The sequence below is a fragment of the Streptococcus sp. DAT741 genome (genome assembly GCF_009866825.1).
In the GTDB taxonomy this organism is placed as follows: Bacteria; Bacillota; Bacilli; order Lactobacillales; family Streptococcaceae; genus Streptococcus; species Streptococcus ruminantium.
In genome coordinates, this window is the sequence record NZ_CP019557.1 from 1,613,779 (window position 1) to 1,729,121 (window position 115,343).

Annotated in this window: 102 protein-coding genes and 4 pseudogenes (2 of these 106 only partly in view); 20 read left to right on the top strand and 86 right to left on the bottom strand. The window is 41.1% G+C overall.

Going from position 1 to position 115,343, the window contains the following annotated elements; genetic code table 11:
* From glyQ to BZG42_RS07675, 7 genes are all read right to left on the bottom strand, one after another.
* Nucleotides 1–691, bottom strand: partial view of a glycine--tRNA ligase subunit alpha gene (gene glyQ, locus BZG42_RS07645; protein WP_155996361.1) — the 5' portion only. It extends 227 nt beyond the left edge of the window; only the first 691 of its 918 coding nucleotides appear in the window; the start codon lies at nucleotides 689–691; its stop codon lies off the left edge, out of view.
* An 807-nt stretch (nucleotides 692–1,498) separates the two neighbouring features.
* Nucleotides 1,499–2,029 (bottom strand): isoprenylcysteine carboxyl methyltransferase family protein, encoded by a 531-nt coding sequence (locus tag BZG42_RS07650; protein WP_120172072.1) that lies wholly within the window; start codon nucleotides 2,027–2,029, stop codon nucleotides 1,499–1,501.
* 355 nt (nucleotides 2,030–2,384) lie between these two features.
* Entirely contained in the window at nucleotides 2,385–3,077 is a 693-nt protein-coding gene (locus tag BZG42_RS07655) for a methionine ABC transporter permease (RefSeq protein ID WP_024533144.1), read from the bottom strand.
* A complete protein-coding gene (locus BZG42_RS07660) occupies nucleotides 3,078–4,142 on the bottom strand; it encodes a methionine ABC transporter ATP-binding protein (protein WP_024533143.1) in 1,065 nt (354 codons plus the stop codon).
* Nucleotides 4,135–5,499 carry a M20/M25/M40 family metallo-hydrolase gene (locus BZG42_RS07665; protein WP_155964984.1) on the bottom strand — a complete coding sequence of 455 codons (1,365 nt, stop codon included), beginning with the start codon at nucleotides 5,497–5,499 and terminating at the stop codon, nucleotides 4,135–4,137. The genes BZG42_RS07660 and BZG42_RS07665 overlap by 8 nt, the downstream gene beginning before the upstream one ends.
* A 229-nt stretch (nucleotides 5,500–5,728) precedes the next feature.
* On the bottom strand, nucleotides 5,729–6,580 hold the full coding sequence (locus BZG42_RS07670; protein ID WP_155996359.1) for a MetQ/NlpA family ABC transporter substrate-binding protein: 852 nt from the start codon (nucleotides 6,578–6,580) through the stop codon (nucleotides 5,729–5,731).
* A gap of 218 nt (nucleotides 6,581–6,798) precedes the next feature.
* Complete coding sequence (locus BZG42_RS07675; protein WP_120172080.1) at nucleotides 6,799–8,259, bottom strand: NCS2 family permease; 1,461 nt, start codon at nucleotides 8,257–8,259, stop codon at nucleotides 6,799–6,801.
* Between the two features lie 243 nt (nucleotides 8,260–8,502).
* Here BZG42_RS07675 and BZG42_RS07680 point away from each other — a divergent pair, with 243 nt between their 5' ends.
* From BZG42_RS07680 to BZG42_RS07730, 8 genes are all read left to right on the top strand, one after another.
* Nucleotides 8,503–9,315: a Cof-type HAD-IIB family hydrolase gene (locus tag BZG42_RS07680; RefSeq protein WP_024533138.1), complete on the top strand. Its 813-nt coding sequence runs from the start codon at nucleotides 8,503–8,505 to the stop codon at nucleotides 9,313–9,315.
* Nucleotides 9,316–9,609: 294 nt separating this feature from the next.
* The gene (locus BZG42_RS10120) at nucleotides 9,610–14,550 is read left to right on the top strand and encodes a Cna B-type domain-containing protein (protein ID WP_328706653.1); all 4,941 of its coding nucleotides are present in this window, start codon (nucleotides 9,610–9,612) and stop codon (nucleotides 14,548–14,550) included.
* Between the two features lie 844 nt (nucleotides 14,551–15,394).
* The gene (locus tag BZG42_RS07705) at nucleotides 15,395–16,387 is read left to right on the top strand and encodes a PTS sugar transporter subunit IIB (RefSeq protein ID WP_024532468.1); all 993 of its coding nucleotides are present in this window, start codon (nucleotides 15,395–15,397) and stop codon (nucleotides 16,385–16,387) included.
* A 29-nt stretch (nucleotides 16,388–16,416) separates the two neighbouring features.
* Entirely contained in the window at nucleotides 16,417–17,223 is an 807-nt protein-coding gene (locus BZG42_RS07710; protein WP_155995844.1) for a PTS mannose/fructose/sorbose transporter subunit IIC, read from the top strand.
* A gap of 17 nt (nucleotides 17,224–17,240) precedes the next feature.
* Complete coding sequence (locus BZG42_RS07715) at nucleotides 17,241–18,152, top strand: PTS system mannose/fructose/sorbose family transporter subunit IID (RefSeq protein WP_024532470.1); 912 nt, start codon at nucleotides 17,241–17,243, stop codon at nucleotides 18,150–18,152.
* 60 nt (nucleotides 18,153–18,212) lie between these two features.
* Nucleotides 18,213–18,584: a DUF956 family protein gene (locus tag BZG42_RS07720; RefSeq protein ID WP_024532471.1), complete on the top strand. Its 372-nt coding sequence runs from the start codon at nucleotides 18,213–18,215 to the stop codon at nucleotides 18,582–18,584.
* 361 nt (nucleotides 18,585–18,945) lie between these two features.
* The gene (serS, locus tag BZG42_RS07725; RefSeq protein ID WP_155964275.1) at nucleotides 18,946–20,220 is read left to right on the top strand and encodes a serine--tRNA ligase; all 1,275 of its coding nucleotides are present in this window, start codon (nucleotides 18,946–18,948) and stop codon (nucleotides 20,218–20,220) included.
* Nucleotides 20,221–20,232: 12 nt separating this feature from the next.
* Nucleotides 20,233–20,448 (top strand): PspC domain-containing protein, encoded by a 216-nt coding sequence (locus BZG42_RS07730; RefSeq protein WP_120172086.1) that lies wholly within the window; start codon nucleotides 20,233–20,235, stop codon nucleotides 20,446–20,448.
* 365 nt (nucleotides 20,449–20,813) lie between these two features.
* On the opposite strand, the gene BZG42_RS10135 is transcribed toward BZG42_RS07730, so the two are convergent.
* The 14 genes from BZG42_RS10135 to BZG42_RS07800 all read right to left on the bottom strand — a co-directional run bounded on the left by BZG42_RS10135 (nucleotide 20,814) and on the right by BZG42_RS07800 (nucleotide 31,887).
* On the bottom strand, nucleotides 20,814–20,987 hold the full coding sequence (locus BZG42_RS10135) for a hypothetical protein (RefSeq protein WP_227985532.1): 174 nt from the start codon (nucleotides 20,985–20,987) through the stop codon (nucleotides 20,814–20,816).
* A gap of 66 nt (nucleotides 20,988–21,053) precedes the next feature.
* The gene (locus BZG42_RS07740; RefSeq protein ID WP_155962470.1) at nucleotides 21,054–21,827 is read right to left on the bottom strand and encodes an acetyl-CoA carboxylase carboxyl transferase subunit alpha; all 774 of its coding nucleotides are present in this window, start codon (nucleotides 21,825–21,827) and stop codon (nucleotides 21,054–21,056) included.
* On the bottom strand, nucleotides 21,824–22,690 hold the full coding sequence (gene accD / locus BZG42_RS07745; RefSeq protein ID WP_155995842.1) for an acetyl-CoA carboxylase, carboxyltransferase subunit beta: 867 nt from the start codon (nucleotides 22,688–22,690) through the stop codon (nucleotides 21,824–21,826). The genes BZG42_RS07740 and accD overlap by 4 nt, the downstream gene beginning before the upstream one ends.
* A gap of 14 nt (nucleotides 22,691–22,704) precedes the next feature.
* On the bottom strand, nucleotides 22,705–24,078 hold the full coding sequence (locus tag BZG42_RS07750; protein ID WP_155995840.1) for an acetyl-CoA carboxylase biotin carboxylase subunit: 1,374 nt from the start codon (nucleotides 24,076–24,078) through the stop codon (nucleotides 22,705–22,707).
* Between the two features lie 117 nt (nucleotides 24,079–24,195).
* Complete coding sequence (gene fabZ, locus BZG42_RS07755; protein WP_024532477.1) at nucleotides 24,196–24,618, bottom strand: 3-hydroxyacyl-ACP dehydratase FabZ; 423 nt, start codon at nucleotides 24,616–24,618, stop codon at nucleotides 24,196–24,198.
* The gene (gene accB, locus BZG42_RS07760) at nucleotides 24,615–25,088 is read right to left on the bottom strand and encodes an acetyl-CoA carboxylase biotin carboxyl carrier protein (RefSeq protein ID WP_024532478.1); all 474 of its coding nucleotides are present in this window, start codon (nucleotides 25,086–25,088) and stop codon (nucleotides 24,615–24,617) included. Before accB ends, fabZ begins: the two co-directional genes overlap by 4 nt.
* 1 nt (nucleotide 25,089) lies before the next feature.
* Nucleotides 25,090–26,325 carry a beta-ketoacyl-ACP synthase II gene (gene fabF / locus BZG42_RS07765; RefSeq protein WP_024532479.1) on the bottom strand — a complete coding sequence of 412 codons (1,236 nt, stop codon included), beginning with the start codon at nucleotides 26,323–26,325 and terminating at the stop codon, nucleotides 25,090–25,092.
* Between the two features lie 130 nt (nucleotides 26,326–26,455).
* Complete coding sequence (fabG, locus tag BZG42_RS07770) at nucleotides 26,456–27,190, bottom strand: 3-oxoacyl-[acyl-carrier-protein] reductase (protein ID WP_155995838.1); 735 nt, start codon at nucleotides 27,188–27,190, stop codon at nucleotides 26,456–26,458.
* 9 nt (nucleotides 27,191–27,199) lie between these two features.
* The gene (fabD, locus tag BZG42_RS07775) at nucleotides 27,200–28,117 is read right to left on the bottom strand and encodes an ACP S-malonyltransferase (protein WP_155995836.1); all 918 of its coding nucleotides are present in this window, start codon (nucleotides 28,115–28,117) and stop codon (nucleotides 27,200–27,202) included.
* 1 nt (nucleotide 28,118) lies between these two features.
* Nucleotides 28,119–29,084, bottom strand: coding sequence for an enoyl-[acyl-carrier-protein] reductase FabK (gene fabK, locus BZG42_RS07780; protein ID WP_155995834.1), 966 nt, complete (start codon nucleotides 29,082–29,084; stop codon nucleotides 28,119–28,121).
* 239 nt (nucleotides 29,085–29,323) lie between these two features.
* Entirely contained in the window at nucleotides 29,324–29,548 is a 225-nt protein-coding gene (locus BZG42_RS07785; RefSeq protein ID WP_024532483.1) for an acyl carrier protein, read from the bottom strand.
* 61 nt (nucleotides 29,549–29,609) lie between these two features.
* Nucleotides 29,610–30,587 (bottom strand): beta-ketoacyl-ACP synthase III, encoded by a 978-nt coding sequence (locus BZG42_RS07790; RefSeq protein ID WP_024532484.1) that lies wholly within the window; start codon nucleotides 30,585–30,587, stop codon nucleotides 29,610–29,612.
* Nucleotides 30,584–31,018, bottom strand: coding sequence for a fatty acid biosynthesis transcriptional regulator FabT (fabT, locus tag BZG42_RS07795; RefSeq protein WP_120172100.1), 435 nt, complete (start codon nucleotides 31,016–31,018; stop codon nucleotides 30,584–30,586). Before fabT ends, BZG42_RS07790 begins: the two co-directional genes overlap by 4 nt.
* A gap of 77 nt (nucleotides 31,019–31,095) precedes the next feature.
* Nucleotides 31,096–31,887 (bottom strand): enoyl-CoA hydratase, encoded by a 792-nt coding sequence (locus BZG42_RS07800; RefSeq protein WP_024532486.1) that lies wholly within the window; start codon nucleotides 31,885–31,887, stop codon nucleotides 31,096–31,098.
* Nucleotides 31,888–32,456: 569 nt separating this feature from the next.
* On the opposite strand from BZG42_RS07800, the gene BZG42_RS07805 reads away from it, so the two are divergent.
* Nucleotides 32,457–33,818, top strand: a complete 1,362-nt coding sequence (locus tag BZG42_RS07805) for an aspartate kinase (RefSeq protein WP_155970733.1) — start codon at nucleotides 32,457–32,459, stop codon at nucleotides 33,816–33,818.
* Nucleotides 33,819–34,091: 273 nt separating this feature from the next.
* Here the strand turns inward: BZG42_RS07805 and alr are convergent, their stop codons facing one another.
* The 5 genes from alr to BZG42_RS07830 form a co-directional block, all read right to left on the bottom strand.
* Nucleotides 34,092–35,195 carry an alanine racemase gene (gene alr, locus BZG42_RS07810; RefSeq protein WP_155995832.1) on the bottom strand — a complete coding sequence of 368 codons (1,104 nt, stop codon included), beginning with the start codon at nucleotides 35,193–35,195 and terminating at the stop codon, nucleotides 34,092–34,094.
* Nucleotides 35,188–35,547 carry a holo-ACP synthase gene (gene acpS / locus BZG42_RS07815; RefSeq protein WP_024532489.1) on the bottom strand — a complete coding sequence of 120 codons (360 nt, stop codon included), beginning with the start codon at nucleotides 35,545–35,547 and terminating at the stop codon, nucleotides 35,188–35,190. The genes alr and acpS overlap by 8 nt, the downstream gene beginning before the upstream one ends.
* 197 nt (nucleotides 35,548–35,744) lie before the next feature.
* Nucleotides 35,745–38,270 (bottom strand): preprotein translocase subunit SecA, encoded by a 2,526-nt coding sequence (gene secA / locus BZG42_RS07820; protein ID WP_120172105.1) that lies wholly within the window; start codon nucleotides 38,268–38,270, stop codon nucleotides 35,745–35,747.
* Between the two features lie 278 nt (nucleotides 38,271–38,548).
* Nucleotides 38,549–39,442: a fructokinase ScrK gene (gene scrK, locus BZG42_RS07825; RefSeq protein ID WP_024532491.1), complete on the bottom strand. Its 894-nt coding sequence runs from the start codon at nucleotides 39,440–39,442 to the stop codon at nucleotides 38,549–38,551.
* Nucleotides 39,443–39,628: 186 nt separating this feature from the next.
* On the bottom strand, nucleotides 39,629–41,539 hold the full coding sequence (locus tag BZG42_RS07830) for a sucrose-specific PTS transporter subunit IIBC (RefSeq protein WP_155995830.1): 1,911 nt from the start codon (nucleotides 41,537–41,539) through the stop codon (nucleotides 39,629–39,631).
* Between the two features lie 204 nt (nucleotides 41,540–41,743).
* Here BZG42_RS07830 and BZG42_RS07835 point away from each other — a divergent pair, with 204 nt between their 5' ends.
* Both BZG42_RS07835 and BZG42_RS07840 read left to right on the top strand, forming a co-directional pair.
* On the top strand, nucleotides 41,744–43,198 hold the full coding sequence (locus BZG42_RS07835; protein ID WP_155995828.1) for a sucrose-6-phosphate hydrolase: 1,455 nt from the start codon (nucleotides 41,744–41,746) through the stop codon (nucleotides 43,196–43,198).
* Nucleotides 43,179–44,144: a LacI family DNA-binding transcriptional regulator gene (locus BZG42_RS07840; protein WP_155995826.1), complete on the top strand. Its 966-nt coding sequence runs from the start codon at nucleotides 43,179–43,181 to the stop codon at nucleotides 44,142–44,144. Before BZG42_RS07835 ends, BZG42_RS07840 begins: the two co-directional genes overlap by 20 nt.
* A gap of 227 nt (nucleotides 44,145–44,371) precedes the next feature.
* On the opposite strand, the gene nusB is transcribed toward BZG42_RS07840, so the two are convergent.
* The 4 genes from nusB to BZG42_RS07860 form a co-directional block, all read right to left on the bottom strand.
* Nucleotides 44,372–44,791, bottom strand: coding sequence for a transcription antitermination factor NusB (gene nusB, locus BZG42_RS07845; RefSeq protein ID WP_155962461.1), 420 nt, complete (start codon nucleotides 44,789–44,791; stop codon nucleotides 44,372–44,374).
* Nucleotides 44,781–45,173: an Asp23/Gls24 family envelope stress response protein gene (locus BZG42_RS07850; protein ID WP_024533059.1), complete on the bottom strand. Its 393-nt coding sequence runs from the start codon at nucleotides 45,171–45,173 to the stop codon at nucleotides 44,781–44,783. The genes nusB and BZG42_RS07850 overlap by 11 nt, the downstream gene beginning before the upstream one ends.
* Nucleotides 45,174–45,200: 27 nt before the next feature.
* Nucleotides 45,201–45,758, bottom strand: a complete 558-nt coding sequence (efp, locus tag BZG42_RS07855; RefSeq protein WP_024533058.1) for an elongation factor P — start codon at nucleotides 45,756–45,758, stop codon at nucleotides 45,201–45,203.
* A 478-nt stretch (nucleotides 45,759–46,236) separates the two neighbouring features.
* Entirely contained in the window at nucleotides 46,237–47,301 is a 1,065-nt protein-coding gene (locus BZG42_RS07860; protein ID WP_155995824.1) for a M24 family metallopeptidase, read from the bottom strand.
* Between the two features lie 281 nt (nucleotides 47,302–47,582).
* On the opposite strand from BZG42_RS07860, the gene BZG42_RS07865 reads away from it, so the two are divergent.
* Complete coding sequence (locus BZG42_RS07865; protein ID WP_155995822.1) at nucleotides 47,583–48,164, top strand: VanZ family protein; 582 nt, start codon at nucleotides 47,583–47,585, stop codon at nucleotides 48,162–48,164.
* A 506-nt stretch (nucleotides 48,165–48,670) separates the two neighbouring features.
* On the opposite strand, the gene BZG42_RS07875 is transcribed toward BZG42_RS07865, so the two are convergent.
* The 4 genes from BZG42_RS07875 to uvrA form a co-directional block, all read right to left on the bottom strand.
* Nucleotides 48,671–49,477: a ferredoxin reductase gene (locus BZG42_RS07875; protein ID WP_155972090.1), complete on the bottom strand. Its 807-nt coding sequence runs from the start codon at nucleotides 49,475–49,477 to the stop codon at nucleotides 48,671–48,673.
* An 8-nt stretch (nucleotides 49,478–49,485) separates the two neighbouring features.
* Nucleotides 49,486–49,809: a hypothetical protein gene (locus BZG42_RS07880; protein WP_178085425.1), complete on the bottom strand. Its 324-nt coding sequence runs from the start codon at nucleotides 49,807–49,809 to the stop codon at nucleotides 49,486–49,488.
* 103 nt (nucleotides 49,810–49,912) lie between these two features.
* Nucleotides 49,913–50,476: a TetR/AcrR family transcriptional regulator gene (locus BZG42_RS07885; protein WP_178085288.1), complete on the bottom strand. Its 564-nt coding sequence runs from the start codon at nucleotides 50,474–50,476 to the stop codon at nucleotides 49,913–49,915.
* A 461-nt stretch (nucleotides 50,477–50,937) separates the two neighbouring features.
* Nucleotides 50,938–53,763: an excinuclease ABC subunit UvrA gene (gene uvrA, locus BZG42_RS07890; RefSeq protein WP_155995818.1), complete on the bottom strand. Its 2,826-nt coding sequence runs from the start codon at nucleotides 53,761–53,763 to the stop codon at nucleotides 50,938–50,940.
* A gap of 578 nt (nucleotides 53,764–54,341) precedes the next feature.
* Between uvrA and BZG42_RS07895 the strand changes: the two genes are divergently transcribed.
* On the top strand, nucleotides 54,342–55,286 hold the full coding sequence (locus BZG42_RS07895) for a magnesium transporter CorA family protein (RefSeq protein WP_155972087.1): 945 nt from the start codon (nucleotides 54,342–54,344) through the stop codon (nucleotides 55,284–55,286).
* Between the two features lie 14 nt (nucleotides 55,287–55,300).
* Nucleotides 55,301–55,954: a DUF1129 domain-containing protein gene (locus tag BZG42_RS07900; RefSeq protein ID WP_024533053.1), complete on the top strand. Its 654-nt coding sequence runs from the start codon at nucleotides 55,301–55,303 to the stop codon at nucleotides 55,952–55,954.
* Nucleotides 55,955–56,125: 171 nt separating this feature from the next.
* Here BZG42_RS07900 and BZG42_RS10290 read toward each other — a convergent pair whose 3' ends face one another.
* The 11 genes and pseudogenes from BZG42_RS10290 to BZG42_RS07950 form a co-directional block, all read right to left on the bottom strand.
* Complete coding sequence (locus BZG42_RS10290) at nucleotides 56,126–57,538, bottom strand: pneumococcal-type histidine triad protein (RefSeq protein ID WP_443031427.1); 1,413 nt, start codon at nucleotides 57,536–57,538, stop codon at nucleotides 56,126–56,128.
* A pseudogene (locus tag BZG42_RS10295) lies at nucleotides 57,518–58,633 on the bottom strand (pneumococcal-type histidine triad protein); the annotation flags it as partial. The pseudogene BZG42_RS10295 and the gene BZG42_RS10290, both read right to left, overlap by 21 nt.
* Before the next feature lie 355 nt (nucleotides 58,634–58,988).
* Nucleotides 58,989–59,228, bottom strand: coding sequence for a 30S ribosomal protein S18 (rpsR, locus tag BZG42_RS07910; RefSeq protein ID WP_002939250.1), 240 nt, complete (start codon nucleotides 59,226–59,228; stop codon nucleotides 58,989–58,991).
* 150 nt (nucleotides 59,229–59,378) lie between these two features.
* A complete protein-coding gene (locus BZG42_RS07915) occupies nucleotides 59,379–59,870 on the bottom strand; it encodes a single-stranded DNA-binding protein (RefSeq protein ID WP_155995814.1) in 492 nt (163 codons plus the stop codon).
* An 11-nt stretch (nucleotides 59,871–59,881) separates the two neighbouring features.
* Nucleotides 59,882–60,172 carry a 30S ribosomal protein S6 gene (gene rpsF / locus BZG42_RS07920; RefSeq protein WP_024533051.1) on the bottom strand — a complete coding sequence of 97 codons (291 nt, stop codon included), beginning with the start codon at nucleotides 60,170–60,172 and terminating at the stop codon, nucleotides 59,882–59,884.
* A gap of 158 nt (nucleotides 60,173–60,330) precedes the next feature.
* A complete protein-coding gene (locus tag BZG42_RS07925) occupies nucleotides 60,331–61,320 on the bottom strand; it encodes a lipoate--protein ligase (protein WP_155995812.1) in 990 nt (329 codons plus the stop codon).
* Between the two features lie 82 nt (nucleotides 61,321–61,402).
* Nucleotides 61,403–62,842: a 6-phospho-beta-glucosidase gene (locus BZG42_RS07930; RefSeq protein ID WP_120172126.1), complete on the bottom strand. Its 1,440-nt coding sequence runs from the start codon at nucleotides 62,840–62,842 to the stop codon at nucleotides 61,403–61,405.
* A 54-nt stretch (nucleotides 62,843–62,896) separates the two neighbouring features.
* Entirely contained in the window at nucleotides 62,897–63,502 is a 606-nt protein-coding gene (locus tag BZG42_RS07935) for a histidine phosphatase family protein (RefSeq protein WP_155995810.1), read from the bottom strand.
* Nucleotides 63,503–63,516: 14 nt separating this feature from the next.
* On the bottom strand, nucleotides 63,517–64,995 hold the full coding sequence (locus BZG42_RS07940) for a glycoside hydrolase family 1 protein (RefSeq protein ID WP_155995808.1): 1,479 nt from the start codon (nucleotides 64,993–64,995) through the stop codon (nucleotides 63,517–63,519).
* Between the two features lie 13 nt (nucleotides 64,996–65,008).
* Complete coding sequence (locus tag BZG42_RS07945) at nucleotides 65,009–65,392, bottom strand: VOC family protein (protein ID WP_155964958.1); 384 nt, start codon at nucleotides 65,390–65,392, stop codon at nucleotides 65,009–65,011.
* A 44-nt stretch (nucleotides 65,393–65,436) separates the two neighbouring features.
* Nucleotides 65,437–66,918: a family 1 glycosylhydrolase gene (locus tag BZG42_RS07950; protein WP_155995806.1), complete on the bottom strand. Its 1,482-nt coding sequence runs from the start codon at nucleotides 66,916–66,918 to the stop codon at nucleotides 65,437–65,439.
* Nucleotides 66,919–67,179: 261 nt separating this feature from the next.
* Between BZG42_RS07950 and BZG42_RS07955 the strand changes: the two genes are divergently transcribed.
* Both BZG42_RS07955 and BZG42_RS07960 read left to right on the top strand, forming a co-directional pair.
* Nucleotides 67,180–68,103 carry an AraC family transcriptional regulator gene (locus BZG42_RS07955; protein ID WP_155964960.1) on the top strand — a complete coding sequence of 308 codons (924 nt, stop codon included), beginning with the start codon at nucleotides 67,180–67,182 and terminating at the stop codon, nucleotides 68,101–68,103.
* A 10-nt stretch (nucleotides 68,104–68,113) separates the two neighbouring features.
* Nucleotides 68,114–68,443: a putative quinol monooxygenase gene (locus BZG42_RS07960; protein WP_373428197.1), complete on the top strand. Its 330-nt coding sequence runs from the start codon at nucleotides 68,114–68,116 to the stop codon at nucleotides 68,441–68,443.
* Between the two features lie 50 nt (nucleotides 68,444–68,493).
* On the opposite strand, the gene BZG42_RS07965 is transcribed toward BZG42_RS07960, so the two are convergent.
* The 15 genes and pseudogenes from BZG42_RS07965 to BZG42_RS08035 all read right to left on the bottom strand — a co-directional run bounded on the left by BZG42_RS07965 (nucleotide 68,494) and on the right by BZG42_RS08035 (nucleotide 87,506).
* Nucleotides 68,494–70,176, bottom strand: coding sequence for a carboxylesterase family protein (locus tag BZG42_RS07965; RefSeq protein WP_155995804.1), 1,683 nt, complete (start codon nucleotides 70,174–70,176; stop codon nucleotides 68,494–68,496).
* 162 nt (nucleotides 70,177–70,338) lie between these two features.
* A pseudogene (locus tag BZG42_RS07970) lies at nucleotides 70,339–72,248 on the bottom strand (beta-glucoside-specific PTS transporter subunit IIABC).
* Between the two features lie 200 nt (nucleotides 72,249–72,448).
* Complete coding sequence (licT, locus tag BZG42_RS07975) at nucleotides 72,449–73,282, bottom strand: BglG family transcription antiterminator LicT (RefSeq protein WP_155995802.1); 834 nt, start codon at nucleotides 73,280–73,282, stop codon at nucleotides 72,449–72,451.
* 373 nt (nucleotides 73,283–73,655) lie between these two features.
* Nucleotides 73,656–74,984, bottom strand: coding sequence for a PTS cellobiose transporter subunit IIC (gene celB / locus BZG42_RS07980; protein WP_155962446.1), 1,329 nt, complete (start codon nucleotides 74,982–74,984; stop codon nucleotides 73,656–73,658).
* A gap of 12 nt (nucleotides 74,985–74,996) precedes the next feature.
* On the bottom strand, nucleotides 74,997–75,506 hold the full coding sequence (locus BZG42_RS07985) for a hypothetical protein (RefSeq protein ID WP_155995800.1): 510 nt from the start codon (nucleotides 75,504–75,506) through the stop codon (nucleotides 74,997–74,999).
* Between the two features lie 15 nt (nucleotides 75,507–75,521).
* Nucleotides 75,522–75,836: a PTS cellobiose transporter subunit IIA gene (locus BZG42_RS07990; RefSeq protein WP_120172142.1), complete on the bottom strand. Its 315-nt coding sequence runs from the start codon at nucleotides 75,834–75,836 to the stop codon at nucleotides 75,522–75,524.
* Nucleotides 75,833–77,821 carry a BglG family transcription antiterminator gene (locus BZG42_RS07995; RefSeq protein ID WP_155962444.1) on the bottom strand — a complete coding sequence of 663 codons (1,989 nt, stop codon included), beginning with the start codon at nucleotides 77,819–77,821 and terminating at the stop codon, nucleotides 75,833–75,835. The genes BZG42_RS07990 and BZG42_RS07995 overlap by 4 nt, the downstream gene beginning before the upstream one ends.
* A gap of 53 nt (nucleotides 77,822–77,874) precedes the next feature.
* The gene (locus tag BZG42_RS08000) at nucleotides 77,875–78,192 is read right to left on the bottom strand and encodes a PTS cellobiose transporter subunit IIB (RefSeq protein WP_155964300.1); all 318 of its coding nucleotides are present in this window, start codon (nucleotides 78,190–78,192) and stop codon (nucleotides 77,875–77,877) included.
* 216 nt (nucleotides 78,193–78,408) lie between these two features.
* On the bottom strand, nucleotides 78,409–78,648 hold the full coding sequence (locus BZG42_RS08005; RefSeq protein WP_155995798.1) for a SemiSWEET transporter: 240 nt from the start codon (nucleotides 78,646–78,648) through the stop codon (nucleotides 78,409–78,411).
* A 245-nt stretch (nucleotides 78,649–78,893) separates the two neighbouring features.
* On the bottom strand, nucleotides 78,894–80,327 hold the full coding sequence (locus tag BZG42_RS08010) for a 6-phospho-beta-glucosidase (protein ID WP_155995796.1): 1,434 nt from the start codon (nucleotides 80,325–80,327) through the stop codon (nucleotides 78,894–78,896).
* A 132-nt stretch (nucleotides 80,328–80,459) separates the two neighbouring features.
* Nucleotides 80,460–81,302, bottom strand: coding sequence for an HAD family hydrolase (locus BZG42_RS08015; protein WP_155995794.1), 843 nt, complete (start codon nucleotides 81,300–81,302; stop codon nucleotides 80,460–80,462).
* 140 nt (nucleotides 81,303–81,442) lie between these two features.
* Entirely contained in the window at nucleotides 81,443–83,203 is a 1,761-nt protein-coding gene (gene lpdA / locus BZG42_RS08020) for a dihydrolipoyl dehydrogenase (RefSeq protein WP_155972074.1), read from the bottom strand.
* Between the two features lie 213 nt (nucleotides 83,204–83,416).
* On the bottom strand, nucleotides 83,417–84,805 hold the full coding sequence (locus BZG42_RS08025) for a dihydrolipoamide acetyltransferase (protein WP_155995846.1): 1,389 nt from the start codon (nucleotides 84,803–84,805) through the stop codon (nucleotides 83,417–83,419).
* Nucleotides 84,806–85,076: 271 nt separating this feature from the next.
* Nucleotides 85,077–86,072, bottom strand: a complete 996-nt coding sequence (locus BZG42_RS08030; RefSeq protein WP_024531904.1) for an alpha-ketoacid dehydrogenase subunit beta — start codon at nucleotides 86,070–86,072, stop codon at nucleotides 85,077–85,079.
* Nucleotides 86,073–86,537: 465 nt separating this feature from the next.
* A complete protein-coding gene (locus tag BZG42_RS08035) occupies nucleotides 86,538–87,506 on the bottom strand; it encodes a thiamine pyrophosphate-dependent dehydrogenase E1 component subunit alpha (RefSeq protein ID WP_024531903.1) in 969 nt (322 codons plus the stop codon).
* A gap of 233 nt (nucleotides 87,507–87,739) precedes the next feature.
* Between BZG42_RS08035 and BZG42_RS08040 the strand changes: the two genes are divergently transcribed.
* A complete protein-coding gene (locus tag BZG42_RS08040; protein ID WP_024531902.1) occupies nucleotides 87,740–88,411 on the top strand; it encodes a trimeric intracellular cation channel family protein in 672 nt (223 codons plus the stop codon).
* A 163-nt stretch (nucleotides 88,412–88,574) separates the two neighbouring features.
* Here BZG42_RS08040 and rbfA read toward each other — a convergent pair whose 3' ends face one another.
* From rbfA to BZG42_RS08090, 11 genes and pseudogenes are all read right to left on the bottom strand, one after another.
* Entirely contained in the window at nucleotides 88,575–88,928 is a 354-nt protein-coding gene (gene rbfA / locus BZG42_RS08045) for a 30S ribosome-binding factor RbfA (protein ID WP_120172154.1), read from the bottom strand.
* Nucleotides 88,929–89,148: 220 nt separating this feature from the next.
* Nucleotides 89,149–91,650 (bottom strand): annotated as a pseudogene (gene infB, locus BZG42_RS08050) (translation initiation factor IF-2); the annotation flags it as partial.
* A 170-nt stretch (nucleotides 91,651–91,820) separates the two neighbouring features.
* Nucleotides 91,821–91,941 (bottom strand): annotated as a pseudogene (locus BZG42_RS10300) (translation initiation factor IF-2 N-terminal domain-containing protein); the annotation flags it as partial.
* Between the two features lie 20 nt (nucleotides 91,942–91,961).
* Nucleotides 91,962–92,297, bottom strand: coding sequence for a YlxQ-related RNA-binding protein (locus BZG42_RS08055; RefSeq protein ID WP_050579602.1), 336 nt, complete (start codon nucleotides 92,295–92,297; stop codon nucleotides 91,962–91,964).
* On the bottom strand, nucleotides 92,254–92,550 hold the full coding sequence (gene rnpM / locus BZG42_RS08060; RefSeq protein WP_024531898.1) for an RNase P modulator RnpM: 297 nt from the start codon (nucleotides 92,548–92,550) through the stop codon (nucleotides 92,254–92,256). The genes BZG42_RS08055 and rnpM overlap by 44 nt, the downstream gene beginning before the upstream one ends.
* Before the next feature lie 16 nt (nucleotides 92,551–92,566).
* On the bottom strand, nucleotides 92,567–93,709 hold the full coding sequence (nusA, locus tag BZG42_RS08065; RefSeq protein WP_024531897.1) for a transcription termination factor NusA: 1,143 nt from the start codon (nucleotides 93,707–93,709) through the stop codon (nucleotides 92,567–92,569).
* Nucleotides 93,710–93,788: 79 nt separating this feature from the next.
* The gene (rimP, locus tag BZG42_RS08070) at nucleotides 93,789–94,259 is read right to left on the bottom strand and encodes a ribosome maturation factor RimP (RefSeq protein ID WP_155995790.1); all 471 of its coding nucleotides are present in this window, start codon (nucleotides 94,257–94,259) and stop codon (nucleotides 93,789–93,791) included.
* A 391-nt stretch (nucleotides 94,260–94,650) separates the two neighbouring features.
* Nucleotides 94,651–95,286: a tRNA (guanosine(46)-N7)-methyltransferase TrmB gene (gene trmB / locus BZG42_RS08075; RefSeq protein ID WP_024531895.1), complete on the bottom strand. Its 636-nt coding sequence runs from the start codon at nucleotides 95,284–95,286 to the stop codon at nucleotides 94,651–94,653.
* Nucleotides 95,283–96,077 (bottom strand): cell cycle regulator CcrZ, encoded by a 795-nt coding sequence (gene ccrZ, locus BZG42_RS08080; RefSeq protein WP_024531894.1) that lies wholly within the window; start codon nucleotides 96,075–96,077, stop codon nucleotides 95,283–95,285. Before ccrZ ends, trmB begins: the two co-directional genes overlap by 4 nt.
* Nucleotides 96,078–96,126: 49 nt before the next feature.
* On the bottom strand, nucleotides 96,127–97,173 hold the full coding sequence (locus BZG42_RS08085; RefSeq protein WP_155995788.1) for an ABC transporter permease: 1,047 nt from the start codon (nucleotides 97,171–97,173) through the stop codon (nucleotides 96,127–96,129).
* Nucleotides 97,170–97,904, bottom strand: coding sequence for an ABC transporter ATP-binding protein (locus tag BZG42_RS08090; protein WP_155995786.1), 735 nt, complete (start codon nucleotides 97,902–97,904; stop codon nucleotides 97,170–97,172). The genes BZG42_RS08085 and BZG42_RS08090 overlap by 4 nt, the downstream gene beginning before the upstream one ends.
* 62 nt (nucleotides 97,905–97,966) lie before the next feature.
* Between BZG42_RS08090 and BZG42_RS08095 the strand changes: the two genes are divergently transcribed.
* Both BZG42_RS08095 and BZG42_RS08100 read left to right on the top strand, forming a co-directional pair.
* Nucleotides 97,967–98,380 (top strand): HIT family protein, encoded by a 414-nt coding sequence (locus tag BZG42_RS08095; protein WP_120172162.1) that lies wholly within the window; start codon nucleotides 97,967–97,969, stop codon nucleotides 98,378–98,380.
* 1 nt (nucleotide 98,381) lies between these two features.
* A complete protein-coding gene (locus BZG42_RS08100) occupies nucleotides 98,382–98,675 on the top strand; it encodes a chemotaxis protein (RefSeq protein ID WP_120172164.1) in 294 nt (97 codons plus the stop codon).
* Nucleotides 98,676–98,724: 49 nt separating this feature from the next.
* Here the strand turns inward: BZG42_RS08100 and BZG42_RS08105 are convergent, their stop codons facing one another.
* The 10 genes from BZG42_RS08105 to BZG42_RS08150 all read right to left on the bottom strand — a co-directional run bounded on the left by BZG42_RS08105 (nucleotide 98,725) and on the right by BZG42_RS08150 (nucleotide 109,601).
* Nucleotides 98,725–99,921: an LCP family protein gene (locus BZG42_RS08105; RefSeq protein ID WP_024531889.1), complete on the bottom strand. Its 1,197-nt coding sequence runs from the start codon at nucleotides 99,919–99,921 to the stop codon at nucleotides 98,725–98,727.
* On the bottom strand, nucleotides 99,918–100,445 hold the full coding sequence (locus BZG42_RS08110; protein WP_155995784.1) for a GNAT family N-acetyltransferase: 528 nt from the start codon (nucleotides 100,443–100,445) through the stop codon (nucleotides 99,918–99,920). The genes BZG42_RS08105 and BZG42_RS08110 overlap by 4 nt, the downstream gene beginning before the upstream one ends.
* Entirely contained in the window at nucleotides 100,438–100,878 is a 441-nt protein-coding gene (tsaE, locus tag BZG42_RS08115; protein ID WP_029187388.1) for a tRNA (adenosine(37)-N6)-threonylcarbamoyltransferase complex ATPase subunit type 1 TsaE, read from the bottom strand. Before tsaE ends, BZG42_RS08110 begins: the two co-directional genes overlap by 8 nt.
* A gap of 231 nt (nucleotides 100,879–101,109) precedes the next feature.
* A complete protein-coding gene (locus BZG42_RS08120; protein ID WP_024531886.1) occupies nucleotides 101,110–102,774 on the bottom strand; it encodes a DAK2 domain-containing protein in 1,665 nt (554 codons plus the stop codon).
* A 2-nt stretch (nucleotides 102,775–102,776) separates the two neighbouring features.
* The gene (locus BZG42_RS08125) at nucleotides 102,777–103,142 is read right to left on the bottom strand and encodes an Asp23/Gls24 family envelope stress response protein (protein WP_024531885.1); all 366 of its coding nucleotides are present in this window, start codon (nucleotides 103,140–103,142) and stop codon (nucleotides 102,777–102,779) included.
* Between the two features lie 471 nt (nucleotides 103,143–103,613).
* The gene (locus tag BZG42_RS08130) at nucleotides 103,614–104,516 is read right to left on the bottom strand and encodes an ABC transporter permease (RefSeq protein ID WP_024531884.1); all 903 of its coding nucleotides are present in this window, start codon (nucleotides 104,514–104,516) and stop codon (nucleotides 103,614–103,616) included.
* A 10-nt stretch (nucleotides 104,517–104,526) separates the two neighbouring features.
* Nucleotides 104,527–105,483, bottom strand: coding sequence for an oligopeptide ABC transporter permease (opp4B, locus tag BZG42_RS08135; RefSeq protein ID WP_024531883.1), 957 nt, complete (start codon nucleotides 105,481–105,483; stop codon nucleotides 104,527–104,529).
* Between the two features lies 1 nt (nucleotide 105,484).
* On the bottom strand, nucleotides 105,485–106,462 hold the full coding sequence (locus BZG42_RS08140) for an ATP-binding cassette domain-containing protein (protein ID WP_050579600.1): 978 nt from the start codon (nucleotides 106,460–106,462) through the stop codon (nucleotides 105,485–105,487).
* A complete protein-coding gene (locus tag BZG42_RS08145; RefSeq protein ID WP_024531881.1) occupies nucleotides 106,431–107,429 on the bottom strand; it encodes an ABC transporter ATP-binding protein in 999 nt (332 codons plus the stop codon). Before BZG42_RS08145 ends, BZG42_RS08140 begins: the two co-directional genes overlap by 32 nt.
* Nucleotides 107,430–107,813: 384 nt before the next feature.
* Nucleotides 107,814–109,601 (bottom strand): oligopeptide ABC transporter substrate-binding protein, encoded by a 1,788-nt coding sequence (locus BZG42_RS08150; protein WP_155995782.1) that lies wholly within the window; start codon nucleotides 109,599–109,601, stop codon nucleotides 107,814–107,816.
* Between the two features lie 210 nt (nucleotides 109,602–109,811).
* Between BZG42_RS08150 and pbp3 the strand changes: the two genes are divergently transcribed.
* On the top strand, nucleotides 109,812–111,053 hold the full coding sequence (gene pbp3 / locus BZG42_RS08155; protein ID WP_155995780.1) for a D-alanyl-D-alanine carboxypeptidase PBP3: 1,242 nt from the start codon (nucleotides 109,812–109,814) through the stop codon (nucleotides 111,051–111,053).
* 233 nt (nucleotides 111,054–111,286) lie between these two features.
* Here the strand turns inward: pbp3 and sufB are convergent, their stop codons facing one another.
* The 5 genes from sufB to sufD form a co-directional block, all read right to left on the bottom strand.
* Nucleotides 111,287–112,702, bottom strand: a complete 1,416-nt coding sequence (sufB, locus tag BZG42_RS08160) for a Fe-S cluster assembly protein SufB (protein WP_120172170.1) — start codon at nucleotides 112,700–112,702, stop codon at nucleotides 111,287–111,289.
* Between the two features lie 173 nt (nucleotides 112,703–112,875).
* The gene (gene sufU, locus BZG42_RS08165) at nucleotides 112,876–113,316 is read right to left on the bottom strand and encodes a Fe-S cluster assembly sulfur transfer protein SufU (protein WP_120172171.1); all 441 of its coding nucleotides are present in this window, start codon (nucleotides 113,314–113,316) and stop codon (nucleotides 112,876–112,878) included.
* On the bottom strand, nucleotides 113,303–114,523 hold the full coding sequence (locus BZG42_RS08170) for a cysteine desulfurase (RefSeq protein WP_155995778.1): 1,221 nt from the start codon (nucleotides 114,521–114,523) through the stop codon (nucleotides 113,303–113,305). The genes sufU and BZG42_RS08170 overlap by 14 nt, the downstream gene beginning before the upstream one ends.
* Nucleotides 114,524–114,538: 15 nt before the next feature.
* Complete coding sequence (locus tag BZG42_RS08175; protein WP_227984809.1) at nucleotides 114,539–115,081, bottom strand: GNAT family N-acetyltransferase; 543 nt, start codon at nucleotides 115,079–115,081, stop codon at nucleotides 114,539–114,541.
* 28 nt (nucleotides 115,082–115,109) lie between these two features.
* Nucleotides 115,110–115,343: the end of a Fe-S cluster assembly protein SufD gene (sufD, locus tag BZG42_RS08180; RefSeq protein ID WP_155964976.1), read on the bottom strand. 1,029 nt of this gene lie beyond the right edge of the window; only the last 234 of its 1,263 coding nucleotides appear in the window; its start codon lies beyond the right edge, outside the window; it ends in the stop codon at nucleotides 115,110–115,112.

Sequence of the window (115,343 nt, forward strand, 5' to 3'; positions counted from 1 at the left end):
TTTCTTCCAGACAACGTCCTGCTTCTTTTTCAAATTTTTCAAAATTCTCCAAGAGAAGAGTTTGATCACTAACTTCAAAGCTATATTTTGAATGCTCATACTCCGGCTGAGTAAAGATTTCACCATACTTAACACCAGCAGCCCACTCAATGTCATAAACCGAATCAACTTCTTGAATATAGGAAGCCAAGCGCTCCAATCCGTAAGTTACCTCAGCAGTTACAGGCCCTGTTACTAAACCACCAACCTGTTGGAAATAAGTAAATTGAGTAATTTCCATACCATCTAACCAGACTTCCCAACCAAGACCAGCTGACCCTGTTGACGGATTTTCCCAGTTATCTTCAACAAATCGAATATCATGTTCCAATGGATTGATGCCCAGACGCTCCAAGGATTCCAAGTAGAGTTCTTGGATATTAGATGGGGATGGCTTCATCACTACTTGGAATTGGTGGTGCTGATAGAGGCGATTTGGGTTTTCCCCATAACGACCATCAGCAGGACGACGTGATGGTTCAACGTAAGCTGCATTCCAAGGCTCTGGACCAATAGCACGTAGGAAGGTGTACGGACTCATGGTTCCCGCACCTTTTTCTGTATCATAGGCCTGCATCAACATGCAGCCCTGCTCATTCCAAAATTGTTGTAAAGTGAGAATAATCTCTTGGAAAGTTAATTTTTGTGACATAAGTACTCCTTATTAAATTATTTTTGGCGACAGCTGTTTTCGCAAGCCGATAATGCTAGTGGAAACAACCCAGTGCATCGTCTAGGTCAGCCGCCATAGCGGTGACCGTTAGCGACTAGCACCTTAAGGCGCTAAAGTCGCTTGAACGAGGTAAAAGTTAATTTTTGTGACATAATGTCCCCCTTTTTTATAACTAATGAATTAGCACTAGCCATCTAACCAAGGCAACTGCTCAAGAGCCTGGTCACAACTATCAATCGTTCCCAGCTTCAAAACAAAAGCAGTTAGTGCTGCCTGACTGGTATGATAAATCTGATTACGGTAGCTTGAATAATACTAGCGAATTTCCCCCTGCGACAACTCATAGGTCGCTCATTTATCTTCGCCCGATGTCCACTTGAATATCTCTCGCCTTACTCTAGCATGAACCGAAAAAGCTGAGACAATTCTTACGACAAAACAAGCAATGGCAAAAGACACTGCCCCCACACAAATCCCCAGTCTCGTACCGAACCCGTAAGCATCGTTGCACTCCTTTTGGATAGTTGATTATTATAGCAAAAAACCACCTACCATACACTCCTAGCTAACGCATAGGGGCGTATGGCACGCGGTTCCACCCTAATTTATGACTTCATTGTGATGCAATTTTTCAGTATCTAACCCAAAAGCGCCAGCTACTCAACTTGTCCTGTCCAGCTCCCACTACCCTGCACTCGCTTAAAGAACGCCTTGAGGCTTTCTTTTGTATAAAACATTGTAGCAGAAAATAGAGAATTTGTCCACGACTTACATATTGAAGTGAGATTATTTTTCCTTGATACCATTTGGAATGATGATTTCTTTCAACAACCAATTTTCCTCACAAATCCGCTTGTAAATAGCATAGGCATAAAATGGCAAGATTAAAGCAGCGAATTTTGCATGACAAAGTAGAAGAATCCCAAGCAGTTCTGGAGCAATGTTTAGGAAATAATTTGGATGCTTAACAACTCGGAACAACCAATGATCTACAAATTTGTGTTCCTTCAACAGCATCAATTTTACTGTCCAAATTTCTCCCAACAAACGAGTCACGACACATAATACAAGAAGTGAAAACAGCATAAGAGCGAGACCAAGGTAACCAACGCTATCTAGTTGTACTTTATAAACAATCGCCTCTACTATACACATCAGATAAAACAATATATGCAAAAGGGTGATCAGTTTTGTATTTGAAACCCCATACTCTTTACCACCGTTGGCTAAAATTCGTTTTTCATTTTGAATAGACAATTTTAAAAACGCTAGCCGAATTCCAAACATCACTAACATGATGACAATAACAATAGACATTTATCTTACTCCTTATAATCAATTTTTCCATTTGTATATGCCTATTATCTTATCGAAAAGCAGGAGCTATGTCAATCATACAAAGAGGTAAACTATCAGCTGTCACACTCTATTTTATACTCAATGAAAATCAAAAATGAGAAAACAAGCTTACAGATAGAGCTAAAGTTCCTCCAAGGAAGTCGATAAAAGATCGGTTTGATTCTTGAAGAAGATTGAAAAGAAAAACACAGCAGAGTTCTTCTGACTCCACTGTGATACAAGACGAACGAGAATAAATGGCAAATCTATATCAAAAACATTCGTCTTTTTCCGAATTATGCACCTACCGCAGCTTGAAGGGGGCTACATAAACCTACCGATGGCTAATCTTTCTTGTAAGGAAGTCACCGACAAACTGGATGGCAAAGATAATTACCAAAATCAAGAAGGTAGCAAAGAAGGTCACATCATGGTTATACCGTAGATAACCATAGGACAAGGCAACTTGTCCCAAACCACCAGCACCGATAGCACCTGCCATAGCTGTATAACCTACCAAGGAAACCAGAGTCAAAGTCGTTACACGAACCAAATCTGGCAATCCCTCACGAAGGTAGACCAGAACAATATCCCAGAAGGTAGCGCCTGAAGCTTGAGCTGCTTCGATAACACCCCGATCCAACTCTGATAAGACCACCTCTACCTGACGGGCGAAAAATGGAAAAACCGATAAGGCTAGAGGCACCAAAGCCGCCTCTGTACCGATTGATTTTCCAACAATAAGCCTCGTCACAGGTGCAATGGCTGCAAGCAAGATGATAAATGGGATAGCTCGAAAAATGGAAGCTATCTTATCCAAAATCCAGTAAATCAGCCTGTTTGCAATAACCCCATGTGGACCTGTTAAGACCAAAAACAAACCTGAGATCAATCCCAAAAATCCACCTGCTGCAAAAGAAGCAAATGTCATATATAAGGTCAAATTAAAGTGCGTCAACCAACCTGTCTGACCATCCCATCCTAGTTTATAAATATTTGGAAAATTCGCTTGAATCCATTCGAACATCTAGTTCACCCCTTTCAAAATCGTCACTTCAACATGCGCCTCTGCCACTGCTTCCAAAGCCCGATGCAATTGTCCCGAATCCCCAGACAAGATAACCACCATTTCACCCACTGGTGTATGGTCTAAAATCTCAATATTTCCATAGAGAATGTTAGCAGATACCTGATAAAATTTATACAAGTCGTTAACAATAGCTGTGTCTGTATTTGAACCAGAATATTTGAGCTGAACCAAAAGACTATCCTTCGGTAGGTTCTTCACAATATCCTGCTGATAAATTTTTACCAAAGCTTCATCAATTCCTGTTGCTGTTTTGATAAAGTCTTGGGTCAATTCCTCTTTTGGGTGAGAGAAAATATCAAGAACAGAACCTTCCTCAATCAATCGACCATCCTGCATAACTGCAACACGATTACAAATATCTTTGACAATCTGCATTTCATGGGTAATCATGACAATCGTCAACCCCAATTTTTCGTTCAGTTCTTGCAGAAGTGACAAAATTTGCTTGGTCGTTTTAGGATCCAAGGCAGAAGTTGACTCATCTGAGATCAATATTTTAGGGTCATTTGCCAAGGCACGCGCAATGGCAACACGTTGCTTTTGACCACCAGATAGCTGGGAAGGATAGTTTTCTGAACGGTCAGAAAGTCCTACCAATTCCAAGAGTTTAGCAACTTTTTCCTTTTTTTCCTGCTTGCTCAAGCCTGAGTGTTTGAGAGCAAATGCTACATTTTCCTCAGCTGTCATCTGAGCCATCAAATTGAAGTGCTGGAAAATCATTCCAATCTCTCTGCGTTTACTCCGCAGTTGTGCCGAAGTCAAGGTTACCCTGTCACCCTCATAGATTACATCCTCATCAATTGTAATCTTTCCAGCAGTTGGTACCTGTAAAAGATTGATAACACGAACAAGTGTTGACTTACCGGCACCAGAATAACCTACAATACCATAGATGTCACCTTGTTGAACATGAATCGTCACATCTTTTACTGCTTCAATCGTGCGTTTTTTCTGATGAAAAGTCACATCAATATTATCCAACTTAATCATTTTTCTACTCATAACTTGCAATCAACTCCTCTACTAATTTGACATGGCTATAATAGTCTACAATGCTGACATTTTCATCACCGGCATGATCGCGGCTATTGGCATTTCCCAAGCCAAAGCCAGCAATCGGCACACCTAAAGCATGAAAGACTGTATGCATGGGACCGGTCCCTGGAGAGGTTGGCAAGACTGCCACACCTTCTGGGGTTAGCTTCTTGGCCAACTCAATAACATTGACAATGGCAGGCGCAGACATATCACTACGGTAACTCATTTCTCCTAAGGTAAAGCTAATCTCCACCTTTTCAAAACCATGCCTGTCCAGATGCTTGCGAATCTTATCCAAAACATCATGCGGCTCTAAACCCGGTACTAGACGAACCTCCATCTTGGCTGAAGCCTGAGCAGGTATAATTGTCTTCACACCCTGACCAAGATAACCTGTTGATAGTCCTTCAATAGTGATGGACGGTTCAAAATACAAACGTTTCAAGAACTCTCGGCGATCCTCCACCAAAGTTGGCAAGGTCAAACCATAGATTTCTTTCATAGATTGACTGGTGGCTAGAGCAAATTCATCAACCAAAGCTAGCTCTCGCTCATTAGGCTCTTGTACTTGTTCATAGATACCATCCACCAAAATTCGTCCATCTGCAGCCCGCATAGATTGGAGAGCTCCCAGTAAATACCAGCTTGCAGAATCAATAACACCACCATAGGAAGAATGAATATCCAACCCAGCCGATTTGACAGAAAGATCAAAGGTCACAATCCCCTTGTTCCCTCCAGCAATTTCCAACTGGTGTAAACTATTACGGTGACCTTGTTCCCAAACTAATAAATCTGCTCCAATTAAATGTTCCTTATATCTGACAAGATATTTATCCAAATCAACAGAAGCCGATTCCTCTGCTCCTTCCATGATAAAAATAACATTGACAGGAAGCTGCCCTTCATGCTTGGCTTGGTATTTTTTTAGTGCAGACAAACGCGCTGTAATATGCCCTTTATCATCATCTACACCTCGGCCATAGATATACCCATCACGGATACTTAATTCAAAAGGTTGATCCGTCCAAATTTGATCACCATCTGCTGGTACCGTGTCATAATGATTATAAAAAATCAATGTTTTGGCATTGGGGTTGTTAGCAGTAAACTTAGCCATGACAAACGGTGCTGCATAACTATTATCCAAAACAACCTCTGCCCCAGCCTCTTCAAACATTTCTTTCAAATAGGTAGCCACATCCAACAAACCAATCTGTTGAGCAAAAATAGACTTCTTTGAAATCAAGACCTTTAACTTTTCAAAATAGGTCTGAATAATCGCATCCTGCTCAAAAGCCTGAATCCTTGTATCTGTCATTTTTCTATTCCTTCTCTTTCTATTACCAGACTGGTAAAACAAATCAAGAATCAACATATTTTATTTGCTTTGCCAGACTCATTATTACACAAAACTGAAAATTCGGAAAGCCAAATTCCTTTATCCATCGGCAGAATAAGCGCCAAATCAAACAACATAAAAGCAGACAAGAGGCCCGGCCTAAAGGCCAGCCTCTTTACCCGCATACATCTATAATTTTGATCAGTTATTACCAAACTGGCTCATCCATACCATCTGAAGTCTTCTCAATGACCTTTTTCACTTCATCTGTGTGGTAGGCTGCAATGATTTTCTTGATAGCAGCTGCTTGTTCTGATTTTTCCCAGTCGCTACGGGCAGCAATCAAGTTATACCACTGTGATGAATTTTCATCCTTTTGCTCCTTGTAAAGGGCATTTTTATAATCCAAACCAGCTTCCAACACAAAGGTATTGTTCACAACTGCTGCATCAACTGAACTGAGTGAACTTGCTGTTTGACTGGCATCTAACTCCGTAATCTTCAAGTTTTTCTTATTTTCGGTAATATCAGCGATTGTCGCCAATTCTGTACCAGACACACCTACCTTAATCAAACCTGCCGATTGAAGAAGGTAAAGGGCACGACTCTCGTTTGTCGGATCATTTGGTACTGCAATTTCTGCCCCACTTGGAATATCTTCAACTTTTGTGTACTTGTTCTTTCCACCATCAGTTCCAGAATAAAGACGAATCGGTGCAATATAAGTATCCGCAATAGCCACAAGATTGGCATCATTTTCTGTATTCCAATTCTTCAAAAAGTTATAGTGCTGGAAGGCGTTAATATCTACTTCTTTTTCAACTACTGCCTTATTAGGTTGTGAGTAATCGGTGAACTGAGTGAATTTCAATTTTACCTCATCACCAAGAATCTCTTGAATTTTATCCCAACGTGCTTGTTCTGAATCACTCAAACTCATCACACCAATATGCACAGTCGTTGCGGACGATTCTGACTTCGATGAGGAGTGACCACATGCAGCAAGGAGACCTACTGTCAAGGCCACTGCCACCAAACTAAACCAGTTTTTCAATTTCATAAAATCTATCTCCTTAAAATTTAGAACTGTACCTATCTTAGCACATAATCTTTGTTCTGACTAATTGACTTTTTTTATAGTTTGTTATAACTTTTAACTATAATAAAACCAAGATTTTTTATAGCTTATTTTAATATGCAAAAACCATCAACCACAACGTTAAAAACTGGTCTCCGAATAGGTGAACCAGTTTCATCATTATATAATCAGGAAATTTTCTATAAAACTGCCAGAATAATAAAGTTTAAAATGAAGAGGGCTGTTGCTCCCCAAAGAATTGGATGAACTTCTTTTGCCTTTCCTGTCGAAACTTTTACTAAGCAGTAGAAGATAAAGGATACCGCAATACCGTAAGAAATGGAGAAACAAAGGGCCATGAAGAAGGCTGCAAAGAAGGCTGGAAGCGCATCTTCAAATTGACTCCAATCAACATCCAAGAAGGAGGAAACCATCATCACACCAACGATAATCAGTGCTGGAGCTGTCGCCGCCGCTGGTACAATACCGATAAATGGCAAGATAAAGGTGGATAGGAGGAACAAAACTGCTGCTGTTACCGCTGTTAAGCCTGTGCGTCCCCCTGCTGAGATTCCTGCCGCTGACTCAACATAAGTGGTCGTATTTGATGTACCAAAGAGGGCACCGATTGAAGTACCGACAGCATCTGCAAAAAGAGCCTTATCCATTTTTGAATTGAAGCCCGTACCATTTTCCAGAGCTTCTTCATCTTCCGCTGAGAAAATTCCTGTTTTGCGACCTGTACCAATAAAGGTACCAAGAGTATCAAATGTATCTGATAAACTGAAGGCAAAAATTGTCATCAAAACAAGTGGTAATCGGCTAGAATCTGCAAAAAGAGAGGAAAGTCCTCCAAAAGCTGCAAGGAAGGTTGTTCCCAACTCAGAAAAAGCCGTTCCGATATTATTGTTAGCAAAATCAATCGTAGATAGATCAACGACACCCACTGGAATACCAGCTAATGTTGTCACAACAATACCAATCAAAATAGCACCACGTACATTCTTCATCACCAAAATAGCTGTCAAGAGAAGACCGAATACCGTTAAAAGCACGCTCGGATCCGTGAACGTTGAGATTGCTGGTACAACGCTGCCCTTGGCAAAGACGGAGAAGACACCTTTTGAGAAGGTTTCTGCCGTCGCACTAGCTGGAGCAACACCATTAACCGTAATAATGTCTGAACCAGATGTCAGAAATGTAATCAAGTTGGAGTTTTTAAAACCAAGGTAGGCTACAAAGACACCGATACCTCCACCAATAGCATGTTGCAAACTAACTGGAATGGCTTTAATGATGCTCTTACGAACCTTTGTAACAGTGATAAAAACGTTGAAAAGGCCGCATAGGAAAACCATAGCCAAAGCTTCCTGCCAACTAAAACCCAGTCCGATAACGACTGTATAAGTGAAGAAGGCGTTCAAGCCCATCCCTGGTGCCAAGGCATAAGGAACATTGGCAAAGAGTCCCATCACAAGAGTTGAAGCAGCACTGGCAATAATTGTTGCCAAAAATACTGCCTGTGTAGGCATACCAGCTACACTCAGCACGCTTGGATTGACAAATAAGATATAAGACATGGCAAAGAAGGTGGTAAGACCTGCCATAATTTCTGTTGAAACAGTCGTTCCATGTTCTTTCAATTTGAAAAATTGATCCATTTTTTCATTTCTCCTTTAATTTACGAACGATAAAGATATTGTAATAGAAAACGATTCATATTTCAAGTTTTTGTGATTTGAAAACGTTATTTTCATTATTTTTATATTTTTTGTTCGTCTTTTACGAACTTTATTTCTTTTTTCTTACAAATAAAAAATACCCACGCCTTTGCTTTTCTTACCTGCTTTTGCTATACTTGAAACTATCAGTCCAAGACGAAGAAGCTCAGAAGGAACTAGAATATGAAGAAAAAAATAATTGCGATCGATTTAGATGGCACTCTACTAAATAATGATAGTCAGCTTTCCGACTACACCATATCGACTATTAAAAAAATTCGTCAAGCAGGTCACACCGTCCTTATTGCAACAGGACGTCCTTATCGAATGGCAAAAAATTTTTATCATCAACTAGAGCTAGATACTCCCATGATCAACTTCAATGGCTCTCTAGTTCATCTTCCAGAAAGAAAGTGGCAATGGGAACAGAATATCCTCATCGATAAAAAATATCTTTTAGAGTTTCTTAAAGAAGAAGAACATTTTGAGGCAGATTTTATTGCTGGTGAATACAAGAAGAAATTCTATATCACTCAAACCAATCTGGACAAAATTGACCCTACCTTGATGGGTGTTGAACAGATTACCCCTGATACTCTTATCAAACCAGAACGTATTACCAGCAACCCTCATTCCATTCTCATGCAAACTCGAGCAGTAGATAAATACGAACTGGCAAAAGAAATGAAAGCTTACTTTAAGAACGAGTTGGAAATCAACACTTGGGGCGGACCATTAAATATCCTCGAAACTTGTGCAAAAGGTGTCAATAAAGCGACAGCCCTTAGTTATATCCTCAATCTCTATCAAGCTAGTCCCCAAGATTTAATTGCTTTTGGAGATGAACATAATGATATTGAAATGCTGGAACTAGCTGGCACCGCCTACGCCATGAAAAATTGTAGCAATCGTCTCCGACCACACGCAGATCGTTTAACAGAATTTGCCAACTTTGAAGATGGAGTAGCACGAGAGCTAGAAAATCTATTTTTATAACAAATCAAGAGAGGCTTAGACAAAACTTTTCTCATTTTAGTAATCCTATATCATCCATTGAGGCTCAATGAGATTTTATTTACAAAACGAACAAAGATTTGACTTTTGAAAGAGAAAGTCAAATCTTTGTTCGTTTTTCTTATTTATATAGCTCAATTTTAATAAAGGAAAACCCCAAAATAAGTCCACACCGTGTCAACCGATTGTTCTTAACATCCTGTAGTTTAGATGGTAAAATTTTATCGTAAATGCTAAAAAAAAAAAGCAATTACTGATTAAAAAAGGAGGGTCGCAATGACTAAGTTAAGAAACCTACTTCTAATCTTGCTGGTGTTGTTTGGCGGGATTTTTTCTGCCCAAGCAGCCTCGGCAAAATCTGTTGATATTGAGGTTAGCAACACTAATCTAACCCCTGAGGTGGTTGAAGGAGGAAACTCCACAAGATTTTCATTTGATTTTACTGTACCTAATGGAACAAAAAAAGATGACACAACCACCATCTCCTTACCAAAAGAACTGGATTTTCAACGGTATCAAGAATTTGAAGTTTATGCTCCTGATGGACAAGCTGTCGCAAAAGCTGTTATTGAACCCAAAATCAAAACACTAACAATGACCTATACAGACTATGTTGAGAAACATAGCGACATAAAAGGACATCTCGAAATGAACGTTGTTGTGGATAGGAAGGTAGTAACAACAGCAAATACGGTTGCGGCAGAAATAACAATCAATAATAAAACTAAGATTACAATTGGTACTGGTAAGCTTAGCTATACCGGTACTAAGGGTGATAGCGATAAGATTGACTTTTGGAAATACGGAGTTAGCTCTAACAACAACGAAATAGTGTATTTGATTAATATCAATACATCTAAGTCAACTGTGCCTGATGTAACGATTTCAGATCAGCTTAAGTCTCCTGGCTTACAGTATGTGGAAGATAGCTTTGAAATCCAAGAAGGAAACTGGTATAAAAATGAGTGGAACTACTGGGCATTAGGAAGTGAGATTAATGTTACCAGTAAGTATAAGGATAAGATTGAGATTTCTTCTGATAAAACCTCCTTTAAAGTTAAACTCGGGGACATTAATGGGAAAGGATACAGAATCAAGTACAGGGTAAAAGCCGCCTACACTCTTATTAACGGAGAAAAACTTAATAATTTAGCAGAGTACTATACTGGAACTACCAGAAGATCTCATGCCAGTCATGTGCAGACCTATCAAGGTGCTTCTGGTTCAGCTAGTGGCTATAACTACGGTTTAATCATTGAAAAAGTAAATGAAGAGCGTCAACTTCTTGCAGGAGCTGAATTCACCGTTACTCGCACAGCAACTGGTCAAGTGATTGGCAAATTTATGACTGATGAAAAAGGGATAGTGGAAGTCACTGGGCTTTTGAGGGATGAGTATACTATCACTGAAACAAAGGCTCCGGCAGGCTATGCGATTGCAGCCCCTGTAACGAGGATAGCTGATAATTCAATCGTAACCATTATAGATAAAAAAGCAAACACCGACATTGAAGGCAAAAAGACCTGGGTGGATAACAACGACCAAGACGGTAAACGTCCAAAGTCTATCAAAGTTAATCTTCTGGCTAATGGAACAATCGTTCAGACTAAAGAAGTAACTGCAGAGAATGATTGGTCATATAAATTCTCAGGCTTGGACCAACACGATAAAGATGGGGAAAAAATCGTCTACACTGTTTCAGAAGAAAAGGTAGACGGATATGAGATGAAGGTGGAAGGAACCAACATCACCAACACCCATACTCCAGAAACAACGCAAGTTTCAGGTACTAAGACCTGGAACGACAACAACGACCAAGACGGTAAACGTCCACAGTCTATCACCGTCAACCTCTTGGCTGATGGCAAAGTCGTTCAATCCCAAGAGGTAACAGCAGCTAACAACTGGGAGTATACTTTCACTGACCTACCGAAGTACGCTAACGGAAAAGAAATCGTCTATACTGTGGAAGAGGTGAAGGTAGATGGGTATGAGACGAAGGTGGAAGGAACTAACATCACCAACACCCATACTCCAGAAACAACGCAAGTTTCAGGGACTAAGACTTGGAACGACAACAACGACCAAGACGGTAAACGTCCGAAATCTATCACCGTAAACCTCTTAGCTGATGGCAAACCATTTAAGACTCAAAAAGTCACTGCTGAAAACAACTGGAAGTATACCTTCACTGACCTACCGAAGTACGCTAACGGAAAAGAAATCGTCTATACTGTGGAAGAGGTGAAGGTAGATGGGTATGAGATGAAGGTGGAAGGAACCAACATCACCAATACCCATACTCCAGAAACAACGCAAGTTTCAGGGACTAAGACCTGGAACGACAACAACGACCAAGATGGTAAACGTCCAAAGTCTATCACCGTCAACCTCTTAGCGGATGGCAAAGTCGTTCAATCCCAAGAGGTAACAGCAGCTAACAACTGGAAGTACACCTTCACCAACCTACCGAAGTACGCTGACGGAAAAGAAATCGTCTATACCGTGACAGAAAACGCTGTTGAAGGCTACACCACAACCTACGATAAGTACAATATCACCAATAGTTACACACCTGGTCAAACTAGCCTCACAGTAACCAAGGCTTGGGATGACAAGGACAATCAAGATGGTAAACGTCCTGAAGCTATCCAAGTTCAACTCTATGCTAACGACCAGAAATCTGGCGAGGTCGTGACACTAACAGCAGCCAACAAATGGACACACACTTGGACAGGACTTGCTAAGAAGGCAAACAAAAAAGACATCGTCTACACCGTCAAAGAAGTCTCAAAAGTAGAGGGATACACCACTACTGTAGGAACTGTTGAAAATGGAAATGTCACTATCACCAATACCTATAAACCAAGTACAACCTCTATCAAGGTAAACAAGGTCTGGAAAGATAAGGACAACCAAGATGGTCTGCGCCCAACTTCCATTACCGTCAACCTCTTGGCGGACGGTGAAGTTGTTAAGACGGAAACGATCACACCAAATGCTGATGGCGATTGGAGCCACACCTTCACAGACTTGCCTGAATACAAAAATGGCAAGAAAATCACTTACACTGTTTCAGAAGAAAAGGTAGATGGGTATGAGATGAAGGTGGAAGGAACCAACATCACCAACACCCATACTCCAGAAACAACGGAAGTTGCAGGTACCAAGACTTGGAATGACAATAATGACCAAGACGGTAAACGTCCGAAATCTATCACCGTAAACCTCTTGGCAGACGGTCAACCGGTCGCAAGCAAAATCATCACCGCAGACGACAACTGGACTTACAAGTTCTCAAACCTACCTGCTAAGAAAAATGGAGCTGCCATTACCTACACGATTAGTGAAAAAGCAGTCGCAGATTACACTACAACCTATGATGGCTACAATATCACTAACAGCTACACACCGGGAGAAACAAGTGTCACTGCCACAAAAGTTTGGGAAGACAACAACAACCAAGACGGACTGCGCAGGGAAATCAAACTAGAACTCTACGCAGACGGTGTTGCCACTGGACAGAGCCAAACCCTTTCTGAAGAGAACAACTGGAAAGCAACCTGGACAGGACTTGCCAAGAAAGCAAACAAAAAGGACATCGTCTACACCGTCAAAGAAGTCACTGCTATTGATGGCTATACTTCAAAAGTAACTCAAACATCAACCAATAACTTTACCATCACCAATACCCATACTCCAGAAACAACGCAAGTTGCAGGTGCTAAGACCTGGAATGACAACAATGACCAAGACGGTAAACGGCCGAAATCCATTACCGTAAACCTCTTGGCTAACGGTGAGGTCGTTCAAAGTCAGAAAGTCTCTGCCGATACGAATTGGACCTATACCTTTACTAACCTACCGAAGTACGCTAACGGAAAAGAAATCGTCTATACTGTTTCAGAAGAAAAGGTAGATGGGTATGAGATGAAGGTAGAAGGAACAAACATCACCAATACCCATACTCCAGAAACAACGGAAGTTGCAGGTACTAAGACTTGGAATGACAACAACGACCAAGACGGTAAACGTCCGAAATCTATCACCGTAAACCTCTTGGCGGATGGTAAGGTCATCAAGAGCCAACAAGTCACTGCTGAAAACGACTGGAAGTATACCTTCACCGACCTACCGAAATACGCTAACGGAAAAGAAATCGTCTATACTGTTTCAGAAGAAAAAGTAGACGGGTATGAGATGAAGGTGGATGGCTACAATATCACAAACAGTTACACACCAAGTACAACCTCTGTCAAGGTAAACAAGGTGTGGAAAGATAAGGACAACCAAGATGGTCTACGCCCAACTTCTATTATCGTCAACCTTCTGGCAGATGGTCAGGTAGTTTCTACAACAACCATCAAACCAGATGCCAACGGTGATTGGAACTACACATTCACAGACTTACCTGAATACAAAAATGGCAAGAAAATTACCTACACTGTGGAAGAGGCGAACACACCAAACGGGTATACCTCATCTGTAGAAGGAACCACCATCACTAACACCCACACTCCAGAAACAACGGAAGTTTCAGGTGCTAAGACCTGGAATGACAACAACGACCAAGACGGTAAACGTCCGAAATCTATTACCGTAAACCTCTTGGCTAACGGTGAAGTCGTTCAAAGTCAGAAAGTCTCTGCCGATACGAATTGGACTTATACCTTTACTAACCTACCGAAGTACGCTAACGGGAAGGAAATCGTCTACACTGTAACTGAGAATGCCGTTGATAACTATACAACAACCATTGATGGTCACAACATTACCAACAGTTACACACCTGGTCAGACGAGTCTCACTGTTACCAAGGTCTGGAAGGATAACAATAATCAAGACGGTAAACGTCCTGAAGCTATCCAAGTTCAACTCTATGCCAACGGTGAAAAGTTGGGCGAACCTGTAACCCTGACTGCTGATAACAAGTGGACGCATACTTGGACAGGACTTGCCAAGAAAGCAAACCAGAAAGATATTGTCTATACGGTCAAAGAGGTTTCAGTGGTTGATGGATACACAGCATCTGTAGGAAAAGTTGAAAATGGAAATGTCACCATTACCAACACCTACAAGCCAACCACTCCTCCTAAGAAGAAAAAATCGACTCCACTGCCATCAACAGGAAGTCTCAGCGGACTAGGACTGACGTTTGTCGGACTAGCACTTGCCGCGACTATCAGTGCTCAAGCGATTTACCGAAAGAGGAAATAGGCATGACAAACCCACAGAGTGATTGAGGGGAAGAGAGACTAAGGCAAATGTCTTAACTCTATAATCCAAAAGCGAATAAAGATAGTTTTCTATCATTTAGAATTCTATCTTGTTCGCTTTTTTGCGTAATTTATCCATTACTAGACTTGAATCTTATTACTGCCTATTCAATATAAAGCAGGAGAAAACAAGTTTACTGAAAAAAGTGATAGGACTAAGTTGAACTATTTTTTGATAGAACAATTTTAAAAGATAATGTGCAACCGTAATCATGACTTTCTGTTCAATGATTCACAGATCCATTGAGCAGTCGAGAAACCTTTTTATTGTCGTGAGTAAGTCATACAAGACACAAGATTGATAAACAGCGAAGCTCACACAGAAACTGATAAAGTAGCCTTAATTTTTTTTACCAACGTATCGGAACTTCGTCTGATGAGACCATATCGTATTTTTATACTCATGCCTTAAGTGACTAATGTTGAACTCTCGTCAGTGGAATAGAAGAGTTTGTTCCTTCGCACAGCGACCAAGTAGAGCATCAATCACATCGTTCTTACTGGAAATACACCCGTATATGAGTTTTTAAAGGGAGTAATTTTCGTATCAGGTCGGTAAGGCTAAGACAAGTAGATCAATCTCCATCCAAACTATTCTTAATATTTTTTTTGCATATTTTTATTGTTTTTCTGAAAATTATATGCAATATTTTTGGAAATTCTTATAGTTTTTACACGAATTTACTTGACAAAAGAAGTGAAAACGTTTTATAATAGTAACGTTCGGACATGAAAGCCCATTCAATGGTTTTTACATGAACAAGAAAAATTTAGGAGGTCTAATAATGAGTATTGGAATCATTATTGCAAGTCATGGCGAATTTGCTGCCGGTATTCATCAGTCAGGTTCTATGATTTTTGGCGAACAAGAAAAAGTACAAGTTGTTACTTTTATGCCAAGTGAAGGGCCAGATGATTTATACGCTAAGCTCAATGCTGCTGTTGACGCATTTGAGGCCGATGATGAAGTTTTGGTGTTGGCTGACCTTTGGAGTGGTTCACCATTTAACCAAGCAAGCCGCGTAGCTGGTGAAAATCCAGACCGTAAGTTTGCCATCATTACTGGTCTAAACTTGCCGATGCTTATTCAAGCTTACACAGAGCGTATGATTAACGCTACTGCTGGCGTAGAAGAAGTTGCGGCAAACATTATCAAAGAAGCAAAGGATGGTATCAAGGTTCTTCCAGAAGAACTTCAGCCAGCCGAAGCTACTCCTACAGTCGCTGCCACTCCTGCTGCACCACAAGGTGCTATCCCTCCAGGTACTGTCATCGGTGATGGTAAGTTAAAAATCAACTTGGCTCGTGTTGACACCCGCCTCTTGCATGGTCAGGTGGCGACTGGTTGGACTCCTGCTTCTAAAGCAGACCGCATTATTGTTGCTTCAGATACCGTTGCAAAAGATGAATTGCGTAAACAGCTCATCAAGCAAGCTGCACCTGGTAACGTAAAAGCGAACGTTATACCAATCAAAAAATTGATTGAGATTTCAAAAGACCCTCGCTTTGGTAACACACACGCTTTGATTCTCTTTGAAACTCCTCAGGAAGCTCTCGAAGCTATTGAAGGTGGCGTTGAGATCAAAGAGTTGAACGTCGGTTCTATGGCTCATTCTACTGGTAAAACAATGGTTAACAACGTATTGTCAATGGACAAAGACGATGTTGCAACCTTTGAAAAATTGCGTGACCTCGGTGTTCAATTCGATGTCCGTAAAGTACCAAATGACTCTAAAAAAGACTTGTTCGAACTCATCAACAAGGCCAACGTTCAATAATGTCATCTGCATAAAGAAAGGATTTCAACATGGATATTACACTTATTTCTGCAATTCTTGTTGTCATCGTTGCCTTCTTCGCTGGTCTTGAAGGTATCCTTGACGAATTTCAATTCCACCAACCACTTGTTGCTTGTACACTTATCGGTCTTGTGACCGGTAATTTGACTGCAGGTATTATGCTTGGTGGTTCTCTACAAATGCTCGCTCTTGGCTGGGCAAACATTGGTGCTGCTGTTGCGCCTGATGCTGCTCTTGCTTCTGTTGCAGCTGCCATCATCATGGTTAAAGGTGGCGACTTTTCAGATGTAGGTATTAAAGTCGCAACAGCTGCTGCGATTCCTCTTGCAGTAGCAGGTCTCTTCCTTACTATGATTGTTCGTACAATCTCGGTAGGTCTTGTTCACGGTGCTGACAATGCTGCAAAAGAAGCTAACTTTGCTGCTGTTGAACGCTACCACTTGTTTGCACTTGTCCTTCAAGGTTTGCGTATCGCTGTTCCTGCTGCTCTTCTTCTAGCAATGCCAGCTGAAGCTGTTCAATCTGTTCTTGAAGCAATGCCAGAATGGCTCAAAGGCGGTATGGCTGTTGGTGGTGGTATGGTTGTTGCTGTAGGTTATGCTATGGTTATCAACATGATGGCAACTCGTGAAGTATGGCCATTCTTCGCCCTTGGTTTCGCCCTTGCTGCCCTCAATCAGCTAACACTTATCGCTCTAGGTGTTATCGGTGTCGCTATTGCCTTCATCTACCTCAACCTATCTAAACAAGGTAGCTCAGGTAACGGCGGTGCTTCATCTAACGACCCAATCGGCGATATTCTTGAAGACTACTAAGAGAAGGGAGATTTATCATGTCAGAAAAAATTCAACTTTCCGTAAGCGATCGTAAAAAAGTTTGGTGGCGTTCAACCTTCCTTCAAGGTTCATGGAACTATGAGCGTATGCAAAACTTGGGTTGGGCCTATGCAATGATCCCAGCTATCAAAAAGTTATACGCTAAAAAAGAAGACCAAGCTGCTGCTCTTGAGCGTCACTTAGAGTTCTTCAATACTCACCCATATGTTGCTTCACCAATCCTTGGTGTGACACTTGCCCTTGAAGAAGAGCGCGCAAATGGTGCTGAAATCGATGATACAGCTATTCAAGGGGTGAAAATCGGTATGATGGGACCTCTTGCTGGTATTGGTGATCCAGTCTTCTGGTTTACAGTACGTCCAATCCTTGGTGCCTTCGGTGCGTCTCTTGCATTGACTGGTAACATCGTTGGTCCTTTGCTCTTCTTCTTTGGATGGAATGCTATTCGCATGGCCTTCTTGTGGTACACACAAGAGTTTGGTTACAAAGCTGGTAGCGAGATCACCAAAGATATGTCTGGTGGTATCCTCCAAGACATCACTAAAGGTGCTTCTATCCTCGGTATGTTCATCCTTGCTGTACTTGTACAACGCTGGGTATCAATCAACTTTACTGTTGACCTTCCTAGCAAACAGCTGTCAGAAGGTGCTTATGTCGTTTTCCCAGAAGGTGCTGTAACCGGTGCAGAATTGCAAGGTATCCTTGGTAAAGCCCTCAGCGGTCTTAGTCTTCACTCAACAGAAGCACAAACCCTACAAGGTCAGTTGAACGGTTTGATTCCAGGCTTGATGGGACTTCTTCTCACTTTCCTCTGCATGCACTTGCTTAAGAAGAAAGTGACACCTATCACTATGATTATTGGTCTCTTCATCGTTGGTATTATCGCACGTTTCTTCGGAATCATGTAATATAAAACCCCGCTCCCGCGGGGTTTTGTGGCATACTAATGAAGTAAAAATGGAGGGAATATGGCGCAATCACAAAATACAACAGTTGAGCTACAGGTCACAGGAGCTTTCTACACCGGATTTGGAAGTAAGGTGGGTAAATTTCTGATTGGAGACAAGGCACTAGAGTTCTACCCAGACAGCAATGTGGAACGTTACATCCAGATTCCTTGGTCAGAGATAACAAGTATTGGTGCAAATGTAACAGGTAAAACGATTAGTCGTCATTTTGAAATCTCTACTGAGAAAAGTCGTTTTTTATTCGCTTCCAAAGACTCTGGAAAGATTCTCAAAGTAGCTCGCAACCATATCGGAAACGACAGAGTAGTCAAGCTCCCTACTCTCATCCAAACAATTAGCAAAAAACTTTCAAATCTATTTGCCAAAAAATAGAAAATCAAGTATAATAAGACAAACGGATAAGTAGTTAGTCCAACTTTTCAGAGAGTCTGTGGGTGCTGCGAGCAGATAAGGGAAGCTGATGAAATTCTACCGTTGTAATAAAACTGAATACTTAAAAGTGCACACATGTGAAGCTGGATGGAACCGCGGTGAAAGTCGCTCCAGCAGGGTATCATGTGTGTATTTTATTTTAAAAAAATAGAAAGGAGAGTTCAGTTTTTCCACATCAAAATTTGTGGTGAAATTGGACTTGGGCTAACTCCTCAAAAAAATATAGACTACCTTGTATGCAGGTACACTGTCTTGGTCTTCTATTTTTCAGTCGGATTTTATGCCCTCGGTATCTTGTATTATGCTAGATGTTAAACGTATTCGTGCTGACTTTGATGCTATTGCAGCCAAATTAGCTACTCGCGGTGTCTCTGCTGAGACCTTGACTGAAATCAAGGAATTAGATGCTAAACGTCGTCAAATTTTAATAGTTGTTGAGGAATTAAAAGCAAAACGTAACACTGTTTCTGCTGAGATTGCTCAGGCAAAACGTAACAAGGAAAATGCAGACGATAAGATTGCGGCCATGCAAAAATTATCTGCTGATGTGAAAAACTTAGATGCAGAACTCTTTGAAATTGATGAAAAATTGAACGTCATCCTAGCGCATCTTCCAAATACACCTCATGATTCTGTTCCGATCGGCGCTGATGAAGAGGAAAACGTAGAGGTTCGTCGTTGGGGCACACCACGTGAGTTCACTTTTGAACCCAAAGCTCACTGGGATTTAGGAGAAGACCTAAAAATACTGGACTGGGAGCGGGGAGCAAAAGTTACTGGCGCTCGTTTTCTCTTCTATAAAGGGTTGGGCGCTCGCTTGGAACGTGCTCTTTACAACTTTATGTTAGATGAACATATCGCAGAAGGCTATCAGGAAGTCATCACGCCTTACATAGTTAATCAAGACTCTATGTTCGGTACAGGTCAATATCCCAAGTTTAAGGAAGATACTTTTGAGTTGACTGACACTCCATTTGTCCTTATTCCAACTGCAGAAGTTCCTTTGACCAACTACTACCGCAACGAGATTTTAGATGAAAGTGATCTACCTGTATACTTTACAGCTATGAGTCCGTCTTTCCGTTCTGAAGCTGGTTCTGCCGGTCGCGATACTCGCGGTCTGATTCGACTGCACCAATTCCACAAGGTTGAAATGGTAAAATTTGCAACGCCAGAGCAGTCTTATGATGAACTAGAAAAGATGACAGCAAACGCAGAAAATATCCTTCAAAAACTTGGTCTTCCATACCGTGTTTTAGCTCTTTGTACGGGCGATATGGGCTTCTCTGCTGCTAAAACCTACGACTTGGAAGTCTGGCTTCCTGCTCAAAATACTTACCGTGAAATCTCAAGCTGTTCTAACACAGAAGATTTTCAAGCTCGGCGTGCTCAGATTCGCTACCGCGCTGCCGCAGATGGCAAAGTCAAATTGCTGCACACTCTCAACGGTTCTGGTCTTGCAGTTGGTCGTACCGTTGCTGCAATCCTTGAAAACTATCAAAATGAAGATGGTTCTGTAACCATTCCAGAAGTACTCCGTCCGTACATGGGCGGTGTGGAAGTTATTAAGCCATAGGAGTGAGAAATTATGCAAAAGAAATGGTATAAGGATAAAAGTCGTAAGGAAATTGCTGGTGTTATCGCTGGACTGTATGACTACTTTGAACTATATGAAAACTATGGTTGGAAGCTAGAAAACGTTCGATTGGTTGTCGTCATTTTGGCCATTGTAACCAATTTGCCTTTTCTGACTGCCTATATCATTCTAGCAATACTCTTACCAGATAAATCAGAATTAAACTAAAATAAAATAAAAGACGATTCCATTGGTGCAATTGACCAACAAAATCGTCTTTTTCTATTCCCCAAAAACACCCTACTCCGAAAGCTGTTTCTCCATATAGACCATACCCATGCCTTCTCGTTCAGGCTCTGTTTTGATGGCCTTATAGCTGAGATTTTCATAGAAAGCGACTAATCCTTGCTTCCTGCAAGACCGTACACAGCACCTAACGTTTTACTGTCGGATAAAGGTCCTCTAATTCTAACATAGCCTTGTGACAAAAAACTCTTCTTCTGTAGGCTGGATTAATTCCAATCAGTCCCATCTAGCCCCGCTCGGCATGTTCAGCGACTGTTGTTCGCGCTAATCCAACTGTTCTCCCTTCTTCAACAACCTTGTAATACTTTGCAATTTGGTCGTGCAAAACGCAACTGGAAACAATCCAGACTTTCGATGGCAGGATTGTATTGGTCCCGATAGGTTTCATACAGGGACCCAAAGACACGGTGTTGAATGGACAATAACTCTTCTGTATCTGATACAGTTGCCGCTACTAACATAATAGCCCCCCCTAAAAGCTATTCTATCTATTGTATCAAATCTAGCAAAAAACACTAGGCAATATCCTAGTATTTTCTAAATCTTTGATAACGATTTTCCAATAATTGCTCTAATGGTAGGGTTTGTAGGTGAGCCAACTGACTCAGCAGATGTTTCTTGATGTCTGCCAAGACTTCCTTAACAGCTCTGCCATTTTCCTGAATTACCCGATCAACTACTTGGAGTTTCTCTAGTTCGTAGGAAGTGATTTTCATAAGTTCAGCAGCTTCCATAGCTCGACTGCCATCTTTCCATAGAATAGAGGCGAAACCTTCGGGACTAAGAACCGCGTACATCGAATTTTCTAACATCCAGACCTGATCAGCTACTGCCAAAGCAAGGGCTCCTCCTGAGCCACCTTCTCCAATGATAATAGCAATGATAGGCACCTTGAGATCACTCATTTCCATGAGATTACGAGCGATGGCTTCACCTTGTCCACGCTCCTCTGCACCCACACCTGGATAGGCTCCCGCAGTATTGATAAAGGTAATAACAGGACGACCAAACTTTTCTGCCTGCTTCATGAGGCGAAGCGCCTTTCGATAACCTTCCGGATGAGGTTGACCAAAATTTCTTTTGAGATTTTCTTGTAGGTTCTTCCCTTTTTGGATACCGATGACCGTCACTGGCTGGCCTTCTAAAAAACCGACACCACCGACAATCGCTCCATCATCACGAAAATTGCGATCACCATGCAGCTCCATGAAATCATCAAATAATTGCGTGGCATAGTCTAAAGTTGTCAAGCGAGCCTGATCTCTTGCCAAGCGTATCATGCGTGCGACATCACTAGTCATTTGCTACCTCCATGAATTCTAAGCAACTTGCCAATCGTAGTTGGTAAATCCTGACGTTTAACAATAGCATCAATAAAACCATGCGCTTGCAAAAATTCAGCTCGTTGGAAATCATCTGGCAGAGTTTCTCTGACCGTAGACTCAATCACGCGCCGACCAGCAAAACCAATCAGAGTCTGTGGTTCTGCTAAAATGATGTCTCCCTCCATTGCAAAGCTAGCAGTCACTCCACCTGTTGTTGGGTCTGTCAAAACAGTTAGGTAAAAAAGACCGGCATTGGAATGACGTTTGACAGCCGCAGAAATTTTTGCCATCTGCATCAAGCTCATAATCCCTTCCTGCATACGGGCACCACCAGAAGCTGTGAAGAGGACGACTGGAAGCTGCTCTGCGATAGCTAATTCAAAAAGGCGAGTAATCTTTTCTCCAACCACCGTTCCCATTGAAGCCATGATAAAATTAGAATCCATAATCCCAAGCGCAACCTTTTGTCCTCCAATTCTTGCTAGTCCTGTTAGAACAGCTTCATCCAGTCCTGTCTTCTCACGGTTTTCAGCTAATTTTTCTAAGTAATTAGGGAAACTCAGTGGATTTGTTGTCTCTATACCTGTAAACAACTCCTCAAAAGAGTCCTCATCCACTGTTAAAGATAGGCGTTCCTGAGCTGTAATCCGAAAATTGTAAGAACAATGATGACAAATCTTCTCCGGTCCCAAATCCTTCTTATACAAAATGTCCTTACAGGAAGGGCATTTAGAAAAAAGCTCATCTGGCACCTCCGGCTTTGTTTGAACTGCCGTTTCTATCCGTGAACGATTCGGGTTGATGCGGATATATTTGTCCTTTTTACGAAACAAAGCCATCATTTTCTCCTAGTTTATTTCTTTAATTCTTCTTGGTAGCGAGGTAAGAATTCCTCCATCAAATAGGCTGTATCATAATCACCTGCTACCACACGTTTGTCAGAAATCAAATCCAACTGGAAATCCGTATTGGTAACTACACCATCAATTTCCAGCTCATATAGAGCACGCTGCATTTTCATGAGAGCTTCAAAACGATTTTCTCCATGCACAATCACCTTGGCGATCATAGAATCATAGTAAGGTGGAATGGTATAACCGGGATAAACTGCTGAATCAACACGCAAACCTACTCCTCCACTTGGCAGGTAGAGATTGGAAATTTTTCCCGGACTTGGAGCAAAATGAAAGGCAGGGTTTTCAGCGTTAATGCGGCATTCCATCGCATGCCCTCTAATCACCACATCTTCCTGACAAACGCTGAGTGCTTGCCCTGCTGCAATCTTGATTTGCTCCTTGACAATATCCACACCAGTTACAAACTCTGTTACGGGATGCTCGACCTGCACCCGCGTATTCATTTCCATGAAGTAAAACTCTCCGCTAGTTTCATCCAACAAAAACTCAATAGTTCCCGCATTTTCATAGCCAACCGACCGAGCTGCTCGAACCGCAGCTTGTCCGATACGCTCCCTCATGGTCTGACCAATAGCAATGGATGGCGCTTCTTCTAAGACCTTCTGATTATTGCGCTGTAAGGAGCAATCTCGCTCACCTAAATGAATTACATGACCGTGCTGGTCTGCTAAAATTTGCACCTCAATATGACGAGCTGGGTAAACCACTCGCTCCATATACATAGCACCATTACCGAAAGCTGCCTTGGCCTCATGAGAAGCAGATTCAAAAGCCGGAACAAGATCTTCGGCTTTTTCCACCTTCCGAATCCCTTTTCCCCCTCCTCCTGCTGAAGCCTTAAGCATGACAGGATAGCCAATCTTCTCTGCAATCTCAAGGGCTTCTTGGCTGGTTAGAACTTCTCCATCCGACCCGGGAATAACAGGCACCTGTGCCTTTATCATTTCCGTACGAGCATTGATTTTATCCCCCATGGTATCCATAATATTACTTGACGGGCCGATAAATTTGATTCCCACTTCTTCACAAAGAGTTGCAAATTTGGAATTTTCACTCAAAAATCCAAATCCTGGATGAATAGCTTGCGCTCCAGTCACAACAGCAGCTGAGATAACAGCCTGCATATTGAGATAGGAATCCACTGAGCGTGCAGGTCCAATACAAACTGCTTCATCCGCCAACATGGTATGAAGAGCTTCCTTATCAGCCTCCGAGTAAACAGCCACAGTAGCAATTCCTAACTCTCTTGCTGCGCGAATAATTCGCACCGCAATTTCACCACGATTGGCAATTAAAATCTTTTCAAACATGAAACCAAACTCCTTTTTTGAATGGTATAGTCACTTATTTTACTATTCCAAACCAGAAAGTGAGAAAGCTATCAAGGTAGGAAATAGCAGACGACAATACCAATGAACCAGCTAGGCTTAATCAGCAATAGCAAAGGTCAACGTCCCAGAAGCAGCCAATTTCCCATCTACCTCTGCTTTAGCCTCAACGACCGCAATCGTTCCACGACGTTTGACAAATTTGGCTGTCATAATCAGTTGATCTCCCGGAACAACTTGTTTTTTAAACTTAACCTTGTCCATACCTGCATAGAAAACTAATTTGCCCTTGTTTTCTTCCTTGGACAACTCCAATACCCCCGCTGTCTGTGCCAAAGCCTCCATAATGAGAACCCCGGGCATAACAGGATAAGTCGGAAAATGTCCATTAAAAAATGGTTCATTGATGGTTACATTTTTGAGAGCTACAATCTCATCCTCTGATACTTCAAGTACCCGATCAACCAAGAGCATAGGATAACGATGAGGAAGTGCTTCTTTTATTTTTAAAATATCAATCATTTGATACGTACCAATCCTTGTCCAAATTCAACAACATCTTGGTTGGCAACTAGAATTTCTGTTACCACACCATCGCGGTCTGCTGGCACTTCATTCATAACCTTCATCGCTTCGATAATCATAAGTGTCTGACCTTTTTTAACCGTATCACCTACTGCTACAAAGGTAGGTTTATCTGGTGCTGGAGACAGATAAGCGACACCAACCAATGGACTTTCAACAACGGTCCCTTCTGCAGCCGGGGCTATATTAGTTTCCATGGCAACCTCTGGAGCATTATTCGTAGTCTGCACTGGTGTCGAAGCTGCCATCACTGGAGCAACAGTAGCTTCAGCAGTGGGAGTGCTTGTTGAAGCTGAAATATGATTTTTACTGAAATACAGATTTTCCTCAGCATTGACATACGAAAATTCACGCAAACTGGATTGATCAAACTGACTCATCAAGTCTTTGATTTCTGTAATATTCACATTAACCCTCCCAGCGCTTGAAGGCGATAACCGAGTTGTGACCTCCAAAACCAAATGTATTTGAAAGAGCGTGACGAATTTCTAGCTCACGACCTTGACCATAAACAATATCTGCCTCAATGTCTTCGGACAACTCTGTCGTCCCCGCTGTCTTTGGTATGTAAGAATGACGCATAGACTCAATCACCGCAACAGCTTCAATAGCACCAGCAGCTCCCAGTAGATGACCTGTAAAGGACTTTGTAGAAGAAACGGGTGTCTTTGTGCCAAACACTGACACGATTGCCTGACTCTCGCCTTTTTCATTGGCAAGTGTGGAGGTTCCATGCGCATTGATATAATCAATGTCAGATGGTTCAAGACCTGCCTCAGATACAGCCAATTTCATCGCTTTGATTGCCCCCAAACCTTCTGGATTAGGAGAAGTCATGTGGTAGGCATCGCAGGTATTTCCATATCCAACGATTTCTGCTAGAATAGTTGCCCCACGTGCTTCTGCATGCTCCAGGCTCTCTAGCACCAAGACAGCGGCCCCTTCACCCATGACAAAACCATTGCGTTCCTTGTCAAATGGGATAGATGCTCGTGTGGGATCTTCTGTCGTAGATAAAGCTGTCAAAGCTTGGAAACCACCGATTGCAAATGGTGTAATGGCTGCTTCTGCTCCACCCGCTAAAATCACATCTTGGAAACCAAATTTAATTTCCCGGAAAGCCTCACCTATAGCATTATTAGAAGAAGCGCAAGCAGTGATGACGCACTTACAGATACCGTTTGCACCAACCTGCATAGCAATATTACCAGCAGCCATATTTGGCAGGGCCTTCGGAAGAGCCATGGGACGAATACGTTTGGGTCCCTTTTCGTTCATCCGCGCAACCTGCTCTTCAATTTCTAAAATACCACCAATACCTGTTGATAAAATAACACCAAAACGATCGCTATCCACAGTTTCTGTATCTAATTGAGCATTCGTAACCGCTTCTTTTGCTGCATAAAGGGCATAGAGAGAATAGTTATCATAACGGTTGGTATCCTTTTTAACAAAGTATTTATCAAAAGGGAAGTCCTTCAATTCCGCTGCATTATGCACACTGTATTCACTCGTATCAAATTTGGTAATCTTTCCAATACCAATTTGCCCTGTCTTTAAACTATTCCAGAACTCGTCTGGGGTGTGACCGATTGGAGACGTCAGACCGTAGCCTGTTACCACTACACGATTTATTTTTGTCATTTCAAATCCTTTCTAAGGAAGAACTAGATACTCAAGAAACGTCAAAATAGACGGGAAAACTAAGCACAGATAAAGTAAGAATCATCAAAGCTAACCTACATCTATAGTTTTGATTTTCGCAGAGTATAGATTATTGCATCGTCAGACCACCGTCTACGGCGATCACCTGTCCAGTTAGGTATTCTTGCTTAGCAAGAAAAACTGCAACATCGGCTACTTCTTCTGTTAAACCAAAGCGCTTCATAGGAATCTGCGCTGTCATAGTTTCTTTAATCTTATCCGATAAGACATCTGTCATATCTGACTGGATAAAACCTGGAGCAATTGCATTAACGCGAACATTGCGACCAGCAACTTCACGGGCAATCGCTTTTGTGAAACCAATCACACCTGCTTTTGAAGCAGAATAGTTGGCCTGTCCGGCATTCCCAACCAGACCAGATACACTGGAGATATTGATGATAGCCCCTTCACGTGCCTTCGTCATTGGCTTCAAGACAGCCTGTGTCATATTAAAGGTTCCTGTCAAATTGATTTTGAGAACACTGTCAAAATCTTCCTCTGTCATGCGAAGAGCCATACTATCCTTGGTAACCCCTGCATTATTCACCAAAATATCCACGCTCCCTAGGACTTCAACCGCTTCTGCTACCATGCGCTTTGCATCCGCACTGCTAGAAATGTCACCAGAAATAGCAACGACTTTCACTCCATAGTTCGCAAAACCATCTAGGATATCTTGTCCCAGTTGCCCACGACCGTTTAGAACAACATTAGCTCCTAAACTTGCAAATTTATGAGCAATAGCTAAGCCGATACCACGACTTGAGCCAGTTACAAAAACATTTTTATTAGTAAGTTCCATGATTTCTCCTTATTTATTTAGTAATGCCTGTAGGCTAATTGTATCTTCAACTGTTACGACATCCGCAGCCTTATCAATTTTCTTGATGAAACCGGATAAGACCTTCCCTGGCCCGATTTCGATAAACTTTGTCACACCAGCAGCTTGCATAGTCCCAATAGACTCATAGAAGCGAACAGGCTCCATCACCTGACGAGTCAAGAGAGAGTTGATCTCTTCTTTTCTCATAACCTTGGCTTCTGTATTTCCAACCAACTCCACCTGAAAATCTGAAAACTCAACCTGCTCTAATGCTTGAGCCAATTTTTCAGAAGCCGATTTCAAAAGTGCAGTATGGAAGGGTCCAGATACATTGAGGGGGATCATTCGTTTTACTCCTGCTTCTTTTAGCGCTTCTACTGCTTCATCAACCGCAGCTACCTCTCCACCGATTACGATTTGAGCAGGTGTATTATAGTTGGCTGGAGAAACAATACCAGAGGTAACTGTCGAACAAACTTGCTCAATCAAATGAGCATCTGCATTGAGGACAGCAACCATCTTACCAGTACCAGCCGGCGCAGCAGTCTCCATATACTCACCTCGTTTGGCAACCAAACCGACTGCATCTTCAAAAGAAAGAACGCCTGCTGCCACCAAGGCTGAATACTCACCTAGGGATAGACCAGCAACCATGTCTGGCTCAATCCCATGCTCAGCTAAGATACGATAAATAGCAATGGAGGTTGTTAAAATTGCAGGTTGAGTATAGCGGGTCTGATTGAGTTTTTCTTCCTGATGATCAATCAAATCTCGAATATCGTATCCCAAGACATGACTAGCTGTATCAAAGGTTTCTCGAACAATTGGATAATTTTCATACAGGTCACGAGCCATACCCACTGTTTGTGCACCCTGACCTGCAAATAAAAAGCCTATTTTTGCCATCCTACTCACCCATTAAAGCCCAGCGATTAGCTTGTTTTCGAATGATAGTTGCAGCACCATAGTAAATGTCCTTCAAAATCTCTTCACACGTTTCTTCCTTGGATACCAAACCAGCGATTTGTCCAGCCATGACAGACCCATTGATAACATCACCATCTACTACCGCATTGCGAAGCGCTCCCGCCCCCAATTCTTCAATCGCCTCCACAGGAATTTTCCCTGCTAAGAACTCTTTCTCAGCAGCTGCATAAGCCGAGGAAAGCTTGTTTTTTATAGCACGGACTGGGTGTCCAACGATAGAAGCAGAGACGGTTGTATCAATATCCTTAGCCTTTAGAATCTTATCCTTGTACGCTTGGTGAGCATTGGACTCCGTAGCTACCACGAAACGAGTCCCTACCTGAACCGCTTCTGCTCCCAACATGAAGGCCGCAGCTGCTCCTGCACCATCTGCAATACCACCAGCAGCAATGACAGGAATAGAGATCGCTTCAACGACCTGACGAACCAGAGTCATAGTTGTCAACTTCCCAATATGCCCACCGGCTTCCATTCCTTCTGCAATAACAGCATCAACACCCAGTCGTTCCATGCGTTTAGCAAGCGCCACACTCGGTACAACAGGGATGACTGTAATTCCTGCCGCATGCAGACGCTCCATGTATTTACCAGGATTTCCCGCACCAGTCGTTACAACTTTTACACCTTCTTCAATAACCAAATCCACAATATCATCCGCAAACGGTGATAAAAGCATGATGTTCACACCGAATGGTTTATCTGTTATTGATTTAACCTTATCAATGTTGGCTTTAACGACCTCTTTAGGGGCATTCCCACCGCCAATAATTCCTAAACCACCTGCATTTGATACCGCACCAGCTAAATCACCATCCGCTACCCAAGCCATACCTCCTTGGAGAATTGGATAATCAATATTGAGTAATTCTGTTATTTTAGTTTTCATCGTTCCCTCGTTCTTTCTTGCTTAACTAATCATTTGAATATCAAATTATTAGCTAAACAAGTGAGAGCCTCAGCCCTCACTTTAAATACTTTGCATATTTAATGTTTTGACTATCAAAGTATCTATCTTATGAAAAACGCCCTTGAGCATTTTTCATATCAGTCACTCATTATTCAATCAACTATTAGCCAACCTAACTAACCAGTAGCCATGTCATAACAGTTGATTTTTAGAGAGTATTATTTTGTTTTTTCTTCAACGTAAGCAACCAAATCGCCAACAGTTGTCAAATCCTCTTCTGTATCAATTTGAATATCAAATGCGTCTTCAATTTCAGAGATAACTTGGAAAAGATCCAATGAATCTGCATCTAAATCTTCAAACGTGGTCGCAAGGGTCACTTCCTCAGCTTCCTTGCCCAACTCTTCAACGATGATTTCTTGTACTTTTTCAAATACTGCCATGATATGTGTCTCCTTTTTTTAAAAAATAAATATTTTAATCTTGCCTATGGCAAAGAATTAACTAAAGTTGTAAGAGTAGAGTTCCCCATGTGAGACCTCCACCAAAACCAGTCATAACAACGGTCTGACTGCCATCTAAACGCAGTACACCTTCTTCTACACATTCCGACAGAAGGATAGGTAGACTCGCTGCACTGGTATTACCATACTTATCCATATTAGCAGGGAATTTGTCTCGGTTAACTCCCAATTTTTTAGCCATCTTATCCAATATACGGATGTTCGCTTGATGGAGTAGGAAATAGTCTACTTGTCCGGCTGACATTCCATACTGATCCAATAGCTCCGCCATTGTTGCTGTGACATCTCTGGTTGCAAACTCGAAGATAGATCGTCCTTCCATCCTAATATGAGGTTCATGGAATGATTTAGGGGAAAAAGGCGTTCCCTCTTGATGAATACCTGCTGTCAAACTAGCCCCTCGGCCTCCGTCTGTCCGCAAGATTTCTGACAAAAAACTAGGGTGAGTGCTCGCTTCCAACAAAACACCTCCTGCGCCATCCCCAAATAAAACCGCAGTTGAACGATCGGACCAATCAACCGCTTTTGACAGAACTTCAGCTCCAAGGACAATTCCTCTCTTATAAACTCCTGATGCAATCAACTTTTCAGCCGTAGACAGTCCAAAGACAAATCCAGAGCAAGCTGCAACAAGATCATAAGCAAAAGCTCGCTTAGCTCCAATTTTCTCCTGAACTAAGGCTGCTGTTGATGGCATAGAAGAATCTGGGGTAATGGTCGCTAAGATAATAAAGTCGATGTCATTAGCATCTAATTGAGCTTTCTCCAATAACTGCCTAGCCACCTGACTAGCCAAGTCACTAGTTGTTTCCTCAATAACAACATGTCTTTGTCGGATACCTGTGCGACTACGAATCCAATCATCGCTAGTATCCATCAGTTGAGCCAAATCATCATTGGTCACAATCTTCTCAGGAAGATAGTGGGCCACCTGACTGATTTTAGCATAGGTTCTCATTTCAAATCCTCCAAGAAGCAATAGAGCTTAACGAGTCCTCTTTTCATAGCCTCGTACTCTGTTTTATCCATACCATCTGTAATCTGCTTGACCATCTCATTATGGAAACGCTGGTGTAGACGATAGACCAAACGGCCTTTCTTTGTCAAGTATAGATGGATAACACGCTTATCCTTAATCGAACGGATGCGCTCAATGTATCCCTTACGTTCCAAATTATTAAGGCTGCTTGTTACAGTACCCAGAGTCACCATTAAAGCACGAGCAATATCGGTCGGTGTCGCACCGTCAATATTACCTATCACATCAATGGTATGAACTTCCTTTATAGAAATATCTTTAAATCGGCTACCGCGTAGAGTTGTTTCCTCAATCACCAACACATTGTTAAAAATAGCCGTTAAGTATTCATTTACTACTGGGTCTTGCAAAATAGGGCTCCTTCTTTTTGATAGCCAAAGTATAAACCATCAGACCCCAAATTGTCAAATTTTTTTCTACTATATAATTAGCTACCAGTAAAGATGGGTCGACGTCGCTCCGCGTGGGCTCGAACGCCCTCTTTGAAGTCTTCTTTGAAAGCCAAAGTCTCTTGCACGTCCAATTCCAATTGACGATAGGACTCCCAATCTTTGAATTGCGCCTCCCAAGACAGTTGCTTGATGGCAGCGTAAGAGTTTATTGAACCACGCAAAAGCTTCTTTACGACTTGAGCAACTGTTCTATCTAGTTTTTCCGGTTCGGCTAACTTATAAACAATTCCATACTCAAGTGCTTTATCAGCCGATAACCCTTCACCAGTCATGGCTAATTGAGTAGCTCGATTAACCCCAATAGCACGACTAAGGAGAAACAGTCCTCCTGCATCTGGGGCTAGCCCGACACCAACAAAAGCTTGGATAAATTTTGTTCTACTAGATGAGATGACAAAATCAGCCGCAACAGCCATGTTAGCTGCTGCCCCTGCTACTGCCCCATCTGTCACCATGAGCACAATCTTAGGCAACTTTTTGATAGCAAAAGAAATATCATTCACCAGCTCTGCTATTTTTACCAAGGAGACAATATCATCTTCATCAACAGCTCTTTTCATCTCCACTAAGTCTCCTCCGACTGAGAAAACTGATCCTTGAGCCTGAATTTGCAGCATTTTGACGGAAGCGTCACGTTCTACAAGGTCAATCACCTCCAATATTTCCCTACACATGGAAATATTGAAACCATTCGCCACTTCAGGTCGATTCAAGGTTAAAATAGCTAGCGACTCAATTACTTCATAGCGAATTGTTTGGTAAGTCATACAAGCCTCCTTTCAAAATAGTTTGAACATTAAAATATTTGAACTTCAAACTTCAAATCTTTGTCTTCCATTGTAACATAATTTTTAGAATTGTCACTCTTTTCCAAAATATAAAGTGTGACATCCGAAAAACTAGCAGGAGTAATCTTATCTTTAAAGATATAGTGATCTTGGAAACAGTCTCAATAGCAACTACTGCCAACTCACTCGAAAAATACAGAGCTACTCAACCACTCTATGCCTGTACCTCCAAAATACTCTCTATCCTATAACCGAATTTTTCCTGCAACTGACAAAAACTCCGATTCCACATCTTTATGAACAAAATCTTGACTTAAATGATGAAAATAACATAAGTTTTATATCTCACACTATCTCCGCTATAATAATGGTTTTCGTCATACTTTCACTTCTTTATCGTCAAATTTCACAAAAATGCTGCTCGCTTTCTGAAAATAGCGTAAAATTTCATTCGTTTTTTAGTACTATTCTCAAAAACACCTATCTGAACATACTGACAATTCCTCCTCATTCTGCTATAATAGAAAAAAATGTCCAAGGAGATAGGAATGAAAGTTGTCAAATTTGGCGGAAGCTCACTAGCTTCTGCAAGTCAGTTGGAAAAGGTATTCAACATTGTTCAATCGGATCCTGAACGTCGTTTCGTTGTTGTATCTGCTCCTGGAAAGCGCAATGCAAAAGATACTAAGGTTACCGACGCTTTAATCAAGTACTACAAAGAGTACGTCAGCGGTAAAGATGTTACAGCCAGTCAAGAATGGATTATCAACCGCTACCAAGCCATGGTTGATGAACTGGGCTTCGCTGCCAAAAGCATGAAGAAAATCACTGACAGTATCATTTCCTTAGCAACTCTTCCAATTGATGACAACGAATTTCTTTATGACTCATTTTTAGCTGCTGGTGAAGATAATAACGCCAAATTGATTGCTGAATATTTTACCCATAAGGGCCTATCAGCTCGCTATACACATCCCAAAAAGGCTGGTATTATCGTCAGTTCCGAACCGGGAAATGCTCGTATTCTTCCTTCCAGTTATGATAAGATTGAAGAACTTCGCAATGCAGACGAGGTTCTCATCATTCCAGGCTTCTTTGGCGTCACTGTAAACAATGAAATCTGTACCTTCTCTCGTGGTGGTTCAGACATCACAGGTTCTATCGTTGCTGCTGGAGTAAAAGCTGATCTCTATGAAAACTTTACAGATGTAGATGGCATCTTCGTTGCCCATCCAGGAATTATCAACAAGCCTCATTCCATCAAGGAACTAACTTATCGTGAAATGCGAGAACTAGCCTATGCAGGATTTTCTGTTCTCCACGACGAGGCACTTCTACCTGCCTACCGAGGTCGTATCCCCCTAGTCATAAAAAATACCAACAATCCAAGCCACCCCGGTACTCAGGTTGTCCATAAACATTCAGATACTGAGAAAACTGTACCTGTTGTCGGTATAGCTGCTGATGATAACTTCGTCAGCATCAACATGTCTAAGTACTTGATGAACCGTGAAGTTGGCTTTGGTCGCAAGGTCCTTCAAATTCTCGAAGAGTTAAATATCCGTTGGGAACATATGCCAACCGGTATTGATGATCTATCTATCGTCCTTCGTGAGCGCGAACTAACTCCTATAAAAGAAGAAGAAATTCTTCGTCAGCTCAAGACAAAGTTGGAAGTTGATAAGGCAGAAATCGAACATGATCTCTCTATCATCATGATTGTTGGCGAAAACATGAAGAGCCATGTCGGCGTAACCGCCACTGCCACAACTGCCCTCTCCAAACAGAATGTTAACTTAGCTATGATTTCCCAAGGAGCAAGTGAAGTTTCTGTTATGTTCGTTGTCAAGACTGAGGAGAAAGAACGTGCCCTACATGCTCTTTACAAAGCCTTTTTCACTAAAAACTAAGAGCTTATAGAGCTTCCATCAATAAAACTGAACTAGAAGGAGACTGCTCCTAAAATATTAAAAAAAAAAAACGGATAATACCATAGGTTTTAAGAACCATAAAACCAGGTATTGTTCGTTTTTTCTTTATGTATCGGATTATGAGGGTTGGTAGTAAAAGAAAGTTGTTATAGAAAAACCACTTCACTTATAATGGATAGTATAAAAAGTTATATACTACTTTATACGTGGGGCTTTTCATAACCATCTTTTTATTTCCAGTCCATTTTATAGCTACTCAAACATTCGTGGTAAGCGATCCGTCAGGAGACAAACCACTTCATAGTTTATGGTGCCTATATAATCAGCCCAATCTTGAACAGATATGGTAGAATTTCCATCTTGACCAATAAGAGTAACCGGTTGCCCTAAAGGATAGGCTTGAGGCAAGCGGATAGTGATTTGGTCCATTGAAACGCGCCCTACAATCTCACAGCGTTGACCATCAACTAGGACACAGTAGCCTTGTAAATTGCGAACTAAACCATCTGCATAGCCAATCGGAACTGTGGCAATCCATTCTGGTTCTTGACTCTCATAAGTCCCCCCATAACCAATCGTTGTACCAACTTCAATCTGCTTGATATGAATAATCTCCGAAACCAGTGCCAGAGCCGGCTGCACTTCAAAAGGAAGTTCTAAGATCCGACCGCTTGGATTTAAACCGTAGAGAATATCCCCCAAACGGACCAGATTAAAAACCGTCTCCGCATGCCAAATACTTGCTGCCGAATTACTTGCATGTATCCAGCGAGGAGTGAAGGGAATAGCGGCTAGGTAATCTTTAAACTTAGATAGCTGCTGATGAAAATGAGCCTGTTCCACTTCATCAGCCGTTGCAAAATGGGTAAAGATGCCTTCAATATCGTACTGCAACTCATCTAACAAGTCTATAGCCTGTAGCAGTTCTTCTACACTTCTAAAACCAATCCGCCCCATCCCTGTATCAATCTTTAAATGAACAGTCAGTCCTGATAGATCTAACTCTAACTGCTTCGTCTCTTCCAGCCATGCTAGACTTGCAACTGTGATGCTAATATTCAGTTGATGAGCAAGGGACAAAAATCGTACAGGCACCACACCTAAAATAAGTATGGGGTGCTCAATACCTGCCTGACGTAATTCTAAAGCCTCATCTAAATTTGATACACAGAAACCAGCCACTTGATTTGAGAGCTTTTTCGCTACAGCGACAGCTCCATGACCGTAGGCATTTGCCTTCACTACTGCAAAAGCTTCCGTTTTAGGTGGTAGGTTCGTCATGACTTGTTCTAAATTTCCTGCAATGGCGTCCAAATTAACTCGAACCCGTGTGGGTCGATGTTCACTTTCAATCATCTTTCTCCTCCAAAATGACACTGGCTTGTACAAAATTTCCCGAATGACTAATACTGATCCAAATTTGCCCATTAAAGGGACTTTTTGCTATATAAGGAACTCCCTTGCTAGTATTTAAAACTTCAATATCTTGAAATCCTAACTTTCCAATGCCTGTTCCCCAAGCCTTAGAAAATGCTTCCTTTGCTACCCAACGACCAGCTAAATATTCTAACTGACGGCGACCGTGCAAACTTTGGTACCTCTCCAATTCTCTTTCTGTGAGAATCTTTTTTGGAAACTCTGTATGCCTGAGTCTGGCGCGGTCGATAGCATCTATTTCCTGAAGATCTATTCCATGTCCTACTATCATTGATAGGTCTCCTTTTATTACTTTATACTCTGCAAAATGAAGGCAATCCATCACTACATCACTCACAAAGTGTCACAACTATATAGTTGATTGCACATTTTTATACAGACAATATCTGAAATCAAGCAAATCAACAGCATACTTACAAGAGAGCAACTGGAAAAGGACTGGATAGCCGTCCAGTCCTTTTGTCATTCCTATTTGCGGCCGTGACAATTTTTAAATTTCTTACCAGACTGGCATGGACAAGGATTGTTTCGCTCCACACCCTCAAAAGATACATTCTCCTGAACAGTCTTAGACTGAGCCGGCATAATATTCTTAACAGCTGTGGTATGAGCCTCTTGGCTTGCACGTTCACGTTCGATATTGTCGTGAATTTGCGCCTTCATCATCAGACGAGTCACTTCAAACTCGATTGCCCCAATCATGTCATTAAACATCATAAAGGCTTCTGATTGGTACTCAACAATTGGGTTGTTTTGAGCATAACCACGAAGACTGACTGCATTACGCAATTGATCCAAGGCATCAATATGATCTGTCCACTTGTTATCCACAACACGAAGAATGAGAACTTTTTGAAATTCACGTACACGTTCTTCATCACGGAGCTTCTTAACTTGTGAATCGTAGACTTTCAAAGCACGTTGATACAATTCTTCGATGATTTCTTTCTGATTGAGTGCTTCAAAGGCCTCCACACTTAACGTATCATCTTCAACCAAGGTTGCATGAGCAAATTTGATAATTCCTTCAACCGCTTCTGCTTTTGAGCTGAGGAAATGACTCTCTACCTGACGTTCGATTGTCCGTTTAATCATAGACTTAATTTCAGGAGCCAAATCACGATCTGCTGTAATAACGTCTTGGCGCTGACGATAGATAATTTCACGCTGTTCACGCATCACATCATCATATTGAAGGACTTGTTTACGTGAGTCATAGTTATTTCCTTCAACACGCTTCTGAGCTGACTCAACCTGACGTGTCAACATTTTAGACTTGATAACAGATTCTTCTTCTGTCAAGTTCATTCGTTCCATAAATACCTTGATTCGCTCTGAACCAAAGCGCTTCATCAAGTCATCTTCAAGGGATAGGTAGAATTGCGACTCACCTGGATCACCTTGACGACCCGAACGACCACGAAGCTGATTGTCAATACGACGACTTTCATGGCGCTCTGTACCGATAACACATAGACCACCAAGCTCACGTACACCAGGCCCCAGCTTGATGTCTGTACCACGTCCAGCCATGTTGGTCGCAATCGTCACAGCACCACGCTGACCTGCATTCATGATAATTTGTGCTTCACGATAGTGGTTTTTTGCGTTCAAGACCTCGTGAGGAACGCCAGCAGCTACCAGTTTGCGTGAAATCAAATCAGAAGTTTCAACAGCTACTGTACCAACTAGAACAGGTTGCCCCTTTTCATAGCGTCTCTTCACATCTGCGATAACTGCATTAAACTTGTATTCCAAATTTGGATAAAGTAAATCTTCATGGTCAATACGGGCAATCGGACGGTTGGTTGGAATTGGTACAACACGAATGTTGTAAATTTCACGAAACTCTTCTTCTTCCGTCTTACCGGTACCAGTCATCCCAGCTAACTTCTTGTACATACGGAAAAGATTTTGGTAGGTGATGGAGGCGCTTGTCTTAGACTCATTCTGAACCGGAACTCCCTCTTTGGCTTCGATTGCTTGGTGGAGTCCATCAGAATAGCGACGACCTTCCATAGTACGACCTGTAAATGGATCGATAATCATTACCTCTTGGTCTTCATTTACCAAGTAGTCTACATCATAGGTCATGATATAGTTAGCACGAAGGGCGTTATCCAAGAAGTGAGTAATCGCTACATTTTCAATATCATAGAGATTATCAAGCTTGAAAAACTTTTCTGCCTTGTCGATACCTGAGTCAGACAAACTGATTGTCTTAGAAGGAACATCAATAATGTAATCTTCTGTCGCCAAGGACTTAACTAGATTATCTGCCAAGAAATACAGTTGGTTGGTTTCTGATCCCTGTGCTCCCGATACAATCAAAGGGGTACGAGCTTCATCAATCAAGATAGAGTCTACCTCATCGACCAAAGCGTAGTTGAGAGGACGTTGCACCATATCCTCGGCGCGAACGACCATATTATCACGGAGATAATCAAAACCAATTTCTGAGTTGGTCGAGTAAGTAATATCACAGTTGTAGGCTTCACGCTTTTCTAATGGTGACTTGGCAGCCAAGTTAATACCAACGGATAGTCCTAGCCATGAGTACAATTCACCCATCTCGGTCGCATCACGAGTAGATAGATATTCGTTAACCGTTACTACATGCACCCCTTGACCAGACAAGGCATTCAAGTACACGGGCATAGTTGCAGTCAAAGTCTTACCTTCACCTGTACGCATTTCTGGAACATCCCCATTGTGAAGAACAATTCCTCCCATAACCTGAACTTTATATGGGTAGAGTCCTAGCACACGTCTAGCTCCCTCACGTACTACCGCGTAAGCTTCATACAAGAGATCGTCCAAGGACTCACCATTGTGATAGCGTTCTTTAAATTCTGCTGTCTTAGCTTGTAGTTGTTCATCAGTCAAGGCTTCCATTTTATCGGCATACGATAAGACCTTGTCTGCCATTTTTTCTAGTTTTCTCAGCTCTCCCTTATCATTTTCAACGAGAGAACGAAGTACATTTGTTACCATACATTTCATCCTATTTCAGTTTTAGTCAATAATATATTGTAGCAGAAAACGAGGCAATTTTCAAGGTTTGGCATTAGGATACATGTTATTCTTAGATAAAAGTACGATGAATTAACTAGAATGGGGGGGAAAGAAGCGTACTCTACTTTTTACTCTCATCTGATCGACAATATAAACTTTGAATTCCAATATTCGTTTCCTCGTATAAAACAAAAAAGTCAGGGAACAATTCATCCCTAACTTCCTTCACTTTATCAACTTCACAGGCTGGCTTAAAATCAGATTCTATTCATCCTTTCAGCAACTTGTTTTGCCAAGGCAAAGTTACCGAGAGTAGCAGAACCATTCTCAGCAACGGCTGGAGTAACAATATATTCCTTTACATCTGGGATTGGTAGATAGTTATTCATCAAGCCAACAAATTTCGTGCGGACACGATTCAGCATATGTTCTTGCGCCATCACGCCACCACCAAATACAATGACTTGAGGGCGATAAAGGAGGGTCGCTTGCACCGCTGCTTGAGCAATGTAATAAGCTTGCACATCCCATACATCTGAATTGAGTTCAATCATTTCACCACGGATACCTGTACGTCCCTCAAGGGATGGACCTGCTGCCATCCCTTCCAGACATCCCTTGTGGAATGGACAAACACCATTAAATTCATGTTTAACATCATAGGGGTGAAGGGCTACGTAGGTATGACCTGCTTCTGTGTGCCCCATTCCTCCGATAAATTCTCCATTTTGTATAGCGCCTGCACCAATTCCTGTACCAATTGTGTAGTAAACTAGACTGTTCACACCTTTACGCACCAAGGCTTCACCGAAGGCAGAAGAATTTACATCCGTCGTAAAGTAAAATGGAATAGTAAATTCCTTAGCAATCAAACCAAGTAAGTCAATATTAGACCAGTGTGGTTTTGGTGTCGAAGTGATGTAACCGTAGGTCTGGGAATTTTGATCAATGTCAATCGGTCCAAATGAACCGATAGCAATACCTGCCAGACGCTCCTCATAGCGTTTAAAAAACTCTACCGTACGCTCAATCGTCTCATAGGGACTTGTCGTTGGAAATTGTGTTTTCTCAATAATTTGGAAGTTCTCATCACCTACCGCACAAACAAACTTTGTTCCGCCAGCTTCCAAGCTACCGTATAGTTTCGTCATTTGATTGTCTCCCCAATTTTTTCTTTTTGTTTTATATCATAGAAAGAAACAGCAGAAAAAGGCATGAAGCCCTCTTCTAAATTATTTTCTAGTCTTTCATCTTACCTTCCGTACTAGATAACAGGTCGTAGTTGGACAAGTCGATCTAAATAGGATGATAAATAAGAAATGAAAGAGAGCCTAAGATTATCTTACAACTTTCAAGAAGTCTCCACCATAGCTAATGGTACCTTGAGCAAGTGGGGTTACTTCTGCAAAATCGGCTGTATTTGTCACGATAACCATCGTTGTGTCATCCAAACCTGCTGCCGCAATCTTAGCTGCATCAAATTTAGCGATTGGATCACCTGCTTTTACCTTGCTACCGGCTGCAACCAGTTTTTCAAAACCATCACCATTCATCGAAACTGTATCGATACCAATGTGGATCAGGAGTTCCGCACCTGAAGCTGTTTTCAAACCATAAGCATGACCAGTTTCAAAAGCAATAGTCACTTCTGCATCTGCTGGTGCATAAACAATACCTTCAGTTGGCTTCACAGCCAAGCCTTTCCCCATAGCACCTGAAGAGAATACTGGATCATTGACAGTTTCAAGCGCAACTACATCGCCTGAAAGTGGAGATAGAAGAGTTTCTTCAGCTACTTCTGCAACAGTTGTTACTGGAGTTTCTGCTACAGGGACACTAGGCTTTTTTACATCTTTTTCCTCATCTTCATAACCAAAGAAGTATGTCAAGGCAAAACCAAGAGCAAATGACACAGCTACCATGAGGATATATTGTGGTAACTGGTTAACATAAAGAAGAGTACCTGGGATAATTGTGATGCCTGAACCTGTTCCTTGAAGTCCAAGAATTGAAGCAAGCATACCACCTACAGCACCTGCTGCCAATGACAAGAAGAATGGTTTACGGAAGCGTAGGTTAACCCCGAAAATAGCTGGCTCAGTAATACCGAGGAAGGCAGAAAGAGCTGCTGGGAAAGCAAGAGCTTTCAATTTAGCATTCTTCGTTTTCACACCAACCGCCACAGTTGCTGCACCTTGTGCAGTCATTGCCGCTGTGATGATAGCATTAAAGGCGTTTGCTGAGAGACCGGTCGCTGCTTTAGATTCAGCAAGCAATTGGATTTCAAGAAGGTTAAAGATATGGTGTACACCTGAAACCACGATAACTTGATGAACACCACCAATGATAAGACCAGCAAGACCAAATGGTAAGGAAAGAACTGCTTTAGTACCAGCCAAGATGTACTCTTCAACAACGTGGAAGACTGGCCCAATCACGAAAAGTCCGAGAATTGACATTGCCAAAAGTGTTACGAACGGTGTTACCAAGAGGTCAAGGACATCTGGAACCACTTTACGGACAGCTTTTTCAAATTTTGCACCAAGCAAACCAATAATGAAAGCAGGCAACACTGAACCTTGCAAACCTACTACAGGAATGAAACCAAAGAAAGTTTGAGCTGTAACATCACCACCGTTGGCAACTGCCCAAGCATTTGGAAGCGAACCAGATACCAACATCATCCCCAGAACAATACCTACAGCGGGGTTTCCACCGAAAACACGGAAGGTTGACCAAACAACAAGACCAGGCAAGATGATAAATGCTGTGTCTGTTAGAATTTGAGTATAAGTAATGAAGTCAGTATTCCATTCTTTGACACCTAAAGTTGCCATAATGGCTTCTTGTGTCAACAAACCACGAAGTCCCATGAAAAGACCTGTTGCTACGATAACTGGGATGATTGGAACAAAGACATCACCAAAAGTACGGATCGCACGTTGGAACCAGTTTCCTTGCTTAGCAGCTTCTGCTTTTTGTTCAGAAGTTGATGAAGTTGGAAGACCTAAGGCTACAACTTCGTCGTAGATTTTGTTTACTGTACCTGTACCAAAGATGATTTGGTATTGACCAGAGTTAAAGAAAGCACCTTGTACTTTTTCAATTTCTTCAACTGTATCCTTATCAATTTTACTTTCATCGACGACCATCACACGAAGACGAGTCGCACAATGGGCAACACTACGCACATTTTCACGTCCACCAAGAGCGTCAATGACTTTTTTTGCAATTTCTGTATTATTCATCTTGCAAAATCTCCTTATTAACCTTTTTGTTTTTTTGAAAGCGTTTTTAAACTTTCGATGTTTCAATTATATCACTTTTATAAAATATGTCAAACGTTTATCATATTTTTTTATAATTTTATTAAAAATACTGTTAAAACTTGATTTTTCACAAGAAAACGTTTACTATATTATGTGAACTTTTAGAAATAGTTGGAGAAAATGATGGCATTTACAACAGAGGAACGCTACAGAGCTTATGCTGACTGGACACCCGAACATATTGAAAAAATTAAAAAAAATACAAATAGCTCCCCTTGGAGAACCCATTTTCATATTGAGCCACCACACGGACTTTTAAATGACCCCAACGGCTTCTCCTATTTCAATGGAAAATGGACCCTTTTTTACCAATACTTTCCATTTGGTGCAGCTCACGGTCTCAAATCATGGGTTCATACCGAATCAACCGATCTAGTCCACTTTGAAAAGACTGGAACAATTATCTATCCGGATACACCACTTGATAGCCACGGAGCCTACTCTGGTTCTGCCATGGAATTTGGTGACAAACTCTTTCTTTTTTATACAGGAAACGTTCGTGATGAAAACTGGATCCGCCATCCTTACCAAATCGGTGCTTTGATGGATAAAGACGGTAAGATTGAAAAATTAGATAGGATTCTGATTGACCAACCGGAAGATACGACCGATCATTTCCGTGATCCGCAAATCTTCAACTACAAAGGGCAATATTATGCCATTGTTGGCGGACAAAATTTGAACAAAAAGGGAATTGTTAAGCTATATAAAGCTGAAAACAATAGCTACCTTGACTGGTCTTTCGTTGGTGATTTGGATTTTGCTAATGATGGGACCGCTTATATGATGGAATGCCCTAACATTGCCTTTGTCGGTGAGCAACCTATCCTCCTCTACTGTCCACAAGGTCTGGATAAGTCTGTTTTGGACTACGGAAACATTTATCCAAATATGTACAAGATCGGACAGAGCTTTGACCCGGAGACGGCCACCATTATCGATCCGAGTGAGTTGTTCAATCTTGATGATGGTTTTGAGTGCTACGCAACACAGCTCTTTAATGCCCCCGATGGGCGAGCCCTATCTATCAGCTGGCTAGCATTGCCAGATGTCGAATATCCCACAGATGCTTATGATTACCAAGGTTGTTTGTCATTGGTAAAAGAGTTGTCTATCAAGGATGGAAAGCTTTACCAGTACCCTGTTGAAGCTATCACCAGTCTTCGACAAGAAGCTCTTCCATTTGCTTCGCAGAAGGAAACCAATAATATTTACGAATTGGAGTTGCACTTTGCAGCCAATAGTCAACATGAAATCGTGTTATTCGCAAATGAGAAAAACAAAGGATTGGTCTTGCAAGTGGATACTGAGAAGGGGAAAATCACCTTAGAGCGTGGCAACTGTGGTCAACCGTTTGCTCTTGACTTCGGGACGAAACGCTCTTGTGAGGTTGAAGCAGGAGCCATTGCTGCCACTATCTTCATAGACAAATCTGTCTTTGAAATCTTTATCAATAAAGGAGAAAAAGTATTTTCTGGTCGTGTCTTTCCAGATGCGGATCAAAATGGTATTGCTATTACTGCTGGCAATCCAACCGGAACCTACTACCATTTAGATTATGGTCGCAAAACTAACTGATGTCGCACAATTAGCCGGTGTTAGCCCGACAACAGTCTCACGTGTCATCAATAAAAAAGGATACCTATCTGAAAAAACCATCCGCAAGGTAGAAGAAGCCATGCGAGAATTGGGATATAAACCCAATAACCTAGCTCGCAGCTTACAGGGTAAATCAGCAAAATTAGTAGGACTTATCTTTCCTACAATCAACAATATTTTTTACTCTGAGTTGATCGGACTTCTGGAAAAAGAATTGTTTGACCGAGGTTACAAAACGATTATCTGTAATAGCCAACATGAGTCCGATAAGGAACGCGAATACTTGGAAATGCTAGCCGCTAATCAGGTTGATGGAATTATTTCTGGTAGCCACAATTTAAACATTCAGGACTATGATCGCGTTATGGCCCCCATTATTGCCTTTGATCGCAATCTTTCACCATCTATTCCAATCGTTTCTTCTGATAATTTTTCTGGTGGAGTCTTGGCTGCGCAAACCTTACAAAAAGTCGGTTGTCGCAATCCTCTAATGATCACTGGCAACGATGATTCCAATTCACCAACAGGTCTACGGCAGATCGGCTTCACTTCCATCCTGAGCCAAGCTAAGGTTTTTCACATATCGAGTGATTTCTCTCCTATCCGAAAAGAGATGGAAATTCGAACTATTATAGAAAAACATAAACCCGATGGAATCTTTGTATCTGGAGATGCCACAGCCATGTTGGTTTGGAATGTCGCCCGCTCACTGGAACTATCTATTCCAAAAGACATCAAGCTCATCGGCTACGATGGAACGAGCTTTATCGAAAGCTACTATCCTCAGCTTACAACCATTAAACAACCGCTAGCTGAAATTGCTCAATTACTGGTTGATCTTTTGATAGACAAAATTGAAGGGAAAAAATTAAGCAAAACCGACTACATCCTTCCCATTTCATTATTGGCTGGATCTAGTGTCTAATGAAAACCTGCTACCTGTTTGTGCTGAGTAGCAGGTTTTTATGCTTAAAATACCATTCCCTCAACTATCTCAAATAACGATTCAAGTTAAGGGGATTTACGGCATTCTAATAAGCAGCTTATTAGGATAACTGAGCAGAGTACAAAAAAGAAGCCTAGCTGAAAAGAACCTCCTTATAAGAACAGTATAGTACTTTTTATACTGTCCATTATAAGGGGTTCTTTTCACTAGGCTTCTTCTTTTATAAATTGACTCAAAACGCCATTGACAAACTTAGCTGAAGCTTCATCTGAAAATTCTTTAGCTAGTTCAATAGCTTCATTGACCGCTACACGATCCGGTGTTTCCTCAAAATACGAGATTTCAAACAATCCCAATCGCATAATGTTCTTATCAATCAGGGTCAATCGGTCTAGGGTCCATCCGGCTTTCAGTCGACTGGATAATTCCTTATCCAGTTCCTCGCGATAATCTGCCACACCATTTACAAGATTGAGCAGGAAGAGTGGAATTTCAATCCCATCCTGTTCTTCCTCTTTATCATAAAGATAGGAAAATTGAGCTGCTTGAACTGGTTCTTGACCAAATTCTAGCGATACGATTGCCTGCAAAGCACACTTACGCAAGGCATGTCTGTTATTCTTCATCAAGGAAATCCTCTCCGAACAAATCTTTCAATGCTGGTTTTGGCGTTTTATCAGGAACAATACCGTTAACATGGATATTAACTGCGGTCACTTGGACTTCCGCATAATTATATACCGCTACCTTAACCGCACGCTGAATTTCCATAGATACAGCAGGGACATTTACACCATACTCTAGGTAGACATAAATATCTGCAATCACTCTACCTTCTTCGTCAGTCTGAAGGTAGACACCCTTATTCAATGATGTTTTTGACCAACTATCTGCTACACGCTTATTTTGAAGCGAGTGTACTCCGTCAACCTTAGCTGCGGCAATACCTGTAATTACTTCAAGTACGCGAGGCGCAATAACAATCTCACCTTGATATTCTGTTGTCATGAGCTCTCCTTTCTCAAGAGGAAACGTTTAAGCGCGTGAAACGTAAGTTCCCTCTGCTGTGTTGATGACGAGTTTTTGTCCTACTTCGATAAAGTCTGGCACGTTTACCACAAGACCTGTTTCCATAGTAGCTGGCTTACCTGAACCTGTCACAGTCGCCCCCTTAATGGATGGCTGTGTCTCAACAACTGTCAATTCAACGGTTGTCGGTACAGTCACACCAATTACCTCTGTCCCATAGAACTGAATTTTCACATCTGAGTTTTCCAAAATGTAAAGCAATTCTTCCTTGATAGTTGCCACCGGAATTTCATACTGATCATAGGTTTCAGTGTTCATGAAGTAAGCAGTGTCATCCATTTGATAAAGGTACTGAGCTGGAACGGTTTCGATGATCGCTTGCTCAAATTTTTCATCTGGACGGTAGGTCGTATCAAACGTAGAACCTGTACGCACATCACGTAATTTCATACGCATGATAGTGTTTCCTTTGCCCGGCTTATGGTGACTTGCATCTAAGACCTTAATCAACTTACCTTCCGTTTCAAACGTCATTCCCGCTCTAAGTTTACTTGCTTCAATCATGTAACATTTTACCTCGCAAAAATAATTTATTCGTTTCATTCTACCATAAAACAGCAAGATTCTCAAATCTTTACTAGTCTTATATCATGGAAAAGGATATGTCTGCCTTTCAGAAAGAGTAGGGATTAAAATGGTTTGGATCGGATCGAAATTCTAGCAATTTTTTGATTTTATCACCTTCAAAATCAGCAATCGTTATACTATATCCTTTTTCATCGGGTATCAGAAAAATGCTATTGAGAACCACATGTCCCTTTCCCAAGCTACATTGCAGCCTCCATTCTCCTTCCCTTCCTCTTTGATTCCAATCATAAAACTCACTTTTTACTTACTTGATTCCTTGATAAACTGATTCACGAGATTCAGTATAATAACTATCATCCGTAAAAATATTAGCTAGTTATGTTCTAGCTTATTGACATCAAGCCATCATAGACCACTGCATTCATTTTGCTTTGCCCATGAGAGTCTTCCTTCGTTACTTCAAAACAATCAATTCTTTCGGTGCTAAAGTCAAGACTTCACAACCAGTTTCCGTAATGAGAAGGTCATCCTCAATACGAACACCGTATTGATTATCCAAATAAATTCCTGGCTCATCTGTCAGAACCATGCCTGCCTTGATGGTTTCATCAGATTTTCCAAAATAGGGGTACTCATGGACATCCAAGCCCATACCATGCCCAATACCATGCGTAAAGTTGGCACCGTAGCCTGCATCACTAATGATCTCACGCGGAATACGATCAAAGTCACGATAGGTGATACCTTCCTTGGCTTGCTCAATCAAGGTCTTATTGGCATGTAAGACTACATCATAAATCTCACGCTCTTGGTCTGTCACATGACCGATATGGATGGTTCGTGTCATATCACTCACATAGTGCTGATAGTAACAACCAAAATCCAACGTCAAGGTCTCGCCTGACTGAATCATCTTATCAGATGCTCGTCCATGCGGCATGGCAGAACGATAGCCAGATGCTACAATGAACTCAAAAGAAGCTCCTTCTGCTCCGAGCTGACGCATACGGTAATCAAGAAAATGATTGACATCCATCTCTGTCGTCTGACCAGGCTTGATAAAATCCAATACATCTACAAAAGCCTGATCTGAAATCTGACAAGCACGACGAATTGCAGCTATTTCTTTTTCATCCTTAATCATACGCAAATCTTCGATAAAGTTTGACATAGCAACCAGTTGATAACCCTCAAAAATGCTGGTCAGACTTTGATAGAAACCATAGGTCACCTCGCTATCAAAACCAATGGTTTCAAGCCCATCTTCCTTAATCACCTTTGCAATCTCTTCAAGGGCAAAACGGCTCTCGATAATATCAAAACCTTTTACTGATGCCTTGGCTATCAAGGTATAACGCGAATCAGTCACAAACAAGCGACGCTTGCCACTGATGAAGACAGTCGCCTCTGTCCCCCAAAAACCGGTTAGGTAGTAGATATTATTCTGTCCTGTCACTAAAATCCCATCAACTTCTGACTGGGCTAGCTTACTCTCAAATTTTTCAAGTCTTTTTTGCATCGTATTCCTCCAAAGATTTTGTAATTATTATAGCAAAAAAACCGGAAAAAGCAGGAATTTTTAAAGGAAAAGACTCTCGGAAAAAACGACTACCTTTTGTGTTGGATTATCGCACTCACTTACTATCATATCATGATCTCTTTTCTACTTAATCAGAAAAACTACAAATAAATCTGCTATTACTAAAAGTACCATTCTTAAAAGCTAGTTTTTATAGTTATGAATGAACTTTTGTTATGATACATATTGTGTTATAATGAGGAAAAAAGGAGGATTTCAGCATGAGGAAAACAAAAATTTATTTATTTGACATCGCGAATTTAATTATTTCATTCCTAATATGTAGATGGGTCTTTATGGACTTTTTCTATTTTTATATTATCTCTATTTTTGGCTTCCCAGCTTCAGGTATTGATTTCTGGAGACCCCTTACGATTATACTGGTAATATCGTTTATCCTCTTTACGTTTTTAAGAGCGATTTATACGAAAAGGATTAGTCCAACAGCTGCCAAAATGATTTATATTTTATATTTTGTTACCCTGTTATATGCCTTACTCTTTAAGAATATCGGTGTGAGAGGCTTTAATTTTAATATTATAACTTTTCTATTGGACGCTTTTACCATTGATTCTACTGTTCCACTTTTAAATGTCTTAATTTTTATACCTTTGGGGACACTCTTTAGCTTTGATTACAAGAAAATTTTACTATTTATTTCTGTAATTTCTGCTGTAGAGGTAGCACAATACTTGTTCTCACTGGGCTTCTTTGACGTAGGAGATATTTTTACTAATACAATTGGATTTGTGATTGGTACTTTTATTCGAGACACCAAGATTGGAAAAAAGTTATCAGTATGATAAGGCTGGAAAAAACTAATTAAAATAACAAAAAGGCTTGAAATTTGGTTTAAATAAACCTTAAATTCAAGCCTTTTGTAATATCGCTGATTATTTATTTTCGATAAAAAACCATGATGGATTCTTTTGTATGGATAACTGTGCTTTATATCCGCAAGCAATCGCCATACAAAACCGACTTGCAACATAATAATCCTCTCAATAAAAATAGCCGATAACATAAGATTTTAGTATCTTACATTATCGACTCTGTATCTTTACGTCCGGCTCTTTAATTAGTGGTTTTAAACTTTTTATATTAACCAATGTTTCTAATTTAAGCCAATACAATAAAGAGAAAAAATATTTATTTGGGTATTTTCTTGTGGTTCTATTCTCGTTTTACTTTTACAGATAGGATATAATAACCCGCTTGTCACATTCAATTATTACCTCCATCACTTACAAAATGATAATCCAAGCTCCTCAAGAAATCATAGTAAAATTTAACACAAAAGTGATAACTACTATTTCAAACCTTTAAAACTATCTACTTTAATCTGCTTCATACTAATTCCATTTTCCTCAAGAAAATTCTTCATCATTTCAACATCATCAGGCCGACCAGCTAAAAGATATATAGCTTTATTGCCATATTTATCAACTGCTTTTTTAAAGGTTTCTTGACTTTGAGAACTGCTAGCACTGGTTTCATAAGTTAAATTTGTTACTTTATTTGATAAACTTGTTATTTCTTCATTAAAGACAGTAACACCTTTATCCAAGTGACTAAAGATAATATCCCGTTTGCCAGCCCATTCTTTGATAATTGGTCGTATTGCAGCAATACCAACATCAGATGCAAAACAAATAATAGGTTCTTTACCATCTGAAACTGAAAAATGAGAGTCAACCCAGCTCATCTCAACCTTACTTCCTGCTGGTAAACTGGTCAAACTTTTCTTATACAGACTACCACTATTGTGTGTCAAAATGAGGATTTCATTTTCATCAGGACTGGAAGCTATTGTTAGCCAACGACTATTTTCTTCGTTTTTATCAACGTTCATTGTAGCACCGGATACTGTATCAGTCGTTTCTTGCTTGATCTTCTGAACATCATGTAATCCAAATTGAGCAGAAGAGCCAGCTTTCCATGTCATATTATTCGGTTTCGTCAAACGAATCAAGTAAAGGTCTCCATTGAGATTTTCAATCGTTTTGACTGGCACAGTTTGAGTACGTCCAAAAAAAGTAATACCACCCCAAGCAATAAGACATATAGTTCCAAGAATTGATATAATAATTGTCAACATTTTTTTACCCCTTTTCATCATTTTCCTCATTTCAAAAATTTAAAAGATAGCCAAAAAGCCAATGCGATAGCAGGAATAAAGCCAATCGCTTTGATAGCAAAATCGGTATCTGGCAAGCTGTATATATAAATCATGGTAGTCGCTGCTGCCAACCAAATGCCTGTAATTTGCAAAATGGCAGGTAATCCGTTAATCATACATAACCCTATCGCCAACAAAATCATGCCTCCAGTAACAAAGGACATCAAATCAGGGCTTGATAAATCGATTGACTGTAGCATAGTTCCCCATATAATGACTAAAATACCAATAACAGCGACAGAAATTCCCGCAATGTCCAATCCATTCATCTTTTTTACTCCTTGTTTGTTCATAAAAATACTCCTTTTACGCCTTTGAATGAATATAAAATAAATTCATTCATTTATTCTTAAAAATAAAGAAATTAATTCTTTATTTAAAAATGCCTTTAACAAAATTCGTTGCAAGTATTTCAATCGTTTGGCTAATATTTGGGAAATTATCTTCTGTGATGTGCATATCCATGTAGTAGAACAAGTTATAAACCTGTAGAATATCTTGAATTTGTCCGTGCGAACATCCTTCTTTCACCATTCGATTGGTAAAGGTCTCCACTAAAAACTGATGAAAGTGATTTGCAAGTTTTCCTTCTTCCGAAGAATAATAATTATGCAACTCATCAGAAATAGCAGGATTATACCATTCTACGAGAATTTTATTAGAAGAAATAAGACTTCGTGATTGTCTGAAAATCTGACTGACAAGTTCGACCATATCCATTCCCCAATCAATTTTGTTTATCATTGCTTGACGTACACGATTATTCTCATCTACATAAACATCTAAAAAAATTGATTCTTTACTTTCATAATAGTTATAAAAAGAACCTACCGCTACACCGGCTTGCCTAGCAATTTCTGAAATACCTGTTGCCTTATAACCTTTTTTAGAGAAAACATCATGGGCGGCTGTCTTCAACGCCTGCTTTTTGTCCAATTCTATAAAGCCTCCTCTTTTTATATTGTGAATGAATAAATTTTTGTATTCATTCACAATATACCAAATTATTATTATCCTGTCAATAGAATTATATTTTTATGAATTAACTATAATATTATATCGCTATATAAAACCGACTTGCACCATATATTGTTCATGATAAGCCTCTCAATGAAAATAGTCGATGACAAATGAAAATTTTCCCAATCTCAATCTGAACGATTGCGCTGTTGATAAACATCTTAAAAAGCACCACAATTCCGCGTAGAGATGTTCTCTACTACAGAAACCATGGTGCCAGTTTTTAAAAATTGAAAATGTAATTGCTTAGTCTGTCAGTTTCTTTTGATACTAAGCCTAAATCATAGGCGTTATTCGATTATGCCAAAGATTCAATGCCGGTAGCTATCGAGCAACTGCTCTTCACTTGACTACTCTTTCTATCTCCCGACAACTATCTATTTCAACTTCATTTTTAAATATTGTCCTGTAAAGCTAGCTGGATTTTCCGCCACTTCTTCTGGGGTACCTGTCGCAACGACAGTACCACCACCGATACCACCTTCCGGACCCATATCAATGATATAATCAGCAGTCTTTATCACATCCAAATTATGCTCGATGACCAGAACCGTATTGCCATCATCCACGAAACGAGCCAAAACTTTGAGCAGTTGGGCAATGTCCTCCGTATGAAGACCTGTTGTTGGCTCATCCAAGATATAGAGGGATTTACCAGTTGACCGCTTGTGGAGTTCAGAGGCCAACTTCATCCTCTGGGCTTCCCCACCTGATAGGGTCGTTGCTGGCTGACCTAGAGTAACGTAGCCCAAGCCCACATCTTGTATAGTACGGAGTTTCCGCTCAATCTTTGGAATGTGTTTGAAGAATTCGACCGCATCATTGACCGTCATATCAAGGACTTGAGCAATGTTCTTTTCTTTGTAATGAACCTCTAGCGTTTCTGAATTGTAACGATGCCCATGACAAACCTCACATGGAACAAAGACATCCGGCAGAAAGTGCATTTCAATCTTGATGATACCGTCTCCTGAACAGGCTTCACACCGTCCACCTTTGACGTTAAAGGAGAAACGCCCCTTTTTATAACCACGAATCTTCGCTTCATTTGTCTGAGCAAATAGATCACGAATATCATCAAAAACACCTGTATAAGTAGCAGGGTTGGAACGCGGTGTCCGTCCAATCGGACTTTGGTCAATATCAATCAAACGATCCAAGTGTTCAATTCCTGAAATCGACTCAAACTTGCCTGGCTTGTCCGAATTGCGATTGAGCTTCTGGGCAATGGCTTTTTTCAAAATGGAGTTAACGAGAGTTGATTTACCAGAGCCAGACACTCCTGTCACCGCCAAAAATTTACCAAGGGGGAAACGGACGGTCACATCTTGCAGGTTGTTCTCCTTAGCGCCAGTGACTTCTAAGAAACGACCATTCCCAATACGACGTTCTAAGGGAACTGGGATTTGACGCTTGCCAGATAAATATTGACCCGTAATGGATTTTTTATTCTTTGCCACTTGTGCAGGAGTTCCAGCAGCAACGATTTCACCGCCGAAAACACCTGCACCTGGACCAATATCAATCAACCAGTCCGCCTCGCGCATAGTATCTTCATCGTGTTCTACCACAATCAAGGTATTGCCCAAATCTCGCATCTTCTTGAGACTGGCAATAAGGCGATCATTGTCCCGCTGATGCAAGCCAATGGAAGGCTCATCAAGAATATAAAGAACACCTGATAGGTTTGAACCGATCTGAGTTGCCAGACGAATTCGCTGACTTTCCCCACCTGAAAGCGTACCCGCTGCTCGAGAAAGGGTTAGATAGTTCAGTCCAACATTATTAAGAAATGTCAATCTATCCTTGATTTCTTTGATGATGGGAGTTGCAATAGTGGCTTCGTTGGCAGACAAGGTCAACTGAGATAGAACTTCCAAATGATCAGCTACCGATAAATCCGATAACTGTCCGATATGAAAACCTTTTTCACCACCGACCTTTACAGACAAGGCTTGATCATTGAGCCGATACCCATGACAGGTTCCACAGGTCAGTTCATTCATATAGCTCTTCATGACCGTCCGTGTATAGTCACTATTGGTTTCACGGTAGCGACGATCAATATTTATAACTAATCCCTCAAAAGGAATATCAATATCTCTCACACCACCAAACTCATTTTCATAATGGAAATGGAATTCCTTGCCATTAGAACCGTAAAAAATAAGATTCTTCTCGTCATCTGTCAACTCTTCAAAAGGCTTATCCATATCCACGCCAAAATGATTCATAGCCTGTTCCAGCATTTGGGGATAGTAGTTAGAAGAAATTGGATTCCATGGCGCCAAAGCACCCTCACGCAGAGTCTTACTTGTGTCTGGGACAATCAAATCCAGATCCACCTCTAATTTCGTACCTAGACCATCACAATCGCTACAAGAGCCAAATGGCGCATTGAACGAGAATAGACGAGGCTCTAACTCAGGGACTGTAAAACCACAAACTGGACAAGCGTAATGCTCAGAAAAGAGCATTTCTTTGCCATCCATAGTATCAATGAGGACATAACCATCTGCCAGTCGCAGAGCTGCTTCAATAGAGTCAAAGAGACGAGTGCGAATGCCTTCTTTAACAACAATCCTATCGACTACAACTTCAATAGTATGTGCCTTGCTCTTGGACAATTCTGGCACTTCTGACAGATCATACACTTCACCATTGACACGAACTCGGACGTAGCCATCTCGCTGTATTTTTTCAAGAATGGCCTTATGTTGCCCCTTTTTTCGACGAACGACAGGCGCTAAAATTTGTAAACGTTGGCGTTCTGGCAATTCCAACACTTCATCAACAATCTGCTCCACTGAAGAAGCAGCAATCGCTCCGTGTCCATGGATACAGTATGGCACTCCAACACGAGCATAGAGCAGACGAAGATAATCATTGATTTCTGTCGCTGTCCCAACTGTTGACCGAGGATTTCGTGATGTAGTCTTTTGATCAATAGAGATAGCAGGACTGAGACCTTCAATCGAATCCACATCTGGCTTATCCATATTCCCTAAAAACTGACGGGCGTAGGCGGACAAACTTTCCACATAGCGCCGCTGTCCTTCAGCGTATAAGGTATCAAATGCCAAACTCGACTTTCCTGAACCAGATAAACCGGTTACTACCACTAATTTTTCACGTGGAATTGTCACATCAATATTTTTTAAATTATGGGCACGCGCACCATGAATAATAATATTTTCTTGCATAATCTAAGATACAAAGCCCGTAAAACGCAAAATAAAAATAGGAAATTCGATGAAGAGCGTAAATGCTCTAAGAGGATTTATACTCAACAGCATCCACATCCGTAATCAACTAAAGTCGAAACGGCCGCGTATCTTTTTCACACAGCGCTTAGGGCGTATTCTATTCCTTTCTAAATATAAGTACGTTCACAAAATAACTGGTGACAGTCGTTTGCTCCGCATCACCAGACGAAACTGCCTATGGACAGTTTCTATATCTTGTATTAGCTCAATTTTCAAAAAATATCGTTTTGAAAATCTCACGTCAAGAAAGCGTACAAAAAATAAGATACAAAGAGCATGAAAACTGATTAGTTCCACAGTGTACCTGTACACAAAAGAATGAGTCTTTTTTGCATCATCTTTCTCCCATATTCAGTCCTTTTCCGTACCTAATTGGATAACAATACAAAAATCAGGCTATCCTCCTTAAATATTCCAATTATATCACAAAACTGTAGAAAACTTTTCCTTAACGATACTTTTTTTGGTATAATGGAGGTTGTGCTAATGCGTAAAAGATAAAAGGAGGCAGGGATATGAAACAAATTTTTCTATCAACCATGACTGATTTAGAAGAAGTCCAAACCTTTGAACCAGGTGCTTGGATTAACTTGGTTAACCCCGGCCAGAGTGAATCCCTAGAAGTAGCAGAACATTACAAGATTGATATTGCTGACTTGCGAGCTCCGCTTGATGCAGAAGAAACTTCCCGTATCACAGTTGAAGATGACTACACCTTAATCATCGTGGACGTACCGATCTTGGAAGAGCGGAACAATAAAACCTACTATATTACTATTCCCTTGGGGATTATCCTGACAGAAGATGCCATTATCACGACCTGTTTGGAACCACTACCACTCTTTGAGCAGTTTATCCATCGCCGGTTACGGAACTTCTTTACCTTCATGAAATCTCGCTTTGTATTCCAGATTCTCTATCGCAATGCTCAGCTTTATCTATCAGCCCTACGGACCATTGATAGAAAGAGCGCAGAAATCGAGAAACGATTGCATGAATCAATGCAAAATGAAGAGTTAATCGAATTGATGGAGCTAGGCAAGACAATCGTTTACTTCCAAACCTCTTTGAAAACGAATGAACGACTTGTCAAAAAATTAGCTTCCTCATCTCGTATATTACGAAAATATGAAGAAGATGAAGATCTTCTGGAAGATACATTGATAGAAACCCAGCAGGCAATCGAGATGGCTGACATATACGGAAGCATCCTAACTGGAATGTCTGATGCCTTTGCTTCTATTATCGCTAACAACCAAAATACTGTTATGAAGACTTTGGCTTTGTTCACCATTATCTTGTCCATTCCTACAATGGTCTTTTCTGCTTATGGCATGAATGTGCTTGGAGTTTCTATGCCATACAGCGAGCATCCCCTCTCATTTTGGATTGTGATTGCCATTTCCTTCCTAGCAACTATCCCATTTGTTATTTACTTTAGCTATAAGAAATGGTTTTAAATCAAGGAGAAATTATGTCATTTATAGAAATTAAAGAATTAACAAGAAAAAATCAAGAATTTATCCATACTGCTACCAACCTCTTGATTAAAGACGGTAAATCTGACAGCGAAATCAAGGAATTACTGGAAGAAATTTTACCAACAATCATCGAAAAGCAGAAAACTGGTGTAACTGCCCGTAGTCTCTATGGTACCCCTAGCGAATGGGTAGCCAGCAAGTCAACTTCAGAAGAACAGCAAACTAAAATGGAATACAACGAAAATCCATGGCTTATGTGGCTTGACTCTAGTCTCCTGATGCTTGCAATCATCGCTGGTATCAATGGGTTAATGAATCTTTTAGGTCAAGGAGCTCGGTACGGCCTCCTTACGCTGTTAGTGATTGGCTTTGGAGTCGGTGCTGGTATGTATGTCATGTACCACTTTGTATATAGAGAGCAAATTAAAACTGGGCAACGTCCTAAATTTTTAAAAGCCATCGCCTTTCTTGGTTTAGCAACACTGGCTTGGTCAGCAGTCTTTTTGCTCGCTGCTTTGATTCCAGCAGCTCTCAATCCTGTCTTGCATCCGGTACTCACCATTCTAATCGGTGCAGCAGCCTTCGGTGTTCGTTATCTCTTGAAGAAAAAATACAACATCCGCAATGCTATGACCCCAGTGCAGTAAAATTAAACTCCAAACTGTGGGAGATAAAGCAAGTAATGTTTACAATAGTTGTAAAGAGAACAAAGCCCTCATTAGGAGTAGAATCTTAATGAGGGCTTTTGAATCTTGTTTTCATTCTTCTGTAGGTGGCAGCAATCATGCATAGCATGATGTAGCAGCAAAACAATCAAATTAGCTATTTCCCACCTTTACCACCTGACGTTGGCCGCTACGATCTAGGAAGCTAACTGTTTTTTGCTCCGGCTGATACTCAAAGCTCTCTACTCCAACACTGTGCTTCAACGCAATGCTTACCAAGGCTTCTTCAAAATCATCCGCAGCCATACCATATGCTTTGGCACGTTCGCGCATAGCTAACTCGTACTCATCCAACTCTTCGCTATCCTCGTCTGATTGAATCTCTTCCTCCTCTTCCGAATCAGAATCAATGGATGGCTGAGAAATGGAACCATCATCGGTGCTTGATGAGTGATCAATCTCTGGCTCGGATTGATGTTCCGGTTGAAGGGTAGATAAGGCTTTATCTTGAACAGTTGAATCTGGTAAAGTCTGCTCTGAATCAACTCGCTCTGTATGAACTGGTTGCTCCTGAACTTTCTCATCACCATCACCCTTATCTTCTTCTGTTTTTGTATCTTGTGGTTGATTGCGTAAGGAGTAAATAACAGCATCCTTGACATTAACTAGACTTAAATCTACAGCACCATGACCTTCAATCATTACTAAATTGTCAAAAAGGTAACGAACTTCATGCCGTGGCACACCATATTGCTTAGCAATATAGGCCAATTTCTCTTCATTCGGATCAACAGCAGTTACTAATCCACTATAATCAACCTCATCATAGTCTAAAGGAAGGCGAATGTCTTTCAATTTGACTTCACGCTCTATACCGTCTTTCTGAACAACCACTACTACATCATTGCGACGGTAAACTGATCCACCTTCATTCTGTAGGCGTAAGTAGCTCATTTTCAAACTCACTAGAAGACTTCTATATTCATCCACATCACTGTCGTTTTTTAAACGCAAAGCTACAGGGTAACGATCGAGGTTACCGACATGAGAATGATTTCCATGGGGAATAATAACTTGATTTCCTGTTACAATCAATTGATCAAATGGTACCCCATTTTCCAGAGAGACATAGCGTAATTTAGCTTCAATTTCAGACTTGCTGTAGCCGCTTGGTTTCACAGCAGTCAAATGATTTCTGTTAATATAATTTTGAGCTGCTTCAAGCTCTGAATCTTCTAGTTCATGGTAAAAGATGTAGTGTTCATGATCTCCATGTTCTGCTCGTAACCCTTGATCATCATATTCCAAAATGCTCTCTGCGGTGAAAGTATAGCCATCACTAGTTGTGTAAGGTAGACCATCCATTCCCTTAGCTGTTTTTTTAATATTCTTGCCTAATAAATCAACCAAGCCATGATCATCGTCTGTAGTTGGTGGTGTTGGCTGAGAGGGCTGACTTGGAACATCAGACTGGATAGGCTCACTTGGCTGAGAGAGTAGTTCCGGTTGAACTGGTGGCATACCAATTACAACCATTTTTGAAATTTTAGCCTCCAACTCAGACATATGATCAAATGGTATAAAGTGAAAGTGATCACCATGAGGTACAACAACACCTCGGTCTGTCCGTTTGGTAATGGTTACAGGATCAAAGACCAAACCATCTCCCTCAACGTGGCGCTGCCCAAGTGGCTGAGCATATAACTGTTTCAGTAAATCAACTAAACTCTCACCATTATTATCACTTGGTTGAGGTGGGGCAGGTGGTTGATTGGAATCGGCCATCGGGATAGTTGGACGAGGTATCGGCTGAGATGAGGGGCCACTATACCCATTAGGAATTGGCACTGTTGGGTGCGAATCACCACGACCATATTCTTCTCTCTGGCGGCGTGGTTGAGGTTTCGCTACTAGTTTCTTGTGTTTACTGTCCCAGTAAGCTTGTGCAGCCGCTAGCTCCCCAGCGGACAAATCCTTCTTAGGAATATAGTGGAAATGATCGCCATGCGGTACCAGAAAACCATCTCCCATATCATCAATCACATCTGTAGGGCTAAAAACATAGCCATCATCAGTTGTATAGGGCTTTCCCGTCAAACCTGTTTGACGAAAACTCCCATTAGTCATTCGAGTCACGCCATTAGTAGCGTGACTCGAACGACTATTTCCTGAACTCTGTTGTTGACGACTAATTTCCTCCTTGGTTCGAACATTGCTAGTTTTGCTAGCATCCTTGAGGTAGAGGTAATAGCGGCCTTCACGCTTGATGATATAGCCATCCTTTACCTCATTAACAATATCAGCTTGGTTAAGAATGTAGCTGCTATCTTTGAGAATCAATTCCTCACTGATGATAGCGTCATAAGGTACCTTACCGTTATAATAATGGTAATGATCTCCATGGGAAGTTACATAGCCTTGATCGGTTATTTTAACAACAATCTGTTCTGCATCAATGCCTTCCTTGGCACTCACTTCATCAGGACTCATATTTTTGGTATCAGTAACAACACTGTTTTTATCTGTTGAACTTTGATTCCCTTCTACATACGCTACCCGATTCTGATCCTGGCTGACACTTTCCTGATAGCGCCCCAACTGATAGCATGCTACACCAAGTAGCAATGCTGCCGCTACGCTATAGATATACTTTTTCTTCATAAGTCCTCCCTTTTTGGTTGTCTTTTCACAAAAAACTTAACCAGTTAATATTTTTACTATATCACCGATTCCCCCAATTTGTCAAGTCTTTTTCTGACACACCGGATATATGAATGACAAGTTTCTCCATTGTATCCACAATCCGATTAGGTACTTACTCCTATTCCTCTGCCTTGGAAAGAGCAACTAATATTCATTTTCGATTGGCTAAACTTTAAAGTTCGTCTACTTGGATAACTCCAGCAACTAAAATCTAGAAGGGCTAATTTCTAAACTTACGAAAAAATGACCCACTAGTGATTGCACCTTTCCAGTTTTTAGAGCGTAAGAAAAAATGGCCCACTGGACCATTTTTTTAATCTTCATTTACGAATGGTAAAAGTGCCATAACGCGAGCACGTTTGATTGCTGTTGTTACTTTACGTTGGTTTTTAGCTGATGTTCCAGTCACACGACGTGGAAGGATTTTTCCACGTTCAGAAATGAAACGGCTAAGAAGTTCAGTATCTTTGTAATCAACATATTCAATTTTGTTAGCTGCGATATAGTCAACTTTTTTACGGCGCTTGAAACCGCCACGACGTTGTTGAGCCATGTTTATTCTCCTTTATATTATGATAGTACGGGTCAAAAAGCTATTGAAAGTGGGAAATGCACCGAAGTATATCTACCCCTTGAAAATTCATATCTTTTCAAGCTTTTTCCCAAAACTCAAACCTATCTTGAGTTATAAGTCCACCCCACCTTAGAACGGTAGGTCATCGTCTGATATGTCCATCGGATTGCTTGTCCCAAATGGACTTTCTTCTCGAGCGAAGTTCGGTGTAGATTGTGATGGTGCTTGATAAGATGAGTTATAATCATTTCCCCCAGCAAATGAAGAACCAGTAGAATAACCGCCTTGTCCTTCACGAACAGAGCGACTCTCAAGAAGTTGAAAACTTTCTGCAACGACTTCTGTAACGTAGACACGTTGCCCTTGTTGATTATCATAACTACGGGTCTGGATACGACCTGTAATACCAATCAGTGCACCTTTCTTAGCCCAATTCGCCAAATTTTCAGCTTGTTGGCGCCAAATCACTACGTTGATAAAGTCCGCTTCACGCTCACCGTTTTGATTTTTAAAATTACGGTTGACCGCTAAAGTAAAAGTCGCAACAGCCTGATTAGACGGGGTGTAACGAAGTTCTGCATCGCGGGTCATACGACCAACCAATACTACATTATTTATCATAAACTACCTTCTTACGCGTCAAGTTTGACAATCATGTGACGAAGAATGTCGCTGTTGATTTTTGACAAACGGTCAAACTCTCTGAGAGCTTCATCGTTGCTTGCTTCAACGTTAACGACATGGTAAAGGCCTTCACGGAAATCATTGATTTCGTACGCAAGGCGACGTTTTTCCCATGCTTTTGATTCAACGATTGTTGCACCGTTGTCAGTCAAGATAGAGTCAAAGCGTGCTACCAAAGCATTTTTAGCTTCTTCTTCAATGTTTGGACGAATAATATAAAGAATTTCGTATTTAGCCATTGATATGTTCCTCCTTTTGGTCTAATGACTCATGGTCTAGCCACGAGTAAGTGAGGGATACTCACAGAAAACAATTATACCATAATATTGAAAATGTACAAGTAAAAACCATTTTCTTAAAACGATTTCATCTCTTAGGTGACAATGGCCTGTACTGTTTAAGCTACAATAGCCTTGGCTACCTCTTCTGTTGTCATGCGTGAAAAATAGTGGGTCGTATCAATCTCTTGAAGCTTGGAAAGGACATCTACGTACTCATAACGAGTACCAACAAGAAGACTTTCAATATCTGACACATCTCCTATACCAAAAAAGTCACCGTAAATCTTAATTGATTCGATAACGGATTTTTCTGTCTTGATGTAAGTAGTAATTTTTCCAGCTTGGTAACGAATACTACGCTCCACTGTGTATTCTGGTGTCTGACCATAAGTCCAGTCCCAAGTCGCAAATTGTGTATCACGAATTTCCTGGATACGAGCCAAATCATCTTTTGAAAGAATGTATTCGTCCATATCTGGATATTCCTGTTTCATCTGATTAAGAATGGCCTCCTTAAATTCCAGAACGGTCATCTTCTCAGGTAACTCATTGTTGATATTCGTCACGCGAGCGCGAACAGACTTTACTCCCTTGGATTCAATCTTGTCCTTGCTCACTTTAAGAGCACTAGCAAGAACAGACATATCTACATCAAAGAGTAAGCAACCGTGGTGCATCATTCGCCCTTTAGCATAGGCTTGGGCATTGCCACAGATTTTCTTTCCATCGATTTCAAGATCGTTACGACCTGTAAAATTGGCCTCCACACCCAGAGTTGCCAGAGTGTCAATCACAGGCTTGGAAAAGGTTTTGAAATCAAAAGCTCCTTCATCCGCCTTGTTAGAGATAATAGTATAGTTAAGATTGTTAAGGTCATGATAAACTGCTCCACCACCTGATAAACGGCGAACAACATGAATTCCTTTTTCATCGGTAAATTCTTTATTGATTTCTTCAATGGCATTTTGATGCTTGCCGATAATAATGGCAGGTTCATTGATCCAAAGGATGAAAATCTCATCAATATCAGTCAATTCCTTGAAGGCATAGGCTTCAAGAGCGATATTATATGCTGGGTCGTTGCTGTTATTTATGATGTATTTCATGGATAGTTCCTCTCTTGTTAACTAATTTTTATTATAGTGGAAACGATAACAAAAGACAAGTCCAAAGACCTGTCTTTCCTGTCTAATCAATAACTGCTCCATTTGTAGCAATCACTTTTTTATACCAGTCAAAGGATTTTTTCTTAGAACGTTTGAGACTGCCCTTGCCTTCATTGTCTCGATCAACATAGATAAAGCCATAGCGCTTTTTCATCTCCCCAGTTCCAGCAGAAACCAAGTCTATGCAACCCCAGGTGGTATAGCCCATGAGTTCTACCCCGTCCTCAACAATGGCATCACGCATGGCTGCAATGTGTTGACGGAGGTAATCAATGCGGTAATCATCTGCTACATAGCCGTTTTCATCCGGTGTATCAACAGCACCAAGACCATTTTCTACGATAAACATCGGTTTTTGATATCGATCCCAAATAGCGTTGAGGGTAATGCGAAGACCAAGCGGATCAATCTGCCAACCCCACTCTGATGCTTTTAAATAAGGATTTTTAATAGAAGCAAAGATGTTCCCTGCTGTCTGTTCTTGGACGGCGGGGTCACCAGAAGCAACACGACTAGAATAGTAAGAGAAGGAGATAAAGTCAACTGTATGTTCTTGGAGCAAAGCTAAGTCTTCTTCTGTCATCTCTAGTTCAATACCTGCACGCTCCCATTTCTTCTTAGCATAGTTTGGATAGTAGCCACGCGCCTGCACATCTATAAAGAAATAATTTTCACGGTCTTCTTTCATTGCTTCCCAATAATCACGTGGATGGGCAGTATGTGGATAATACTGACCGGCTGCCAACATACAACCAACCTTATTTTCTGGGTCAATCTCATGGGCCAATTTGGTAGCAATTGCTGACGCAACAAGTTCATGGTGAGCTGCTTGATATTTGACCTGTTCTACATTTTCACCCTCTTCAAAATAGAGGCCTGCTCCCATAAATGGAGCATGGAGAATCATGTTGATTTCATTGAAAGTGAGCCAGTGTGTTACCAACCCCTTGTAGCGCGTAAAGAGGGTACGGCAGAGACGCTCGTAAAATTCCAACATCTCACGGTTACGCCAGCCACCGTAAGTCTCAATCAAATGCATAGGGCAATCAAAATGGGTGATGGTGACCAAGGGTTCAATCCCATATTTATGGCATTCCTTGAACAAGTCTTCGTAGAATTGAAGACCTTTTTCATTTGGCTCTAACTCATCTCCTTTCGGAAAAATCCGTGACCAAGCAATTGATAAACGATATGTTTTAAAACCCATCTCACCAAAGAGAGCAATATCTTCCTTGAAATGGTGGTACATATCAATAGACTCCTTAGCTGGATAAAAGTAACCATCCTCGAAGTTGAACATCTTTCGCTTTCCTGCAATAATTGGAAAACGTTCTGGACCGATTGGTACTACATCCACATTGGCAAGACCACGCCCATCTACATCATAGGCACCTTCACATTGGTTGGCCGCTGTTGCACCACCCCATAAAAATCCTTCTGGAAATACTTTTGTTTCTGTCATGTTGTCTCCTTTGCTTTATCATAAATGGTTAAGTTTTTTATAAAAATCTTCTCTTTAGAAATCGTAAACCTTAAAGTCATGAGCAGAATCAATCAATTTTTCAAATATCATTTGCCCTTTTTCTACCTCCACTGTCAGTTGACAGATAGCACAATTGGATAAGAAGACTCCTGATGGAAATGATACCTCCAAAATCTGTACTAAGCCCCAAATAGCAGCACCGTGACTAACCATGAGAATGGGATCAGCAGAATCAAGCTTTGCCACCGATAGAATAGCTTCTTTGACCCGTTTTCCAACCGCACGAATATCCTCTCCACCAAACGGTACCAAGAGATCTTCAAAAGAACGAGCTCCCGGACGATGCTTTGGAAGAAGCTCTTCTTCTCGTGCTTCAAAAATACCAAAGTTCATCTCTTTCAGCTCCTTAAGCTGTTTGTAGGGAGCATTTGTTACCAGTTTTAGCGTATCGGTCGCCCGTTCCTGAGTTGAAGAGTAAGCCGACTGAAATACAATCCCTTGTACAGCAAAATACTGAGCAACCGCTTGAGCTTGAGTAATTCCTTTTTCAGTCAAGGGAGAATCTGACCAACCCTGAACACGTTTCTGTGTATTGAATAAGGTCTCACCGTGACGCATTAAATAAATTGTTTTTGCCATAAAATCTAAACCTCCTAATCCTTTAAAATGCTTGCTCCGTTGCTAGCAATAACATCCTTGTACCAGAAAAAAGAGTCCTTACGAGAACGGTTGAAACTACCATTTCCTTGATCATCTGCATCTACATAGATAAAACCATAGCGCTTAGACATTTCACTGGTTGAAGCAGAAACAAGGTCAATACAGCCCCAAGGAGTATAGCCCATGAGTTCTACGCCATCTTCGATAGCTTCGTACATTTGCTTGACGTGTTTTTCAAGATAATCAATACGATATTGGTCATGAATAGAGCCGTCCACCTCAACCGTGTCAAGTGCCCCCAGACCATTTTCCACAATAAAAAGAGGAACCTGGTAACGGTCATATAACTTGTTTAGAGTCACACGTAGTCCGACTGGATCAATCTGCCAGCCCCAATCTGATGCTTCCAGATAAGGATTTGCTTCACCTAGTATCAAGTTTCCTGCTGTTGCTTTTTGCTCAGGAGTCTGGTTATTGGGGTGACGAGTCACAGAGGTCATGTAGTAAGAAAAACTCATAAAATCCACAGGATACTGTTTCAAAATAGCTTCATCACCCGATTCAAATTGCACCTGAATATTATTTTCTTTGAAGAAGCGCTTCATATAGCGGGGATACTGACCACGGATCTGGACATCTGAATAAAAAAGATTACTCTGATCCTTTTGAACAGCATGAAGGATGTCATCAGGATGACAGGTGGCCGGATAAGCTTCCATACGTGCCAACATGCAACCAACCTTGTTTTCAGGGTCAATTTCGTGAGCCGCTTTTGTTGCTAAACTTGAAGCGATAAATTGATGATGAACAGCTTGATACATCTCATCCAAATGTAATTGTCCATCCTCAAATAGCAGCCCTCCAGACAAGTAACCGGTCATCCCAAGAATATTGATTTCATTGAAAGTCAGCCAGTACTTGACTTTCCCCCTGTAACGCTTAAAGACCGTCTCTGCATAGTGAACAAAGAAGTCGATAACCTTACGATTTTTCCAACCACCATATTCTTTGACTAGATGAATAGGAAATTCATAGTGAGATAGAGTAACCAAGGGTTCGATACCGTATTTATTGAGTTCGTCAAAGACGGCATCATAGAAAGCTAATCCTTCTTCATTGGGTTCAAACTCATCGCCATTTGGAAAAATACGTGACCAGGCGATGGATAGACGGAAGGTTTTGAAGCCCATTTCTGCAAAGAGCGCAATATCTTCCTTATAGCGATGGTAAAAATCAGAACCCCATCGTTTTGGATAAAGCCCTTCCTTATCATTTAAGGCAAAATCCAGATGTTCACGAGTCATAGGGTTAGTAAACTCACTTCCCATGCTCTTACGTTCTTCTGGCGCCACTGCACGAGCAGTATCCGATGTGGCGGGACCACGACCACCTAAGTTCCAACCACCTTCATACTGGTTGGCCGCCGTTGCACCACCCCAAAGAAATCCTTTTGGAAATTGTTTTTTTGACATGATTTATTCTCCTTTACACTGTTAACTCAATTTGAATACCTTCAAATCCCAAGACGCACGACTCATAATAACCATCTCCAGTGACTCGCGGGCCACTGAGAAGTGGGTAACCTGCTGCCACAAGTCGCTCTGTCAATTCATCCACAGCTTCCTCACTTCCTAGACTAAAGGCTAGATGAATAAGACCGAGATGATTGAGTTGGCTTGGTTTGTCCACCACGTCGTCCCTGGTCATAATTTCCAGACGAGCTCCGTCTGCAAAGATTAGAAAATAGGATTTGAAACTGGTTTTCTGATTATGGTAGAGCTGATTGGATGTAGCATTAAAATAGGTCTCAAAGAAATGCCGCATTCCTTCCAGATCCTGTGTATAGATAGCCACATGTTCTATTTTCACACTCTTCTCCTCTCTTAAAGAAAAACGGCAAGCTGCCGTCTTTCCTATTCCACATCCTCACCATTGCTTGCAATGACTTTCTTGTACCAGTAGAATGAATCTTTTGGTGTTCGATTAAGTGTACCATTTCCAGCATCATCCATATCCACGTAGATAAAGCCGTAGCGTTTCCGCATTTCACCAGTACCTGCTGATACAATATCAATGCAGCCCCATGTAGTGTAGGCAATCAAGTCCACACCGTTAGCAATAGCGGCTGCCATAGCCTTGATATGAGCACGATGATAGTCGATTCGATATTGGTCATGGATAGAACCATCCTCTTCAACTGTGTCCAAAGCTCCTAGGCCATTTTCCACAATCATGACTGGAATTTCATAGCGATCATAGATTTTCTCAAGATAATACTGGAGACCTTTCGGATCCTGAGCCCAACCCCAATCTGAGTAAGTCAAGTAAGGATTTTTTGCTCCCATCGAAAAATTACCGGATACCGTATCTTCTACTTTATGGGTCGTCACAATCGTTGACATATAGTAGGAGAAGGTATACATGTCTACCTTACCTTCTGCAAGAAGTTCTAGGTCCCCTTCCTCCATTTGGATGACTACATTGTGCTCACTCCAGAGACGAGTAGCGTAGGCTCCATAGCGGCCTTTGGCTTGAACATCACTACAATAATAGATATTTTGCTCCCACTTGTGCTGATTTTCCAAGATGTCAGCTGGATCACAAGTTCCTGGATAGAAGGTGATACCGCAGATCATATTCCCAAATTGATAGCTTGGATCAATCTCATGTCCCAACTTTACTGCCTTAGCCGAGGCTATAAACTGGTGATGTAAATGCTGGTAAGCTTCTTGATAATCTGCATCCTGAGCTTCCCCGAACATATCCAGAAACATGATGGTATTATTGATTTCATTGAAGGTAATCCAATATTTGACCAAACCTTTATACTCTTTAAAAATCGTCTCTGCATAACGCACATAGAAATCTACCAGTTTTCGGTTGGTCCAGCCTCCGTAACGTGTTTCTAAAGAGAGTGGTGTATCAAAATGCCAGATAGAAACAAGTGGTTCAATACCGTACTTGTGACATTCTTCAAAGACTGAACGATAAAAATCAAGCCCTGCCTGGTTGGGTTTTGCATCATCACCGTTTGGAAAAATCCTAGCCCAAGAAATGGACAAACGAAAGACAGAGTAGCCCATCTCTGCAAATAGCTTGATGTCTTCCTTATAGCGATGATAAAAATCAACCGCCTTATGATTGGGATAATAATGATCTTCCAAAATCGCATACTCTGCACCTTCCGGTAAATGTCCCCCCATGTGCCCCATTGAAGCATATTTACCCGGCTTGCCTTCCTTGTCAATATAGGTTGTATAACGTGGACTAGATACGCTACCACCTGTTGTTACATCTGTCTGCACAAGACCTCGACCATCTACATTGTAAGCACCCTCGGCTTGGTTGGCAGCGATGGCGCCACCCCAGAGGAAATTCTTTGGAAATTTTGACATGATTATTACTCCCTTTTTATTTTCTAATGCTATTTGAGTGAAATCACCTTATCTACAAAAACGAATCCGAAGACCAACTCCGCTGCACTCCAACATTTGAGTAGCAAGCTAAATCCTTCACAGAAGTTTTTCTCAAGCAGATAGTTTGGAACGATATAAGGTAATTTTTGAAGAATATAAATATAGTATAAACTGATTTGTAATCCCTTTCTTCTAAAATAATATGTTATAATGATACTATCCTACGAATGAGAGATAGATATGCAAAATTATTTGAGCGATCAAGAATTTAAACATGCCATCAATTATGATAGCCAACTTTTGCCCTATAAGTTCTACCATACTAGTGTTATAGACGGTCTGCCAGATGTTCTATTTCATTGGCACAATGAATTTGAAATCAATTATGTTTATGGTGGAAGTGCTCGCTATCATATTGATTATGATTATTTTAATAGTCAGGCTGGAGATATTATCCTAGTTCGTCCAAATGCTCCTCATTCTATCCATCCTATAGAGGGACGCGGTCATGAAACAGCTACTTTCTTGTTTCATCTGGATATGCTGGGTACCTCGCAATCAGACAAAACAAACATGCTCTACTTCCAACCCTTACAAACGGATATTTTTAAATGCAAGCCTCGCATCCAACCTCATCAACCAGGCTACAGAGATATCAAATACTGCCTGATTTCTATTTTTGAGTTAGTTAAACATCAGCCACCCTATTTTGAACTACCCCTTAAGAGTAGATTGTTTGATCTCTTTTATCTGCTCTATCGCCATCATTACATTATTCGGAAAAATACCGATGATATGTATCGCAAGAATGAGAAACTACGAGAATTGATTGAGTACATCCAACAACATTATGACGAACCGTTACACATTGGGCAACTAGCGGAAATGATGGGCTACAGTAAAACTCATTTTATGGCTGTTTTCAAGCAACAGACAGGCACTTCTTGTTTGGAGTTTATCATTCAGGTTCGACTGCGAGCTGCAACAGAATTGCTGAACAATAGTCTTAAGCCAGTGGTCGAGATAGCCAATCAAGTTGGCTTTAACAATCTATCTAACTTCAACCGACAATTCAAACATTACTACCATACAACACCTAGCAACTACCGCAAGCAATTACGAAAAAATAGGGCTTATAGCCAAGTAAATCCAATTGATAAATAAGGAGAAACTGATGATTACCATGCACCTTTACTATACTGGTTCTGAAGGAAATGCGCGTGCCTTTGCCATGGAAATGGAAAGTTCTGGCATTGCAGACAGAATTCGCCAACAAGTTGGCAATAGCCGCTACCAATACTTTTCGCCCCTTGATGATCCCACGAGTATCTTGCTAGTTGACAGTTGGGATAATCAGGCAGCTCTTGACAGCCATCATGCTTCAGATATGATGCAAGAGATTATGAAGTTAAGAGAAAAGTATGGCCTGACCGTGCGCGCTGAACGGTACCTGTCTGATCAGGAAGGCATTCCCGAAAGTGACAAAAAATATCATACTGAGTAAGAGGAAAGGCTGGGAATAGACCCAGCTTTTTACTTGAACTTGTTTCTTTCTTATTCCTTATATTTCTCATCAATGACCGAACTAAACCAACGACCATTAAGGACTGTCTTGTTAAGCTCATCCTTCACTTCGTTTGGTAGAGTCATATCAGCATCCATCTTCTTCAAAATATCTTCAGCAGTTTCCTTATCGCTAGATGGTTTTATGATAGCTTTTTTAGTATCTGCATCCATACTCAGAACTTCTTGACCGGAAGCTGTCCAAACAGGCCATTTCTCCAAATTTCCACCATTAGGATCACCATTTGCAACGAAGAATTTGAGATAAGTCTTAAAATCAGCACTGAGTGCTTGTGCTCCCTCTGACTCAAAGTCTTTTTCAATAAAACGGGTATAGTTGGATGGTTTTTGTAACAGAGGCTCAAAGACGCCATGAAAGGCACCAAGAAAAGCTGCTGTTGTTGGAGTTATTGTTGCATTATCTCCGTAAGAAATCTGACCGATGTAGATGGGAGATCGGTATCTTCCCTTCATAACACGAGCGCTTTCCATAGTATTTGAAAGCCGATAAAGCTGGCTTCCATAGGTCTCCGTATAGGTAAATTCCTTCCTCTTTTCCTCATCTTTGAAGAGACTGCCATCAGAAAAAGAAGCGGAAAAGCGCTTATCAAAAGCAGAAAAGAGTGAAAACTCACTGGTTCCAGTCACAAGAAGCAAGGGAACATCATTATAAGTTTTGGTGTCAAACCCCTCTTTGGGAATGACTGTGCCATCTTTAAATAAATGAGGGAATACTGACATACGGATACCTGCGTTCCCCATCAATGGTGCCAAACGAGCTGCCGAAAGGCTGTAGAGATAATCTTGAACTTCTTGATCACTGCTCAACAGCCAATCCTTTGCCGCAACTTCATCTGCTTTTTTACCATCCTCAACTACCAACGGTGCTAAGGCTTTCGCAAAAACTTCCTGACTAGTGGCTTCATCTGCCAATGTCATAACCCCGCTGTAAGAAATTGCCTTGTGATATTTTCCTTTAAACAGTGGAGAAATAAGGGTTGCCATGACATCACGCCCACCGGCTGAAAAGCCTGTCAAGGTGACATTATTCTTGTCACCTCCAAAAACTTCAATATTTTCCTGCACCCAATCCAAAGCTGCTGCAATATCTAGAAGGCTGTAATTGCCAGAGTTCTCCAAGTCTGTTCCAGTCTTCAAAGCCACTAGGGGATTGAAACCAAGAGCACCCAAGCGATAGTTGACAGAAACATAGATAGCATTCATATCCTTGACAAATGTATTACCTCTAATTTCCTGAGCGTGGCCAGTTTGGTTATTACCCCCATGCAGGAAAACAACAACTGGTAAGTTGACTGCTGTCGAATCCGGTCTAACCACATCTAAATTGAGAGCAGTCTCTGAACCAACGACCTCTCCATTGCTAAATTGGATGAACTTCTCGCCTGCTACCGTCGCATCGAAAGTACCATTCCAGCTTTCAACAGGTTGAGGTTCTTTCCATCTTAAATCACCAACCGGTGCTGCTGCATAGGGAAGACCCAACCATTCCAAAACACCATTTTCCTTGTCTTGATTTCCCTTTATTTTCCCGCTAGTAATCGTCTGAGTTGTATCATTTGTAAATCGAGTTACTCTTTCTTTGTCAGTTTGATCACAAGCTACCAAAAATAGTAGCAAACACAAACTGAGCCATCTTAATAGTTTCCTTTCCATATTGGAACACTCCCTTCTAAAATTTCATCTAGGCAACGGATTACAACTTTCAATAAAGAAGACTTCTCTACCGTCAGCTTCTATGAATCGACACAAAGAAAAGGAGCTGGGGAGTGATTTCCCTAGCCCCTTTTAATGGTTGTTCAAATCTTGGGTTCTGTTTTATTTAACCGTCGTCAATAGGTAATCCCCTCTTTTCACCTGAGATTCCTGTGTGAATAAAACATCTGCGTAGTCAGCTGTGTTAGCCACAATGATTGGAGTGGTGATAGGCAGACCTGCTCTACGAATCAAATCCATATCAAAGGAAGAGAGTTTTTGCCCGGCTTCCACTCTATCTCCGACTTCAACAAAGTTGTCAAAACCTTTACCATTAAGTGAAACAGTATCCATACCGATATGAATCAGGAGTTCTGCACCATTTTCCGTACGAAGTCCAATCGCATGTCCTGTTGGGAAAACAAGGGTGACCTCTGCATTTGTTGGAGCATAGACCACACCTTCTGTTGGTTCAACGGCAATACCATTCCCTAGGGCACCTGAAGCAAAAACCTCATCTGGTACATCAGCTAGGGGAACTACCTTACCTGTCAAAGGGCTACCAATAATTTCTTGTTTGATTTCCTTTAGTGTTGGAACAGACTCCGCCGGAGTCTCTACTACTTTTTTTCAGTTGGTCCTCCATATAGATAAGGAACTGGAAGAGCCATTTGGATAGCAAAAGAAATAACAACGGCTGCTATTGCAAAAGCAATCATAATCCCCATTGGAGCCATCCCTTTATCTGGACTTACAAAGCTAGGGAAGAGGAAAACCCCCAGTCCACCCATTGAGTAAGCTTTCAATTCAAAGAAGGACAAACCTGCACCGATTAAACCAGACACGGCACATGATATGTAGAATGGAGTTTTCATTGGAAGAGTTACACCGTAGATAGCTGGTTCTGTTACACCGAAAATAGAAGAGATAAAAGCAGGCATAGAGAGAGTTTTAACTTTTTTCTCTTGGGTTTTTAGCATGATTGCTAATAGAACACCAGTTTGGGTAAAGTTTGGTAAATTAGCAGCAATTAAAATATCTGACCAGCCGTTTTGTGAGAATTGCAAAATTGCCAATGGAACAATCGCCCAGTGCAAGCCAAACATCACCATCACTTGCCACATAGATCCAAGGAGAATGCCATAAAGAAGCGGGCTAAAGTTCATGACAGAGGTAAAACCAGCAGACAAAAGATCTGAAGCGTAGTTAGCAAGTGGACCAACTGCCAGGAAAGTGACTGGAACAGTCACGAGTAATGTTGCAAAAGGTACCATGAAAACTTTGACTACATCTGGAGTAATTCTCTTGAAGAATTTTTCAACATGAGAAGCCATCCAAACTGCCAATAAAATTGGCATAACCGTTTGCAAGTAGCTACCTGACGATGGAAGAACAAATGGAATACCAAATACATTGTTCAATCCCGCTTCTTTCAAGGTAGTCAGGGTTCCTGGCAAGGTAGGGTATACCAAAGCCATAGCAATTGCCATACCTGTAAATTCACTCATCTTGAACTTACGAGCAGCATTATAAGCAAGAACAATTGGTAGGAACTGGAAAAATCCATCACCGGCTGCATTTAAAATAGCATAAAGAGCGCTATTGTCATTAGTCCATTTTAGAGTTGCCGCTAAGATGGCTACAAGCCCCTTGATAATACCGGCAGCTGCCAAAACACCTAGAGAGGGCTGAAAAACACCTGATACCAGATCTACGAAACGATCAAATAAGTTACCTTTTGGAACATCACCTTCATCAATATCCAAGCTACCACCGCCAGATATGCCCGCAACTTTTTGTACAGCTGCATAGACATCTGGTACATGGTTGCCAATCACTACTTGATACTGGCCTCCTGCTTGAACAACAGTTACCACTCCGTCTCGTGCTTTAAGATAATCCGTATCCGCCTTGCTCTCGTCTTTCAAACCAAAACGGAGACGAGTGATACAGTGTTTAAGGCTACTGATATTCTCTTTACCACCGACATGGGCTACAATGTCTGTAGCCAAATCTGTATAATCCTTTGCCATTTTCCGGCTCCTTTCTTTTCTGGAAAAACAGAAAAACCTAAACATACACCAAACACCACCTCTTGGTTCGCACCAAAAAGAGCATCTCGTATATATTTAGGTTTTGCCTGCTTACCAGTAACAATCCTTTTGTCAACACCATCATAACACATCGCAAATAAATTTGCAAGCGTTTTCTGTTTGTTTTTTTTTTTATTTTTTTAACTTGTTTTTAAACGTTGGATATGAATCGTTAAATAGACTTGCTCATCCTTGGACATTTCAAAGTGGTAAACTTGTGCAATGTGCTTACGTATTTTAGTAGTACAAGCAAAAGAGTCTGGATAATTAGCCTTGACCTGCTCATAAAGAAAAATATCATTTTGCCCCTCTACAACACCATTTGCAACCCGTTGAGCAAAATACTGGACATGGGTCACGAAACGATGGTAACTGGTATCTTCTTCATAGTCCACACAGCCAAAATGTAGGCGCACAATGTCCAAAATCTGCGTAACAATCTTGCTGATGACTTGAGTGCCTTTTCCCAAAGTGCCATTTTTCTGAGCATTGATGAGATGAAGAGCAATTGAAGAGGCTTCCCCCTTGCCTAACTCTAAATGCAAGCTTTCCTTAACTAGTTGTAAGGCAGTTAATCCAATTTGGTATTCTTGTGGATAAAATTTACGAACCTCCCATGCAAGAGGATTTTCAATCGTCACTCCTTCACGACAGCGTTGAAAAACAAAATGTAGATGATCCGCCAAAGCCAAATAGAGAGACAAGTCAAACTGAACTTTTAGAACCTTCTCTGCCTCACTGATAATGGCATTGACAACCTCTATCTCACCATTATCCATTTGCAGATATAGTGTTGATAAATCGGATTGCTGGTAATCGTTTTGTAACACGAAAGTTTTCTCAATCTTACTGGTGTCCAAATCCTCACCAGTCTTTTTCTGAAATCCCAAACCTTTTCCCATCACAATCAATTCCCGTCCATGTTGATCTATGGCTTGGACTACATTATTGTTGTATACCTTGTCAATCTGCATTTATTTTCACCACCTACCTAACCGATAAAAAAGAACCTAAACTCACAACAAAGAAGACTGTTTCCAGACTATTTGCTATCAGTTTAGGTTTTGCCTGTTTATCAGTAACAATCCTATTGCTATTATATCATAATGAAAACGCTTTTTCAATCATTTCTTGATAGATTTTGAATAGTAATAAAGACAGATATCAGAACGTAGACAAACCATTAAAATGTAATAACTTTTGGAAACCTACCATAATGTTGTTTACATTTCAACTCTTAGAAACGCTATTATTCGACGTTTCTGGGAGTTTTTGGCTGTTGACTGCAAAGAAAGAGATTGAAGAACTTGTCCAAAATGGACTTTGTCTTCAATCTGAGACCATTGCTTATACCAACCCTTGTTCTTCTTTGTAGAGTTTTTCATCATACATTTTGATGAATGGGAAATAAACAAGGAAGGCTACCAGAGCACATACTAGTGCCACTACTGCTGCACGCCAGTCACCACCTGTACCAATAAAGGCACCTATACCTGCTGGTGATGGCCATGGCATTTGAGCGACTACTGGATTACATAATCCTAGCTTAATTGCAAAATAACCTACCGTTGCAGAGGCCATTGGAGCAAGGAAGAAGGGAATGGCTAGAGCTGGGTTGTAAATGATGGGTAATCCAAAGATGATGGGTTCATTGATGTTGAAAATAGCCGGAGCAATGGAGGCTCTACCAAGCATTTTTAACTGCTCTGCTTTAGACATATAGGCTAGGTAGATAATCAAACCTAGGGTGGCACCTGATCCTCCCATAGTAACAAACATATTGCTAAATTCCCCCGCAAGTGGAATTGCAGCTCCATTGTTATTGGCAGCCATATTAACAAGAGCGATTGGGGTTACGAAAGCAAAGATAATATTGGCACCATGAATGCCCACAATCCAAAGCGATTGCACAAGGAAGTAGATCACCATCAGACCCAGCCAAGAATTTGTAATATTCGCAACGAAACCAAATGGAATAGCAACAACTTGAAAGATGTCCGTACCAAGTGCAATGAAGATACCATTGATAATGAGAACTGCAAATGCAACAACAAAAGCTGGAATCAAGGCGGTAAAACCACGAGATACTCCTTCAGGAACAGAATCTGGCATTTTTACCACCCAGTTTTTCGCAACACACAAACGATAAAGTTGAACAGCAAGTACTGCCATAATAATCGCTGTAAAAATACCAATTGAACCCAGACGATTTACACCTGAACCACCGATTGCCCAACCATTAACAATCGTTGCTTTCGCATCATTTACAAGGGAAATTGCTCCATCTTTGAACACCAATTGTGGTAAGGTCATGAAGAATGCAAACATAGATAGAAGGGCACCGTTAAGAGGACTCAAATTCAAATCATCCTCTTCTGCGTAGATTTTTGTGAATTCATAGCCAAGTGCTAGGTTGAAGTAGAGGGCCAAAATTCCCATCGTTGCCCCATTTGCTAACATGTAAAGGTCTGAAAACTTTGCAAATGTATTATTGAAGAAATTTACAAAAGCAGGATGCGAGAAAGTCAGTGGCAAAATATTAAATACCAAAAACATTGAGCCCACGATTGTAAATGGAATACTTGCCATACCTGCTGCAGTAATGGCCCGAACGAATTTATATTGGGATATTTTTCCCATTGGCCCCATGAGGTACTTTTCTAAAAATTCAAACATAATTTTCTCCTTTTATTTTGTCTTCATATTTACAAGATACTGTTGGATACGATAGTATTGTTTGTCCACACCTTGACGGATTTTGTTCAACTTCTGGAGAATAGCAACAGCCAGTCCCAATCCCAATAATAAAATCACTAACAGACTAACTCTGACTTGCTCTGAGTTTGCTAGGAAAGGATAGAAGTACTGATAGTGATTAACAAGGAGCAGAAAGAGCATAAAAGTATTTGTAATAATAATTATTTGATACAACAAACGTGTTCTTGATGCCTCTCTTTGCTCAGTTGTGAACATGCGGCTCTGCTCCCATACACCTAGCAGTGCAACACAGGTAAGAACTGCCGGTAATAGTACAGCTAAATTCATGGAAGAAACAATAAAAGACATAACCCAGTAAAGATTGATGAAAAATAGTGTAACGGTAGCATAGCGGATAAAGAAATAGCGACCGTAGTACATGCTTTTCAAAACATTTTCTTGCCGATACTCTTCTAGTTTCTTGTACTCTTTTTTCCGCATATTCTTCACTTCCTTTTAATTGATTCGTTTATATAGTTCAAGCATTTCTAGGGCAACCTCACGCAAGGTCATCGTTGTCATCAAGTGATCTTGAGCATGGACCATGATAATCTCCATTTTAATCTCAATACCGCTTGCGTAGTCTTGAAGCAATTTTGTCTGAGCATGATGAGCTTCTACCAGTTCAGCATTAGCAACTTCTAATTTGTTGCTAGCCATGTCATAATCTCCCACACGCATTGCTGCAAAAGCTTCATGAACCTCTGTACGCGCAGTTCCACTGTGCAAGATAATCTGAAAGGCTGCAACTTGTAGTTCTTCCTGGTTCATTTCCTTCCCCCGATTTTCAAAAATAATTCTTTAAATTCTTCAAAAGACTGACAGGCTACCATCGCCTGTTGCAAATCTTTTTCTTCCAATAATTCAACAATTTGTGAGGTCAATTGTCCCATTCCTTCATTCTCATATATGGACGGTGATGGCAGGAAAATTAGCTGTATATTCCTAGCTTGTACATCCCAAATAACTCCCTTAGATACTAAGGCCACAGCAATCTTATGCTGTCTAGCAATCGGTTTAATCGGATGCGGTACCGCAATTCGATTACTAAATACAATCGAACTCATTTGTTCGCGTTGTTCTACGTATTCTAAAAGAAGGTCTACAAAACCGTTCTCTTCACCTTTAGAGAGAACTCTTGCTAACTGAGTCAAGACTCCTACCTTATCTGCCTCCTCCAGGAGAATGAAACAATCTTCTGAAAAATAGTTATCAAATAATTGCTTCATATCTGGAATTTGCTTCGGTTCGCATTGTCGAGACGGCCGCGATAGAAAGCGTAATTGCTTAACAGACTGCTTAATCTTTCTAGCCTCATCAGAAGTAAAAAAGACACTGACCGTAAAGACTGGGATACTAAAGACAAGATTGGACAAGTCAATCGAAGAGATAATAAAATCAATGTTCTCTAAGCGTTCGCCACTCAGATCATAGTAGCCAATAACGTCTTCGATATGAACCATATTTCCCAATTCATGTTTGATCCGATTTCGCAAAAGCTGAGCACTCCCGTACCCGGTTGCACAGATAACTAAAATATGATATTTTTGCGTCTCTTTCAACCGCTCCATAGCTGCCATAAAATGCAAGGCTACATAAGCAACCTCATCATCGGAAATCTGATATTCAGAAAAGACCGGCATGCCTTGCATGATATTCCTAGTCATTTCAAACACTTGATTATACCGCTGACGAACTTCTTCTCTCAGTGGATTTTCAAAATGTACCTTAGTCTGCAACCGCACCAACATAGTTGTCAGATGCGTCACAACTCCCTCCAGTAATTGGGAATCCCATTGAAATTGATATTCTTTCGAACTTGGGGAACTTTCTAAGGCCATGATCAACTCTTCTCGGAGACGTTGGTCATCATCCATACGTTTGCATCCAGCAACGGTACTTCCTTTAGACACAAAGTGCAGAGTGATATAATCTGTCTCTTCTTTTGGACAACAGATACCGGTTGCCTTATAGATTCGATCTAAAATATTCTGAGCTACTTCTTGTTCAGTACGATACAATTCAGAGTTTAATTCTTGAATCGGGCTCATTTGAAAGCCTTCTTGGATACGCCGTAAAGCTAAAGCAATATGAAGAACTAAATTTTGAATGACAAAATCAGATAACTTCAATTTGGCTTCACGACACTCATCTAGGACAATCAAGGTCAACTCTTCTAGGCTAATCACCGACTGGGTCATAGCACCATCAATATAGTTATGGATACTTTTAAAAAAATTATCTCGAAAGAAATAATCCATGATGAACCGTCGTTTGTCACGCTCTTCACCAGAGATATAAACACCTTTGTTGGCCTTACTCTCAATCATCAGATGATAATATTCCAAATCCTTGCGGATTTTTTTAAATTCATGAGATAGAGTTGAACGACTGATAAATAACTCCTCTGCCAAATCATCGAAGTACAGCTCTGCCTGCTCGAACAACAATTTATTTAAGATATAATTGTAACGATCGTAACTATCATTAAAAACAGAGGTTGGTTTTGTTTCTTCCATCAATTGTTGAACAGCTTTATTATCCCTAACCTCTAAACGATAGCCATGCCCTTGCTTGGAGCTAATCGCTACGCCATCATATAATGAATCTTCTAAACGCTCGGTAAGGTGTTTCAAATAGGTTCTAACTGTTCTATCTGAACAAGATAAGTGCTCCGCTAACTCTTTACTCGTTGTGTAAGAATCTCGTTGTTCCATCAGATAGCGAAGAATCTGTCGTTCTTTTTGACTGAGCATAGATAGCCTCCAAATTTGTTGATGTCCCTATTGTAACATCTACTAACCGTTCCTTATCTGATGTTTTCAGTAATCAAAGTAGCCATTTTTTCAATTCCCATTGGAATTGGAATATAAGCTTGCGGAGGAATTTGTGTAATTGATTTCCCAGCTTTTTGAGCAGCCTCCTCAAATTGCTTGTAGTACATTTTTGTCTGAGGACTCACTAAGTACAAGTCAAAATCTCCATTTGTGATTGCTTTTCCTCCTTCTGTCGCATTGATAGCATCTACTTCAATATTAACTCCTTGACTCTTAAATAGCTCAGTCGTTTTCTTTGCCATCAGTGAAGATGACATCCCTGCAGCACAGATAATGAGCGCTTTTGCCATATTGTTTCTCCTTTTATTTGATAATCATATTGTAAAAGAAAACGTTATCATTTTCCATGCTAACTTTTTCCTTAGCACAACGGAAAGAATTGAGATGACTCTAAGACCTCCAAAAAGACAAGCTCCATGAAAAGAACTACTTATGGTGAACAATATAAAAAGCTATATACTGTTCTTATACGGTAGGTCTTTTCACTTTGCCTGTCTTTTTCTGTTTTATTTATATTTCAATTTATAAATGAAGATGATACCCGATAAAATAAAGGATCCCCCATTAGCTAATATTAGAGCTAAATCTCCTATTGTCACCCCATGAATGAACCATAATCCAATTCCAGCAACTGACATGCTGTACATTCCCAGAGAGATAGACTCTGTATCCTTCGTTTTGACGACCTTAATAACTTGAGGTAAAAAACCAAAGGTTGTCAAACAAGCTGCTATAAATCCAATCATAGTACTTCCTCACTTCTGCGTATTGGTAAACAGTCTTAACATACTTTACCCAAAGATACCACTTATCTTTATTTCCTTAAACTATGAAAAAAGCCCTGCTAAAATCAGGGCTAGCAAATACCTAGGCATAAAAAGACGATTTCACAAAGCCGAATTCTGCTTTTCCCATTGATAGCCTTTCTTTAACCTTGCTCATTCATTCTAGTCAAAAGCTACCATATATTTCCCTTCAAAATATTACGGAACTATTCTATTGCTGCTCCATTCGTCGCAATGACTTCCTTGTACCAAGCGAATGATTTTTTGGGAATTCGGGCATAGGTCCCTTGACCCGCATCGTCTTTGTCAACGTAGATAAATCCATAGCGTTTGCGCATTTCACCTGTTCCAGCAGATACAAGATCAATGCAGCCCCAAGGGGTATAGCCCATCAAGTCCACACCGTCTTCCACAACAGCTTTCTTCATCTCCGCAATATGAGCAGCTAAATAGTCAATGCGATAATCATCGTGGATCACACCATCTTTTCCTACTTGGTCGATGGCTCCAAAGCCATTTTCAACAATAAAGAGTGGCAGATGGTACATATCTGTAAACCAATTTAAGGCATAGCGAAGCCCCTCAGGATCAATTTGCCAATCCCATTCAGATGCTCTTACGTATTCATTTCTAACTAAATCCTCTGTTTCAAGGTAGTCGTAATAAGGGTTTTCTCTGTGATAGCTGATGGCAAATGACATATAGTAGCTAAAGCCAATATAGTCTACACAACCCTCCAACAAATCAGCCTTGTCAGCCTCTGTTACATCCAACTCAAAACCCTTTCGTTTCCAATACTTAAGGATATGGTCTGGATAAAAGCCATGGACATGTACATCTGTAAAATAATAACGCTTTTGCATTGCTTTTTGAGCTAGCAAAACATCCTTCGGATTACAGGTCGCAGGGTAAATAGGACACATAGCAATCATGCATCCAATTTGGAAGTTTGAATTGATTTCGTGACCCAGCTTTACTGCACGGGCAGATGCAACTAGCTCATAGTGAGCAGCTTGATACATGATTTCTTCACGATTATCCCCTTCTTGATAAACAATTCCTGAGTTGGTAAAAGGTGCAAAATCTTCTTGATAATTGGCCTGATTATTGATTTCATTAAAAGTCATCCAATATTTCACTTTATTTTTATAGCGTTTGAAGACGACCTCAGCAAAACGAACAAAAAAATCAATTAACTTTCGATTTTTCCAACCACCATATTCTGTTACGAGATGATAGGGCATTTCAAAGTGAGAGAGTGTGATAACAGGCTCAATGCCATATTTCAAACACTCATCAAACAGGTCATCATAAAATTGTAAGCCAGCTTCATTCGGTTCGTGTTCATCTCCTTTCGGAAAAATCCGTGTCCAAGCAATAGACGTGCGAAAACACTTGAACCCCAGCTCTGCAAAGAGAGCCACATCCTCCTTATACCGATGATAAAAATCAATCGCTTCATGATTTGGATAGTATTTTCCCCCCAAAACTCCTGGAGTGATTTCACGTGCAATGCCGTGCTTTCCTGCTGTCATAACATCAGCTACACTAATTCCTTTACCACCAGCCTGCCAGCCACCTTCCAATTGGTGAGCGGCAACTGCTCCTCCCCATAGAAAATCATCTTTGAATGTAGACATAATCTATCCTCCTGATAATGATACTCTCATTATACAGACTTCCTTACAAAATGTTGATAGCGTTTTCTTCCTTACCACTCCGGAAATACTTAATAACGTTTCTCAGCCACTCAATTCAAGATGAAAGGAAGGCTAGTCCAATAGTCCCAATTTTTCAAAGGCATTAAAGAGACCATCCTGCTCGACATCATCCGTGATGATATCAGCCATGGCTAAGATTTCAGAACCGCCATTTCCCATGGCTACTCCGACTGCACAGTATTCAAGCATGGGAATGTCAATCTTTGCATCTCCAAAAGCAATAGTATCTGCCTGACTGGCACCCAAGTGAGCTAGCAAAATACCAATCGCATTCCCTTTGTCAATCCCTTTGACACCTAAATCACCAAATAGAGCTGTCTCTCCTCTTCCACCCCATGTATTAGCAACCAATTGTGGAAAAGCTTCTTTGGAATCCAGGTGGTCTTGATAAGAATCGAGAACAAAACTAATTTTATTTAAATCGGCCCGATACAACTCTCCATTAAAGATGATTCCGTGCAGGACATCCTCAACTTCTTGATCAGCTACTTCTTCAGCGGTTTTGCCTTTATTCATAGCATAAATCTTCATCGTTTCTCTGGCTCGTTTTCGGAAGTTCTCACTTGCAAAGAGTCCATTGTTACTCTCTAAATAAAATTCTAGCCCTCGCTCATGTAGCCAGTCCACGACAGCTTTTGCATCTTCCTTAGAAATCAGTTGATGCAAGATAACCTGCCCTCGATGTTCTACATAAGAACCATTCCCACCAATCATTCCATCCAGACCGATTTCCCAGAGTTCAGGCTGCATTTCTGCTCGACTGCGACCTGTGCAAACATAAACTAGGTGCCCATTTTGACGCGCCTGCTGAATAGCACTTTTTGCGGAGTCTGGAATTCGGTTATGATAATCAACCAATGTCCCATCCACATCTAAAAAGACAATCTTACGCATACTCTTTCTCCTCTTTGTTTACTCATAGGTTTATTATAATCCGTTTTTCGTCATAAAAACAGGCGTAAAGTGTGAAAGATTGATACTATTATCTGATATTCTAAAAAAGAAAGCCCCTACGGACTTTCTTCTTACTTATCTTATTTACGTCTTGGTGGGTTGTGAATTGCTACGCCAAGCACATCAAGGAAGGCTTCATACATAACTTCTGAGAAGGTCGGGTGCCCATGAATAGAAGCTGCCACATCATCTACTGTCAACTCAGATTCCATGATTGTCGCTGCTTCGTTAATCATTTCAGCAGCAACTGGACCGATGATGTGAACACCGAGGATTTCGTGGTATTTCTTGTCAGCGATAACTTTTACAAAGCCATGTGCTTCATTAGAAGCAATAGCACGACCGTTACCAGTAAAGCTGTTGCGACCGATAAGAATATTGTCTTTACCATACTTCTCAATCGCTTGCTCTTCTGTCAAACCAACCATTGCAATCTCTGGGTGTGTATAAACCGCTGCGGGAGTATAATCCAGTTTAGCCCTATGGTGGTTACCATGGATAGCATTTTCAGCAGCAACTTCACCCATACGGTAAGCAGCATGTGCTAACATCTTGGTACCATTCACATCACCCGGTGCGTAGATACCCGGAATAGATGTTTCTTGGTAAGCATCGACTTTGATACGACCACGGTCTAGTTCAAGATTCAAGTTCTCAAGACCTGCCAACTGTGGTACACGACCGATAGAAAGAAGAGCTTTTTCAGAAACAACTTCTGAACCATCATTCAACTTGATTGTCAACTGGTTGTTAGCTTCAATGATTTCAGATACACCAACAGAAGTCAAGAACTTCATGCCTTTCTTAGAAAGGACTTTTTGCAATTCAACAGAGACTTCGCGGTCCATACCTGGAATGATACGATCTGCCATCTCAACAACTGTTACTTCAGTACCGTATGAAGCATAAACCAAACCAAGTTCAACACCGACTACACCGCCACCCATAACAGTAAGTGACTTAGGAATTTCACGCAGGTCAAGAATATCATCAGAGGTCAAAACCAATTTAGAATCAATGCCTGGAATATTGATACGAGATACTTTTGAGCCTGTTGCAAGAATCACGCTACGTCCCTTGATAACTTTGTCACCAATAACAACTGTTTTATCTGGGTTAACCTGACCAAGACCATTAAAGATGGTCACTTTGTTGGCTTTCAAGAGTCCTTGAACACCACCTGTCAATGTCTTAACCACTGAATTCTTAAAGTCAACGGTCTTATCCATATCAATAGTATAATTGGTTGAGGCCAAGTTGATACCACGACCGGCTGCAATCTTCAAACCATCAAGAATTTCAGCATTTTTTAGGTAAGTCTTAGTTGGGATACAACCCTTATTCAAACAAGTACCACCAAATTCTGACTTCTCAACAATTGCGATTTTCCCACCCAATTGTGCACCACGAATTGCTGCATAGTAACCGGCAGGACCACCACCAACTACAACCATATCATACTCATCAGCCGCCAACTCAGTCTTAGGCGCTTGTGGAGTTGCTGCGGGAGCCACAGGAACTTCTAAACCTGCTGCTTTCAAGTCTGCTGTTGCTTGTGCAACTTGAGCAGGAGCAGGTGAACTTCCCACTTCAACGCTTTCACCTTCTGCGCCCAGATAAGCGATGACTTCTGTTACAGGAACAGTTGCACCGTTACCATGAACGATTTTCAAAAGAACACCTGATTCTTCTGCTTCTAATTCCATACTTGTCTTATCAGACATCATTTCCAAAATGACATCACCTTCGTTGACAAAATCACCCTCTTGTTTTTTCCATTCGATGATTTCACCTTCTTGCATGTCTACACCAAGTTTTGGCATAATGACTTCTACTGCCATGATTAAGATACCAAGAGCGAAAAGAAAGCGACTGAAAAATGGGAAATCATAGAAAATCCTGATTTTCTAAACGATTTATCTTTTTTCTGAGCTTTCCGCTCGGGTTCAGTTTCTCCCGCTCTAAATCCTTTCTTCAATTTTGTTAAATGCTTCAAAGTTATAGCGGAGCAGACTAACGCAAACAGAGGACTGCTCAGCTTTATAGTGACGAACCTAAATCAATAACTCCAATGGATTCTCAAGCAAGTTCTTGAGATCAACCATAAATTTAGCACCATTCATGCCATCAACGATACGATGGTCAATTGTCAAGCAAAGCGCCATGATTGGACGAATTTTAATTTCCCCGTCAACCACAACCGGTGTCTGGACTGTCGCTGCAACACCTAGAATTGCTGAGTTTGGCTGGTTGATGATTGGGTTAAAAGTCTTGGTACCAAACATCCCCAAGTTAGTGATAGAGAAGGTTGAACCTGACATTTCAGCACCCTTCAATTTGCCAGATTGAGCCTTTTTGATAACATCTTTAGAGGCTACTACAAACTCTGACAAGCTCATCTTGTCAGCACCATGAACAACTGGTACTACAAGGCCTTCATCCAAACCTACAGCGATACCAAGATTGACAAATTTATGCAACTCGATTTCTTGGGCATCGTTGATGAGTGAGGCATTGAGATAGCGGTGCTCCTCCTTCATAAGTGTACGTGTTACTGCAAGACCAATCAAGTCTGTGAAGGTCACTTTCAGACCTGTCTTATTCATGATTGGCTCAAGAACTTGCTTACGAAGAGCCATGAGATTGGTCATGTCAATATCATAATTAAGCGTGAAGGTTGGCGCAGTTAGATAAGAGTGAACCATCCCTTTCGAGATTGCTTTACGCATTGGACTCATCTTGATGATCTCAACACCTTCTGGTAGTTCCTTAGCTGGTGCTACTTCTGCTTTAGAAGCCGGTGTTGCAGATTCTGCTTCAGCAGCTGGAGCAAGAACAGCAAGTACATCATCTTTTACAATCTTACCATTGACACCTGTACCGACGAGAGTTGACAAGTCAACACCTTTATCTGCTGCAATACGAGCTGCAAGCGGTGTTGCTTTGGGAGCTGCACCTTTGAAGTCTTCAACATCAACTTTGTGAACGCGACCATTCGCTCCAGTCCCTGGAACAAGACCGAGGTCAATTCCTAGCTCACGTGCTAACTTACGAGCTGCTGGAGTTGCACGTACTTTACCACTACCTTGTGGTTTGGACAATACAGGGGCAACGATTACCGGTGTCCGACCTGCCGGTACTTCTTCAAGAGCTGCGGCAGGTTCTACTACTGGCGCTGAAGAACCATCTAACTCTACTGTCTCACCTTCTGCTCCCAAATATGCGATTATTTCCGTAACAGGTACCGTTGCACCGTTACCATGAACAATTTTCAAAAGGACACCTGACTCTTCTGCCTCCAATTCCATGCTGGTCTTGTCAGACATCATTTCCAAGATGACATCACCTTCGTTGACAAAATCGCCCTCTTGTTTTTTCCACTCGATGATTTCACCTTCTTGCATATCTACACCGAGTTTAGGCATAATGATTTCAATAGCCATAATAATGATACAAAGAACATCCAAATGCGACCGAATGTTGGAGGTTTCCCACAGGATGTCTGCCATCCAAAGTGGACCATCTACATTCCGAACATCTGGTTCGTGTTCTAATCCTTTCTTTCAGTTTCTTACGTTTTCAAGGAATCAAACCAAACTTCGTTTCCATTGTCGGGTTCAATTCCTTTCTAACATTCTCAGTGGTTGAATAACTCTTACCAACCAGACTATTTCAAACAAGGCTAGGACGCTTGCACGTCCTTTTATTCATTTTTTATCCCTTGCTTACTTGCTTATAGATTGCCGCCTTAATTTTCTCTACATTTGGCAATACTGCATTTTCAAGAATGTTTGCGTAAGGAACTGGTACATCATCTGAGGCGATACGAATGATTGGCGCATCCAAATAATCAAAGGCCTCGCTTTCTGTGATAATAGATGCAATTTCACCGATGAAACCACCCGTTTTGTAAGCATCGTTCACCAAGATAACCTTACCAGTTTTCTTAACAGATTCGATAATCAATTCTTTATCAAGTGGGATTAGGGTACGTGGATCAACAACTTCTACACTGATTCCTTCTTCAGCCACTTCTTCGGCAGCCTTCAAAACACGTTCCAACATACGACCGTAAGAAACGATTGTCACATCCGTACCTTCACGTTTGATGTCACCCTTACCGAGTGGAATATAAAAATCTGGATCTAAATTAACTTCTTCTTTCTTACCATAAAGAGCTTTTGGTTCCAAAAAGATAACTGGGTTATTGTCAAGGATAGATGATTTTAAAAGTCCTTTAGCGTCGTTAGCTGTACCAGGTGCGACAACCTTGATGCCTGGAATATGAGTCAACCACGCTTCAAGAGATTGTGAATGTTGTGCTGCTGAACCGATACCTGAACCAGAAGCTACACGGAAGGTTACAGGTGTTTTCAAGCCGCCACCAAACATATAATTAGTTTTTGCTGCTTGGTTCACAATCGCATCAAGGGCGATAGTGATGAAGTCCATGAAAGTCAAGTCAACGATTGGACGAAGGCCTGTTTGGGCGGCACCAACCGCAGATCCTGCAATGGCAGCTTCAGAGATTGGTGTATCGCGAACACGCTTTTCACCAAATTCTTCCAACATACCAACTGATGTACCAAAATCGCCACCATAGATGCCGACATCTTCACCCATCAAGAATACTTTTTCATCCTTACGCATTTCTTCGCTTTGAGCCAAGTTAATCGCTTCACGCAAGGCCATTACTTTTGTTTCAGTCATATTTAAGATACCAAGACCGCACAGAAAAACCAAAATGTTAGAAACCTTCTTTGGATAACCTACATCCAAGGAGAGGTAGCTAGATTTCAGACTTTCCGGTCAAGTTCCATTCCTTTCTTCTATTTCTTTAGAACTGTACAATGATTGCTTATCTGCAATAGAGCAATGATAATTTCGGACACTCCGCTTATTACTAGGCGTCCTTTTACTGCTTTATGTACTTACGACACAGAGAATGCTCAGCCAATATTGCTGAATAGTCGAAATTTGTGAGATAAGTAGGTATGAACTTCCTCATGTACTAGCGCACTGTGTCAGTTCCCTATTTTTCAGTCGTTTTTACGACCTCACAACTTAACATTCTACTTGAACTAAGGACCATGCGAAAAAGATAAATCAGCAGGTAATCTCAATTTTCTTGGCTGATTTTCTATTTTCGCTGTATCCTCTTAGCGTTCTCGTTACTTAATCCACAAACACGTCTTCGTAGGCTACTGAGATGTCTGGATCTGGACTTTCTTGTGCGAATTTAACAGATGCTTCTACTTGTTCTGCTACTTGTACTTCGATAGCATCCAATTCTTCATGGCTTGCAATCCCATTGTCTGTCAAATACTTACGATATTTCTTAAGCGGATCTTTTGCTTTCCACTCATTTACTTCTTCTTTCGTACGGTAAACACCCGCATCCGCTGTTGAGTGACCAAACCAGCGATATGACTCAACCTCTACCATAGCTGGACCATTCCCTGCACGTACGTATTCGATCACTTCTTGCATTTTTTCATAAACCGCAACAACATCATTTCCATCTTCAATATAATGACCTGGCATACCATAAGCGGCTGCACGAAGATAAAGGTGTGGAATTTTTGTGGAATAAGAAATATCTGTTGAGATACCGTAGCGGTTATTAGTAATGAAGAAGATAACTGGCAAGTTCCAAACCGCTGCCAAGTTCATTGATTCATGGAATGACCCTTCGTTAGTCGCTGAGTCACCTGAGAAGGCAATAACGATATTATCTGTTCCAAGATACTTTTGTGTCAAAGCTGCACCAACAGCTAAAGCATATCCACCACCTACAATACCATTTGAACCGAAGTTTCCTTTTTCAACGTTTGCCAAGTGCATAGAACCCCCACGTCCTTTAGACGTACCGGTCGCTTTACCAGCAAGCTCAGCCATCATTCCATTGATGTCGATTCCCTTAGCGATAACATGTCCATGTCCACGGTGGTGCGAGAAGATGATGTCTTGGTCTGTCAAACCAGCAATTGGACCTACAGCGGCAGCCTCTTCCCCAACTGAGAAGTGAGTCATACCTTGTACAAAGCCACGGCGTACTAGCTTATTTAATTTCATATCAACATCACGAATCTGTTGCATTTTCAAGAACATATCCAAGTGCTGTTCTTTTGAGATAGATACCATAATTTCCTCCAAAGGTTTTTCTCTTTCTGTACTATGATAGACCAATATTTCACAAATGGCAAATAATTGAACCGTTTTCTTTTTACAGAAACTTTCGTGAAAACCCTGATTTCGTGCGTTTTTTCACAAATTGACAAAATGTATCCTTTGCTGATTTGATTGTTATTTCACAAACTTTCAATAGTAGCTTGCATGCCTATTTCTTTTCTGTTAATATAAGTACGGAGGTTCTTATGGAGTTTGATCTATTTCTTATGATTTGCAATTATATCGGAACTATCGCTTTTGCTGTCTCTGGAGCTGTCAAGGGGATTAAGAAAAAATTAGATATTTTTGGTATTAGCCTGCTCAGCGTCATCACAGCTGTCGGAGGAGGAATTATCCGTGATACCATAGCTAATCGCATCCCTACTGCTTTGACCGATCCTGCTGCCATCTATTTGTCCATTGGAGTAGCCATTATCATGTATATCATCGTCATCAACCTAAAACAGGACAAACCCTTGGACAAGCGAAGGCTTCACCTTCTATCTCAGATCAATCTTATCTTCGATGCTATCGGCCTTGCCATTTTCGCACTCATTGGAGCTAGCACTGGAGTTGCACTTCAGCTAAATGCAATGACTAGTGGTATCCTTGCCGTCCTAACTGGAGTTGGCGGTGGTATTGCTCGAGACCTACTCGTCAACGAAACACCAATCGTTCTCAAAGAAGATGTCTATGCAGTTCTCGCTCTCTTTTCAGGAATTCTCTATCACCTGTGTGTTGTGAATTGGCATTTACCACAAATTCCAACCTTTATCAGTATCTTTATGATCGCCTTGATTATTCGTCTCCTGGTAATAAAATACAAGGTTAACCTCCCAAATATGGAAAGCAAACGAAAAGGTGGAACACAGTTCTAGATTCAGGCTGAAGAACAGTTTCTTTCAGCTAGGAGTTTCATTCTTTTTGCAAACAATAAATACTTTACAAACCAATAATCGGGAGTCGTCCTCGTTTTTGATTCCCAACTACAATAAAGCAAAATTAAGAAAGTCGAATGTTTCCATCCGACTTTTTTTCATTTTAATCTTTCTGTTCAAGAGCGCGCAACATTTGATCGATTTTGTTACCATACTCAATTGATTGATCTTTTTCAAAGACCAAATCAGGAATTTTATAGAGGGTCAATTTGCGCCCCAATTCACGTTTAATTGTTCCAGTTGCTTTTTCCAGACCAGTTTGTGCTTTTTGATTGTCTGAAGCCAAGCTGCTCATAATCGTGTAGTAGACCTTGGCCATCGACAAATCACCAACCATCTGTACATCTGTAATCGTCACACCTTGCACACGGGGATCACGAACTTTTTTTTGCAAAATCTCATTGACTTCACGCTTAATTTCCATACCCACACGGTCTGTACGAAAATGATTTGCCATAGGAACTCCTTTCTAAATTCAAGATGCAAGGACATCAAGGAGAGTAAGGAAAAATAAGAAAACTAACAAAGGCTCTGTAACAGCAAGCTTCCATATTTTTTACCAACATCTCAGCTTATCTTTCTGTTTGAACTAGATGCAGGAAAAGGAGACCCCTTCCTGTACTTAGTGACAAAATATCGGTTTTCTATTTTCTCTGCCTACCTTAGATCTTTGTATCTTATTTCTTAATTTCTTCCATAATATACGCTTCAATCGTATCATCAATCTTCAAGTCATTGTAATTCTCAATCATGAGACCACCCTCTTGGGCATTTCCAACTTCTTTCACATCATCCTTATAATGTTTCAAGCTAGCCAGTTTTCCATCAAAGAGTACTACACTATCACGGATAACACGAACATTGGAGTCTCGGGTAACCTTACCACGTACGACCATAAAACCACCGATTGTACCGACTTTCGACACTTTGAAGATTTCACGAATAATCGCTTCACCGATAATCTTTTCTTCGTATTCTGGATCAAGCATCCCTTTCATGGCATCCTCCATCTCCTCAATCACCTTGTAGATAATACTGTGGAGACGTACCTCAACGTCATCGGCTTCAGCTTGCTGACGAGCTTCTGGAGTAGGACGAACGTTGAAACCAATAACAAGAGCATTTGATGCTTCAGCTAGAGTGATATCCGATTCATTGATTGCACCTACAGCAGAGTGCACAATATTGACACGGACACCTTCTACCTCAATCTTTTGAAGGGAAGATGCAAGAGCTTCAACTGAACCTTGGACGTCTGCTTTTATAATCACATTAACAGATTTAACTTCACCAGCTTTAAGAGTATCAAAGAGGTTCTCAAGACTAACACGTTGAGTTGCTTGGCGTTGTTTAAGAAGAGCACGTTTAGCACGTTCTTCACCAGCCGCACGAGCAGATTTCTCATCCTCGTAAACCGCAAAATGGTCTCCGGCCATCGGTGTTTCGTTCAAACCAGTGATAGATACCGGAGTAGAGGGACCAGCCACTTTGACACGACGACCGAGGTCATTCGTCATAGCACGGACACGACCAAAGGTATTACCAACAACGATTGGATCTTGAACATTTAGAGTACCTTGTTGAACAAGGAGAGTCGCAACCGCACCTTTCCCCTTATCCAGATGCGCTTCAATAACTGTACCGATAGCACGAACAGTTGGATCTGCTTTGAGTTCCTGGATCTCAGCTACAAGAAGAACTGTCTCCAAAAGCTCATCAATATTTTGGTTGAATTTAGCTGAGATTTCTACAAACTCAGATTCACCGCCCCAAGCCGTAGAGATAACTCCATGCTCAGCCAACTCACCGATAACGCGCTCTGGATTGGCACCTGGTTTATCAATTTTGTTGATTGCAACAATAATTGGAACATTGGCTGCTTTTGAATGGTTGATCGCTTCAATCGTTTGAGGCATAACACCATCATCTGCGGCAACAACAAGAATGGTCAAGTCGGTAACAGACGCACCACGTGCACGCATGGAAGTGAAGGCCGCATGTCCAGGGGTATCCAAGAAAGTAATCTTCTTGCCAGCTTCCTCAATCTGGTAGGCACCGATATGCTGCGTGATTCCCCCAGCTTCTCCTGTTGCAACACGAGAATTACGAAGAGTGTCCAAGAGGGTTGTTTTCCCATGGTCAACGTGTCCCATGATGGTCACAACCGGTGGACGTTCTGTCATTTCCTCTTCATTGAGGTATCCCTCTTCTACGAAGAAACGCTCAATATCTGCATTGTCTACTTCCACTTTTTCCTTAGCTTCAATACCATAATCCACCATAAGCAGTTCAATAGTATCTCCATCGAGAGACTGATTTTGTGTCGCCATAACCCCCATAAGGAAGAGTTTTTTCACAATTTCTGCTGGTTCTCGCTTAATCCGTTTTGCAATCTCAGCAACGGTCATACCAGCTGTGTATTCAAACTCTGTTGGCAACTCATGGAACTTGCGTTCTGTGACAGGCTTAGCAGGCTGGTTGTTCCTGCCTTTTTTATTTTTCTTATTGTTATTCCAGTTACTTGTTCTTTGATTTCTCACTTGATTTTGACTATTTCGATTTCTTTGTTGTTTTCTTGGACCATCTTCTTCGTCACTATTAAAGTCACGTTTCTTATCAGGTCGAGCTTGTTTCTTACGACGTGTATCTACAGCAGTTTCTGCTACTTGCTCCGGTACCGATGTGGCAATAGTAGGCTTAACAAATGGCTTAGTTTCTACAACCGGTTCTTCAAACTTGATTTCCTTTGGCTTCTTAGGCTGTTTTTTTGCCTCCTGAGCCTGACGGAAACGCTCCTCACTAGTACGAGCATACTCAGCATTTTGCTCTGCCTTCAAAGCAGCCGCACGTGCCTTGAAGTCAATCTTCGGCATTGCAGCTCTAACTTCTTCTTGACGACCAAAACTACCGTTTTTGCCAGAGCGACTATCTTGACGACGATTATCACGGCCATCACGACGATCGCTAAAGCGATTATTCTTTCGCTCTTCTGAGCGCCGATCGCGACGTTCATTTCGCTCATGATTTGGGTGGCCTTGACCACTTTGGCGGTTATCCCGGCGCTCCTGGCCAACTTTAGCCTGACCTTGTCTCTGATTTCGCTTAGCTGCCTGCTCTTTAGCACGCGCTTCACGTTCAGCTTTAAAATTGCGACTCTGTGGACGATGCGGTGCCGGTTGATCTACAGTTGCCTTTACTTCCTCTTTAACTGTTGGCTGTGGCTCAACTACTTTTTCAACCTTAGCTGTCTCTGATTTCGGACTTTCTACAGACCGCTCAACTTTACCACTTACTTCCACAGACTTCGTTGTCCTTGATGAAAAACTTTCAGCAAGACGCTTGGCACTTGCAGCATCCACACTTGAAGCATGGCTTTTTACATCAAACCCTAATTCCTGAGCCTTCGCAACAACTTCCTTACTGCTTACGCCCAATTCACGGGCAATTTCATTCAATCTCTTCTTAGACAATACCTTGTCCTCCTGTTCTATTACATAATAGACCTCATCTTCTTTGTAAATCCAGCGTCTGTCACCGCAAGGACTTTTCTGGCCTTACCGACAGCTGCACTCAATTCCAGCGTTGAAAACACTGTTACAACTTCTACTTGATAGGTATAACTTTTATCTGTCACTTTTTTGCTTAAATTTACTGCGGCATCATTGGCCAAGAAAACCAATTTTGCCTGTCCTTTTTGAATGGCCTCAACAACCAATTCTTCACCTGAAATCAGGCGACCAGCTCTTTGAGCCAAACCTATTAAATTTAAGATTTTCTGTTTCTTATTCGAGTCCAAGTTCTCTCCTCTTGACCTTATGTTCAACATAGGCAATCAGTTCATCATAGAACTCTTCCGCCACTTCCATGCTAAATGAACGATCAAAGACATGTCGTTTTTTAGCCTGAGCTGCCTCATCATTATCAAGCTTGATATAAGCTCCACGACCATTGGCCTTGCCCGTTGGGTCGATGAAAACTTGACCTTCTTTATTCTTTACAATGCGGAGCAAATCCCGTTTGTCGATGATTTCACCGGACACCACAGACTTGCGCAAGGGTATTTTTCTAGCTTTTGCCATGGTCGCTCCTTTTGCTTTATTCTTGTTCTTCAGCAGCTTCTTCTACAACTTCTTCTGTCGCATACTGGGCCGCCTCAAATGCCTCGTATTCTGAAGCAGACTTAATATCAATCCGGAAACCAGTCAAGTGTGCAGCCAAGCGAACATTCTGACCACGACGACCAATTGCCAAGGATAATTTATCATCTGGTACAACAACCGTTGCATGCTTGCCATCTTCTGTATCAAACAATACTTGATCCACCTCAGCTGGTGCAAGAGCATTGTAGATAAATTCTGCTTCATCTGCCACCCACTCGATGACATCAATATTTTCCTCTGTCGGAATCATACGATCACTCTTAGCGTCATAACGAGCTGGATGAAATTTATTGGTAATCTTCTTAATGTTTGATCCGCCACGCCCAACGATTGTACCGATGGCATCAACGTTGGGGTTATGGCTACGCACAGCTACCTTTGTGCGGTCACCTGCTTCACGCGCCACACTCATGATCTCAACAGTTCCATCGTACACTTCAGGAATTTCCTGTTCCATGAGACGCTTAATCATTTCAGGATGGCTGCGGCTTACAAAAACGTTAACTCCGCGACCATTGTCTTCCACTTTGTAAACATACACATCAATCCGATCATGAGATTGAAAAACCTCACCTGGAATCTGATCTTGTTTTGATAACTGGGCTTCAATCGTACCAAGATTAACATAGATGAAACGATTATCAAAACGTTCCACTGTTCCAGACATGATTTCATTTTCATGCTGCTTGTAGGTATTGAAGGTTATAGCACGTTTTTGTTTGCGCATTTTTTCCATAATGGTTTGCTTCGCTGACTGAGCAGCAACGCGACCAAATTCGGCTGGATCTTCTGGGAATTTAATTTTGTCGCCCATTTCATACGCTGACGAAATAGCCAAGGCATCTTTTAGGCTGATTTCTAAACGGCTGTCGAACACCTCGTCTACCACTTCACGCACTGTAAACACATGAAAATCACCCTTTTTCTCGTCAAATTCAATCACTGCTGACTCTGCTTGACCATAGCGACGCTTGTAGGCTGAACGGAGAGACTCTGTCACAGCTTCGATGATGTCTGCTTTGTTAATCCCCATGTCTTCCTCTAAAATACGGAAGGCTTCTAGCATTTCTTTACTCATGATACTTTCCTTTTGCTTCCAAAAGGTCCTTTCTTAAAATCTTATATCTGCTCTATTAGACACTGACTGTCAAAGACTACTACACTTTCACGGCCAAACGAGCCTTAGCCACTGTTTGGTAAGGAATAGCAACTTCCTTCTTACGAGTTCTATCCATGTATTCCATAAGCAGAACATTTCCATCAAAGGACAGGAGGGTTCCTTCAAAAACCTTGACCTTATCAATAGCTTGATAAAGTTTGACATGGATGTACTTCCCAACCGCCTGTTCAAGAGCAGCCACCGTTTTCAAAGGACGCTCCAATCCTGGACTGGTTACCTCCAACATGTACTGCTCTGGGAATGGATCTGGTTTTATAGTATCCAAAATAGGACTGATCATTTCTGACAAATCTGCCGTGTCTTGGAGAGAAATTCCTCCTTCTTTATCTACAAAAATGGATAAGACATAATCACCACCCATTTTGCCATATTCCACATCAACCAATTCATAAGGTGCCTGAATAGCAGGAATAATCGCTTCTGTGACTAAATCAATAATAGATGACATAAACACCTCCTCATTCTATCATCTTGTTAAACAAGGTAATCCATCAATACTTCAACAAATATAATGATTGCTGCTCCCAGATAGTTAGAACTAACCTACAAATCATCTTATTTGACCTGTATCCCCATACGGAAATAATCACCTCAACAGAATAAAATCAATGTATAGGGAAAGGGTTGACTTAACGCCAACCCCCCTTTTCTCATTATTACTTTTTTCATTCTAGCATATTTAGTTTTGTTTGTAAAGGAAAACGATGTAAAAGCCTACTAAAAGCAACTCACTCCCTAATAAGCGCACACCAACATTCAAAATTTATCAAAGCAAATCAACAAGATTTTCAAAGAATACAACGCAAAAAGGAGCCTATCAAAGCCCCTTGCCATCATCACTAGAACTGTGCTTCTACTCGATAGATAACCTGACCCTTGTTTGAGAACTTCTCCTCATACTCCGTCATAACATTACCTTCCAAACCATCCGCATGCAAGTCTAACCAAACTTGTTTCAAAATCATGCCGTACTGAGAAAAACTGGCCAAGCTATACTCAAAGAGACCACGATTGTCTGTCTTAAAGTGAATTTCTCCATGTTCAGGCAATATTTCTTTATAGGTATCCAAGAAAGACTTGTAAGTCAAACGGCGCTTCTCATGGCGCTTTTTGGGCCACGGATCTGAAAAATTCAAATATAGCTGATCAATTTCGGCTGGTGCAAAATAATTGGTCAAGCTCGAACCATCCACTTGAAGTAGCTTGATATTGGGTAAGCCAGCCTCAAGAACACGATCCAAAGCATAGCTCAAAACAGTCATCTGAATATCAATCCCAATATAGTTGATATTGGGATTTTGAGCTGCCATACCTGTCACAAAACGTCCCTTACCAGAACCCACTTCGATATGGATAGGATTGGTATTCCCAAATATTTCCGCCCATCGTCCCTTACACTCTTCCGGATTGGAGATGACATACTGCGGATTGCTTGCTAGCAGTTCACTAGCTCCCTTGCGATTTCTAACTCTCATACTTCCTTATAGAAGCTCTGACGGAACTGCCGCAGAGCATAAATTTCCTTGTTCGCCGCTAAAACATTGTAACTTTCCACATGCTTAGCGATTTGATTCAAATAGCCCAACTGACCATACCAATAAATCTTATTTAATACTGTCCCGTTGTATTTATAACCATACGCTCGTAGCCATTCTTCCCATGACTGGCGTGGAATGTAGTGGGTCAAGATATAAGCGACATCCAACATTCGGTCTGTTAGACAAGCCGTTTCCCAGTCTGTCAAATAAACCAACCCCGAGGTTGTTTCCACCCAGTTACTATGGTGCAAGTCACCATGAACAAAGGTCGCAACTTCCTGACGGAAAACCGGCAGATTATCCAATAACTCCTGACAAATGGATTGCAGATAAGAATTCTGCCCCAGTCTTGTCGGTGCCTCTTTTTGCCAGCGATAAACTAAATCCTGAGGCTCCATGTAGGTATAGTTCATCTGCAAGGCTTGATTGAGCAGAATCCGTGAGTAATGCATTCTTACCAAAATCTGACGAACCTGCTTGCTGGTCATATCTTGCCACTCTAAGGTACGCCCATTTAACCACTCTTGCTCTACACGATGCCCCATCCCCGCTTCACGGTTGGCCGATAAAACAGGTGGTGTAATTTGCTCGCGTGCTAGAGCAGAGACTATCGGAGGCATCTCATATTTCACAAAGACTGGCGTTCCGTCTGACCGCAGGCCTTTAAACGCTTTGCCACTGTTTCCTGCAATAGACTGTAATTGTAGCCCACTGGTATCAAACTGCATGCCTTTCCTCCTTTAAAAATTCCTTACTATTTTACTAATTTTCAGCTATTTAGTCAATCAATTTTTTCAATTTTAATGGTAAATATACCTCATGCAAGAAAATACCAATGAGAGGTAAGAATATCACCATTATTTTCTCTTGGCTAAATAGCAGAGCAATGACCACTTCCACCGCTAAAAGACCATATAGAATGACACGAAGAAGCCGTTGAAAACCAACTTTCCTGCGTTGACCATCAAGAGGATACAACTGTGTCAGATATTGGTAATCATAATGTTTGTACAAACCTAACAGTTGAAATAAGAGTAGGTAGTGAAAAACGACTACTAGACCGATAGATATCCATGATTCCTCAATCGCAATCACAGACAAAATAGCTAACAAAAGCAAACGTACAGTCAAGCCCAAGTAATCACCGGCCCTTAAAAAGGCTCGCAGATAGAGATAAAACCAAGTCTGTCCCTGCTTTTTCTTCGCCAAGTTCAATAAAGTATCCAGATAACTCCTACGTTTAACGGTCGTCGTTATCCCTTTTACAGTGGTAAATAAGGCAAAGAAGCGCAAAATGGTCTGCTTTCTCTTTTGCTCTCTTTCAATAGCCTCAGACCAATCAAACACATTTTGCGATTGATACAGGGCCATCTGTCGCCTTATAAGGATAATCTTCATTCCCAACAATCCCAGAACATAGAGAACAATCATCCAGACCGTCAAGCCTAGTTTTAAATAGATAGGGACTAAAATGAGCTGCAACAAGATCTGAATTCCACTCCAGAGCAAGAAACTCCGTATAGCAGCCGTTCTAACCTCTTCTGAAACCTCTTTTTCTTTAGGTAAGAGAAAAACTTGATCTGCCTCTTCCACATAAATCGCAAGCCTTCCTACAAATAGCAACAGGCCATTGATAACTAGGACACTCAATCCAACTGACCAAGTATTTTCAGGAAAATTAAGCAAGAGCTGACGGTATTGTAGACTGAGAAAACCCAGAAAAACCATGAGAACCAAAACAAAATGATCATTCAAGACATAGCGCAAGTACTTGGAGCAACGCTCAAGAAAGTCCAAGCGGCGCCTTTGAAATAATTTTCTCATCTGACCACTCCCTCTTGCGTCAAGGCAAGATAAATATCACTGAGACTGGCCTCTTCCATAGCAAAAGTTGCCTGTAGCTCAGCCAAATTTCCAGCTGCTCGTACCTGCCCTTGGTGGAGAATAACAAACCGATCACACATTTTTTCAGCCGAATCCAGAACATGCGTTGACATCAAGATAGAAGTTCCCTTTGCTTTTTCTTCCTCTAGGAGAGCAAGCAAATCGGCAATAGCTACCGGATCCAAACCTAAAAAAGGCTCGTCAACGATCAACAGGCTTGGTTCTACCATAAATGCACAGATAATCATCACTTTTTGCTTCATTCCTTTTGAAAAATGAACAGGGAACCAATCCAACTTTTCGTCCAGACGAAAAATATTCAGCAACCGTTCTGCTCGGTTCCAAGCCTGCTCCCAATTCAAATCATAAGCCATAGCAACAACTTCCAAATGTTCTTTGAGAGTTAGCTCCTCGTATAAACTAGGCGTTTCTGGGATAAAACCAATCTTTTTTCGATAATGTTCTGTATCCTGTGTCAGGCTTTGGCCATCAATCAAAATCTGTCCTTGATAGGGTGTCAAAAGGCCGATAATTTCTTTTATGGTAGTTGATTTTCCAGCACCATTAAGACCGATTAAGCCGACCAACTGTCCATCTTCAACTGTAAAAGATACATCTTTCAAGACAGGGATATTTACATAGCCACCTGTGACATTTTTTACTTCTAACATACAATTCTTCCTACTATTTGATATAATTATTATAACAAAAATCCCAGAAAGAGGTTGTCATTATGTCGGATTGTATTTTTTGCAAGATTGTTACTGGAGAAATTCCTGCATCCAAGGTCTACGAAGACGACCAAGTTTTAGCCTTTTTAGATATTACACAGGTCACAAAAGGGCATACATTGGTTATTCCTAAAAAGCACTACCGCAACATTCTCGATATGGATGGAGAAGCTGCTAGCACTCTCTTTTCTGTTGTTCCAGCTATTGCCAAACAATTGAAAGAAAAACTCGGTGCTAGCGGGCTCAACATTGTCAATAATAACGAAGCAGAAGCTGGACAAACGGTTTTCCATACTCATGTCCATCTCCTACCTCGCTTTGGTAAACATGATGGTTTGGACATCCGTTTCAAGACCAATGAGCCTGACTTTCCAGCCTTGACTCTATTGGCTCAAGACCTCTATCTAGGAGAATAAGATGAAACTTCGCAATATCATTTTAACTATGAGCGCCGCTAGCGCTGCCTTTCTTGCAATTACTCACCGAGACAAAATCACAAAAGAGATACGAGAGACCAAGCAAATCCTAACAGACATACAAACGAGTAAAGCCAATATTAACACTCAGCTAGCCATCATTCAACGTTTTCAACAACCCTTACAGGAGATGGCTACTGACCTTCAATACAAGACACGGGCATATCGACAAAGTATTGCTGGAAATCTGGAAGAAATTCAAAAAATCCAGTCAAAATATAAAAAACAACGATAGTGCCGCTGGCTATATACAAAAAGAGGTTGGAAATCCAACCCTTTTTGCATTATTGTCCCTCTATTTCCTTTCCAATAGCTGGTTCCGTTGAGGAATCTCTTGTCTGTGTTTCAGGCATAACCGTCGTACTAGTAGAGGTAGCACTCCCTAGTTCTGGATCTAAAGTTTCTGCCCACGGACTAGCTTCTAGTTCCAATAATTTTGTATAAACATTATATACATTGATTGGACTAAGCAAGCCTAACTGCTTTTCATAAACCTTAACGTTAGTTACCAAGTCCTTCTTCTCTTCCAGACCAATTGATTTTTTCAAAATATTTTGCATCTCCAAGAGATGTTGGCTAGTCGGTAATTGATAGTAGACCTCATCAATCATACGATCAACACCACGTACCTGATAAGAATTTAGCTTCCCTATCGAATCTTTGTAGCCTAGGAGTTCAGGTATCGTAGCTGGATTGATTTCAATATTGGTCCGCATATTATTGGAAATAGCTGTCAAGATCTTCTTATACTGTGTAAAACCATCCAATTGCAACAGCTTTTTAACAATAGCAGTGATAACCTCACGCTGACGGCGCTGACGACCAATGTCACCTTCTGGATCATCATAGCGCATCCGAGCATAAACAAGTGCCTGATCACCATTCACTAATTGCTTCCCTGTCGGAACGATTGCAGTATAAGCCGGTTCCTGTTCTGAAATCGTAATCGGAAAGCCAAGTGTATTGTTTACTTCAATTCCTCCGACCGCATTAACCAATTCTACCAAGCCATCCATATTGATCTCTATATAGCGGTCAATATGAATATCCATCATTTTCTCAATCGTTGCAATGGCCATCGGTGCCTGCCCGTAACTATAAGAATGATTCAATTTTTCAACCGTTCCAGTTGATTTTCCATTTGCACTAGCAATCTCCACCATGATGTCTCTCGTCAGACTCATCATATTGGTCTCTTTGGTTTTAGGGTTGACTGTCACCAAAATCATGGAGTCACTTCGCCCACCTTCCCAGTCAACACCACGAGTTGCCTGATCCGTATCCACTCCCATCAGAAGAATGGTTAGAGGCTCCGTTGCATCAATTGGGGTAATCTTATCTTCTCCATCCAGTTTCTTAAAGGTCTTTGAAATAGCATCCGTTGAAAAGTTTAATAGACTGACTCCATAAACAAAGCCTGCTCCAAGCGTCAGCCCTACAATAGCCAAAGACATTAAGAATATTTTTTTTCCAATCGTCATATATCACCAATTAGCTTACCCATATAATAGAGATCAAGCCATTCTCCTTCATCTGTTCTAGCACCTCTCACCTGAGTTCCTTCAATGACAAAGCCCAGCTTCTGATACAAATGTACCGCTGCCTGATTACGAACTTGGACAGTCAACTCCAATCGCCTGAGCAAATTCATTTCCTCTGCCCAATGCAATACTTCCTCCAGTAAAATCGTCCCTAGACCGTGACCCCAGTAGGCTTTTTTTACTGCAATAAAAATATTTCCGATATGGCTAATGCGAAACTGCTTAGAGGACTTAACAGAAATTGCGCCGACGACTTCCGAACCAACCTTAGCCAACAGGCACAATTCACGAGGATTTTCGATTCCTGCCTCGAAGATGGTTTCCATTTCATCAACACTAAATCGAAAACCAGTCTCATCCATGACCAGATAATCCGTTTCTCTAGCAACTTGATTCATAAAATCAATAAAAGCTACTGCATCAGCTGGTTCAGCTTCACTAAAATACACTTCTTTTTCAGACATTTTGGAACTCCTTCGCTAAATCACTACTTTGAGCTCCATGAGATTCGACTGTCAATCGTCGACCATCTCCCTCTTTCTCTATACGAATGAGCAAATAGTCATCAAATAGACTGACATCCAGTAATTCTCCCCACTCGATAACCGTTAGACCTCCTCCATAGAGAAAATCATCCAAATCAATCGAGTCAGGGTCATCTCCAATTCGATAAACATCTAAGTGATAGAGCGGCATGGTCCCCTCATACTCTCGAACGATCGTATAAGTAGGACTCTTAATCATCTGTTCAATTTTTAACCCCTTGGCCAAACCCTTGGTCAGAGTTGTTTTCCCAGCACCCAAATCCCCTGATAATACTAGAACTTGATTTGGCTTACAGGCTTTTCCAATTCTCTCACCAATGGCAATCAATTCATTTTCATTATGACTATACATACATTTCATTATACCATAGCCTACTTGGTTTGTCATAGGTCTACTTTAAAAGTCAAAACGACAGACCATCAACTCCGGTTTGATAAACATATAGAGCGGGCAGTCTGCTATGGTACCAAAGAGTTAAGAAAATAGCAAAAAATAAACAAAATAGACCTTACAGCGAGCTAGCACAGATACTTCCTCTTATCGAAAATAAAATCGCAAGCTTCTTGCCTGCGACTCTATTGTTTATTCTACACTAAAGAGATATGGATAAACTGGTTGATTTCCCTGATGGATTTCAACTTCAATGTCTTCAAATTGTTCTTCCAACTGGTCAGCTAGAGCACGAGCCAATTCCTCATCCCCTTCTTCACCAATATAGATAGTCACGATTTCACTATCCTCATCGAGCATTTTCTCAAATGTCGCAACAAGCGTTTCCATCATATCTGGATTCGATACCACAATCTTGCCATCGACCATGCCCAAGTTATCATGTTCATGAATTTCAAGACCATCAATGGTCGTATCACGTACTGCCGTTGTGACACTGCCACTCCTAACATCTGACAGAGAAGCTGTCATCGCTTCAAAGTTTGCCTGCAAATCACAACTTGGATCAAAAGCTAACAAACTAGTAAAACCTTGTGGAAGGGTCTTCGTTTCAACAACTTTAACCGCTACTTCAGCCACTTCAGCAGCAGACTGAGCAGCCATCAAAATGTTTTTATTATTTGGCAGCAGAATAACATTGCGAGCGTTCACCAAATCAATTGCCTTAACAAAATCTTCCGTTGATGGATTCATCGTTTGACCACCTGAAATCACATAATCAACTCCTTGTGATTTGAAGATATCTGTCAAACCTTCACCAGCAGCTACGGCGATAATGGCATATTCTTTTTGCTCAACTGGTTTTTGGAAAGTTTCTTCCTTTCCGATTTGTGCTTCGTGTTGCGCACGCATATTGTCCACTTTGACCTTAACCAGACTACCGTACTGGAGACCAGCCTGCATCACCAAACCTGGATCTTCCGTATGAACATGAACTTTTACGATTTCATCATCATTTACTACAAGGAGAGAATCCCCTAGGTCATTGAGGTAGTTTCGGAACTCTTCATAATCGAACTCCTTGACATAAGTAGGCCCTTTACGAAGCGCCACCATAATCTCTGTACAATAACCAAAAGTGATCTCTTCAGTTGCCACATGTCCAGCAACAGACTTGTGGTGCTCAGCGTTAATCATCTCTGACATAACTGCTGGCGTTGCTTCAAAATCCTCTGAAGCAATGTACTCACCAGTCAAAGCTGACAAGAAGCCTTCATAGATATAGACCAAACCTTGACCGCCAGAATCTACAACGCCGACTTCTTTCAGTACTGGCAGCATCTCTGGTGTCTTTTTGAGAGCACGGTTGGCACCAGCTAAAGTTGCCCTCATCACTTCAACTGCATCATCTGTCTCTTCTGCTTTTTTTAGAGCCGCAGTAGCTGCACCGCGAGATACGGTAAGAATGGTTCCCTCAACAGGTTTCATCACGGCTTTATAGGCTACTTCTACACCATGCTGGAAAGCTTGAGCTAAGTCCTTGCCGTCCAATTCAACCTTGTCTCTAACAGACTGACCAAAACCGCGGAACAATTGTGACGTAATAACACCTGAGTTTCCACGAGCCCCCATCAACAAGCCTTTGGACAAAATCTGCGCCACTTCTCCAACTGTTGAAGCTGATTTATCCGCAACTTCTTTTGCACCATTTGTAATGGTCATCCCCATGTTGGTACCTGTATCCCCATCTGGAACAGGAAAAACGTTGAGTGAGTTCACATATTCGGCCTGTTTATTTAAACGAGTTGATGCGGCCTGCACCATTTCTTGAAATAAACCAGTTGTAATTTTAGACACAATTATTCTCCTACGACTTTGATATTTTGGATAAAAACATTAACGGCATCCACAGAGATCCCCAATTGATTTTCCAAGTTAAATTTGACACGTTCTTGGATATTGCGAGATACTTCACTAATTTTCACACCGTAGCTCATCACAGTGTAGACATCGACTGCAATGCGACCATCTTCCATGGTCTTGATGACAACACCTTTAGAATAATTTTCCTTCCCTAAAAGGGCCTGAAAATTATCCTTAATCGCAGACTTGCTAGCCATTCCAACCACACCGAAAATCTCAGTCGTAGCACCGCCGACAACTGTGGCAATCACGTCATCAGTCAACTCGATTTGGCCGTCTTTAGTATTGATTTTAACAGTCATATTCGTTACCTCAAATAGTTTTATCACTCCATTTTAACACATTTTCTATTTTCTGTAAAAAACAAGCTTGTTACATCTGATTCTATCGTCTTTTCGTTGACTTTTTACTCCACTAACTCAGGGAGTATTGATAGAGATCAAAAGCAAAGTGAGTTAAAATACGCTCAAATTGTTTAAAATTATCCTAAAGAACCAATATTTTCTCTATCATCCAAATGATAAAAGATAGACAGCAAAAATAGAGTCCCTAATGGAACTCCGTACGTCTGATACTTGATAAAATCAAACGAGCCCAAACAGCTAAAAGAGTAGCTATTTGAGCTTAGAAAGAGTAAATTGCTCAACTCATTCAAGTGCAGGTACTTACAAGAGCCATTTAGAACTTGAATTATTCCCAGTACTATTTCTTAGTTAGTAAACCCAAAGCACCTACGAATTTTTCAACCGTTCGGAACTTATTGTTAAGGAATACTAGCCCAAACGCTGTTTAGCATCTGCTGCACGTTGGAAGGCTTGACCGACATAGTTGATACATAGCATCATCACAAGGATGAAAATCGCTGCTGGCAACCAAATCCAGGTCTTATTCTCCAAAATATCTGCATTACGAGCATTGGCAATCAAGGTACCCAAACTCGGTACAGTTGATGGAAGACCAAATCCGAGGTAGGTTAACGATGTTTCGATACCGATATTCCCTGCAAAGTTCAAGGTCAGGTTAACGATAATCAATGAACTCAAGTTTGGCAAAATCTCACGGAACATGATCACAAAATCGCTCGTCCCCAATGTTTTTGAGGCATTAACATAATCCAAGCTGGCCTCTGACAGTGTTCTTGTCCGAAACAGTCGAGCTTTAGCCGTCCAATAAAAACCACTCATAATCAGAATAAAGTGATAAATCGTGTAGTTCTTAATAACCGTTACGAAAACGATAATCAGCATCAGCACTGGCAAAATCATAATGAAGTCTACAATACGCATCAAAACGCCATCCAAACGATTACCATAGTAGCCAGAAACAAGACCTACAGATATACCAATAATGCTTGTGATAATAGTGATGGCAAAGCCAATGACGATTGAATTACGAGCACCAATAATCAATTGACCAAAGATGTCCCTACCGCCTTCATCCGTTCCCAAAAGGTAGCCATCTACCCCTGGTTCCAAATATCGCCCCAAAAGGTTAACCTTCATGACTTGTTCTTGATCCAAGACAAGAGCACCGATGAAAACGACTAAAAGAACCGTTACCAAGATAATCAAAGACGTTAGTGCTATTCTATCCTTCATAAACTCTCGCGCAATGACACGGAGGCCACCTGGAGGAGTTGAAGCTGACTGTACTTGTTTTTTATTCTCTTTACTCACGATGCTCCTCCTATTTCACACGAATACGTGGGTCCACAATACTCATGATAATATCTGAAATCAATGTTCCCAAAAGCGTACCAAAGCCAAAAATCAAAAGCAAGGCCAAGATAACACTATAGTCACGACTAGAAATAGAGTTAAAGAACAACTGACCTACACCCGGATAGGTAAAGATATTTTCAATAAAGATCGAACCACCAATCAAACCTGTCAATTCGTAACCCAAGAATGAAGCAATCGGCAAAATAGAGTTACGGAAAATGTGACGGTTGTAAACCACTCTTTCAGGGACCCCTTTGGCACGAGCAGTACGTACGTAGTCTTGCCCCTTAGCATCAATAATTCCTGTACGGAGATACTGAATCGTGACTGTTGTAGACAGAATAGCCATGGTAATAGCTGGCAAAATCATGTGATGAAGCCGACTGAGCACAGCCGATAGACCTACAACACCACTCTCAATTGACCCACGAGTTGGGAACCAACCCAAACTAAAGCCAAACATCCACAACATGAGAATAGCAAAGACAAAAGTTGGTGTTGAGAAAGTCAAGAAGTTATATACACCAATAATTTTGTCTGCTAGAGAGTTTTGGTAACGTCCCGCAATCATCCCCAATGGAAGGGCAATTGCGTAGGTTAAAACCATTGTCAAAAGGGACAACCAAATGGTGTTATTTAGACGCTGCATGATAACATCTAAAACAGGCTGTTTAAAGAGCACACTTTGACCAAAATCACCCTGCAAGATATTCCCAACCCAACGGAAATACTGGACAGGAATTGGATCGTAGTAGCCTGCTTCAATACGCAATTTTTCAATAACAGCCGGATCAATAGACGGATCAATCAAACCTGTGAATGGATCCCCTGGCATCAATTTGGCAACGAAGAAAGCAATGACACTCAAAATGATAATCTGTGGAATCATCATGAGCAATCGTCGTAATACTGTTTTCCACATATTAGTTCTTACCTCCTTCTGGAAGGGCTACTCGATGGGTCGCAGAGAAAGCCCTCAAATCATAGACACGACCACGTTCATCATAGTAAAGACCTTGCTTTTCTTGATACTCTTTTTCAGCAGCCAAGCGTTTTTCTTTATTTCTCAAGCGGTTGACTGGATCAATTGTTGGAATTGCAGACAGCAAACGCTTGGTATAGATATGTTGTGGATTTTCGTAAATATCATCCTTATTACCAGTTTCGACGAAACGACCACGATACATGATGAAAAGCTCATCACACATGTGTTGTACAACACCGAGGTCATGGGAAATAAAGAGATAACTGAGTTTGAACTCATCTTGGATACGCTTCATGTAATTCAACACCTGAGCTTGAACGGACAAGTCTAGGGCTGAAACTGGTTCATCAGCAATAATCAAACGAGGATTACTCGCTAGAGCACGAGCGACACCGATACGCTGACGCTGACCACCTGAAAATTCATGAGGATACTTAATCAGAGCTTCTTCATTTAAACCAATTGTATCCAGAAGCTGAAGAACTTTCCTCTTCTCTTCATCTGGAGAAAGACGATCAAAATTACGAATCGGCTCAGCGATAATATCTAAAATACGCTTTTTCGGATTGAAACTTGATAAAGAATCTTGGAAAATCATTTGAACATCACGGTTGAAATTTCCTTTTTTCCCACGTGATTTGTTGGTTACATCCTGTCCTTCGTAGATAATTTGACCGGATGTAGCACGCTCTAGACCAATAATAGCCTTACCGATTGTCGACTTACCAGAGCCGGACTCCCCCACCAAACCATAGGTTTTTCCTTCTTCAAATTCAACGCTGACACCATCCACAGCATAAACATGATCTGTCACACGGTTAAAGAAGCCGCTACGAATTGGATAATGGACTTTTAGATCTTTTACTTCAATAAATCCCACTATATTAGGCCTCCCCTTCAAAATAGAATGATTCATGACAGGTACAACGAACGAAATGGTCCGGTCCTACTTCATGCATGCTTGGATTTTCTTCATGCGCTTCCGCACCAATCCAAGGAATACGCGGCGCAAAACGACAGCCCTTACGGAGCATCTTGGTAATCGGTGGCACAATGCCTTCAATAACATGGAGGTCTGCACCTTCACTACCAGCCTGTGGATTTGACTTTAAGAGCGAACGAGTGTACGGATGCTTCGGATTTGTAAAGAGCTCTTCAACTGGAGCTACTTCAACAAATTGTCCACCGTACATAACCGCAACACGATCAGCAGTTTCCGCCACAACACCCAAGTCATGAGTAATCAAAATGATACCAGATCCAGTTTCAGCCTGAATATCGTTCAAGAGGTCCAGAATTTGAGCTTGGATGGTTACATCTAAGGCTGTTGTCGGCTCATCGGCAATGATAATCGGTGGTTTACAGGAAAGAGCCATAGCGATGATAATACGCTGACGCATACCACCTGAAAGTTCATGTGGATACTGTTTAAATGTCCGCTTGGGATTTGGAATACCAACCTGTGCCAACAATTCTAAAACACGTTCTGTCCGAGCATTGACATCCAAGTCTGTATGATAAAAAAGTGCCTCATCAATCTGCGCACCAATGGTCATCAATGGATTCAAAGAAGCCAAAGGATCCTGGAAAATCATGCCAATATCATTACCACGCACAGTATTGTACTTGGCTTCATCCATGCCAACTAATTCCATATCGTTGTACTGGATGCTCCCTGAAATTTTTGTGTTCAAGGGATTATGCAAGCCCATAATAGTCGTTGCCAAAGTTGATTTACCACATCCTGATTCCCCAACGATTGCCAAGATTTCATTTTTTTGCAATGAAATATCAACACCGTCAACTGCATCAAAATAATCATCTCCAATGCGGAAACCGACGTGTAAATCCTTAATGTCTAAAAGCGGTTTTTCAGTAGCCACGCTTTTTCCTCCTTTATGTGTCAGTCAATCAAGCTCAATCAATTCGACACTCTTACGATTATCAAGTTTATAAACTGACTGTTATCTACCTACCCTATTGTCAATCGAATTCAGAGTCTCAAGCCTCACCCAATCATGACTAACAACGGGCAAAAAATGTTCCTAAATACCCAATGAAAATCAAAATAGGCAAAAAAACCAAACTGTAGTATAGAGATGAGGTTCATCAAAACTAGTCGGCACAGTATCATTTTGATATTCATAGAGTACGGCTCATTTTTGTGTACTGGTTCTACTATACCACAATTATCTGAAAATTCCAATAGCCATCTGAAAAAAGCCAAACAAGTTGGCTTTTCCAGAGTTTATGCTATTTGCATTGTTTTATTTCGCAGTTTCACCCTTGTCTGCAAGAAGCTCAATATTTTCATAAGCAAGACCATTGCCTGACGCTGAACCAAGTTTATTATCATAGTTCTTCACACGCTTGTTGAGAGCTGTCAATGTCTCTGACTCGAATGTTGGAATAGCAAATGCTTGCTCAGCAGCATATTTTTGCCATGCCTTGTAGTTTTCAAGGTTTTTCTTCTCATCAAATGAGTCTGCCGAGCTAAACGCTTCTAATAACTTAGTATTTTCATCAGAAACAAAGCGTGACATGTTGAACTTCGCAATTGGTCCCCAAAGACCTGTTGGATCTGGATCATATCCTGTTGACCAACCAGCAGCATACATATCAATATTTGCATCGTTTGCTTCAATCATATCGTAGAACGAGTTAGGTTCAATTGTGCGACCTGTGTACAATTCAACATTCAAGCCAACTTCTTTCCACCAAGCAAGGTACTGCTGCATAAGAGCTTCGTTAGCTTCTGTACGCTTACGAGCTGCGAACGAAATCTTGAATGGTTTACCATCTTTACCTTCGCGGATACCATCTCCGTCTACATCCTTATAACCAGCTTCATCCAAGAGTTTCTTAGCTTTTTCTGGATTGTAAGTGTAGCCTTCCAATTCTGAATCATGAAGATCACCGAAGAAGGAGATAATCAATGATTTAGCTGGATGGTATAGACCGTGGTACAATTTTTCACCCGCTGTCTTCGTATCAATTGCATAAGCAATCGCTTGGCGAAGCTTCACATCATTCATCTTAGCATTTTCGTCCATCACGTTCTTAGACTGATTGCTGTCGTATTTACCAAAGTTAAAGGAGATATACTCATAACTTGAAGCAAGTCTTCCAACAACATTAAGGTTAGACAAGTTCTTATATGAATCCACCTGATCTGATGGCATGTCTGCAATATCGTAGTTACCAGCCTTCATCTCAGAAACGATTGTGTCAGGTGATACAATATCCATCTTCAATGAGCTTGTTTTCGGCGCACCCTTGAAGTAATGCTCATTTGGAACGTATGTGATAGACTCACCGTTAACGATTTCTTTAACCTTCCAAGGACCCATACCTACAATCTTAGCTGTACGTGAGTACTCGCTGCTCTCCCAGTCTTTGACTGGAATATCTTTATAAATGTGTTCTGGTTGAATGTAAGAAGGTAACTTACCACCAGCATACATCATTGACGGAGACATTTCCTTCACAGACAATTCCACTGTGTAATCATCAATTTTCTTGATCCCAGAGATGTCAGAAGCTTTTCCGGCAACAAAGTCTTCCATACCAACGATGTTCAAGAATTTATCATCAAAACGGACACCAGTGTAATCTTTGCTTGCCATTGCCTTGATGGTGAAGATATAGTCGTTGATAGTAAACGGTTGACCATCAGACCACTTGTAGTCCTTACCTGTCAAGCTAATCTTTACTTTTTTACCTTCCACATCAAACTCAGCCTTAGCAAGACCTGAATCATCCAACTTGCGGTCACCATCATAGCCAAACATTGAAATATCAACCATGCCACCGAATGTTGAGTCAGTGGTATTTGAAGTCAATTCGTCAATCAAAAGACCCGTTGAAGTTGTAGCTGAGACCACAGCCACTTTCAGTTGCGCATCAGCTACAGCAGTTCCCTCTTGTTTTACTTCAGATGGGAATGACAAATCTTGCTTTGCAGTATTCGATTTCTTAGAACCACATGCTGAAAGAGCCGCTACTGAGAGGAGAGTCACACCAGCAAGTGCAAAAAGTTTCGTTGTCTTCTTCATAAAACACCTCTGTTTCCTTTTTGTTTGACACATCATAGTATGTCTATGACCACTATTATACCATAAAATTTTCTTAAATAAAGTCTTTTTGTCAGAAAATTTTGTAAAAACATAATTTTTCATCATTTTCTTATTTTTTACATATTTTTTCCAATTTTTTCTTACATCACTTGTGATATAATAAGGTAAATAATAGTCAGAGGAATGATTATGCGGAAAATTTTTTTATCATTTATAATAGTAGCTACTTTTTTTATCAGATCCAGTCCAATCTTGGCCAAAGATTTTTCTGTCGCTGCTAAGCATGCTGTCGCTGTTGAGGTCAGCAGTGGAAAGATTCTCTACGATCAGGATGCAGAAACTAAAGCAAGCGTTGCATCCATCACTAAGATTCTCAGTATTTATCTGGTTTATGAAGCCTTGGCAAAAGGCGAAATTACTTTAGATACACCGGTAAGCATTTCTGATTATCCTTATCAGCTTACTGCAAACTCAGAACTGAGCAACGTCAATCTGGATGAACGTTCTTATTCTGTGCGTGACCTACTAAATGCTTCGCTGATTACATCCTCTAACAGTGCCATTATCGCCTTAGCCGAAAAAATAGCAGGAAGCGAAGCCGCCTTTGTTGATAAGATGAAAGCAAAGGTCAAAGAGTGGGGGATCACAGATACTAAGATTGTCAATGTATCTGGTTTAGATAACAAAGACTTAGGGGGGCATATTTACCCAGGTTCCAGTCCAGAAGATGTCAACATGTTTTCAGCTTTGGATGTGGCCATCATTGCGCGACGATTGATCCTTGACTATCCACAAGTCCTTGATATTAGTGCACTTAGCGCCTATGACTTTGGAGGGCATACTTATTACAATACCAATCAGATGCTCAATCAAGGGACACATGCTCGCAAAGGGGTTGATGGTTTGAAAACAGGAACGTCCAATTCAGCCGGTTCGAGCTTTTTAGCAACCACCCAACAAGCTGGTATGCGTATTATTACCGTTGTACTAAACACTACTGATGGTCTAACTTCTCCAGAAAATCGTTTCGTAGCAACAAACAATCTTATGAACTATATTTACTCCAATTTTTCTATCGTCCCTCTTGTAAAGAAGGGAGAAGCCTTTGAAAATAGTCAGATTAAGGTTTTCAATGGAGAAAAAGAAACCAGTCCAGTCGTAGCAGCTTCAGACCTCTATGTTGTCCGACGAAACCAAACGGATAAAGCAGTAACTGCAACTTTTACAACAAATAAAAAAGAAATTGATGCCCCTCTCACCTCCGGAACATTGATTGGTAAACTTCAATTGAAAGATCAAGACCTTATCGGAAAAGGCTATATAGCTGATCAAGCTAGCGTAGATATGGTATTACCAGGTGATATGAAGGAAGCTTCTTGGCCGATCTCTTGGTGGAATCACTTTGTCCGCTACGTCAACGAAAAATTATAAAAATAATGCGTTGGAAACAGAACCAACGCATTATTTTTTATTTACAAATGATGTATTTTAAAACCCAGTTAGAAGTTTTTTGCAACTACTTCTATCTCCAACGAGTGCAAGAAAACTGATTGTCAAGCAATAAGATTCTAGCGCGGAGCGACTACCATCGGTCTCTATCTATCACTTCAGTGGATAGTTTAACGGTCTTGAACAGCTTTAAGACTATTCAAGTTCTCAGCAAACTATCCCACTGAACCCTCCATTTCATAGGCAATCAATCTGTTAAGTTCGACTGCATATTCCATTGGGAGTTCTTTGGTGAATGGTTCGACAAAGCCCATAACGATCATTTCTGTTGCTTCTGATTCGGATAAACCTCGACTCATGAGATAGTAGAGTTGTTCCTCTGATATTTTTGACACCTTAGCTTCGTGTTCCAAAGCTACTTGTGAATTATGAATTTCATTGAATGGAATGGTATCTGATTTGGAGATTCCGTCCATAATAATAGTATCGCATTCGATATGGCTAATTGACTTAGCCGAGTTTTTGGCAAAGGTAACCTGACCGCGGTAGTTTACTTCCCCACCACCACGGGCAATGGATTTGGATACAATAGACGATGAAGTCCGCGGAGCATTATGAATCATCTTAGCCCCCGTATCTTGGACCTGTCCCTTATTAGCGAAGGCAATAGAAAGCATCGTCCCACGCGCTCCTTCTCCCTCCAAATAAACCGCAGGGTATTTCATAGTTGTCTTGGCACCAAGGTTTCCATCAATCCACTCGACAGTAGCATTTTTTTCGGCACGAGCACGCTTGGTAACGAGATTATAGACATTATCTGACCAGTTTTGAATGGTCGTATAACGCATGTAAGCCCCCTCATGAGCAATGATTTCTACAATAGCAGCATGAAGACTGGCTGTTGAATATGTTGGAGCAGTACAACCTTCTACATAATGTACACTGGCACCTTCATCCACAATGATGAGGGTTCGCTCAAATTGACCTGTTCCTTCATTATTGATGCGGAAGTAAGTCTGAAGAGGAATATCCAGTTTCACTCCCTTTGGCACGTAGATAAAGGTACCACCTGACCAAACTGCCGAGTTGAGGGCAGCTAATTTATTATCCGATGGAGGAACAAGTTTTCCAAAGTACTTCTTAAAGAGTTCTGGATACTCCTTGAGAGCAGTATCGGTATCTGTGAAAATAATACCATGCTTGTCATACTCTTCTTTCATATTATGATAAACAACTTCGGATTCATATTGAGCAGAGGCACCAGCTAGATAGGCACGTTCTGCCTCTGGAATACCAATGCGCTCAAATGTTTCCTTAATCTTATCTGGTACATCATCCCAGCTACGAGCTGGCTTATCTGATGGTTTCTGATAGTAGACAATATCCTCAAAATTTAATTCAGACAGGTCTGCTCCCCAAGTCTGCATTGGCATTTTTTTAAAAGTTTCGTAAGACTTGAGACGGTATTCCAACATCCAATCTGGCTCGCCTTTAATACGGGAGATTTCACGAATGATTTCTTCGTTCAAACCTTTACCCGTCGAAGCTACCAGCTCAATATTTTCATCGTGGAAACCGAATTTATATTCCCCAAGGTCAATCGGGGTTGGTTCAATTCTTTCTTCTGACATAATTTAAGATACAAAGCCCATTAAGAAAGTGAGAATAGGATAGGAAATAACTATATGTATCGGCATACCAGAAGATTCATCTCCGATAACCTTACTTCTTTGTCAAACAATTTTTCCTTCTCACTTTTAGGGCATGTTCAGCTAGCTTTGTAAGCTGAACAGTCCTTTCCATATTATTTGTTTTCTGTCTGGCACTCGACAGCCTTCTTCAATGCATTCCAAGGTAAGGTCGCACATTTGATCCGTTGCGGGAATTTGGCAACTCCAGCCAAAAGCGACGCATCTCCCAAGTCTTTTTGACGCTCATCGGCCTGTCCTTGAACCATTTGCGAAAATACTGCTGCAAGTTCAAGAACTTGATGGATATTTTTTCCTAGGACAACTTCTGTCATCATGGAAGCCGAAGCTGTTGAAATAGCACAACCAACGCCATCAAAGGCAATATCTGTGAGCACACCTTCTTCAATCTGAACTGACAATTCAATCACATCACCACAGGTTGGATTATGAAGTTCTATCTTTTCAACTCCTGTCAAACTACCACGGTGACGAGGAGTTTTGGAATGTTCTGAAACAACCGCCATATAAAGAGAATCTAATTTAGACAGAGCCATTGAAAAACTCCTTCGTTTTTATGAGAGCCTCAACCAACTTATCACAATCCGCTTGGGTATTGTAAAAATAGAAGCTAGCGCGGACAGTTGCAGCAACCTGCAGATACTTGAGCAAGGGTTGAGCGCAATGATGACCAGCCCGTACAGCAATACCTTCATAGTCTAGGGCTGTCGCTACATCATGCGGATGCAAATTATCCAAGTTAAAAGCAATCAAGCCTGTCCGCTTAGCCACATCCTGACTGCCATAAATCGTCAAACCTGAAATAGCTTGTAACTTGGGCCAAATATAAGCAATCAATGCCTCCTCATGGCAGCGAATGGCCTCCATACCAATTTCATTTAAGTAATCAATAGCCGCAGCCAGACCGATCGCTCCTGCAATATTAGGGGTTCCGGCTTCAAACTTCCATGGAAGGTCTTTCCATGTAGCTGACTGCTCATAGACAAAATCAATCATCTCACCGCCAAATTCAATCGGAGACATGCGGTTGAGAATAGCTTCCTTACCGTAGAGAACTCCGATGCCTGTAGGACCCAACATTTTGTGACCTGAAAAAGCGAAAAAATCTACATCTAAGTCCTGAACATCAATACTGATATGAGGTACTGATTGGGCACCGTCCACAACCAAGTAGGCTCCAACTTCATGTACCAGCTCTGCTATTTCCTTAACAGGAACAATACTTCCTAAAACATTGGAAATATGAGTCAGAGATACAAACTTGGTCTTTGAAGATAAAAGTTTCCTCAAACCATCTATATCCAATTCTCCATCCTTTAGGTAAACATAGCGGAGCTGGGCACCTGTTTGCTTGCAAACCTGCTGCCAGGGAATAATATTAGAATGATGTTCCATAACCGAGAGAATAACCTCATCGTCTGGCTGGAGAACTTCTCTAGCAAAATGTGCGACCCAGTTAAGACTGGTAGTCGTTCCTTTTGTAAATAAAATTTCCTTACTAGATTTAGCATTGATAAAATCCGCAACTGTTTGACGAGCGGCTTCATAACGAGCTGTTGCGCGTTCTGAAAGGGTGTGTACCCCACGATGGACATTGGCATTATCGTTATGATAGTAATCAGCAAGCACCGAGAGAACCTGCTGAGGTTTTTGGGTCGTTGCAGCATTATCTAAGTAAACCAGAGGCTCGTCGTTAATCACTTGGTCTAAAATTGGAAAATCTGCTCTACAATGTTCTAACATGCTATTTCCTCTTGTTTATTGCATCTGTTTTTCAAAACGGAAGAAACCTTCCGGGAATTGTTCAAGCATATTATGGTTTTCTTCTCCTGGTATCGGCTCTTGATGGAAACGATTATAGTATTCTACAACATGAAAGCCACAGCGATTGACATAGAAATGAATATTGCGTTGGTCATAATAAGGAGTAACAGTCTCCCAAATCTTAACCTGCGGGAAGGTTTGTTCCACAGCTATCCAGGCTGCAAAACCAATCCCCTTACTGTGAATGGTAGGAGTAGTAAAGAGTGTTTCCAACTCCCCTCGCTCACCTTCTATCATCAAAATCAGACCACCAACTCGCCGTCCATCCAGAATAATCCAATAAGCTTGTCCATGCTGCAACGATCTGAGAATAGTATTGCGAGCAATGACTTGCCCCTCTTCTTCAAAATAGGTATGTCTTGGACCAAATTCTTCCAAGGCACCATAATTAAAGGATTCTTGATTAGCTTTGATAAACTCTTCGTGTTCTTCAGTTTTCAAAGCAACCAAATCAACCGTCAAAATCGTTCGTGTCATCATTTTCTCCATTTTTACAATAGCAGCTCTATCTCTTTGTCAATATTTCCTCAATAACAGCAACCAGTTCGTCACGAACTTCCTTAACTGGAATTTCTGTAATAACAGAGCCCAAGAAACCGCGGATAACTAGGCGCTCTGCAGTTGCCCGATCCAAACCACGGCTCATGAGATAATACATGTCCTCTGGATCTACCTGACCGATAGAGGCTGCGTGACCCGCTGTCACCTCATTTTCATCAATAAGAAGAATCGGGTTAGC

Bases quoted from the DNA above. Each gene is read 5' to 3' on its own strand.
- BZG42_RS07935 (WP_155995810.1), bottom strand. From the start codon at position 63,502: ATGGCAAAAACAATTTATTTAATGCGTCACGGTGAGACCTTATTCAAT.
- BZG42_RS07965 (WP_155995804.1), bottom strand. From the start codon at position 70,176: ATGGAAAGGAAACTATTAAGATGGCTCAGTTTGTGTTTGCTACTATTT.
- BZG42_RS08170 (WP_155995778.1), bottom strand. From the start codon at position 114,523: ATGTTAGAACATTGTAGAGCAGATTTTCCAATTTTAGACCAAGTGATT.
- BZG42_RS07835 (WP_155995828.1), top strand. From the start codon at position 41,744: ATGGCATTTACAACAGAGGAACGCTACAGAGCTTATGCTGACTGGACA.
- rbfA (WP_120172154.1), bottom strand. From the start codon at position 88,928: ATGGCAAATCATTTTCGTACAGACCGTGTGGGTATGGAAATTAAGCGT.
- BZG42_RS07705 (WP_024532468.1), top strand. From the start codon at position 15,395: ATGAGTATTGGAATCATTATTGCAAGTCATGGCGAATTTGCTGCCGGT.
- BZG42_RS08110 (WP_155995784.1), bottom strand. From the start codon at position 100,445: ATGTCTGAAAAAGAAGTGTATTTTAGTGAAGCTGAACCAGCTGATGCA.
- BZG42_RS08040 (WP_024531902.1), top strand. From the start codon at position 87,740: ATGGAGTTTGATCTATTTCTTATGATTTGCAATTATATCGGAACTATC.
- BZG42_RS08105 (WP_024531889.1), bottom strand. From the start codon at position 99,921: ATGACGATTGGAAAAAAAATATTCTTAATGTCTTTGGCTATTGTAGGG.
- sufU (WP_120172171.1), bottom strand. From the start codon at position 113,316: ATGGCTCTGTCTAAATTAGATTCTCTTTATATGGCGGTTGTTTCAGAA.
- BZG42_RS08150 (WP_155995782.1), bottom strand. From the start codon at position 109,601: ATGAAGAAGACAACGAAACTTTTTGCACTTGCTGGTGTGACTCTCCTC.
- BZG42_RS08175 (WP_227984809.1), bottom strand. From the start codon at position 115,081: ATGACACGAACGATTTTGACGGTTGATTTGGTTGCTTTGAAAACTGAA.
- BZG42_RS07950 (WP_155995806.1), bottom strand. From the start codon at position 66,918: ATGTCAAAATTTCCAAAGAATTTCCTCTGGGGTGGCGCCATCGCTGCC.
- BZG42_RS08140 (WP_050579600.1), bottom strand. From the start codon at position 106,462: ATGAATCATTCTATTTTGAAGGGGAGGCCTAATATAGTGGGATTTATT.
- rpsF (WP_024533051.1), bottom strand. From the start codon at position 60,172: ATGGCTAAATACGAAATTCTTTATATTATTCGTCCAAACATTGAAGAA.
- BZG42_RS07860 (WP_155995824.1), bottom strand. From the start codon at position 47,301: ATGCAAAAAAGACTTGAAAAATTTGAGAGTAAGCTAGCCCAGTCAGAA.
- BZG42_RS08100 (WP_120172164.1), top strand. From the start codon at position 98,382: ATGAAACTTCGCAATATCATTTTAACTATGAGCGCCGCTAGCGCTGCC.
- fabD (WP_155995836.1), bottom strand. From the start codon at position 28,117: ATGGCAAAAATAGGCTTTTTATTTGCAGGTCAGGGTGCACAAACAGTG.
- BZG42_RS07655 (WP_024533144.1), bottom strand. From the start codon at position 3,077: ATGTTCGAATGGATTCAAGCGAATTTTCCAAATATTTATAAACTAGGA.
- BZG42_RS10290 (WP_443031427.1), bottom strand. From the start codon at position 57,538: ATGTCTGAGTTGGAGGCTAAAATTTCAAAAATGGTTGTAATTGGTATG.
- BZG42_RS08085 (WP_155995788.1), bottom strand. From the start codon at position 97,173: ATGAGAAAATTATTTCAAAGGCGCCGCTTGGACTTTCTTGAGCGTTGC.
- sufB (WP_120172170.1), bottom strand. From the start codon at position 112,702: ATGTCAGAAGAAAGAATTGAACCAACCCCGATTGACCTTGGGGAATAT.
- BZG42_RS07940 (WP_155995808.1), bottom strand. From the start codon at position 64,995: ATGTCAAAAAAACAATTTCCAAAAGGATTTCTTTGGGGTGGTGCAACG.
- BZG42_RS07925 (WP_155995812.1), bottom strand. From the start codon at position 61,320: ATGAAATACATCATAAATAACAGCAACGACCCAGCATATAATATCGCT.
- BZG42_RS07990 (WP_120172142.1), bottom strand. From the start codon at position 75,836: ATGAACCAGGAAGAACTACAAGTTGCAGCCTTTCAGATTATCTTGCAC.
- nusB (WP_155962461.1), bottom strand. From the start codon at position 44,791: ATGAAGAATAACAGACATGCCTTGCGTAAGTGTGCTTTGCAGGCAATC.
- BZG42_RS07805 (WP_155970733.1), top strand. From the start codon at position 32,457: ATGAAAGTTGTCAAATTTGGCGGAAGCTCACTAGCTTCTGCAAGTCAG.
- BZG42_RS08000 (WP_155964300.1), bottom strand. From the start codon at position 78,192: ATGGCAAAAGCGCTCATTATCTGTGCTGCAGGGATGTCATCTTCACTG.
- trmB (WP_024531895.1), bottom strand. From the start codon at position 95,286: ATGAGAGTTAGAAATCGCAAGGGAGCTAGTGAACTGCTAGCAAGCAAT.
- efp (WP_024533058.1), bottom strand. From the start codon at position 45,758: ATGATTGAAGCAAGTAAACTTAGAGCGGGAATGACGTTTGAAACGGAA.
- fabF (WP_024532479.1), bottom strand. From the start codon at position 26,325: ATGACAAAAATAAATCGTGTAGTGGTAACAGGCTACGGTCTGACGTCT.
- BZG42_RS07875 (WP_155972090.1), bottom strand. From the start codon at position 49,477: ATGAAAAGGGGTAAAAAAATGTTGACAATTATTATATCAATTCTTGGA.
- nusA (WP_024531897.1), bottom strand. From the start codon at position 93,709: ATGAGTAAAGAAATGCTAGAAGCCTTCCGTATTTTAGAGGAAGACATG.
- BZG42_RS08055 (WP_050579602.1), bottom strand. From the start codon at position 92,297: ATGTTGAACATAAGGTCAAGAGGAGAGAACTTGGACTCGAATAAGAAA.
- BZG42_RS07830 (WP_155995830.1), bottom strand. From the start codon at position 41,539: ATGAATAATACAGAAATTGCAAAAAAAGTCATTGACGCTCTTGGTGGA.
- opp4B (WP_024531883.1), bottom strand. From the start codon at position 105,483: ATGTGGAAAACAGTATTACGACGATTGCTCATGATGATTCCACAGATT.
- tsaE (WP_029187388.1), bottom strand. From the start codon at position 100,878: ATGTATAGTCATAATGAAAATGAATTGATTGCCATTGGTGAGAGAATT.
- pbp3 (WP_155995780.1), top strand. From the start codon at position 109,812: ATGCGGAAAATTTTTTTATCATTTATAATAGTAGCTACTTTTTTTATC.
- scrK (WP_024532491.1), bottom strand. From the start codon at position 39,442: ATGACGAAACTATACGGTAGCTTGGAAGCTGGCGGAACAAAGTTTGTT.
- BZG42_RS07790 (WP_024532484.1), bottom strand. From the start codon at position 30,587: ATGAGAACCTATGCTAAAATCAGTCAGGTGGCCCACTATCTTCCTGAG.
- ccrZ (WP_024531894.1), bottom strand. From the start codon at position 96,077: ATGCAGTTTGATACCAGTGGGCTACAATTACAGTCTATTGCAGGAAAC.
- BZG42_RS07715 (WP_024532470.1), top strand. From the start codon at position 17,241: ATGTCAGAAAAAATTCAACTTTCCGTAAGCGATCGTAAAAAAGTTTGG.
- BZG42_RS07995 (WP_155962444.1), bottom strand. From the start codon at position 77,821: ATGCTCAGTCAAAAAGAACGACAGATTCTTCGCTATCTGATGGAACAA.
- celB (WP_155962446.1), bottom strand. From the start codon at position 74,984: ATGTTTGAATTTTTAGAAAAGTACCTCATGGGGCCAATGGGAAAAATA.
- BZG42_RS07785 (WP_024532483.1), bottom strand. From the start codon at position 29,548: ATGGCAGTATTTGAAAAAGTACAAGAAATCATCGTTGAAGAGTTGGGC.
- BZG42_RS08035 (WP_024531903.1), bottom strand. From the start codon at position 87,506: ATGGTATCTATCTCAAAAGAACAGCACTTGGATATGTTCTTGAAAATG.
- alr (WP_155995832.1), bottom strand. From the start codon at position 35,195: ATGATTGAAAGTGAACATCGACCCACACGGGTTCGAGTTAATTTGGAC.
- BZG42_RS07720 (WP_024532471.1), top strand. From the start codon at position 18,213: ATGGCGCAATCACAAAATACAACAGTTGAGCTACAGGTCACAGGAGCT.
- fabZ (WP_024532477.1), bottom strand. From the start codon at position 24,618: ATGATTGATATTTTAAAAATAAAAGAAGCACTTCCTCATCGTTATCCT.
- BZG42_RS08015 (WP_155995794.1), bottom strand. From the start codon at position 81,302: ATGCGTAAGATTGTCTTTTTAGATGTGGATGGGACATTGGTTGATTAT.
- BZG42_RS07900 (WP_024533053.1), top strand. From the start codon at position 55,301: ATGTCATTTATAGAAATTAAAGAATTAACAAGAAAAAATCAAGAATTT.
- BZG42_RS08010 (WP_155995796.1), bottom strand. From the start codon at position 80,327: ATGTCTACATTCAAAGATGATTTTCTATGGGGAGGAGCAGTTGCCGCT.
- BZG42_RS08125 (WP_024531885.1), bottom strand. From the start codon at position 103,142: ATGACTGTTAAAATCAATACTAAAGACGGCCAAATCGAGTTGACTGAT.
- BZG42_RS07915 (WP_155995814.1), bottom strand. From the start codon at position 59,870: ATGATAAATAATGTAGTATTGGTTGGTCGTATGACCCGCGATGCAGAA.
- BZG42_RS07930 (WP_120172126.1), bottom strand. From the start codon at position 62,842: ATGACAGAAACAAAAGTATTTCCAGAAGGATTTTTATGGGGTGGTGCA.
- rpsR (WP_002939250.1), bottom strand. From the start codon at position 59,228: ATGGCTCAACAACGTCGTGGCGGTTTCAAGCGCCGTAAAAAAGTTGAC.
- BZG42_RS07660 (WP_024533143.1), bottom strand. From the start codon at position 4,142: ATGAGTAGAAAAATGATTAAGTTGGATAATATTGATGTGACTTTTCAT.
- BZG42_RS08090 (WP_155995786.1), bottom strand. From the start codon at position 97,904: ATGTTAGAAGTAAAAAATGTCACAGGTGGCTATGTAAATATCCCTGTC.
- BZG42_RS08095 (WP_120172162.1), top strand. From the start codon at position 97,967: ATGTCGGATTGTATTTTTTGCAAGATTGTTACTGGAGAAATTCCTGCA.
- BZG42_RS07650 (WP_120172072.1), bottom strand. From the start codon at position 2,029: ATGTCTATTGTTATTGTCATCATGTTAGTGATGTTTGGAATTCGGCTA.
- BZG42_RS07740 (WP_155962470.1), bottom strand. From the start codon at position 21,827: ATGACTAGTGATGTCGCACGCATGATACGCTTGGCAAGAGATCAGGCT.
- secA (WP_120172105.1), bottom strand. From the start codon at position 38,270: ATGGTAACAAATGTACTTCGTTCTCTCGTTGAAAATGATAAGGGAGAG.
- BZG42_RS07665 (WP_155964984.1), bottom strand. From the start codon at position 5,499: ATGACAGATACAAGGATTCAGGCTTTTGAGCAGGATGCGATTATTCAG.
- BZG42_RS08005 (WP_155995798.1), bottom strand. From the start codon at position 78,648: ATGATTGGATTTATAGCAGCTTGTTTGACAACCTTTGGTTTTTTACCT.
- BZG42_RS07680 (WP_024533138.1), top strand. From the start codon at position 8,503: ATGAAGAAAAAAATAATTGCGATCGATTTAGATGGCACTCTACTAAAT.
- BZG42_RS07985 (WP_155995800.1), bottom strand. From the start codon at position 75,506: ATGCGGAAAAAAGAGTACAAGAAACTAGAAGAGTATCGGCAAGAAAAT.
- BZG42_RS08025 (WP_155995846.1), bottom strand. From the start codon at position 84,805: ATGGCTATTGAAATCATTATGCCTAAACTCGGTGTAGATATGCAAGAA.
- BZG42_RS07850 (WP_024533059.1), bottom strand. From the start codon at position 45,173: ATGACAACAGAATATCAAGGTGAGATTGTTATTGCGCCTCGCGTACTT.
- BZG42_RS07955 (WP_155964960.1), top strand. From the start codon at position 67,180: ATGCAAAATTATTTGAGCGATCAAGAATTTAAACATGCCATCAATTAT.
- serS (WP_155964275.1), top strand. From the start codon at position 18,946: ATGCTAGATGTTAAACGTATTCGTGCTGACTTTGATGCTATTGCAGCC.
- BZG42_RS10135 (WP_227985532.1), bottom strand. From the start codon at position 20,987: ATGTTAGTAGCGGCAACTGTATCAGATACAGAAGAGTTATTGTCCATT.
- BZG42_RS07670 (WP_155996359.1), bottom strand. From the start codon at position 6,580: ATGAAATTGAAAAACTGGTTTAGTTTGGTGGCAGTGGCCTTGACAGTA.
- rimP (WP_155995790.1), bottom strand. From the start codon at position 94,259: ATGTCATCTATTATTGATTTAGTCACAGAAGCGATTATTCCTGCTATT.
- BZG42_RS07730 (WP_120172086.1), top strand. From the start codon at position 20,233: ATGCAAAAGAAATGGTATAAGGATAAAAGTCGTAAGGAAATTGCTGGT.
- BZG42_RS07840 (WP_155995826.1), top strand. From the start codon at position 43,179: ATGGTCGCAAAACTAACTGATGTCGCACAATTAGCCGGTGTTAGCCCG.
- licT (WP_155995802.1), bottom strand. From the start codon at position 73,282: ATGCAGATTGACAAGGTATACAACAATAATGTAGTCCAAGCCATAGAT.
- BZG42_RS07865 (WP_155995822.1), top strand. From the start codon at position 47,583: ATGAGGAAAACAAAAATTTATTTATTTGACATCGCGAATTTAATTATT.
- BZG42_RS07895 (WP_155972087.1), top strand. From the start codon at position 54,342: ATGAAACAAATTTTTCTATCAACCATGACTGATTTAGAAGAAGTCCAA.
- accD (WP_155995842.1), bottom strand. From the start codon at position 22,690: ATGGCTTTGTTTCGTAAAAAGGACAAATATATCCGCATCAACCCGAAT.
- BZG42_RS07710 (WP_155995844.1), top strand. From the start codon at position 16,417: ATGGATATTACACTTATTTCTGCAATTCTTGTTGTCATCGTTGCCTTC.
- BZG42_RS07880 (WP_178085425.1), bottom strand. From the start codon at position 49,809: ATGAATGGATTGGACATTGCGGGAATTTCTGTCGCTGTTATTGGTATT.
- BZG42_RS08030 (WP_024531904.1), bottom strand. From the start codon at position 86,072: ATGACTGAAACAAAAGTAATGGCCTTGCGTGAAGCGATTAACTTGGCT.
- BZG42_RS07750 (WP_155995840.1), bottom strand. From the start codon at position 24,078: ATGTTTGAAAAGATTTTAATTGCCAATCGTGGTGAAATTGCGGTGCGA.
- rnpM (WP_024531898.1), bottom strand. From the start codon at position 92,550: ATGGCAAAAGCTAGAAAAATACCCTTGCGCAAGTCTGTGGTGTCCGGT.
- fabG (WP_155995838.1), bottom strand. From the start codon at position 27,190: ATGGAACTTACTAATAAAAATGTTTTTGTAACTGGCTCAAGTCGTGGT.
- BZG42_RS07960 (WP_373428197.1), top strand. From the start codon at position 68,114: ATGATTACCATGCACCTTTACTATACTGGTTCTGAAGGAAATGCGCGT.
- acpS (WP_024532489.1), bottom strand. From the start codon at position 35,547: ATGATAGTAGGACATGGAATAGATCTTCAGGAAATAGATGCTATCGAC.
- uvrA (WP_155995818.1), bottom strand. From the start codon at position 53,763: ATGCAAGAAAATATTATTATTCATGGTGCGCGTGCCCATAATTTAAAA.
- BZG42_RS10120 (WP_328706653.1), top strand. From the start codon at position 9,610: ATGACTAAGTTAAGAAACCTACTTCTAATCTTGCTGGTGTTGTTTGGC.
- fabK (WP_155995834.1), bottom strand. From the start codon at position 29,084: ATGAAAACTAAAATAACAGAATTACTCAATATTGATTATCCAATTCTC.
- BZG42_RS07675 (WP_120172080.1), bottom strand. From the start codon at position 8,259: ATGGATCAATTTTTCAAATTGAAAGAACATGGAACGACTGTTTCAACA.
- BZG42_RS07800 (WP_024532486.1), bottom strand. From the start codon at position 31,887: ATGACTTACCAAACAATTCGCTATGAAGTAATTGAGTCGCTAGCTATT.
- lpdA (WP_155972074.1), bottom strand. From the start codon at position 83,203: ATGGCAGTAGAAGTCATTATGCCAAAACTTGGTGTAGACATGCAAGAA.